The organism is Brevundimonas sp., assembly GCF_046299535.1.
In the GTDB taxonomy this organism is placed as follows: domain Bacteria; phylum Pseudomonadota; class Alphaproteobacteria; order Caulobacterales; family Caulobacteraceae; genus Brevundimonas.
On record NZ_JBKBIB010000010.1, the window covers coordinates 1 to 115,078 of the forward strand.

The window sequence follows — 115,078 nt, forward strand, 5'->3', positions numbered from 1 at the left end:
CACGAGAGCTTCCTCGGCGCGGATTACCCGACCTTTCTGGAGGGCGTGCGGGCCTTCATCGACGGCTGCGAGGTCAAGCCCACGGGCGGGATCATCGCGGTGGCCGGGCCGGTCACCGACGGCGCCATCGACCTGACCAACTCGCCCTGGCAGGTGTCGGAAGCCGAGCTGGCGACCCTGGGCCTGAACCCCATCCGCCTGATCAATGATTTCGAGGCCCTGGCCTGGGGCGCGCCCATCGTGCCTGCTGACTGTCTGGAAAGCCTGGGCGGACCGGAGCAGGGCGATGCCCACTCGGCCATCGCGGTGCTGGGGCCCGGCACGGGCTTCGGCGTCGCCGGGCTGGCGCGGGATATCCACGGCAATGAAATGGCCCTGCCCTCCGAGGGCGGCCATGCCTGTTTCGCGCCGGGCGACCCCGTCGAGGACGAGATCCTGCGCATCCTGCGCCGCCGCTATGACCGGGTGTCCATTGAGCGGCTGATCTGCGGGCCGGGCCTGCTGAACATGCACCGGGCGCTGGCCGAGATCGACGGGCGCGAGAGTCACATCGACGATCCCGCCGAGATCACCCGTTCGGCGCTGGAGAACCCGAACAGCGCGTGCGGCGCGACCCTGGCCCGGTTCTGCGCCATTCTGGGCGCGGCGGCGGGGGACATCGCCCTGACCATGGGCTCCCGCGGCGGGGTCTATATCGCCGGGGGCATCGCCCCGCGCATCCTGCCCTTCCTGAAGGCCAGTCCTTTCCGCCAGCGCTTCGAGCGCAAGGGCCGCTTCAAGGACTACATGGCCGACATCCCCACCTGGGTGATCACCCACAAGCATGCGGCCCTGCTGGGCGCCGCACGGGTCGCCTTCGCCGAGGAATGACAGCCCTTTTCCCGCCCGCGCTTTGCGGTATGTGTCGGGCATGGCCGTTTCCGACAGTCCGACCGAGATCTTCAAGCGCGCGATCGCGCACGCCGCGCGGGCGCTGGCGGAACAGCCGGATCTTGAGGTCCTGTTCGGGACCGACGGGCCAAAGGTGGTCGGACAGACCCTGACCCTGCCCACGCCGCCGCGCGACCCCGGCGGTCCCGAGGCCCAGACCCTGCGCGGCCAGGCCGATCGCATGGCCCTGCGGCTGGCCAATCACGATGAAGGGCTGAACGCGCGCCTTCGCCCCGCCGACGCCTCGGCCGCCGATGTGTTCGACGCCGTGGAGCAGACCCGCATCGAGGCGGTGGGCTCCACGTCCCTGAAAGGCGTGCGCGAGAACATGAACGCGGCGCTGGTGTCGCGCCTGCACCGCATGGGAGCGGCGGCGGCCACCGAGGCCCAGCGGGTGCCCGTGGCCGAGGCCGTGGGCCTGCTGGTGCGCGAGCGCCTGACCGGCGAGCCCGCACCGGACGGCCTGAAGGCCATGGTGGATCTGGTGCGCGCCGATCTGGAAGACCGGGCGGGCGATCAACTGGATGCGCTGACGGCGCTGGCCGGGGATCAGGCTGCGTTCGGGGCGGCCCTGAAGGACGTGCTGCGGGCGCTGGATATGGACCCCGGCGACGGACGCGGCGAGGACGCCTCGGACGACCCCGGCGAGGAGGAGCCCGACCCGCAGGAGCCGGACGCCGCCGACGATCAGGACGAGGACGAGGCCGGCGGCGAGGGCGGCCAGTCCATGGAGGGCTCGGCCGACGACGCGGGGGCCGAGGAGGAGCGGGAGACCCGGCCCGAGGGCGGACGCCCGGACGGCGAGGCCGAACCCGGGGACGGCGATCCGGAACTGTCCGAGGGCGACCAGCCCCAGCGCCGGGCCAACGCCGACGACGGACGGCCCACCGACGGCTACCGCGCCTTCACCACCGCCTTCGACGAGACCATCGGGGCCGAGGAGTTGTGCGATCCGGGCGAGCTGGCGCGGCTACGGTCGCTGCTGGACCAGCAACTGGTGCAGGTGTCCAGCGTCGTGGCGCGACTGGCCAACCGGCTGCAGCGCCGCCTGCTGGCGCAACAGAACCGGTCCTGGATGTTCGACCTGGAGGAGGGGGTGCTGGACACCGCCCGCCTGACCCGGGTGATCACCGACCCCACCGCGCCGCTGAGCTTCAAGGAGGAGAGCGAGAGCCCCTTCCGCGACACGGTTGTGACCCTGCTGCTGGACAACTCCGGCTCCATGCGCGGGCGGCCGATCATGGTGGCGGCGGTGTGCGCCGACATTCTGGCGCGCACCCTTGAGCGGTGCGGCGTCAAGGTGGAGGTGCTGGGCTTCACCACCCGCGCCTGGAAGGGCGGCCAGTCGCGCGAAGCGTGGATCAGCGCGGGCAAGCCGGCCGAGCCGGGCCGGCTGAACGACCTGCGCCACATCATCTACAAGGCTGCCGACGCGCCCTGGCGCCGGTCCAAGAAGAACCTGGGCCTGATGATGCGCGAGGGCCTGCTGAAGGAGAACATCGACGGCGAGGCCCTGTTGTGGGCGCACGACCGGTTGCTGGCGCGCGGCGAGGCCCGGCGCATCCTGATGGTCATCTCGGACGGCAGCCCGGTGGACGACTCCACCCAGTCAGCCAATGCATCCCTTTATCTGGACAAGCACCTGCGGCAGGTGATCGGCTGGATCGAGGAGCGCTCGCCGGTGGAGCTTCTGGCCATCGGCATCGGCCACGACGTGACCCGCTGGTACCGCAAGGCCCTGACCATCACAGACGTGGAGCAGCTGGGCGGGGCCATGACCGAGAAGCTGGCCGAGCTGTTCGAGGCCGAGGCCCGACCGGTCCCGCAGCGGCGCCGCCGCGCGGCCTGATTTCGGACTCTGGCGCCGGGAAAAAGACTGTCCGAATTGTCCGAATTGTCCGAAATCGGGGCGAGCGCTCCATAGTCAGCTGTTGTTTTGTCTGTCTTTTCTCCTCGATGAGGGGCGTTCGGCAATTCGGACTGTCTGAATTCCGCCAGGCCTGCGGATGTCCCGCCGCCAAACCCGACCGGTGAGTATGCGGGCGCCCCGAACGCGGCGGCGGAAAAAGCCTCCAAATTCGTCAGGGCCCTTGCAGGGGCGGCGGTTCGCGCCGGGAAAACGGCGGACGAACGCGCGAGTCGCGCCCCTGCCCAAAGAAAAACCGGCCGGGAGGTCGCCCTCCCGGCCGGTTCTCAATCACGCAAAGGCGGTGCGGATCAGTAGCGGACCCGCAGGGTCACGCCCCAGGTGCGCGGCGCGCCCAGGAAGGCGTTGTAGGTCAGGGTGTCGGCCGCCGGATTGTAGAAGGTGCCAGCGTAGGGACCCGAGGCGGTGGGCGTGGCCTGGAAGGCGTTGCCCTGCAGCGGGCCGTTGAAGACCACCTGGGCGTACTCCTCGTCCGTCAGGTTCTGGCCCCAGATCTCCAGGGTCCAGCGGTCATCCTCGGAGCCGATGCCGATGCGGCCGTTCACCAGGGTCATGGCGTCGTTCATCTTGAGCGGCAGCAGGTCCGAGCCGGTGTTGTATTCCGACGTGTACTTGGCCGACAGGCTGAACAGGCCGCGCAGGCCGCCGCCCAGCGAGCGGTCGTAGTTGACGCCCGCCGTCAGAGACCATTCCGGAGCGAAGGACATCTGGGCGCCCGGCAGCAGGCTGAGCGCCGGGAAGCGCGAGGGGTCCGACAGGTCGGCGGCGGTGAAGTCGCCGTACTCGGTCTGGGCGTAGGTGACGCCGCCGGTCAGGGTCAGGCCCTCGACCGGGGTGAGCCACAGCAGGTCGGCGTCGACGCCGGTGGAGGTCAGCTCGGGGATCGACTCCACGATGAAGTTGATGCCCGCGAAGGTGTTCAGCTGGAAGTCCGAGAAGGTCTGGTGGAACCAGGTCGCATTGAACAGCAGCTGACGGTTCAGCAGGGTGCTCTTGAAGCCCAGTTCCCAGCTGTCCACGGTTTCGGCCGGGAACGAGGTGTCGTCGATGGGCAGAACGTCGCCGGGGCGGGCCGGGTTCGGGCCGCTGGAACGCTCAAGGTTGAAGCCGCCGGCCTTGTAGCCGCGTGCGTACGAGCCGTAGACCATCAGTTCCGGGTTGAAGCGGTACTGCACCGCGAACCGGCCGGAGATGTCGTCGTCTTCCAGCACCTGGGTGTAGGCCCGGCCGTCGAAGTCCGGGTTCAACTGGTTGATGCAGAGGGCGCCGCCCAGAAGCGCCGGCGGCGCGAAGGGATTGTTGCGCACGGCCGTACAGCCGGCGTCGCCGCCGCCGATGTTGTTCTGCAACGTGTGCATCACCTTCTCTTCGCGGGTGTAGCGAAGGCCCAGGGTGAACTCCAGGGCGTCGGTGGCGCGCCAGCTATTGTTGGTGAAGAAGGCGATGGAGTCCGAAGACTGGCTGTAGCGGTCGAGATAGCCGGAGCCGGCCGGGACGGTCGGTCCGAAGTTCGGAACGAAGCCGGGGAACGGCGCAAGGGCGCCGGTGCAGACCGCGAAGGTGATGGGATCGGCGGTGATGCACGGCAGGGCGTTGGGGTCCGGCGCGCCCAGCTGCGACGTGATCAGGGTCGAGAAGAACGGCGTGAAGGCCGGGCCGAAGATGAAGCTGTCCTGACGGCGCAGGGTCTCCTCGGCGTAGAACATGCCCACCAGCCAGTCGAAGTTCTGGCTGGAGCCGGCCAGACGCAGTTCCTGGCTCCACTGATCCATGGAGAAGCCGAAGTTGCCGTCGGGCGAACGATAGAAGAGGTCGGCGCCCGAGAAGTCGATGTCAGACCCGTTGACGGAGTCCCATCCACGGAACGCGGTGATCGACGTCAGGGTCGACCCGCCCAGCAGGGCGGTGTCGACGTTCACCTCGGCCGACAGGCCCCAGTCCTCGACCTGCTGGTCGGTGGGACGGTTGGCGTTGACCGAGCGGGTGAACGGGTTCGGGGCGAAGCCGGGTTGCGGTCCCACCACGCCGTTGCCGCCGGGGGCCAGGGCGTTGATGATCGCGCCGGTCGGGCCGGTGCGCACCTGGGTGGCGACGCAGCAGTACTCATCGCGCTTGGTGTAGTCGGCGATCAGGCGGATGGACGCCTCGTCGCTGGGCAGGATCAGCAGTTGGCCGCGAACGGTCCAGAAATCCTGGTTCTGGTCGTCGGTGGCGGTGCGCGGGCCGCTGGTGGTGTTGACGTCATAGAAGCCGTCACGCTCGCGCGAGGCCACATACAGGCGACCGGCGATGTTCTCGGACAGGGGCCCGGTGACCGACATCGATGCGCCCAGGGCGCCGAAATTGCCCGCCGTCAGTTCGCCGTTGAAGCCGGGCTGGAACGAGGGGGCCTCGGTCACGATGTTGATGACGCCGGCGGAGGTGTTCTTGCCGAACAGGGTCCCCTGGGGTCCCTTCAGCACCTCGATGCGGGACATTTCGCCCAGGTCGCCGAAGCCGACGCCGTTGCGGGGGCGATAGACGCCGTCGATGACAATGCCGACCGAGCTTTCCAGACCGGGGTTGTCGCCCACGGTGCCGACGCCGCGGATACGGGCGGTGGTGATGGTCTCGGACGTGGTCGAGGTCACGGTCAGACCCGGCGTCAGGATCGTCATGTCCTTGATGTCGCGGACGCCGGCGTTTTCCAGCACCTGCTGCGACAGAGACGTGACCACGATCGGCACATCCTGCAGGCTCTGTTCCCGCTTCTGGGCGGTGACGATGATCTCGTCGACGGACGTCACCTCCTGGGCGGCGGCGCCGGTAGCGGCGACGGCCGTCAGAACGATGGCTGAAGCGGACGTGGTGAGAAGTTTAGTGAAGCGCATGGAGCAACCCCCGGCTCTTGAGGCCCGGCGTCCGGTGTGGACGCCGCGGCGTTTCCTGGTCCCTGCGACCCCGCATCTTCGTGGAAAACGGGGTTCGTCAGTCAACGACTAGTCCAAGCTCTGAATCGCGACAATAAGTCCGGTCGCAATTCCGCCCTGAAACCTGCCGGTGTGACGCGAAAGTGACAGAAAATCGTTACGCAACGTCAATATTGACAAGGGTTTCCGGACTTTTGGCGCCTTTTCGCCGCTGCGTGCTCTCGCTGAGGGACGGCCGCCCGGGGCGCATACACCCCGGAATGGCGATTCCTGGCGAGCGAACGCCCTACCGCGATGCGGATCGCGCATGAAGAAGCGGAGGTGGGCGCTTGCGCCCCATCTACTGGGGGGGCACCTAGAGCCCATGCCTGTTCAAGACGCCTATCGCCCTCGACCCGCATTCTTTGACCTGGGAGACGCCTTCGGCGACGCCGTGGAACCGGCCGACTTCCCTCAGCACATAACGCGGTTCCGTAACGAGCGCGCGGCGATGACAGTGGGACTGGACGGCCTGACGGAGGCCGAATGGACGGGCGCCTTCGGCCGGTTCGCTCCCCTGCCCGGCCAGCCCGGGCCGGTGGCCATGCGGTATCACGGGCACCAGTTCCGCACCTACAATCCGGATCTGGGCGACGGCCGGGGCTTTCTGGCCGCCCAGATGCTGGAGGCCGGGACCGGCCGCCTGCTGGATCTGGCGACCAAGGGCTCCGGCCAGACGCCCTGGTCGCGCGGGGCCGACGGGCGGCTGACGCTGAAAGGCGGGGTGCGCGAGGTGCTGGCGCCGCTGATGCTGGAGGCGCTGGGCGTCCCCACCAGCCGCCCGTTCAGCCTGATCGAGACGGGCGAGCAACTGACCCGCCACGACGAGCCCTCGCCGACGCGCTCGGCGGTGCTGGTGCGGCTGGGCCACAGCCATGTGCGCTTCGGCACGTTCCAGCGGGCGGCGTATCTGGAGCGGCGCGACCAGATCGAGATTTTGATCGAGCACGTGCGGACCCACTATCACCCGCAGGTCGCCGAGGGCGACGCGGCGGGCCTGATGGCCGCCGTGGTGGAGGCGTCCGCGAAGCTGACCGCCCGCTGGATCGCCGCGGGCTTCGTGCACGGGGTGCTGAACACCGACAATCTGAACGTGACGGGCGAGAGCTTCGACTACGGCCCGTGGCGGTTCCTGCCGCACTACGAGCCCGGCTTCACGGCCGCCTATTTCGACCAGACGGGCCTGTACGCCTTTGCACGCCAGCCCGAGGCGGTGTTCTGGAACCTGACCCAACTGGGCGGGGCCTTGAGGCTTGTGGCGGACGCGGAGCCCCTGACGGATGCGCTGAACGGCTTCGGCCCGGCCTATATCCGGCACCTGCGCGCGGCCTTCCTGATGCGGCTGGGCGTGAAGAGCCTGGGCGAGGCGGCGGATCAGCGGCTGGTGGATACGACTCTGGCCCTGCTGCGCGAAGGCGGCGAGGCGCTGCGGTGGGAGCCCCTGTTCTTCGACTGGTTCGCCGGTTTCGCCTCGTCCGAGCGCGCCCTGCGCGGGCCGCGTCGGGCGCTGTATCAGGGCGAGGCCTTCGACGCCTTCCGCTTCGCCCTGTTCGAGCACGAGCCCGACCGGCCCGAGCGGCTGGAACATCCGGCGTTCCGGGCTGACGAGCCCGAGGAACTGCTGATCGACGAGGTGGAGACGATCTGGGCCGCCATCGACGCGCGGGACGACTGGGGGCCGTTCGAGGACAAGCTGGCCCGCATCGAGGCGTGGCGTCAGGCGCTGGATTTCTGACGGGTCAGTCCCCCACCAGCATCCCCCACCGCACCGCGTGGGCCTTCTTGCCCAAGGCCACCGCCAGCGGCGGTCGGGCGAACAGGCCTGAGAAGGCGGGGTCGCGCACGTTCAGTCCGCCGGCGTAGGCGCCGAAGGCGGGCAGGATCAGGCGCTGGCCGTCGGTGACGAAGCAACGCCGCCGCACCGACCCGGCCGTCCCCTTCACCCGCGCGCAGGGGTGCAGGTGGCCCGCCGCCTCGCCGGGCGTGGGGCCGGGGCTGGGTTCGTGGCGCAGGACCAGTTTCGACAGGCCGATCTCCACCGCCGTCTCGCCCGCCAGATCGCCCGAGCCCTCGGGGTCGTGGTTGCCGGTGATCCACAAAAGGGTCGTGCGCCGGGCCAGCGCCGCGATGCGCGCCCGGTCGTCCGGGGCGATGCGGGTGGTGGCCGAGCCGTCATGCAGGGTGTCGCCCAGCAGCACGGTGACGCGCGGGTCCAGCGCCTCGACCTCGGCCTGCAGCCGGTCCAGGGTCTCGCGGGTGTCGTAGGGGGGCAGCATCTGGCCGCGGGCGGCGTAGGCCGAGCCCTTCTCGAGGTGGAGGTCCGCTGCGACCAGCGCCCGCTCGCCCTCCAGCCACAGGGCGCCGGAGGGGCGCAGGACCACCTCGGCGTCATTGACCGCCATGACCGCCGAACCGCACGCCCGCTGCTGAACCCGCCACGCCGTCACGCCATGGCCTCCTCGATCAGCGCGGCCTGCTCCAGCATCATCTCGGCGGCGGAGGAGCCCGGCGCGCGCTCGCGGCCGATCTCCATCATGGCGGGCACGGCGAAGGGCGAGACCCGCTCCAGCCGCTGGACCCGGATGCGCCCCCGGATGCGGGACAGGAGCTCGCCCAGCCGCGCCACGTCCAGCAGGCCCCGCGCCGCGTCCGCCCGCGCGCACCGCAGCAGCAGATGGTCCGGATCATGGCGGCGCAGGGTGTCGTAGATCAGGTCCGCCGAGAAGGTCACCTGACGGCTGTTCTTCTCGTGGCCCGGCATGCGCCGCTCGATCAGCCCGGCGATCAGGGCGCAGTCCTTGAAGGTACGCTTCATCATGAAGCTCTCGTCCAGCCAGGTTTCCAGATCGTCCCCCAGCATGTCCTGTTCGAACAGGGCGTCGAAATCGAGGCCGTCCATGGGCTTCACCGACCAGATGGCCAGCATGTAGTCATTGGCCACATAGCCGATGGGGCCAACCCCCGCCCGGTCCAGCCGCCGGGTGAGCAGCATGGCCAGGGTCGAGTGGGCGATGCGCCCCTCGAACGGATAGACCACCATGAAACAGCGGTTGCCCCGGGCGAAGGTCTCGATCAGCAGGTCGTCGACGCCCGGCAGGCTGGAATGGTCGCGCTGGGCCTCAAGCCACTCCTGCACATCGGCGGGCAGGACGGACCACGCGGACGGGTCGCTCATCATCCGCCGCACCCGGCTGGCGAGGAAGGTGGACAGGGGGAATTTGGACATGCCCCAACTGGGCACCTTGGGCTCCTTGTCCGCCGCGCGGGTGACGATGGCGCTCGTCCCCTCGATGCCCATGAAGCGCCAGATCTCGCCGCCGAAGACGAAGGTGTCGCCCGGCGTCATCTGTTCGAAGAACCATTCCTCGGCCTCGCCGATCTTCTTGCCCGAGCCGTGGCGGCCGGGCAGGCGCAGCGACAGCGTCTGGGCGGTGATGATGGCGCCCACATTCATGCGGTGACGGCGCGCGGTCTCCTCGTTGCGCACCCGCCATAATCCATCCTGCCCGCGCACGATGCGGCGGAAGCGGTCATAGGATTTGAGGGCGTAGCCGCCGGTGGAGACGAAATCCACCACCCGCTCCCAGTCCTCCCACGACAGGTCCGCATAGGGCGCGGCGCGGCGCACCTCGTCGTACAGGACCTGAAGGTCGAAGGGCTCGGAACAGGCGCAGCCCATGACGTGCTGGGCCAGCACATCCAGCGCCCCGACCCGCACCGGCTCGCCGTCCAGCGCATTCTCGGCCACCGCCTCCACCGCCGCCTGGCACTCCAGCATCTCGAACCGGCTGGCGGGCACGAGGATGGCGCGCGACGCCTCGTCCAGCCGGTGGTTGGCCCGGCCGATGCGCTGGACCAGCCGGGACGAGCCCTTGGGCGCCGCCAGCTGGATCACCAGATCCACCGCGCCCCAGTCGATGCCCAGATCGAGGGTGGAGGTGCAGACCACGGCCCGCAGCTCGCCCCGGGCCATCTTGGCCTCCACCTTGCGGCGTTGTTCGGCCGACAGGCTGCCGTGATGAAGCGCGATGGCCAGGCCGTCCTCGTTCAGCCGCCACAACTCCTGAAAGGCGAACTCGGCCTGCCAGCGGGTGTTGACGAAGATCAGGGTGGTGGTCGCCGTCTTGATGGTCTCATAGACCTCGTCCATGGCGTGCTGGGCGGTGTGGCCGGCCCAAGGCACCCGGTTTTCAGACAGCAGCACCTCCATGACCGGCGGCGCGCCGGGGCGGCCCAGCACCAGGTCGTCCCCCCGGTCCGACAGCCAGCCGCGCACCGCTGCGGGATCATCCACCGTCGCCGACAGGCCCACGAAGCGCGCGTGGGGCGCGAACTGTCTCAATCGGGCCAGCCCCAGCGACAGCAGGTCGCCGCGCTTGGAGCTGTGGATGGCGTGGATCTCGTCCACCACCACGCAGCGCAGGTCCTCGAAATAGCCCCGCGCGCCCTCCCAAGCGCAGAACAGGGCCAGTTGCTCGGGGGTGGTCAGCAGGATGTCGGGCGGGGTGACCCGCTGGCGTTGCTTCCGCGCCTGACCTGTGTCGCCGGTGCGGGACTCAACCACGATGGGCAGGTCCATCTCGCGCACCGGGGTCATCAGATTGCGCTCCACATCCACCGCCAGCGCCTTCAGCGGCGAGATGTAGAGGGTGTGGACGCCCTTCGGCCCGTTGCGGGGGCCCCGCTCGGTCAGGTCGATCAGGCTGGGCAGGAAGCCGGCCAGGGTCTTGCCGCCGCCGGTGGGCGCCACCAGCAGCACGTCGGCGTCCTCGCGGCCCTTGGCCACCATGGCCAGTTGGTGATCGCGCACGCTCCAGCCCCGCCCGGCGAACCAGTCGGCGAAGCGGGTGGGCAGCAGCCCTACGTCCGGATCAGTCGTCAGCGGTCGGGGGGGCGAAATGGCGACGCTTCCTCAAGGAGTTACCCTCACCTCTTAGCGACGTTCCCGTTCCGTTTCACCTGCCTTATGCATCAGCCGTGCGCCCGCATCGCCGCGGCCAGCTCGTCGGCCATCACCGCCTTGAGCCGGTCGGGGGCCAGGATGCGGACCCGCTCGCCCCATGTGAACAGGTGCCAGGCCAGTTCGCGCATGCCGCTGGCGGTGAAGCGCACGATCACCGATCCCTCCGGCTGGTCCTCCAGCGTCTGGGTGGGGTGCCAGCGCCAGGCCCGGGCCTCGGCCGCGCCCTCGGCAGTGATATGCAGGGCCACGTCCTCCACATCATCCTGATAGATGCCGAACGAGCGGTTGGCGAAGGCGGCAAGGTCGAAGCCTTCCGGCGGGCGGGCGGTCTGGTCCAGCGCCTCCACCGCGCTCATGCGGTCGAGGCGGAAAGTCTGGATCTTCTGCGTGCCCAGATCGGCGGCCACCAGATAGTTGGCCCGGCCGAACATCAGGCCGCAGGGCGCCACGGTGCGGCGGCGCGCCTCGGCGCCCGGCCGGCTGTAGATGAAGCCCAGCGCCCGCTCCGCCAGCACCGCGCCCCGGATGGCCGCCAGCATGGATTCGTCCGCCGTGGGGCGGGGCCCGGCCTGCACCGCGATGGTCTCGGCCCGCACCAGCGCCTCCAGATCGGGCGCCAGCCGGTTCAGGGTTGTGGAGCGCACCGCCGACTTGATCTTGCGCTCAAGGCTTTCCAGCGCCGCGGCCCGCACAGGCTCGTCGGCGCGGCGCAGGGCCAGGGCGGCGCGGTTCAGCTCCACCAGTTCCGTGGTCGTCGGCGCCTGCTCGAAGGCCGACAGGCCGCCGCGGATGCGCCAGCGCTTGGTGGGCGGGTCTGACACCTCCTCGGCCCCGGGGAACAGCATCAGCACCGCGTCGCGCATGCGCTCGGCGGTGCGGCGGCCCACGTCCAGATCGCGGGCCATGTCGTCCAGGGTCAGGCCCTCGGCGCTGCCGGCCATGCGGCGGGCCAGGTCGATAACCATAGCGGCCTTGTCGTGTCGCATTTCACCTACGTCCGATTTTGACGCAACACTGTCATAGGGTGGTTTCATCGGCAAGACGCCGCAGAGATCGAGGACCCTTCCATGGCCAGCCACATCGCCGCCCGCTACGCCCCCGCCGCCTTCACGCCCGGCCGCGCCGTCAACGACGCCCGCTACCTGATCGTGCCCTGCGAGGCCGACGGTTGCGGCGACCTGGCGGTGATCTGGGACCGGCTGGAAGAACAGGTTGTGGATGTGATCGACGCGGCCGCCGGACGCTATACGGACGAGGACGCCCTGTGGGACGAGTTCAAGGCTGAAACCTTCCGCCCGGCCCAGCCTTCACGCCAGTGGCGCGCGGCCGCCTGAAGCGGTGGGCGAACGGATCGCCGGGACGGTCTTGAACCGGAATGGCAGGCCCTATATAGGCGCGTCTCTCTTGACCACGCGCCCGGCTCCGGGCGTCTCCGGCGGCTGGGTAGCTCAGGTGGTTAGAGCGATGGATTCATAACCCATAGGTCGGCGGTTCGATCCCGCCCCCAGCCACCATCCGGTCCCCTGCCACGGGCGACCTAGCCGGACGGACGAGCCTGAATCATCATGTTGCCGATGAAGGTCATGACGGCCACGTCGTCCTGATTGAGCACCGTCACCCGCGTCTTTATCAGTCCCATGGCAGGGCGGCTCCGGGAACGACGCGCCTCGATCACCTTGGTCTCGCAGCGCAGTTTGTCGCCGGGATAGACCGGCTTCAGCCAGCGCAGCTCATCGATTCCCGGCGACCCCAGAAGGGCCTGCCGGCGCGTCCGGCTGTGCTCTACGGTCATGGCCATGGTCATGGCGCAGGTGTGCCAACCGCTGGCGGCCAGGCGTTTGAAGGGCGTCTTCGCGGCCGGATCGTCGGACAGGTGGAACGGCTGCGGGTCGTACTGCCGGGCGAAGGCGATCACCTCGTCACGGTCGACCACACAGGCGCCGAAGCGGGCCGTGTCGCCGACCGCGACATCCTCGAAATATTCCATCGTCCGCTGCTCCGCTGCCCGCCTGTGCGCCGCCGGGCCTTTCAGTCCCCCGGCGACAGCGCCGGATAGTCCGTGTAGCCGGCGGCCCCGCCCCCATAGAGGGTCGCGGTATCCATTTCCGCAAGGGGCGCGGCGGTCTTGAGACGCTCGACCAGATCCGGGTTGGAGATGAACGGCCGCCCGAAGGCGAACAGGTCCGCATGCCCCGCGGCCAGCCGGGTTTCCGCGAGGTCGCGGTCATAGCCGTTGTTGGCGATGTAGATGTTCGAGAACCGGCGACGCAGCCCTTCGAAATCGAACGGCGCCACGTCCCTCGGGCCCCCGGTCGCCCCTTCCACCACGTGGATGTAGACGATCCCCAGGGCGTCCAGCTTGTCGACGATGTAGTCGAACTGGGCCTGCGGGTCGCTGCACGAGATGCCGTTGGCCGGAGACACCGGCGACAGACGGATGCCTGTGCGCTCGGGGCCGATCTCGTCGGCCACGGCTTCGGCGACCTCAAGCATCAGGCGAGCGCGGTTCTCCACGGAGCCGCCGTAGGCGTCCGTTCGTTTGTTGGCGCCGTCCTTGGCGAACTGGTCCAGCAGATAGCCGTTGGCGCCGTGGATCTCCACGCCGTCGAATCCGGCCGAGATCGCGTTCGCCGCCGCCTTGCGGAAATCGGCGATGACGCCCGGGATCTCGTCCAGGGCGAGGGCGCGGGGCTCGGACACATCGACGAAGCGATTGTTCACGAAGGTCTTGGTCGGCGCGCGTATGGCCGACGGCGCCACCGGGGCCGCGCCGCCGGGCTGCAGGTCCACATGAGAGATCCGGCCCACGTGCCAGAGCTGAAGAAAGATGCGGCCGCCCTTGTCATGGACGGCGTCGGTCACCTTGCGCCAGCCGGCGATCTGCGCGTCGGTATAGACGCCCGGAGTGTCCTGATAACCCTGCGCCTGGGGAGAAACCTGCGTGGCCTCGGCGATCAGCAGGCCGGCGGACGCCCGCTGGGCATAGTATTCGGCCGCCAGTTCGCCTGGCACGAGGCCCGGACCGGCGCGATTGCGGGTCAGGGGCGCCATGACGATGCGGTTGGCCAGGGTGAGGGCGCCGAGCGTGCAGGATTCGAACAGGGTCTTGTTGGACATCGGGGGCTTTCAGACATTCCGGCGACAACGGCCGACGCCGTCATATGGAAACGCCCCGGGGGCGCAGCAAGGTCGCCGGCTGCGGCCTTCCTATTCCGATGCCGGTTCATCCTGCAGCGGGGCGTGGTGGCGGCGCGGGAAGCGTTCGATCAGATGGGCGGCCAGCCACAGGGCCATGGCCCAGGCCGCGCCCAGGCTCCATCCGGCGAAGACGTCCGTGGCCCAGTGGGCGCCCAGATAGACCCGGCTGATGCCCACCAGCATGGCGATGGTCACCGCCATGGCCATGACCCACACCTTCAGACGCCGGCTGGGCAGGACCCGGGCCAGCATCACGCCTACGGTCAGATAGAACACCGTGGACAACAGGGCGTGGCCGGAGGGGAAGCTGGCGTTGAGGGTGTCCACCGCCTGGTATTCCGCCGGGGGGCGTTCGCGCTCGAAAATCCCCTTGAAGCCCTCGCTGAGCGCCACCCCGCCCGCAAGGCCGATCACCAGCATCAGGGCCGACAGGCGCTTCCTCTGGATCACCAGAAAGCCCACCACCGCGACGGCGAAGAGGCCAAGCACCGATATGCCGCCCAGGGAGGTGACATCCGCCATCGCTTCCTCAAGCCACCAGGGGCCCCAGGCGTGACCGGGATCGCCGTGGGGCCGCAGGGCCCCCAGCACCATGGCGTCAAAGGCGCGGCCGTCCGCCTCGGTCATGTCGTCGGCGATCTCGATGAAGGTCAGCACCCCGACCGCCCCCACCAAAAGCGCTGTGAGCAGGGCCAACTCGGTGCGGGCCAGGGCGAGAAGGCGACTGGCGAGGCGGGTCAGTCCGGTGCGATCAAGGATGGGAAAAGCGCGCATGGTGATCCCCGAACGGTCAAGCTGACGGCGCCGTTCCGTGGCTTTTTATGGCGCTATCGCTCGCGTCGCGGACGCTCGCTGCTTGAGCGCCCTTCTCACGGCTTCGTGAAATGTTTCGCCGATCACTTTTTTCGAACTGTCACATCCCGTTTCCGGGGAATTTCCACAGGCTCCGGAAACCGCTCCACCGATTCGACCGACAAAGCCCCGGTCAAGTGCTTTACGGGGCGTTAGGGATGTGCGCCCATACATCTAGGCGAGCGGGGTGCTTCGAACACCAGATTTAGTGTCTGGGGGCGGAGCAAGGTTCCATAACCGATTAGTTCAGGGTTTAGACGAATATGGCTGGTGGTGAAGCGTTGAAGGCGGATTTCGATCCCAAGGCGAAGACGGCCGATGTGATCAGCCTGGGTGCTGACCGGCCGGCGCTGAGCGTCGTTCAGGGCATCCAGCTCGACCGCTCGCGCGACACGCTGCTGACCGACTTCGGCAAGAAGACGCTGGAGGACCGCTACCTGCTGCCGGGCGAGTCCTATCAGGACATGTTCGCCCGCGTCGCCACGGCCTATGCTGACGACGCCGAACACGCCCAGCGCGTCTATGATTACATGTCGAAGCTGTGGTTCATGCCGGCCACCCCGGTGCTGTCCAACGGCGGCGCCGACCGCGGCCTGCCCATCAGCTGCTTCCTGAACGCGGTGGGCGACTCGCTCGACGGCATCCAGTCGGTCTGGAACGAGAACGTGGCGCTGGCGTCCAACGGCGGCGGCATCGGCACCTACTGGGGCGGCGTCCGCTCCATCGGCGAGAAGGTCAAGGGTCAGGGCCAGACCTCGGGCATCATCCCCTTCATCCGCGTGATGGACAGCCTGACCCTGGCCATTTCGCAAGGGTCGCTGCGCCGCGGCTCGGCGGCGGTCTATCTGGACGTGCACCACCCCGAGATCGAGGAGTTCCTCGAGATCCGCAAACCCTCGGGCGACTTCAACCGCAAGTCCCTGAACCTGCACCACGGCATCAACATCACCGACGCCTTCATGGAGGCGGTGCGCGACGGCAAGACCTTCGACCTGCTGTCGCCCAAGAACGGCGAAGTGATGAAGACGGTGGACGCTCGCAACCTGTGGCAGAAGATCCTCGAGATCCGCCTGCAGACCGGCGAGCCCTACCTGATCTTCTCCGACACGGTGAACAAGGCCATGCCGCGCCACCAGCAGGAGCTGGGCCTGAAGGTGAAGCAGTCCAACCTGTGCAGCGAGATCATGCTGCACACCGGCGCCGACCACCTGGGCATCGACCGCACCGCCGTGTGCTGCCTGTCCTCGGTCAACGCCGAGACCTTCCTGGAATGGCGCGAGGAGCCCCGGTTCATTGAGGACCTGATGCGGTTCCTGGACAATGTGCTGGAGGACTTCATCCGCCGCGCCCCGCCGGAAATGAAGGCGGCGGTGTACTCGGCCAAACGCGAGCGGTCGGTGGGTCTGGGCCTGATGGGCTTTCACTCGTTCCTGCAGGCCCAGGGCGTGGCCTTCGAATCCGCCATGGCCAAGTCGTGGAACATGCGGCTGTTCAAGCACCTGCGCCGCGAGGCCGACAAGGCCAGCCGCGTGCTGGCCGAGGAGAAGGGCCCCTGCGAGGACGCGGCCGAACGCGGCGTCATGGAGCGGTTCAGCCACAAGCTGGCCATCGCCCCCACCGCCTCCATCTCGATCATCTGCGGCGGCACCTCGGCCGGCATCGAGCCGATCCCGGCCAACATCTACACCCACAAGACCCTGTCGGGCTCCTTCGCCGTCAAGAACCCCTATCTGGAGCAGGTTCTGGAGGCCAAGGGCCTGAACACCGACGCGGTGTGGAACTCGATCCTGGAAGAGGAAGGCTCGGTCCAGCATCTGGACGGGCTGACCGAGGACGAGAAAGCCATCTTCAAGACCGCCTTCGAGCTGGACCAGCGCTGGGTGGTCGAACTGGCCGCCGACCGCACGCCGGAAATCTGCCAGGCCCAGTCGGTGAACCTGTTCATCCCCGGCGACGTGGACAAGTGGGACCTGCACATGCTGCACTGGCGCGCCTGGGAGCAGGGCATGAAGTCCCTGTACTATCTGCGCTCCAAGTCGGTTCAGCGCGCCGCTTTCGCCGGCTCCGCGGACAAGGCCGAGGTCGAGGTGGACCCCAATCAGCCCGACCTGTTCGCCGCCGCCCGCACCGACTACGACGAGTGCCTGGCCTGCCAGTAGGCGCGAGGTAGTCACCCTGTCCTGAACCCGGTCCATCCTCCCGCGACTGACGTTCGTCCAGATGAGGATCGGGGCCTGATCCCTCCCCCTGCGGATCAGGCCCCCTCCGCCACATTCGGAACATCAATGCCCCCGGGGCGTTGGTGTGCAAGGAACGTGACGAGCGAACTGGGATGACAGCAGCGGCGCTTGCCGTCAGTCTGATCCTGTCGTTAGCGGAAGGGAGGCCGTTGATGAGAGCTGGAGGGTACATCTGCTGCGGTCTTGGCGCGGTTCTTCTGGCTGCGTCAGCGCTGTCTCCGGCGATCGCCCAGACCTGGGCTGGTCCCGCCCAGACGGTGCCCGGAGCGTGGCGGGCGGACACCACGTCTTTCGAATTCAGCGACAGCGCTCATCTGGATGTCGCGCCGGGCGGCTTTGGCGGCGCCTTCCGCCTGGCGGATCACGATTTCACGCCCGGACGCGGGGAAGTGGTCACCGAAGCGTGGCGCGACACCCCCTCCGGCGCCGTTGAGCGGCTCCGCCTCACCCGTGGCGGCGACTGGCTGCGCGCGGACGGCGCAGCGATTCCCCTCACCCCCCGCGACGCCGCCGTTCTCGCCGGCGACGAATACAGCCTGAGCTACACCCGCGGCTGGCCCTCGCGCAGCTATGACCCTGACAGCGGCCTTCAGGTGGAGGTGATCCCTCACGCCGGGTTCGGCGTCGGCAGCGAAGGCGGAACGGCCGAGGCCGGCGCCACGATCCGCATCGGCTCGGGGCTGAATCGACTGGTTCCGGACGGAGACACGGCCTTCGATGAAGATCAGGGCCGCTGGTATGTCTTCGCCGCAGGCTCGCGACGGGCGGTGGGTTATAATTTCGCCCGCACGCGCGAAGGCGATTTCGTCAGCTCCGGCATGAGCCACGATTCCGGATCCTTCATCGGCGACGCCCAGGTCGGCGTGGCCTGGCGGCGCGGCGACCTCCAGACCTCGTTCGGCTACGTCTATCGCAAGCACAAGGTGCGCGAACTGGTCGGACGGGATTTCGAGCGTGAACGCAGCGAGGGCGTGCTGGCCTTCCAGGTCTCGATCCGACCGGACTGGTAGCTTCAACGCGCCCCGACCGCCTCCTGAACCGAGCCGAAACCATCCGACTTCAGCCGATCCGCCAGATCGCGCCGGATGCTCATGACCAGGCCGGGCCCCTCATAGATCAACGCCGAATAGAGCTGCACGGCTGAAGCGCCGGCGCGAATTCTCGCATAGGCGTCCGCGCCCGAGGCGATGCCGCCAACCCCGATCAGCGCCAGCCGCCCGCGGGACACGCCGTGGGCCCAGCCCAGCGTCGTCAGCGCCTTGTCCCGCAGCGGCGCGCCCGACAGCCCCCCGCTCTCGCCTGCCTGCGCCGAACGCAGGCTGTCGGGGCGGTCCAGCGTCGTGTTGGAGACGATCAGCCCGTCCATGCGGTGGGCCACGCAGGCCTCCACGATCATGACGATCTCTGCTTCCGTCAGGTCCGGGGCGATCTTCAGGAAAAGCGGTTCAGGACCCCGCGCCTCGGCCAGCCGCCCCAGCAGGTCGTCCAGCGCCGCCCGCCCCTGCAGGTTTCTGAGACCCGGCGTGTTGGGCGATGACACATTGACGGTGAAATAATCCGCCAGACCGCGCAGCCGGAGCAGCCCGGTCACATAGTCCGCCGCCTTGTCGTCCGTGTCCTTGTTGGCTCCCAGATTGGCGCCGATCACCGCGCCTTCGGGACGGCGCGCCAGGTTGCGGGCGAAGACCTCAAGACCCGCATTGTTGAACCCCATGCGGTTGATGATCGCGCGATCTTCCGACAGGCGAAACAGGCGCGGCTTCGGATTGCCGGGTTGCGGACGCGGGGTCACCGAGCCGCACTCCACAAAGCCGAAGCCCCCGCGCGCCAAGCCGTGCAACGCCTCGCCGTTCTTGTCGAAGCCCGCCGCCAGACCGACGGGGTTGGGCAGGCTCAGGGGCCCCACACGCGTCGCCAGCACGGCGTCGCGCGCATCATGGCGCCCGCCCAGCCCGGCCTTCAGCGCCGCCAGCGCCAGTTGGTGTGCGGTTTCCGGATCCATGCGCCGCAGGGCCGCCGCGCCGAAATCATCAAGGCTCATTGCGCGATCTCCAGACGCCCGTCTTCGCTGACCTTCGCCGCCCGCGCGGCCAGCACCCATTCCGCGCGCAGCGCGCCATAGATATGCGCGAACAGGTCGCCGCCCCGGGACGGCTCCCACCGGATCAGGGCCTGCAGCGGCGGGTGGTCCGCGTCCAGCGTCAGGATCATCAGGCCGTCCCGGCCCGCATAGTGTTTGCGCGCCGTCTCGTGCAGTTGCGCCCCGGTGGACAGGTGAATGAAGCCGTCGGCGCGATCCGCGTCCGAGCCGCTCCAGGCGCCGTCCCGCGGCACGGCCGCCCACTCGTCGGCGTCCAGGATCTTGTACACCGGCGTCACGCCCTGTCGGTCCCGTCCGGCTGGATGATTCCGTCGTAGGTGCAGCGCCCTGCGGCATCCACCAGAAACAGGGCCGCCGTGGCCGGAGCGAAGCCTGTCCGCACCCGGTCCAGAAGCTGGTCCGAGGCCCCGCCGTCGCTGAGCAGGTCGAACGCCAGCTGATGAACCCCCGGATTGTGCGCGATCAGGATGAGGCTTTCGCACCGCTCCTCTGCGCGCTCCACATGTCGCCGCAGGATCGCGGCGTCGGCGTTGTAGAGCGCAGCCTCAAGTTCCAGCCACGGGGGCGCGGGGTCGATCCCCAGCCCTTCAGCCACGCCCGTCCAGGTTTCGCGGGTGCGCCGCGCAGCCGATACGATGGCCAGGTCGGGACACACGCCCCGGTCTTTCAGGGCCCGGCCCACAAGGGTCGCCTCGCTGCGCCCCACGGGGCTAAGCGCGCGTTCGCGGTCGCCGCCTGACGGGGCGGCGCCCACAGCCTGGGCGTGACGCATGAGAATAAGCTGACGCATGGGGTCGATTTAGGCGGGTTCGCCGCCGCCGTCCAACCGCCCGGCGCCCCGGGAGGCCGGACGCGGCCCCAGCAGGCCCCTGGACAGGGCCGCCTCCACCGGAACGGCCGCGCCCCCGCTGACCTTGCGGGGGGCGTAGCTGCGCCGCGCCGCCTCCACCAGGATCAGGCCGCAGGCGGCGGGAAACAGCATGCGCCCGATCTGCTCGAATCCTTCGGCGGCCCCCAGCAACAGTTTCCATGGCGGCACATAGAGCGTCTGGGACCAGGCCAGGGGCTCCAGTTGCACATCCCGCAGCAGACCCTCCACCTGGCCCCGGCTGAACGGCCGGCCATGGCCGAACGGCGTGGACTCCGATCGGGCCCACAGCCCGCCTCGCGACGCGACCGCCAGAATGACCCGGCCGGCCGGAGCCATCACCCGCACCGCCTCGGCCAGCACGGCCGGCGCGTGGTCGGCCTCCTCCAGCGCGTGGATCATCAACACCCGGTCAAAGGACCCCGAGGCGAAGGGCAGGCGCTGGTCGTCCACGAGCAAGGTGCGGTTGCGCCCGACCGAGGGCCAGCGCTCGCCCCCCTGCCCGCCCGGCATGGCCGCCGCCACCCGCCGCGCCCCCACGAAGGCCCCCAGCCAGGGCGTGCAGTAACCGATGCCCAGGACGTCGCAACTGGCCGCTTCCCCCCATGCGTCATCCAGCCGCCGCGCCACCAGCCGCCGCGCCAGGGCGCCGGCCGGTTCGCCGTAGAAGGCTTTCAGATCATCGACACTGCGGCGCATGGGGCCACTATAGGCTCCCGCAGGGATGGCCTGCTAGAGTGCCGTCATGCCCCTGGACATCCGACAGTTTCCCTGCCTGAGCGACAACTACGGCTATCTGGCGCGGGACCGCGTGTCCGGTCAGGTCGCTGCCGTCGACGCCCCCGACGCCGCGGCTGTGCTGGCGGAACTGGCCGCCTCGGGCTGGAAGCGGCTGGACGTTATCCTGAACACCCACTGGCACCCTGATCACACCCAGGGCGCGGAGGCGGTGCAGGCGCAAACCGGCTGCAGGATCGTCGGGCCGGAGGAATCGACCCGGGTGGTCGCGCTTGATCAGGTGCTGGGCGACGGCGATCACATCGATCTGGGCGAGACGCGCTTCGACGTGATCCACACGCCCGGCCATACCCTGGGCCACATCGTCTTCATCGACCGGCGGGGCGGCGAGGCCTTTGTGGGCGATACCCTGTTCGCCCTTGGGTGCGGTCGCCTGTTCGAGGGAACCCCGGAGCAGATGTTCGACAGCCTGACCCGGCTGGCCGCCCTGCCCGATGACACCCGGGTCTGGTGCGCCCATGAATACACCGAGGCCAACGCCCGTTTTGTCCTGAGCCTGGACGAACCGGACGGGGACAGACGCGCCGCGCTCGAGGCGCACGTCCGCGACATCCTCGCCCTGCGCGAGGCGGGGCGACCCACGGCGCCCACCCTGATGGGCCGCGAAAAGCAGTTGAATCCGTTCCTGCGCGCGCCTGACGCCGCCGCCTTCGCCGCGCTCAGGGCCGCCAAGGACCAGTTTCGAGGCTAGCGGCCCGCCAGTGTCCGCACCACCCGCGCCGACGAGGGCCGGCCGGCCGGCCCCTCGCGGGGCGACACGGTGATGATGAGGGCGCCCCCAGAGAACTCCGCATTGTTCCGCGCGCCTTCGGTGATGACGATCCGGCGCACCTGCCGGGCCTGGTCCCTGAGATTGGAGGCGCGCGACATGCGGGTCAGCGCCTCCACGGCCACGGCGGCGGCCTCGGCCACCAGGGTTTCGGAGCCCGGCGAGATCTCCTCGGCCTCAAAGATCACCAGATGGCCCACGGCACGGCTGGCCACCTCGCTCTGTCGCACCATGAAGTTCACCAGCTGGATCGGCGACAGGGGCGGTCGGCGCAGGCTTGCGCCCGGCCCGGCTTGCGACGCCGGCTCGCCCATGGGCGCGCGCGGCGTGTACAGCGTCAGCCCCCCTGAAGAGGTCGACCGCAGCACCACGTCGCCCTGATCGTTGCGGTAAAGGATGTCGCCGCGGGGCGCAGGGGTGGCGCGCAGCACCCAGACTTCAGCGGCGTCGTCGAAACGCAGCAGCGGGCGCGACCCGGAATGATCCAGAATGAAAGCCTCGCCGCCCTCGGTCACATAGCGGCCGGGCGCAGCCAGGGCGTGGACGGGGCGTTCCCGCAGACCCTGGCTCTGTTCGAACTGGGCGTTGCCGCGCGGCTGCATCCGGGCGTCGGCGGGGCCCGGAAAACCCAGCACGCCGACGCTGGCCACGACACACGCCAGGGCGAGCATCGTCGGCGGCAGCGCAGCGCTGATCCGGGGTTCCGCGAACATTCTCAATCAGATGACTCGCCGCAAAGGCGGATTTTAGGCGGGGCCGGGTCAGCCCACCAGATACTGACCGCCGTTCAGGGAAAGGGTGCACCCTGTGACATATCCGGCACGCTCGCCCACGAGCCACGACACCATGTCGGCAATTTCCTCGCCTTTTCCGAGTCTTCCCACGGGAATCTGAGCCACGATGCCTTCCAGCACCCTGGGGTCCATGGCGCCCACCATCTCGGTGTCGATATAGCCCGGCGCGATGCAGTTGACGGTCACGCCCTTGCGGGCGTTCTCCAGAGCCAGAGCCTTGGTGAAACCGATCATGCCCGCCTTGGCGGCGGAATAGTTGGTCTGGCCGACCTGACCCTTCTGACCGTTGATCGAGGAGATGTTGACGATCCGGCCGAAGCCCCGGTCCCGCATGCCGCCGATCACCTGTCGGGTCATGTTGAACACGCTGTCCATATTGACCCGGATCACATCGGACCACTGGTCCGGGCTCATCTTGTGGAAGAACCCGTCACGGGTGATCCCCGCGTTGTTGATCAGCACGTCCACGGGCCCCAGCTCGGCCTCCACCTCCTGCACTGCGCGCGCGCAGTCGTCGTAGGAGCCGACGTTGCCCTTGACCACCATGACGCCCAGTTCGGCCGCCGTCGCCTCGGCCGCGGCTGTGTTGCCGGAATAGCCCGCCGCGACCCTGAACCCGTCCTCGTTCAGGCGCTGAACAATCGCCTTGCCGATTCCCCGGGTGCCTCCGGTGACCATCGCCACTCGCGTCATATGCGTTTCCTCTGTCCCTCGGCCGCCCTGTCTCCGGGCCGCTCGTGATTGTTCTAGCCCGCCCGGCAGGGCCGGTGAAGACGGTCAGTCCGCTCGCCGCAGTCGAACCAGGCGGCCGTTCTGCTCGTCGGTGACCACATAGACCGCACCGTCGTCGCCCACCGCCACGTCACGGATGCGTTCGCCCAGTCCGGTCAGCAGGCGCTCCTCGCCCGCCACCCGGTCGCCGTCCAGCACCAGCCGGGCCAGATGCTGGCCGGCCAGGGCCGTCACCAGCAGGTTTCCGTTCCAGTCCGGGAACATCTCGCCGCGATAGAACGCGGCTCCGCCCGTCGCGATGGAGGGATCCCAATAGTAGATCGGCTGGACGGTGCCCGGCGCCGTGGTGGCGCCCTCGCCGATCGCTCCGCCGCGATATTCGATCCCGTAGGCGGCGATCGGCCAGCCGTAGTTTTCACCGGCGCGGGCGATGTTGATTTCGTCGCCCCCCCGCGCGCCGTGCTCGACGGCCCACAGTTCGCCGGTCTCCGGATGCAGGGCCGCGCCCTGGACGTTGCGATGCCCCCACGACCAGATCTCCGGCAGGGCGCCGTCCTGGTTCACGAACGGGTTGTCCGCCGGAACCGATCCGTCGGCGTTGACCCGCACGATCTTGCCGAAGTGGGAGCCCAGATCCTGGGCCTGGTCCCGCGTTTCAACAGACGAGCGCTCGCCCAGCGTCAGATAAACCCGCCCCTCGCGATCGAACACGATGCGCGAGCCGTAGTGCATGAAGTTGTCGTAGGTGGGCATGGCGCGGAAGATGGTCTGGACGTTCTCCAGACGGGTTCCGTCGTCGCTCAGGCGACCCCGCGCCAAGGCGGTGCCATTGCCCCCCTGCCGGGGCTCGGAAAAGCTCAGATACACCAGACGGTCGCCGGCGAAATCCGGGCTCAACTGCACGTCCATCAGCCCGGCCTGGCGGTCGGACACGACCTGGGGAACCCCGGCGATCGCCTCGCCGATCTCACCCTCGGCGCTGACCAGCCGCAGACGACCCGGCTTTTCTGTGATCAGGAAGCCGCCGCCTGGAAGCGGAACCAGACCCCAGGGATTCTCCAGCCCCTCGGCCACGGTTTCGCTGGTCATCCGCACCGTGGTCTGGACGCCCGGCGCGCGTGTCTGCCCTTCAAAGGCTGGTTGCTGGTTGGCGGCGTTGGGCGGATTGCTCTCGACCGGCGTCCCGCCGTTGGCCTGCGAGGAAGCCGTTTCCCCATTCCCGCCGCACGCGGCGGCCAGGGCGAAGACGGATACGGCGACGGTCAGGGCGGACAGGCGCATGATGAAACTCCCCATGTGATGGTCTTGAGGCAACGCGGTCAAAGCGCTGCCGTTCCGGCGACAGAACCGCGCATGCCCGGTCGATGCAAGAGCGGACATCCCAGTGGCAGGGTTCACTTCGCGCCGCCGTTTCCCGGAACGGCGGCCGCGCGCTGGAGCGAACCCCGTTCAGGTCAGTGGACGAGCCTGATCGGGGATCGCGCTCGGTTCGGCCATCACATGCACGATGGAAACCACCGTGCCGCCCTTGCCGGTTTCGACCTTGACCGTCGCGTTCAGCTGGCGGGCCAGGGACTCTATGATGCTGGTGCCCAGGCCGGGCGTGACCTTGCCCGTTCCTTTCGGCATCCCCACCCCGTCATCCTGAACCGCCAGGGTCCAGCCTTGCGCGTCGGCGCCATAAGACACCTGGATCCGGCCGCCCCGCCCGCCGGGATAGGCGTGCTTGAGGGCGTTGATGACCAGCTCGGTCACGATCAGTCCCAGACTGACGGATATGTCTCCGCTTGTTGCGCTGTCGTCGCCGACCACCTCCAGCGTCAGGCGCTCGGGATCAGGAATCATGGACGCCGAGATGCTGCGGCACAGCTGGGTCAGATAGGACCGGAGCTCCACATCGCCCAGGCGCGAGGCGGCCAGTTGCTGCTGAAGGGTCGCGATGGACATCACCCGGCTGTGCGCGTCTTTCAGATGAAACCGGGTTTCCTCGGACTGCACCTTGCGCGCGCTCTGCATCAGGACGCTGGCGATGATCTGAGGCTGTTGGCGACGCGGTGCTGGACCTCCTGCAACAGGATGGCCTTTTCCCGCAGAAGATTGTCCTTGAGCCTGTCGGCGGCGCGGAGGTCGGTCACGTCCGTCACCGCCACCAGCAGACGGATGTTCTCCTCATCGGTCACCAGACGCCGGGCGCTGATGACGACACACCGCATGCCGTGCGTCGGGACATCCAGGTTCATCTCGTAGGCGTCCACCGCCACATCGGTGCGTGCGGCGGCGGCCAGGAGGACCTGGAGCTGGGGCGAGCGCCATTCGCCGGCGCCCAGGCTCGGCATGAGCGCGCCGGCGACCGTGTCCGGATCTACGCCGAAGGCGTCGCAGAACGAGGCGCTGGCGGCGACCACCGTCAGGTCGGCGCCCAGCAGGATGACCGGCGTCGGCGATGATCGAATGACGGCCAACCCAAGGCTGAGCGAACTTTCGGTATTGGAAGGCGTGCGGGCAGCCATGGCTGTCCCTTTCCCCGCGTTCGGAGGCTCGCGAAGCGAAAGCCTTCCCCGGGCGGGTTCGACGCGAGGGCGTCGGCTACATTGTCTCGTATTCCGTGAAGGATATCACGGATCGGGGCTGCAAACGGATTAATCTGGCTAATGCCGCCCCGGAGATCGCTCCGCAGGCCCCGGTCACAGCCCCTTCACGATTCCCTCCACCATCTTCTTGGCGTCGGCGAACAGCATCATGGTGTTGTCGCGGAAGAACAGCTCGTTCTCGACACCCGCATAACCCGCCGCCATGCCGCGCTTGACGAACAGCACCGTGCCCGCCTTCTCCACGTCCAGGATGGGCATGCCGAAGATGGGCGACTGGGGATCGGTCTTGGCCGCCGGGTTGGTGACGTCGTTGGCGCCGATGACGAAGGCCACGTCGGCGCTGGAGAACTCCGAGTTGATGTCCTCCAGCTCGAACACCTCGTCATAGGGCACGTTCGCTTCCGCCAGCAGCACGTTCATGTGCCCCGGCATGCGGCCGGCGACGGGGTGGATGGCGTATTTCACCTCCACGCCCTCTTCCTTCAGCTTGTCGGCCATTTCACGCAGGGCGTGCTGGGCCTGGGCCACGGCCATGCCGTAGCCCGGCACGATGATGACCTTGGAGGCGTTCTTCATGATGAAGGCCGCGTCGTCGGCCGAGCCCTGCTTGACCGGCCGGGTCTCCACGTGGCCGGCGCCCGCCGCCGCCGCATCCCCGCCGAAGCCGCCCAGAATGACGCTGATGAAGCTGCGGTTCATGCCCTTGCACATGATGTAGCTGAGGATCGCGCCGGACGAGCCCACCAGGGCGCCGGTGATGATCAGGGCGATGTTCTCCAGGGTGAAGCCCAGCGCCGCCGCCGCCCAGCCGGAGTAGCTGTTCAGCATGGACACCACCACCGGCATGTCCGCCCCGCCGATGGGGATGATCAGGGTGGCGCCCAGGATCAGGGCGATTACGAATACGCCCCAGAACGCCCACACCGCCGTGCCGCCCGTGGCGATCAGGATGCCGATCAGCACCACCAGTCCCGCCGCCAGACCGATGTTGATCAGGTGCCGCGCGGGCAGCAGGATCGGCGTGCCCGACATGTTGCCGTTCAGCTTGGCGAAGGCGATCACCGAGCCGGTGAAGGTGATGGCGCCGATGGCCAGACCCAGACCCAGCTCGATGATCGACAGGGTCTTGATGCCCCCCGCCCCGTCGTCGATGCCGAAGGCCACGGGCGCATAGACCGCCCCCACCGCCACCAGACACGCCGCCATGCCCACCAGACTGTGGAAGGCAGCCACCAGCTGCGGCATGGAGGTCATGGGCACCCGTTTGGCGATCACCGCGCCCAGCCCGCCGCCGACCACGACCCCGCCCGCGATCAGCGCCAGGGTCAGCCCGTCCAGCGCCCGCGTCCCCCACAGGGTCAGCAGGGTCACGCCGATGGCCAGGGCCATGCCCACCATGCCGAAGGTGTTGCCCCGGCGGCTGGTCTCCGGGCTCGACAGCCCGCGCAAGCTCAGGATGAACAGGACGCCGGCCGCCAGATAGGCCAGGGCTGCGATGGATGCGTTCATGACGGCGTCCCCCTCTGGGTCTTGTCAGAATATCTCGACCCGCGCCGGTTCGGCGGGATCGTTGGTGCCGGCGGCGGAAGGCGTTCCGTCCTTGACCAGGGCGAAGCCCACCGGCCCCTCGCCGCCCGTCTTGGTCAGGGCGCACCAGGCGCGGTACGTGGGCAGACGCCCGGCGGCGCGGCCCTGACCCTCGAGGTCAAAGCGGTTGACCGTCCCGGCCCCGGCCATCTGGTGGGGCGGAAACCCGCAGTTCAGCGTCCAGCTGGCGCCCCCCGGCGCCGCCACGGCGAAGTGCGCGCCTTGATAGCCCTCGCCGGTCTGGCGCGTGGCCTGGGCCTGGGCGACGCCGGCGACAGCCAGCACCGCGATGATCAACGCAACTCTCATCTATCCTCCGAATTCGTCATGCCGCCGGTCCGCTTCAGCCGCCACAGGGCGGCGGCGATGAACAGCGGCGCAATCACCACCAGGACCCAGTCGAACCAGGTCATGGCCCGGTCCTGGATCAGCACCCGCACGATGATGGACGAGAACACCAGCACCATGCCGGCGTCGTGAAACCGCATCTTGGCGATGGGGTTCTTCTCGCCCAGCCAGCCATAGACCCACAGGCCCATGCCCAGGCCCGTGGCGACCCACGAGCCCGTCGCGGCCATCTGGGCCGCGTCGCCGGTCAAGCCTTCTTTTCCTTCTTGCGGTACATGGCCAGCATGCGCCGGGTGACCATGAAGCCGCCGAAGATGTTGACGCTGGCCAGGGTCACGGCCGCCACGCCGGCGCCCTTGGCGATCCAGCCGTTGACGCCGGACGCCTCCGAAACGGCGGCCGCCGCGATCAGCCCGCCGACGATGATGACCGAGGAAATGGCGTTGGTGACCGCCATCAGCGGCGTGTGCAGCGCCGGCGTCACGCTCCAGACCACATAGTAGCCGACGAAGATCGCCAGCACGAAGATGGCCAGGCGGAATACGGTGGGGTCGACAGCTTCCATCTATCGGGTCCTCTTATGATTATGCGGCGCGGCCGGGTCGTCCCTGGGCTCCAACCCGAGGCGGCGGGCGAGATCGCAGCGCACCAGAAAGCCAGGCCGCCAGCCACCAGAATGGGGAACTCGTCGCCGATCAGATCCTGGCGCCAGAAGGCCAGCGCCGCGCCGACGAGGCCAAGCGCGATGCCGATCAGGTGCAGGGGGTGATCCAGCGCCTTCACCCCTTCACCCCCTCGTGCACCACGGCCCCGCCATGGGTCACGACGGCGGCCTTGAGGATCTCGTCCTCCAGGTCCAGGGCCAAGGCCTCGTCCTTCACCAGCAACCCGACAAAGGCCAGCAGGTTCTTGGCGTACAGGGCCGAGGCGTCCGCCGCGATGCGGCCCGGCAGGTTGGACCAGCCGACGATGCTGGCGCCGTTGGCGGTCTTCACCACCTCGCCCGGCTTCGAGCCCTCCACATTGCCGCCCGCCTCCACCGCCAGGTCGACCAGCACCGAGCCGGGCTTCATGGAGGCCACATGGGCGGCCGAGATCAGCCGGGGCGCCGGGCGGCCGGGGATCAGGGCGGTGGTGATCACCACGTCCTGTTTGGTGATGTGGGTGGCGGTCAGTTCAGCCTGTTTGGCCTGATACTCGGCCGACATCTGCTTGGCGTAGCCGCCCGCCGTCTCGGCGGCCTTGAACTCCTCGTCCTCCACCGCGACGAATTTGGCGCCCAGGCTCTCCACCTGCTCCTTGGCGGCGGGGCGCACGTCGGTGGCGCTGACCACCGCGCCCAGACGCCGCGCCGTGGCGATGGCCTGCAGCCCCGCCACGCCCGCGCCCATGACGAACACCTTTGCGGGAGCGACGGTGCCCGCCGCCGTCATCATCATGGGAAAGGCGCGGCCGTATGTGTGAGCCGCCTCGATCACCGCCCGGTATCCGGCCAGATTGGCCTGGGACGACAGGGCGTCCATCACCTGGGCCCGGCTGATGCGGGGCACGAATTCCATGGCGAAGGCGGTGACGTTGGCCTTGGCCATGGCCTGGACCGTGTCTTTCTCGCGGTAGGCGTCCAGCAGGGCGACCACGATGGCGCCGGGCTTCAGGGCGCTGATCTCCTGCGCCGTGGGGCCGCGAACTTTCAGCAGGATGTCGGCCTTGGACAACACGGCGCCGGAGTCCCGGGCAATCCGGGCGCCCGCGGCCTCATAGTCGGCGTCGGGAATGGACGAGCCCAGCCCGGCGCCGGCCTCGACCAGCACCGAGGCGCCGAGCGCGGTCAGCTTCTTCACCGTATCGGGTGTTGCGGCGGTGCGCGGTTCGCCTTCACGGCGCTCGCGCGTCACGGCTATGGCGACGGCCAAGCGAATCCCCCTGCCTTTTGTTTCAGAGCAGTGGAACGTTAGGACGTTTCAGAAAGGCCCGTAAAGGCCGGGCCCGCCAGAATAACTCTTAGTGATCAGCAGGCTTGCTGCGCAGGAACCACCAGCCGGCGACGGCCAGAACCACCGACGCGATCAGCGCGGGGAAGAAGCCGCCGTTGGGCATGAACCACATGGTGAAGAACAGCACCGCCACGGCGATGACCAGCGAGCCCCACTTGGAGAGGCCCATGAACAGGTCCCAGGTGGCGACCTGTTCCGTGATCTCCTGCGTGCCCTTCAGATAGGCTTCGGCGTCGTGATCGGCGTCTTTGGTGTCGGCGGCCATGCGATGATCTTTCGAAGGCAAACGAGAATCTGACCGCCCTTATACCGAGGGCGGCGCGCGGCTCAAGCGCGGTGTGTCGTCACGCCACCGCCTCGAACTCGTCGATCAGCCGCTCCAGCCGCTGGCAGCCTGTGGCCCAGAAGGCCGGGTCGCGCGGGTTCAGGCCGAAGGGCTTCAGCGCCTCCACATAGGTCCGCGTCCCCCCACCGGCCAGAAGCTCGCGGTACAGGGGCGCGAAGCCTTCCGGGTCCTCGCGCCGCTTCTCCATCAGGGCGGCGACCAGCAGGTCCCCGAACGCATAGGCGTATACATAGAAGGGCGAGTGCACGAAGTGGCTCACATAGGCCCACCAGTGCTCGTATCCATCGTTGAGCTTGACCGCGGGACCCAGGCTCGCGCCCATCTCCTCCATCCAGATCTCGCCGATGCGGGCGACCGACACCTCGCCCCGGGCCCGCTCGTCATGGAAGCGCGTCTCGAACCGGTGGAAGGCGATCTGGCGCACCACGGTGTTCAACCCGTCCTCGATGCGCCCGGCCAGCAGGCCGCGCTTTTCCTTCTCCGGGGCGGTCGCCAGCAGCCGATCAAAGGTCAGGCCCTCGGCGAAGATGGACGCCGTCTCGGCCAGGGTCAGGGGCGTGTCCGCCAGCAGCGTGCCCTGGTCCGCCGCCAGGGTCTGATGCACCCCGTGGCCAAGTTCGTGGGCCAGGGTCAGCACGTCGCGCCGCTCGCCCATCCAGTTCATGAACACATAGGGGTGCCGGTCCGCCGTCACCGGATGGGCATAGGCGCCGGACTGCTTGCCCGCCCGCGCCCGCCCGTCGATCCACGGATTGTCGAAGAAGGCCCGCGCCCGGTCGCCGAACTCGGCCCCCAGATCATTGAAGCTGTCCAGCACCATGGCCCGCCCCTGGCCCCAGTCGAACCCGCGCGGCGCGGTGGTCTCTATGGGCGCGTTGCGGTCCCACTGGTTCAGCTGCTTCAGGCCCATGGCCCTGGCCTTGAGCGCATAATAGCGGTGGGTCAGGCGCGGATAGGCCTCGGCTACCGCCGCCGCCATGGCGTCCACCGCCTCGCCGTCCACCTCGTTCATCAGGTGCTTGGACTGGGCCGGATAGGTGAATTTGCGCCAGCGGTCCTCCAGCGCCTTCTCCTGGGCCACGGTGTTCAGCACCAGCGCCATGGTCGTGGCCCGCGACGCCAGGGCCGCGTCCAGGCCCTCGGCCGCCGCCTTGCGCCGGTCCGCCTTGGGATCCGACAGACGGTTCAGCGCCTCGGCCAGGGTCAGCTCATCCTTGCCCGCCGTCACCCGCAGCGCCGCCAGGGTCTCGTCGAACAGGCGCGGCCACTGCATGGCGGCGGGCATGCGCTCGGCGATGAAGCGCTCCAGCTCGGGCGACAGCTCATGGGGCTTGCTGGCCCGCACCCGGCGCAGCCACGGCCGCCAGCGCGCGGCCCCTTCGTGGGCGGTCAGCGCGGCCTCAAGCTCGGCCTCCTCCAGCCGGTTGATCTCCAGCGTCAGCCACAGGGTTTCGGCGGCGATGGTGGTCACCTTCTGGCGGATGTCCGCCTCGAACCCCTGCGCGGCGCCGTCCTCGCGATTGGTTGATGCGGCGAGGAAGGCATAGGCCCCCAGCGCGCCCAAGTGGTTGGACGCCTGCTCATACAGGGTGATCGCCCGGTCCAGTCGCTCGCCCAGCGTCGCGGCGTCGGTCCGCGCCGCCTCCAGCTGGCCTTCCATCGCATTCAGCTCGGCGGTCGCCTTGCGGCCCGCCTCCAGATCCGCCGCCACCCGGTCGTCCGTGGGCGAGGCGTAGAGGTCGGACAGATCCCAGAGGGGAGCTTCGGTCGGGGCCGCATCGGGCTTGAAGGGGGCGTTCATGGCTCAAGGTGTGGGGTCGCGGACGGCGGGGCGCAACCCGGTTCGCGTCAATCCCCTTCCGCTTCGCGCCGATTTCAGGCCAGATGCTCCGGAAAGACGGGGAAGACGCCATGACCATCTTCGGCGCCAACGAGATCGCGCAGCGCGAACCGGACGCCCGGCGTCTGGGCTGGATCCGGCTGGCCATCGGCGTTGTCCAGGGACTGGCGCTCTATCTGCTCTATCTCTCGCTTGCTCGCCAGCTGTGGGCCACCAACGAACTTCGCATGTTGTGGCCGGCCACCGTCCCCGGCCTGTTTGCGCCGCTGGTGCTGGTCTTCGCCTGGCTGCCGGTCGTCCTGCTGGGCGCCGTCGGCCGGATGCGGCTTCGGACCCTGCTAATCTGGAGTGCTACGGCGGCGGCGGTGCTGGCCCTCATGGGCTGGTGGAGCGTGATCTGGGGCGTGCGGCCTAACGGGCTGAACGAGCCCCTGGCCTCGCCCGTGGTCTTCATCGCCTCGGCGGTCATGCTGTTCATCGCCCACCATCTGATCCTGCCCGCCGACCGGGCGCGGCGGTGGATCGCGCCCTATCCCGCCTATTTCGACACGGCGTGGAAGGCAGGCGTGCAGCTGGCCCTGTCCGTCGCCTTCACCGGCGCCTTCTGGCTGTTGCTGTTCCTGGGCGCCGGGCTGTTCAACGTGATCGGCATCGACTTCCTGAGCGATCTTATTCGTCAGGATTGGTTCTCCATTCCGGTCACCACCCTGACCTTCTCGGCCGCCGTGCACCTGACCGACGTCAAGGATGGTCTGATCCGCGGCGTGCGCACCGTGGTGCTGATGCTGCTGTCTTGGCTGATGCCGGTGATGACCCTGATCACCGCCGCCTTCATCCTGGTCCTGCCCTTCGCGGGCGTGGGCCGGCTGTGGGACGAAGGTTACGGCACGGGCCTGATGCTGTTGGCGGCCGCGGCCTTGATCATCCTCATCAACGCCGCCTATCAGGACGGCGAGCCCGATGGGGCGCCGCCCGCTATGCTGCAATGGGCCGCGCGGATCGCGGGCGTGCTGCTGGCGCCGCTCATGGGGCTGGCCCTGTGGGGCATGGCGCTGCGCATCGGCCAGCACGGACTGACGCCGGAGCGGATCATCGCCCTGACCTGCGTGCTTCTTGGCGTGGTCTATGCGGCGGGCTACGCCTTCGCCGCCGTGAAGCCCGGACCTTGGATGCGCCCGCTTGAGCGCACCAACGTCATCGCCGCCGTCGCCACCGTCCTCGCAATCCTTGCCCTGTTCACGCCCATCGCCGACCCCGCCCGCCTGTCCGTCGCCGACCAGATGCGGCGTCTGGAGAGCGGCCGGGTCTCCGCCGAGCGTTTCGACTACGCCTTCCTGCGCTTCGATGCGGGCCGTTCGGGCCTGCGCGCGCTGGAGCGGCTCTCGCAGTCCGATGACCCCGAAGTCGCCCGGCGGGCCAGCGAGGCGCGCCACGTCGCGGACCGCTACACCCTCGATCAGATCGCGCCCGGGCTCACGATCGAGGTTCTGCCCGGCTCGCCAGCCCTGCCCGAGAACTTCCTCGATGACCCCGCACCTGGCGACCAGCGCGCAAGCTGCAGAAGTGAAGGCGGCTGTCTCGCCGCCGCCCGTGATCTGAATGGCGATGGCCAGATGGAATGGCTTGTAGCCAACGCCTATCGCCTGGCCGTGTATCAGCGGATCAGCGAGGGCTGGCGCGAGATCGGCGGCTATGAGGTCAACGCCTGCAGGCCCCGAAGGCTGGACGCCCGCGACCTGCTGCGCGGCGGCCTGACCCTCGTCCCGTCGCCTCTGCCCGATCTTGCAGTGGACGGCGCCCGCATCCCCCTCACCCCCCGCGTGGACTGCGCTCCTTAAACCCGATCTTCACCCCCTTCGGCCTAAAACCGTCCCGAAACGAGCCAGTCCCGATCAACGAGGACGGCCGTACGGTTGATGATGAAGGGTGGCTCCCATGGCCAAGACGGTGCTGGTCGTCGACGACGACCCGACCCAGCGCAGGCTGGTGCAGGCGGTCCTTGACCGCGAAGGCTACAACGTCGTCCACGCCGAAAACGGCGGCGAGGCCATCGACCGCATGACGAAGGGCGGCGGCGCCGATGTGGTCCTGCTGGACATGGTCATGCCGGGCCTGTCGGGCATGGAGACCCTGGCCGAGATGCGCACCGCGGGCGTGCGCGCCCCGGTCATCATCCTGACCGCGTCCGGCGGCATCGACACGGTGGTCAAGGCCATGCAGGCCGGGGCCCAGGACTTCTTCGTCAAGCCCGCCAGCCCCGAACGCATCCTCATCTCCATCCGCAACGCCCTGCAGATGGGCGATCTGGTGGCCGAGGTGGGCCGCGTCCGGCGTCAGGTCGCGGGCCGCACCTCCTTCGACGATCTGGTGGGCGACAGCGCCCCCATGCGCATGGTCAAGGCGCTGGGCGCCCGCGCTGCGAAATCCAACATCCCGGTCCTGATCACCGGCGAGAGCGGCGTCGGCAAGGAGGTCATCGCCCGCGCCCTGCATGGCGCCAGCGACCGCGCCGGCAAGCCCTTCGTGGCGGTGAACTGCGGCGCCCTGCCCGCCAATCTGATCGAATCCATCCTGTTCGGCCACGAGAAGGGCGCCTTCACCGGAGCGGTCGACAAGACCCCGGGCAAGTTCCGCGAGGCGGACGGCGGCACCCTGTTCCTGGACGAGATCGGCGAGCTGCCGCTGGACATGCAGGTCAAGCTGCTGCGCGCCCTGCAGGAAAGCGAGATCGACCCGGTCGGCGCCAGGCGCCCGGTCAAGGTGGACGTGCGCATCGTCTCGGCCACCAACCGCGACCCCGAGGCCCAGGTGAAGGCCGGCGCCTTCCGCGAGGACCTGTTCTATCGCCTCAACGTCTTCCCCATCGAGGCCCCCGCCCTGCGCGCCCGGCGCGAGGACATTCCGGCCCTGATCGATCACTTCGTCGCCCGCTTCAACGCCGAGGAAGGCAAGCGGGTGGCCGGCGCCGCGCCCGATACGCTGGCCCTGCTGACCGCCTTCGAGTGGCCCGGCAATGTGCGCCAGCTGGAGAACGCGGTCTATCGCGCCATCGTCCTGGCGGACGGGCCGTGGCTGCAGCCCCACGACTTCCCCGCCATCTCCGGCGTGGCCGCGCCCCTGCCCGAGACGGAGGCCGCGTCCGGCGCCCCGGCCGCCGAACACGCCCTGTCCGATCTGGACCTGCCCGAGGCCCCGGTGCGCATCATCGACGACAAGGGCCACCTGCGCACGCTGGAGGACATCGAGCGCGACCTGATCCAGCACGCCATCGAGGTCTATGCGGGCCACATGTCCGAGATCGCCCGGCGCCTCGGGATCGGCCGCTCCACCCTCTATCGCAAGGTCCGCGAACAGGGGCTGGAAGGCGTTCTCAAGGAAACCGGCTGAAACCTGATCGCGACACCACGCAAGAATTAGCCGGTTGCAATCATGCCGCGACGGAATCGCCGCAATTGCCGCGTTAGACGGTCATTGAACCGGGGGGTCGGCAAGGTTCGCGGCCCAGACGAACCCCCGGCCCTCCCCAGACCGGATACGCACCTATGCTTCTCTCGACCACGGCCCTGACAGGGCTGGCCGCGCTGCTCGTTCAATCCGCCGGAGTGTCCCAGGACGCCGGCCAGGACCCGGTTCTTGAGGATGACGGCGTCACGTCCGTCTCCGAACTCATCATCGTCGCCCCGCGCCGCCGCGGGGACGTCCAGACCGACATCGCGCCCGAGCTGGAGCTGAACGCCGCCGACATCCAGGCCTACGGCGCCTCGGACATCGCCCAGCTGCTGGAGTTTCTGGAACCCTTCACCACCAGTTCGCGCGGCGGCTCGCCGGTGTTCCTGGTCAACGGACGGCGTATCTCGGGCTTCCGCGAAATCCGCGGCCTGCCGTCCGAGGCCATCGAGCGCATCCAGGTTCTGCCCGAGGAAGTGGCCCTGCAGTTCGGCTACCGCGCCGACCAGCGGGTGGTGAACTTCATCCTGAAAGACCCGTTCCGCTCGACCACGACGGAACTGGAATTCCGCGCCCCCACCGCCGGCGGGCGTTCGGGCTATGAGGTCGACGCCGACATCCTGCGCATCGACGGCGACAACCGCTGGTCCATCGACATCGAGCACGAGCGCGACACCGCCCTGTTCGAGACCGAGCGCAACATTAACCGCACCCCCGGCACGACCCCCTACGACCTGATCGGCAACATCTCCGGCGCGCCCTGGGGCGCCGAGATCGACCCGGCCTTCTCGGGCCTGGTCGGCGAGACCGCCCTCGTCGCGCCTGTGCCCCTGGGCGGAACCAGCCTCGCGGACTTCGCCGGAGCCTACGGCCCCCTCCGGACAGGCAACCTCAGCGACTGGCGCACCCTGCAGCCCGAGACTGAGCAGAACTCCATCTCCGCCACCCTCAAGCGCGGCCTGCCCGGCGACATCCAGGCCACCGTCAGCGCCAGCCTCGAGGATCAGACCAGCGAGCGCTTCAACGGCCTGCCGGGCCTGGCCCTGGCCGTGCCGACGGGCGTGGGCGGCTCGCCCTTTACCGAGACCGTGACCCTCTATCGTTTCCTGGACACGCCGGAGGCCCTCAGCACCCGGACCGACACCCTGCAGGCCGAACTCGGTCTTCTGCTGGATGGCTTCATAGGCGACGACTGGCGCTGGAGCTTCAACGGCGAATACACCCGCAATGAGCGCGACACCGTCACGGGCCGGGGGTTTGACATCACGACCTATCAGGACCGGCTGGACGCGGGCGATCCCACCGTCACGCCGTTCGGCGCCCTGACTCCCGCCCAGTTCACCCGCCGGCCCGACGACCTGGCCAACTCGGTGACCAGCCGGTACAGCGGCGAGGCCGTGTTCACTGGCCCCCTGATGGAGCTCCCCGCCGGCGACCTGCGCTCCACCTTCACCTTCGGCGCCGACCGCCAGACCCTGGAGTCCTGGTCCCTGCGCTCCGGCGTCGAGACCGAACGCGAGCTGTCCCGCGACCGGCTGAACGCCCAGACCAGCTTCGACATTCCCCTCTTCGAGCGTGACGAAGACAGCCCCTCCCTGCTGGGTGCGGTCTCTCTCAATCTCAATGCGGGATATGAGGACGTGTCGGACTTCGGCGGCCTGAACACCCTGGGGGCGAACCTGAACTGGAGCCCGGTCGACCGCCTCTCCTTCCTCACCGGCTACACCCGTCAGGACCAGGCCCCCAGCATCGCCCAGCTCAACGATCCCGTCATCGCGACACCCAACACAGCGGTGTTCGACTTCGCCACCGGCGACACCGTGCTGGTCACCCGCACCACTGGCGGCAACGCCGATCTGAACGCCGCGACCCGCTCGGTCTGGCGCGCCGGGGTGAATTGGCAGCCGCTGGAAGGCGAACAGCTTCGCATCACCTCCACCTGGACCCGCACCTCCATCGAGAACGAGGTCAACGGCTTCCCGGCCGTGACCGCCGCGCTGGAAGCCGCCCTCCCGGACCGGTTCACCCGCGATGACGACGGGACCTTGCTGGCCGTGGACGCCCGACCCGTCAACTTCGCCCAGGTGGATCGCCAGGACCTGCGCACCGGCTTCACCTTCTCGCGCGCCTTCGGCCAGCCGACCCCCGCCGCCCCCGCTGCAGGCGCTCGCGGCCAGGGCGGACGGCCTCAGGGCGAACGAGGACAAGGCGAACGGGGCGCGGGTGAACGAGTACAAGGCGAACGGGGCCAGGGACGTCCCGTACCTCCCCAGGACGGCGCTGCTCCGGCTGAGGGCCCCGGCGGCGGAGCCGTCGTCATCCGTGAGGGCGGCGAAGGCCCGCCCCCCGGCGGCGGCATGCGTATGGGCGGCGGCGGTCAGGGCGGCCCCGGCGGCGGCATGCGCATGGGCGGCGGCGGCAGGGGCGGCCCCGGCGGCGGCGGCATGCAGCCCGGTCAGGGCCGCTACAACATCTCGGTGTTCCACACCTGGCGCATCCAGGACGAAATCCTGATCGCCCCGGGCCTGCCGATTCTGGACCTGCTGAACGGCGACGCCACCGACGCCGGCGGCGGCAGCCCGCGCCACCAGATCCAGGCCCAGGGCGGCGTGTTCAGGAACGGCATGGGCATGTTCGTGAACGCCACCTGGCGCGAAGGCACGCGTGTGGACGGGGGGACCGGACCGGATCTGTTCTTCGACGACCGCACCACGGTGGGGATCAACGCCTTCGTGGATCTTGGCGCCCGCGAGGGTCTGGTGGCCCGCCTGCCATGGCTGGAGAACTCGCGCGTCAACCTGCGCGTCCAGAACCTGTTCAACTCTCGCCCCAGCGTGATCTCCAGCGACGGCGCCACGCCGGTCAACTACCAGCCGGACTTCCTCGACCCCGAAGGCCGCACGGTCAGCATCACCTTCAGGAAGATCCTGTTCTGATCGTCTCCCTCCCCGTTCGGGGAGGGTGCTGAGCCGCAGGCGAAGCGGGTGGGGGCGGCTCAGGCGAGGCATCGCGGATGCGTCGCCAGGCCCTCCCCACCCGGCCGTCGCTGACGCGCCGACCGCCCTCCCCGCCCGCGGGGAGGGAGAGACTACTTTTTCCCCTTCGCCTTCTTCGCGATCTCTTTCAGCTTTCGGGCCTGCATCGCTGATAGCGACTGGCCGGGCGCGCCCTTTTCGGGGTCGGCGAAGGCGCGGCCGTAGGTCTTCACCCGGTCCGACACCGAGCCCAGGAACTCGTCCTCCCAGTCCGACAGTTGCACCCCCGCCTTGTCGGCGGCCCGGCGCGCGCGCTTCAGGGCGTTCAGCGCCGAGCGCTGGGCGGCCTTCCTCGCCGCCTCATAGGGGGAGTCCTTTGGCGCATCCTTCGGGCTGCTTGAGCCGCTTTTCAGCGCGCTACCGCCCTTCGGGCTGCTTGAGCCGCTTTTCAGCGCGCTACCGCCCTTCGGGCTGCTTGAGCGCAGGCCGCCGTCCTTGCGTCCGAAACCGGACCGCTTCAGCTCAGATCTCGCCGAGGGCGGCCAGATAGAGGTCCAGGATCGCCTCTTCTTCCTGGCGCTTGGCCTTGTCCAGCTTGCGGATGCGGATGACCTTGCGCAGGGTCTTCACGTCATAGCCCTCGCCCTTGGCCTCGGCGAAGACCTCCTTCATGTCGCCCATGATCGCCTGCTTGTCCTCCTCCAGACGCTCCAGGCGCTCGATGATGGTGCGCAGCCGGCCCTGGGCCGTGGCGTTCAGGACGTCAGGATTGGCGAAGGCGGCGTCGTCGGCCATGGAAAGTCCTTTGTGGCGCTATCGCTCGGCGCGCAGCGCCTCGCTGCTTGAGCGCGGTATGAATGGTTCGAGTTTGGTTAGCGCCGTCGCCGTCAAGGCTCAACGCCACACGCGAAAAAGGCCACGGACAACCGTCCATGGCCTGTGGATCATTCCGCCGCCCTGCGCGCCCACGCGGCGCCCCAAAGCAGAGAGCGCCCGCGTCCCGAGCGACAGGACGCTAAGAAGTCTTAGCCCTGCTTCGCCTTGAAGCGCGGGTCGGTCTTGTTGATCACATAGACCACGCCCTTGCGGCGCACGATCTTGCAGTCACGGTGGCGCGACTTCAGCGACTTCAGCGAACTACGGACCTTCATGGTCTCTATCCTTCGGAGCGCGCCGCAAGGCGGTCTCGGGCGCGATACAAAATGAAACGCCGCAAGCGGACCTGCGGCGGGGAGACGGGCCTATAGGTCAGCCGCGCCTGTCCTGTCAACGGGAAACCGCGTCAAAACCGACCGCGCTCGCCCCTGTTTGATCCCCCGGCCTTCGCCCGCGCCCATAATGCCCCTGATCAGCGAGCCAGGGAGGCGATTTCGGACAATTCAGACAATTCAGACACTGTTTTTTCCAGCGCCAGAGTCCGAAATCCGCCATCCGGCAGGAGCCTCTGCCATCGCGCGGCGGCAAGGACCAAAACACAGCGGCCTCGCCCTCAAGCAGCGAGGCCCGCGGGCCGGGCGATAGGGCGCAAAAGAAACGCCCTCAAGCAGCCAGCGCCCGCGGCGCGAGCGTTAGGGCGAAAAGATGGAGGCCTGGCCTCCGAGTCGAACGGAGGGTCTGCGGATTTGCGATCCGCCGCGTCGCCTCTCCGCCACCAGGCCGCATCAAGGAGGCCCGAGCATGCCATGGCGCGGTTAACAGGGGGCGAGGAGACAGGGTTAGCGCACCAAATGATCCATGGCCTCGCCATGGCGGAAAGGCGGCGAAACCGTGCTCCCCCTTCGCGCGCTTGTGATTGCGAGGCTCCGGCGCGGCGCGGTAGGATGATGGAATGAAAATTCGCCTTGTACTCATTGGCCTTACGGCCGCCTGCGCCCCCCTGATTCCCGAGCCTCCGCGCGGCGGGCCGGCCCAGGCGGCGCAGCCGGCGGCGGCGACGGCAACGGCAACGGCAACGGCGTCCGTGCAGCCCAGGCCCTATGAGGATCAGTCGTTCGAAGGCTGGAAGCAGGGCTTTCTGGACCGCCACGGCGGCGCCAACCGCGCCGCCTTCGAGCGGGAACTGGCGGGCCTGGCCCCTGACCCCAGCGTCATTCGCCTGGACGGCAACCAGCCCGAATTCAGCCGGCCCGTCGGCGCCTATGTCCAGAACGCCGTCAGCGCCCAGCGCATCAGCCAGGGCCGGGACCGCCTGTCGTCCGCGCCTGCGGCCGCGGAGACCCGCTACGGCGTGCCGCGCGAGATTCTCGTGGCCATCTGGGCCCAGGAAAGCGCCTTCGGCCAGGTTCAGGGCGACCATGACGTGATCCGCTCCCTGGCCACCCTGGCCCATGACGGCCGTCGCCGCGACTGGGCCGAGGGCCAGTTGAAGGAAGCCCTGACCATCATCGTCGAGGGCCGCGCCCCCCGCTCGCGCCTCAAGGGCTCGTGGGCCGGCGCCATGGGCCAGAGCCAGTTCATGCCCGACAACTACCGCCGCCTCGCTGTGGACGGCGACGGCGACGGGGTGGTGGATATCTGGAACTCGCCCGCCGACGCCCTGATGTCAGCCGCCAATCTGCTCGACAACGCAGGCTGGAAGCGCGGTCAAGGCTGGCACTACGAAGTGACCCTGCCGCAGGGCTTCGACTACGCCCTGGCGGAGGGCGAGCGCCAGCCGTGGTCGTACTGGGCCCAGCGCGGGGTGGTGCTTTCCCGCGGCGGGTCGCCCAGTTCCGCGGAACAGGCCGAGGGCGCGACCATCCTGTTGCCCCAGGGGGCGAACGGCCCGGCCTTCCTGGCCCTGCCCAACCACTATGTCATCCGTCGCTACAACAACTCGGTGGCCTACGCCTTGGCCATCGGCATGACCGCCGACGGCATCGCCGGCCGCCCCGGCCTGGTCGCCGCCTGGCCGGACGAGGCGCCCCTGTCGCGCGACCAGCGTCTGGGCGCCCAGCGCGCCCTGGCCGCGGCCGGCTTTGATCCGGGCGGCATTGACGGCGTGGTCGGCGCAGGCACCCGCCGGGCCTTGCGCGGATGGCAGCAGGCCAACGGCCTGACTCCTGACGGGCACCTCACCGCCGCCCTCGCCGACCGCCTGATCGCCGAACAGCGATAACCCGCTTGCCGGACCGCTCGAACACCGGCAGGACGAGCGGCGATGAGCGACCGGTCGATCCGAAATCTCGCCAACCTTCAGGCGTTTGGCTCCACCTCGCGGGTGCTGAACCTGCTGGCCGTCTGGCGCCGCCACGGCCGCACGGATGAATGGCGCGACAAGCCCCTGTTCCAGACCCCGGCCCTGAACCGGGGTCTGATCATCAAGCACCGCCTGCGCCGCGACGAGGTGGACCTGTTTCACGGTTATCGCCAGTCGGCCACCAAGGTCATCCTGCCCCTCGACCTGGATGACCTGCGCCTGGGCGGACGCTTCATCTTCATCGGCCAGCGCAATTTCGACCGGGCGCTGCGTGAGTATTTCGGCGTGTCCGTGGACGAGCGCGACCTGGAGACCCTGCGCCTCATCGATCAGCTGCCGTCGCTGGACCCGTTCCTGCTGCGCGAGCAGATCAAGCGCGCCGGGCTGGACGTGGCGCGGTGCTACTTCGAACTGACCGAAGGCGACATGAAGCGCATGTTCAGCTTCGTGGAGGACCAGATCGCCCCGCTGGTGGCCATGAGCATGACCTCTGAAGCCTCTCCCGGCCAGGCTCGCGCCACCGCCAACCTGGTGTCGAAAATACTGTCCAGCACCGACGGCGCGGGGATGCAGCCTCTGGGGGACACGCTGCAGCTGGCGCCCGAGCAGTACGCCGAGGGCGTGTTCTGCTGGAAAGGCTTCCTCTATTACAAGTGGTCCGCCGCGACCGTGCTGAAAGAGGCCCGCGCCGTGGCGGACGCTATCGCGACCATCCAGCCCGCCGGTCCCCTGGATGCCGAATCCCGGCTGTACGTCGAGCGAGGCCGCCACGTCCTGAGGCCCAGGATTCTCAAGACCTGCGATACGGTGATCCAGACCCTGAAGGTGTATGACCGCGCCTACGCCAGCCTGACCCGGGACGCCCGGCCGACCGCCTTTCGGGAGTTCCTGCTGGACGCCCCGCACATGTTCATCCGTCTGGGCGAGCAGGTCGGAGCCGTGCGGCACATCGTCAGCTTCTGGAATTTCCGCTTCGCCCCGGGCGCCCCGCGCGTGTCGGTGGAAGAGCTGATCGACATCTTCATGGACTTCGAAACCAGCCTCGCCAGCCGCGACGGCCCCGCCTGATCCCACCCTGGGAACACAGAGACACGGCCCGGACATGACCACGCCCTCAAGCAGGGAGCCGCCGCGCGGCGAGCGGTAGGGCCCCTTAAATAAAGAAGCCCCCGCCGGCGGCTCAGGGAACCGGCGAGGGCTTCACCGTCACGCATCGGCATTGGGGGCGACGATGCGTGAGGTTTCCGCGAACCCGTGGGGCGGGGCGCGAAACTCGAACAGGTCAGGCCCAGTGCATCTGGACCCGGTGGGCGGCGGCCCAGTGGATGGCGCGGATAGCGTCGCAGATGGCCTCGCCCGCCGCGCGGCAGCCCAGCTCCCCGCCCAGATCCGCCGTGACCGCGCCTGCGGCCAGCACCGCCGCCACCGCCGCCTCGATGGCGTCGGCCTCGTCCTCCAGCTTCAGGGAGTGGCGCAGCATCAGGGCGGCCGACAGAACCATGCCCACCGGATTGGCCAGATCCTGTCCGGCGATGTCCGGCGCCGAGCCGTGGATGGGCTCGAACAGCCCCGGCCCTTCGGTGCCCAGCGAGGCCGAGGGCAGCAGGCCGATGGACCCGCCCAGCACCGAAATCTCGTCCGACAGGATGTCGCCGAACATGTTCTCGGTCAGGATCACGTCATACTCCCGCGGCTTGCGGATCAGGTGCATGGCCATGGAGTCCACCAGGGCGTGCTCCAGGGTGATCTCGGGATATTCCTCCGCGTGGATTCGGGTGACCACCTCGCGCCAAAGACGGCTGGTCTCCATGACATTGGCCTTGTCCACCGAAGTGACCTTGCCCCGCCGTTGCCGGGCGGTCTGGAAGGCGGCGCGGGCCACCCGCTCGATCTCCTCCACGGAATAGACGCACAGGTCCGAGGCGGTGGTGTCCGTGCGGGTCTTCTCGCCGAAATAGATGCCGCCGGTCAGCTCGCGGAACACGATCAGGTCCACGCCCTCCACGATCTCCTTCTTCAGCGGCGAGCGATGGGCCATCACCGGCGAGACCTGCAGCGGCCGCAGGTTGGCGTACAGGCCCATGGCCTTGCGGATGGCCAGCAGGCCTTCCTCCGGCCGCCGCTTGCCGCCGTCCCACTTGGGCCCGCCCACAGCGCCCAGCAGCACCGCGTCGGCGGCCTTGCAGGCGTCCCGCGTCGCGTCCGGCAGGGGCTCGCCGGTGGCGTCGATCGCCGCGCCGCCGATCAGGTGCTCCTGATAGTTGAAGCGGTGACCGTAGAAGTCGCCGACACAGTCCAGCACGGCGCAGGCGACCGCCGCCACCTCGGGGCCGACCCCGTCTCCGGGCAGCACGACGATGGTATGGTCCTGAAAGGGGGGCATCACGCGGTTTCCTGTTGTCGGCGTTCAAAGGCTTCGATGTCGGGCAGTCGGGCGGTCAGCCAGCCCATGGCGTCCACCCCGTCCAGAAGGCACTGGCGGGCGAAGGACTCCACCCGGAAGGGCGTCGGCGCGGCGTTGCCCCGCCGGATGGTCTCGGCCTCCAGGTCGATGGTAACCGGCTGGTCCGGATGGGCGGCCAGATCGTCCCACACCGCCTGGCTGACCACGACGGGCAGCAACCCGTTCTTCAGGGCGTTGGAGGTGAAGATGTCGGCGATCGAGGTCGAGACCACCGCCCGGAAGCCATAGTCCAGCAGCGCCCAGGGGGCATGCTCCCGCGACGAGCCGCAGGCGAAATTGTCGCCCGCGATCAGGATGCGGTGCTCCGTGGGATCAATGCGGTTCAGTACCGCCTCCGGCTTGACCGCCCCGTCCGCTTCATAGCGCCAGTCGTGAAAGGCGTGCGCCCCCAGCCCTTCGCGGGTGGTGGTGGTCAGAAACCGCCCGGGGATGATCTGGTCCGTGTCGATATTGGACTGGCTGAACACCACCGTGCCGGAGGTCAGGGTCTTCAAGGGCTCAGGCATCATGCTTCCCCTACCGGCTCGCGCGCGGCGCTCGCCTGCTTGAGGGACGCAGCCTCCTCCATGAACACGCGCGGGTCGGTCAAAACCCCCATCACCGCGCTGGCCGCAGCCGTGGCCGGGCTGGCCAGCATGGTGCGCGCGCCCGGTCCCTGACGGCCCTCGAAATTGCGGTTGGAGGTGGACACCGCCAGCTGGCCCGGCCCCACCATGTCGCCGTTCATGGCCAGACACATGGAGCAGCCCGGGATGCGCCATTCGGCCCCCGCCTCGGTGAACACGGTGTGCAGCCCTTCGGCCTCGGCGTCGCGCCGCACGGCCTCGGAGCCGGGCACCACCAGCACCCGCACGCCCGGCTTGACCCGCCGGCCCTTCAGGATATCGGCGGCGGCGCGCAGGTCGGGCAGGCGTCCGTTGGTGCAGCTGCCGATGAAGACCACGTCCACAGGGTATTCCGTGGTCGCCCGGCCCGCCTCGAAGCCCATATAGGCCAGGGCCTTGCGGTCATTGTCGGATCGGGGCTCCGGCGGGGCCGCCCCGATGGCGACGCCCGCGTCCGGCGTGGTGCCCCAGGTGGCCATGGGCCGGATGGCGTTCCCGTCCAGGCGGACCTCCTTGTCGAACACCGCGCCGGGGTCCGACGCCAGGCTCAGCCAGTCCGTCGCCGCCTGCTCGAACGCCTCGCCCTGCGGGGCATGACGGCGGCCGCGCAGCCAGTCGACGGTCGCCTGATCCGGAGCGATCATGCCCGCCCGGGCGCCCGCCTCGATGGACATGTTGCACAGGGTCATGCGCCCTTCCATGTCCAGGGCGCGGACTGCCTCGCCCGCATATTCGATGACGTAGCCGGTGCCCCCGCCGAACCCCAGGGCGGCGATCACCGCCAGGGCCACATCCTTGCCGGACACGCCCGGCGTCAGGGTTCCGTCCACCGTCACACGCAGGGTCTTGGCCTTGCGCTGCAGCAGGCACTGGGTGGCCAGCACATGGCCCACCTCGGAGGTGCCGATGCCGAAGGCCAGCGCCCCGAAGGCGCCGTGGGTGGCGGTGTGGCTGTCGCCGCAGACCACGGTCATGCCCGGCTGGGTCAGGCCCAGTTCGGGCCCCATCACATGCACCACGCCGCGCTGGTCCGAATCCCAACCGGCCAGCGACACCCCGTGCCGCGCGCAGTTGCGCTCCAGCGTCTCGACCTGCGCCTTGCTGGCGGGGGTGTAGTAGGGCCGCTCGCCGTCCGGACCCGCCGGCAGGGTCGGGGTGGAGTGGTCCAGGGTGGCGAAGGTGCGGTCCGGGCGACGCACCGTCAGCCCTCGCCGTTCGATCTCGGCGAAGGCCTGCGGGCTGGTCACCTCGTGCACCAGATGCAGGTCCACATACAGCATGGCGGGCGTCTCCGCCGTCTCGGCCGACACCACGTGACGGTCCCAGACCTTCTCATAGAGCGTGCGGGGCTCAGACATCACACACCCCGCTCATCCCCGCGAAAGCGGGGACCCAGTGCTTTGGGTGATGATCCGTCACGGCGCACCCACGACCTGTTTGGCCAGAAGCGCCGGCGCCACGCTGGACAGAACTGGGTCCCCGCTTTCGCGGGGATGAGCGGAAAGGAGGACTATGCATAGGCCGCCTCCCGCGCCGCCGCGCCCTCATAGATGGGCTCCAGCCAGCCGTGGCGGTCCGGCGTGTCGCCGGTGAACAGGCCGCGGAAGGCGGCGTTCAACGCCTTCGTCACCGGCCCGGGTCCGTTCGCGCGGGTGGCGATGCCGTCCACCGAACGCACCGGTGTGATTTCCGCCGCCGTGCCGGTCATGAAGATCTCGTCGGCCAGATACAGCATCTCGCGCGGCAGACCCTGTTCGACCACCTCGAGGCCCTGGTCCCGGGCCAGTTGCATGACCGTGTCGCGGGTGATGCCCATCAGGATCGAGGACGCCGCCGTGGGCGTCAGGAGGCGTCCCTCCCGCACGATGAACAGGTTCTCGCCGGCGCCTTCGGACAGGCGGCCGTCCACGCCCAGCCCGATGCCCTCGCCGAAGCCGCCCACCCGAGCCTCGCGCCCGATCAGATAGGACGACAGATAGTTGCCCCCTGCCTTGGCTCCGGTCGGGATGGTGTTGGGCGCCGCCCGCTGCCAGGACGAGACGCAGGCGTCCACGCCCTTCTCCAGCGCCTCGTCGCCGAGGTATGCCCCCCACGGAAAGGCGGCGATGGTCACGTCCACCTGCGGCCTGGCCGGGGTCACGCCCATGCCGCACTCGCCCAGAAAGGCGATGGGCCGCAGATAGGCGCCCTTCAGCCCGTTGGCCCGCACGATGGCCTTGCAGGCGTCCAGCACCTCGTCCTCGGTGAACGGCAGGGCGAAGTGATAGATGCGCGCGCTGTCGAACAGACGGCGCACATGGTCCGTCAGGCGGAACCCGCGCGGCCCGTCCGGGGTGTCATAGACGCGGACGCCCTCGAACACCGAGGTGCCGTAGTGCAGGGCGTGGCTCATGACGTGGACCTTCGCGTCGGCCCAGGGCGTCATCTCGCCGTTCATCCAGATGTAGTCAGCCAGCGGCGGCATAGGCGGGTCTTTCCTGTCGTGCGGCGGCGGCGGCGATGATGGCCGTCAGCTCCGTGTCATTGATCTCGCCGATCTCGTCGGCGCGGCGCTTGAAGCCTGCGAACACCTCGGCCAGCACGCCCCCGGTCAGGTCGTGGCCCAGCACCGCAGCGCGCTTGGCCACCGCGTGGCGGCCCGAATGTTTGCCCAGCACGAAGAAGCTGCCCTCGAAGCCCACGTCCTCGGGACGCATGATCTCGTAGGTGCGCGCGTCGGCCATCATGCCGTGCTGATGGATGCCGGCCTCGTGGGCGAAGGCGTTGACGCCCACGATGGCCTTGTTGCGCACCACCGGGCTCTCGGTGATCTCGCACAGCAGTCGGCTGGTCCGCACCAGATGGCGGCAGTCGACGCCGGTGGTCACGTCATAGCGGTCGGCGCGGGTGCGCAGGGCCATGATGACTTCCTCCAGCGAGGCGTTGCCCGCCCGTTCGCCGATGCCGTTGATGGCGCCTTCCACCTGACGCGCCCCGGCCTCCACCGCCGCCAGGGAGTTGGCCACCGCCAGCCCCAGGTCGTCGTGACAGTGGGCCGAGAACACGGCGTGGGGATGCTTCGGGCGAATGCGCGCGATCAGCTCCGCATAGCGGGCCCGCACCTCGTCCGGCGTGGCGTAGCCCACGGTGTCGGGCACGTTCAGGGTCTGGGCCCCGGCGTCGGCGGCGGCCTCCATCACCTCGGCCAGAAACGCCGGCTCGGTGCGGAAGGCGTCTTCGGCGGAGAACTCCACGTCGTCGAACAAGGTCCGGGCGTAGGCCACCGAGCGCACGGCGGCGGCCAGCACCTCGTCGGTGGTCATGCGCAGCTTGGCAGAGCGGTGGATGGGGCTGGTCCCCAGGAAGATGTGGCACCGGCGGTGAGTCTTCGGCGCGGGCGACAGGGCCCGATGCGCCGCGTCGATGTCCTTCTCGTTCGAACGGGACAGCGAGCAGAACACCGGCCCCTCGATCTCTCCGGCCACCCGCCGCATGGCTTCCTCGTCGCCCGGCGAGGCGGCGGCGAAGCCGGACTCGATTACGTCCACGCCCAGGTCGCGCAGGGCCCCGGCCATGCGCAGCTTGGCGTCCGTCGACATGGAGAAGCCCGGCGCCTGTTCGCCGTCGCGCATGGTGGTGTCGAAGACGATGACGCGGTTGGGGTCCGACGCCGCCAGCTCTGCGGTGCGGGATACGGGTCTTGATACGTCGCCCATCACGCGGCCTCCGACTGCATGACGACGGGGTCGATGCGGCTGACGCCGATCAGGCGGTCGATCTGACGGCGCAGGATCTGGGTGCAGCGGCTCTCGTCGCGCCCGCGCACGGTGATGGCCGCGCGGCGCATGACGCCCTCGTCGGTCAGCATCAGGCCGTCGATATGAAAGCCCCGGCGCTCCACCAGTCCGATGAGGCGCTGCAGCGAGCCGTCGGCCCGGTCGATCTGGATGTGTATGGTGTCGCTCATCAGGCGCCCTCCATCATGTCTGCGTTTGACTTGCCCGGCGGCACCAGCGGCCAGACGTTTTCCCTGGGATCGATCACGACATGCGCGAGGCAGGGGCCGGGAGCGTCCAGCAGGCGCTGGATCCCGGCGGAGACCTCCTCGCGCCGGCTAATTCGGAAGGCCTCGACGCCGAACGCCTGGGCCACCGCCACGAAGTCCGGATTGTCCGACAGGTCGACCTCGGAATAGTTCTCGTTGAAGAACAGGGACTGCCACTGGCGCACCAGGCCCAGCGAGGCGTTGTCCAGCAGGACGATCTTCAGATTGATCCCGTAGCGGCGCAGGGTCGCCAGCTCCTGGATGTTCATCATGAAGCCGCCGTCCCCGGCGATGGTCACCACCTGGGCGTCCGGGCGCGCCAGCTTGGCGCCCAGACCGGCGGGCAGGCCGAAGCCCATGGCCCCCAGCCCCCCGGACGTCAGATGCGCCTCGGGCCGCGAGAAGCGGCAATGCTGGGCCGCCCACATCTGGTGCTGGCCCACGTCGCAGGCGGCGACGAAGTCGTCCCCGGCGCGCTCGGACAGTTCCTTCAGCAGGGCGGGCGCATAGACCCCCTCGCCCGGGGCGTCATAGCGGGCGGCGTGGCGCTGGGCCCGGGCCATGCAGCGCATGATCCACGGATCGATGGCCAGCGGCCCCGGATCGGTGGCCGCCAGGCTCGCCTTCAGGTCACCCACCACTCCCACGGTCGCCGCGCGCAGCTTGGAGATTTCGGCCGGGTCGATGTCGTAGTGGACGATGCGGGCGTGGGGGGCGAACTCGGCCAGCTTGCCGGTGGCCCGGTCGTCGAAGCGGGCGCCCAGAACCACCAGCAGGTCGGCTTCCTGCACCGCCTCGTTGGCGGCGCGCGTGCCGTGCATGCCGATCATGCCCATGAAGCCCGGCGCCCCGGTGGGGATGGAGCCCAGGGCGTTCAGGGTGGCTACCGCCGGGATGCCGGTGCGCGCGAAGAAGGCGCGCAGCTCATCCACCGCGCCGGCGATCTTGACGCCGCCGCCCACGTACAGGACGGGGCGCTCGGCGGCGCGGATGGCGGCTTCGGCCTCGCGGATGGCGGCGTGGTCCGTCGCCTCCACCGGGTCGTTGAAGATCGGCGCGGCGAAAGGCTGGGCCACCTCGGCGAACTGGATGTCCTTGGGCAGGTCGATCAGAACCGGACCGGGCCGGCCCTCCTTCGCCACCCGGAACGCCTCGGCCACCACCGAGGGGATGTCGGCGGCGTCGCGCACGATCCAGCTGTGCTTCACGATGGGCAGGGTGCAGCCCAGAATGTCGATCTCCTGGAACGAGTCCGTCCCCATCAGCCCGGTGGCCACATTGCCGGTGATGCAGACCATGGGCACCGAATCCATCATGGCGTTGGCGATGCCGGTGATCAGATTGGTTGCGCCGGGGCCCGACGTGGCCATGCACACCCCCACCTTGCCCGACGAGCGGGCATAGGCGTCAGCGGCGAAGGCCGCTCCCTGCTCGTGGCGCACCAGAATGTGGCGCAGGGACGATCCGGTCAGGGCGTCATAGACCGGCATGATCGCCCCGCCCGGATAGCCGAACAGCACATCCACGCCCATCGCCTCCAGGCTGGAGACGAGCAGGCGCGCGCCCGTTTGCCCAGTGCTCTGGGGGGCGGCGGCGGCGTCGGGCTGTTTCAGGGCGGCGGCGGTCATGGCGATGCTTTCGGCGATCCTTCCGGCTCAGGCCGCTTCGGACTTGGCGGCGTGCAGCCAGGCCATGCGTTCGCGCAGGCGGGCGCCGGTCTGTTCGATGGGATGCGCGTAGTCGGCCTTCAGCCAGGCCGCGTACTGACCCTTCCCGGCCTCGTTCTCGGCGATCCACTGGCGGGCGAACTGGCCCGACTGGATGTCCTCCAGGATCTCCTTCATGCGCGCGCGGGTCTCGTCGTTGATCACCCGCGGGCCCGAGGCGACCGCGCCGTATTTGGCGGTCTCGGAGATGAACTCGTGCATCCTGGTGACGCCGCCCTCGTAGAACAGGTCCACGATCAGCTTCAGCTCGTGCAGGCATTCGAAATAGGCGATCTCGGGCTGGTAGCCGGCCTCGACCAGGGTGTTGAACCCCGACATGACCAGTTCCTTGGCGCCGCCGCACAGCACGGCCTGCTCGCCGAACAGGTCGGTCTCGGTCTCCTCGCGGAAGCTGGTCTCCAGCAGGCCGCCGGTGGCCCCGCCGATGCCCTTGGCGTAGCCCATGGCCCGGTCCCGCGCCTTGCCCGTGGCGTCGCGCTCGATGGCGAACAGGCTGGGCACGCCGCGGCCGCGCGCATATTCGCGCCGGACCAGATCACCGGGGCCCTTGGGCGCCACCAGGATCACGTCCATGTCCTCGCGCGGGGTGACCCGGTCGTAGATGATCGAGAAGCCGTGGGCGAACAGGATGGCCGCGCCGGGCTTGGCGTTCGGCGCGATGATGTCGCGATAGACCTCGCCCTGGATCATGTCCGGGGTCAGGATGGCGATGATGTCGGCGCCCTTGACCGCCTCGGCCGGCTCGGCGGTCGGCACCCCGTCCGTGGTCGCGTTCTTCCAGCCCTTGCCGCCCTCACGGACGCCGACGATCACGTCGTGGCCGGAGTCCTTCAGGTTCTGCGCATGGGCGCGGCCCTGGCTGCCATAGCCGATGATGGCGATGCGCTGGCCGGCGATGGCGCCGGGGCGAATGTCGTCGTTGGTGTAGATGGTGATAGGCATCAGGCGTCCTCGTGAGCGGTCTGGGTGCTGGCGGCGCGAGGCCGGCCCTGGAAGGAATCGGCGGTGCGCGCCGGCGGCGGATTGGGAATGGTGACCGCGCCCTGCGAGGCGGAGGCCGCCAGGACGGCGTATTTGGCGAACACGCCCACCGGGGCCTCACGCTCGGGCGTCGAGGGCGGGCGGGCGCTCAGGTCGGCATCCACGTCGATGCGGCGGTTGCCGACGTCGATGGTGACGCGGTCGCCGTCCCGGACCCGCGCGATGGGTCCGCCCACGGCGGCTTCCGGCGACACGTGCCCGGCCACGAAGCCGTAGGAGGCGCCCGAGAAGCGACCGTCGGTGATCAGGGCCACGTTCTCGATCTTGCGGCCCTTCAGGGCGGCGGTGACCTGCAGCATCTCGCGCATGCCGGGCCCGCCGCGCGGTCCCTCGTGGCGGATGATGATGACGTCGCCCTCGCCCGCCGCGCCGGACTGGACCGCCTCGAAGGCGTCCTCCTCGCGGTCGAAGACCCTGGCCGGTCCCTCGAAGCGGTCGACCTTGTGGCCGGTCAGCTTGATGACCGCGCCCTCGGGGGCCAGATCGCCATAGATGACCGCATAGCTGCCGCGCGCCATGATCGGGCGGTCGAAGTCGGTGATGACCTTCTGGCCCGGCGCTTCCTCGGCCTCGGCGGCCTCCTCGAACAGCGAGCGGCCCGAGACGGTCGGCGCATCGGCGATCTTGCCCGCCCACGCCAGCCGCTGGGCCACCAGACGCGTGCCGCCGGCCACGAACAGGTGGTGGGCCAGGAACTGCCCGCCGGGCTTCAGGTCGCAGATGACCGGGGTGGTCTCGCAGGCGAAGTGGCAGTCCTCGATGCCGAACGGCACGCCCGCCTCCGCCGCGATGGCGGTCAGGTGCAGCACGGCGTTTGTGGATCCGCCCGAGGCCGAGACCGCCACCGCCGCGTTCATCAGCGACCGGGGCGTGATGAATTCGCGCGCGCTGATTCCCTTGACCGTCAGCTCCACCGCCAGGCGGCCGCAGCGCTCGCCCTGTTCGCCCTTGTCGGGATGGACGGCCGGGACGTCGTTGGCGCCCATGGGCGACAGGCCCATGACGCTCAGGGCCATGGCCATGGTGTTGGCGGTGAACTGGCCGCCGCAGGCGCCGGCGCCGGGGCAGGCCGCGACCTCGACCGCCTTCAGCCCGGCGTCGTCCAGCGCCCCCGCGCCGTGGGCGCCGATGGCCTCGAAGATCTCCTGGACCGAGATTTCCTTCTCGCCGATCCGGCCCGGCATGATGGTGCCGCCGTAGTAGACCAGACCCGGGATATCCATGCGCGCCAGGGCCATGGCGGCGGCCGGGATGGTCTTGTCGCAGCCGACGATGCAGACGACCCCGTCCAGTTGATGCCCCTGCACCGCCAGTTCGATGGAGTCGGCCACAACCTCACGGCTGATCAGCGACGCCTTCATGCCCGGCGTGCCCATGCTGATGCCGTCGGTGACGACGATGGTGTTGAAATCCACCGGCCAGCCGCCCGCCTCACGGATGCCGCGGCGCACGTCGTCGGCCAACCGGTCCAGATGCATGTTGCACGGCGTCACCGACGACCAGGTGTTGACCACCGCGATCATCGGGCGCTCGAAATCGGCGTCGTCCATGCCCGCAGCCCGCAGATAGCTGCGCGCCGCCGCCCGGTTCGGGCCGCGCGTCACCGCCGCGCTACGGCGGTTGGCTTGAGGCGTCTTGCTGGAAAAATCTTGCGTCATCGGGTCCGGTTGATCCGGACCGCCCACACACAAAAAACCCCGCTTCCGGTGGAAGCGGGGCTGTGCGAGCGGTCCTGAGGTTTGAGTTCAGGTCGCGTGCAGCCCCGCGCTTCCAAGAAGCACGAGCACCAGTACGGTAATCAGGATAAGGGTTTGCAGGCTATCAAAGGGCGCATGCGGACGCACGGCGGCGATGGCCGTCTTGGTCTGTCCAGCGATGGGCGCGCGGTTGTTCACGTCGTCAGCCTTGGTCTGCGATGACGGCAAGAGACATCAAATCTCTGTGCAGCGCAACAGCGAGCAGGAACAATTTTCTAATTACCGGCCCACACCCATCATCTGTGGCATTTTTTCACCGCTGCATCCGTGCGTGGATCAAGCGGGAATGAGCGCCACACGCGTCAGGCGGTCATCGGCCGTCATGAACAGGCTCGCACCGCCCGGGCCGAAGGCGCAGTTGGCCGTCGCCCGTCCCGTGTCGATGAGGCCCAGCTGCTCGCCCTCTGCAGTAAGCACCAGCACGCCGCCGGGGCCCGTCGTGAAGATGCGTCCCAGGGCGTCCACCTTCAGTCCGTCCGGCAGGCCCGGCGCATCCGGTCCCATCAGCGGCGCGGCGTCGAACAGCACGCGAGACGCACCCGCGCCGCCGTCCTCGTCAAGATCATAGGCCATCACCACCGGCCCCTCCGGGTCAGACACGGCCACATAGAGCGTGCGATGGTCGGGTGACAAAGCCACGCCGTTGGGAAACGTCAGCCCGTCCTCGATCAGGGTCACCGCGCCGTCCGGCGCCAGGCGATAGACGCCGTTGTGCGGCAGTTCCTTGACAGGGGACTCGTTCATCCCCTCCAGTCCATAGGGCGGATCGGTGAAATACACCGCGCCGGACCGGTGGATCACCAGATCGTTGGGACTGTTGAAGCGCCGCCCCTCGAACCGGTCCACCACGATGGTCTTCCGACGCGTGGCCAGATCGACCCGGGACAGGGACCGGTTGCCGTGATCGCACATCAGCAGCGCGCCCGAAGGCTCGATGACCAGACCGTTGGCGCCCGGTTCGCGAAGGTGGGAGCCGTCCTCGCCGTCGAAGCCGGAGGGACGCATGAACTCTGACAACCCGCCCGTCTCCGACCACCGCCAGATCACGTTCTGCGGCACATCGGTGAACAGCAGATAGCCGCCCGCCTCCACCCACACCGGTCCCTCGGCCCAGTCGAATCCCTCGGCCAGCACCTCGACCCGGGCGCCCGGCGGAATGATCGAATTCATCTCCGGCGACAGACGGCGCACGCCGCCCACGGCCTGGCGTTCTATCGTCGTCATCCTGCCCGCTCCGCATCCCATGAGGCCCAGCGCAGAGGCTCCTGCCCCGCCCGCCAGAACGCCGCGCCGACCGATCACAGCGCCACCGGCCGACGCTCGCGCGCGGCCTGATACATAGCGTCGATGATCCGCATGTCCCTCAGGCCCTCCTCGCCCGGCACGATCGGCTCGGCGCCGGTCAGCACGCATTGGGACAGGTGATCCAGCTGGCCCGAGAACTGGTTGACCGGCAGGGCGGGCGGCTCATGCTCGCGGGTTCGCCCCTCCAGATGGACCCGGGTCCGGTGCCCGCCGTAGCCCGTGGCCGGCTCCATATCCAGCCAGCCCGCCGCGCCCACAGCCCGCGACCGTCCGTGGTGGGAACTGTAGGACGACACGCCGTCGGCCACCGCGCCGGACGGAAAGCGCAGCTGGAAGAGCAGGGTGTCCTCCACGGCGCGGAAGCGGGGGTCCGAGCGATCGGTCTGTTCGACCGCAGCGACCTCCACCGGCTCCTCCCCTGTCAGATAGCGCGCCGACTGCAGGCTGTAGATGCCGATATCCATCATCGAGCCGCCGCCAGACAGGGCCGGATCCAGCCGCCACTGGGCGGGATCGCCGATGTTGAAGCCGTGCTGCGACGTCACGAGGCGAAGGGGTCCCAGTTCGCCCGCGCCCGTCATGCGCATGGCCTCGCGGTTATGGCTTTCGAACCACGAGCGATAGCCGATCATCAGCTTCACATTGGCCGCGCGGCAGGCGGCGATCATCTCCGCGGCCTCGCCGGCGTTCATGGCCATGGGCTTCTCGCACAACACATGCTTGCCCGCCGCCGCCGCCCGCAGGGTGTACTCGTGGTGCAGGGCCACCGGCAGGATCACATAGACGATGTCCACATCCGGGTTGTCGCGGATGCGATCGAAGTTCGCATAGTCATAGATGTTACGCTCGGGCACCCCGTATTCAGCCGCAATGCGCCGCGCCTTGGCGGGATCGCCGCTGACCAGCGCCGTCAGACGCGAATGCCGGCATTCGGCGAAGCGGGGCATGATCACATTGGCGTATCCGCCCAGACCCACGATGGCGTAGCCCAGTTTGCGAGGTTCCTGACCGATCGCGTGGCCGCCCGCCAGCAGGCCGCTGGTCAGGGCGCCCGCCCCGACAAGAACGGATCGGCGATTGGTTGGCAGGCTCATGGTCGTCTCCTCAGCTTGGCAGGTCAGGCCGCATTGGCCCGGGCGTCGTCGTCGGGCGTCGTGACGGCGGTCATGGCTTCCACCAGGGCGCCGATCTGCAGGGGCTTGGCCACGCACCGGTCCATGCCCGCGCCCAGATACTCCGCCACCTGATGGGTCATGACATTGGCGGTCAGGGCGATGATGGGCGTGCGCGCCCGACCCGTCGCCGCCTCGGCCGCCCGGATGGCGCGCGCGGCGCCAGGACCATCCATGCGGGGCATCTGCACGTCCATCAGGATCAGGTCCCAGGACTCGCCACCCCAGGCCTCCACCGCTTCCAGACCGTCGTCCACCACAGTGAGATCCACACCCAGCTGGTGCAGCAGGGTCTTGAGCACCAGCTGGTTGACGGTGTTGTCTTCCGCCGCCAGCACCTTCAGGCCGCGCTCCGTGGTCAGGAGCGCCGGACAGTGCGCCTCCATAGGCGCCGTCATGGACGCGCTCCGGGGCAAGGTCAGGCGCACGGTGAAGACCGTCCCCCGGCCCTCCTCGCTGGACACCCGGATCCCGCCGCCCATCAGCTCGGCCAGCTGACGGGTGATGGCCAGGCCCAGACCCGTGCCGCCATAGCGCCGGGTGGTCGAGGCGTCCGCCTGGACGAATTTGTCGAACAGGCCCTTCAGGCAATCTCCCGGAATGCCGATGCCGGTGTCTGTCACCGTCAGGATCAGCGCCTCGCCGTCACACGAGGCAGCAACCCGCACCTCGCCCTGTTCGGTGAATTTCAAGGCGTTGGAGATGAGATTGTACAAAATCTGGCGCACCCGCGTCGGATCGCCCCGCCACGCGCCCAACGCCTCGGGCGCCACGGTCAGATCGAAGGACAGCCCCTTCTTGTTGGCCAGCGCCGTGAAGGTCGACCGGGCGCCCAGCAGCAGCGCCTCCAGATCGAAGTCGGTCTCCTCCAGCTCCAGCTTCCCCGCCTCGATCTTGGACAGGTCGAGGATGTCGTTGAGGATGGCCAACAGGCACTCGCCCGATTGCCGGATGACGCCCAGGCGTTCTGACTGTACCGGGGACAGATCGTCCTGCGCCATGGCCTGGGTCATGCCCAGCACCCCGTTCAGAGGCGTCCTGATCTCGTGGCTCATGGTGGCGAGGAAGGCGGATTTGGCCTCATTGGCGGCCTCGGCGTCCCTCTTGGAGTCGCGCAGGTCGGCGGCCAGGCCCTGAAGCTCGCGCGCGCGCCGCGCCACCACCGTCACGTCCTCCGCCGTGATGATCCAGCCGCCGGACGCTATGGGCAGGGCCTCGTCCCGCGTGACCCGCCCGCCGAAGCCCTGACGCTCGATGACAAACGGTTCCCCGCTGCGGAGCCGGCCCAGCGCGGTCTCCACGTCCTCGGCGCGCCATTCGCCCAGCTCAGCCAGAGCCCGCAGGCACGGCTCAATGGAGGCGCCTGGCCGTCTCAGGGCCTCCGGCGCCGCTGACCCGGCCCAGAAACGTTCGTTGGACGCCACGATGTTAAGTTCTGAATCCACCACCAGCAGTCCGCTGGCTACCGCATCCAGCAGCGGCTGGCCCAGCCGGCGCACCAGCTTCCGGTCCGCGGGCCGCGAGGGTGGGGGCGGCGCCCCCCGCGGCGCAGACGGGGGGATCAGCAGGGGCGCCTCGGCCCGCGCCCGGTCCGTGGTCAGCTTGCGCGCCGCCCCGATCAAAACCGCGCCCGGATTCACCACGGCCCAAACCGGCAGCCGCGCCACGACGCCGCTCAAACGGCCCTTGGCCTCGAAGCGCTCGCGGAACTGGCTCTGTGCGATCTGATCCTGCATCTCCACCATCGCGCGGCCGGTCAGAAACACCCCCTGATTGGCCCCCAGCGCCAGCGCCGCCGCCCCGGCGAAATCCCCCAGCACGGCCAGATACCGGTCCAGCGCCTCGCGGCAGTGGGGGTCAGCGCCCGTGCGCGCGTAGAGCGCCACCTCCAGCGGATCCAGCGGCTCGCCCGCCCGCGCGCCCGGCGCTCGGGCCAGGGCCTCATGCACATTGGCCAGTCCGGGCCACGAGATCAGGCGCTCATAGGACACCCGCCCGAACACCGCGCTCAGGCGGGACAGCAACTCGGTTTCTTCCGCATTGTCCGGAGCGAAGGCCAGGTGCCCGGCCTCGGTGTCGATCACCCGGCACCCGTCCGGCCCGATCTCCACCGCCGAAACACCCAGACCGAAATCGGCGCTGACCACCGCATAGCGTCCTTCGGCCAGCCCGCCCACCGGCGCGTCCGCCGCTCCGATGGCCAGGGTGTCGCCCGCCTCCAGCCACTGCAGCGACAGGGCCGCCGCCGCCGCGTCATTGATAAGCGACAGGGTCTCGAAGCCGAACGTCTCGCACAGCTCGTGGCGCGTGAAGGACCAGCCCGACTGGGTCACGGTGATCCGCTCGTCGTTCACCGGCGCTGCGACAGCCAGACCGAGGCGCGGCGGCAGCGGACGGCCCAGCTCCAGGGCATAGGCGCCCATCAGTGTGCACAAGCTGTCGCCGGGCCTCACGGGAACCTCCCGATATTGCGACAGGCGCGGGCGATCCCCCGTCGCCTCCATCAGGGCGAACCGGCAGGCTTCGGGACCGACGAAGGCCAGCAGGGCGTGATTGTCCAAGGCGCTCTCCCCAGAGCCTTTTCAGCAATGAGAGCGCTAACAAAGTTAAGGAAGGCCTTTCACCAAACGGCGAAATTCTCGTTTTAAGCGTCCCGCTTCAGGATCCGGCCAAGACCCTTCCAGTCCAGCTTGACCCCTGACAGGGCCCCGGCGCGGAAGGCTCGCCCGGCCAGCCAGGTGATCACCACCACCGTCGCCAGCATGCCCGCGATGGTGCCGAGAATCTCGATCATCGGCGGCCCGGACGGCGCCCGGGCACTCATCAGGAACGGCGTGAAGAACGGGATCCAGGACATCACCTTGACCACCGTGGCGTCCGGGTTGCGCATGGCGATCTGCATCACCAGAAGCGGGGCGATCAGGATCATCATGATCGGCCCGATCAGGGTCTGGGCCTCGCGCGGCGTTTCGCAGAACGCCCCGATGGCGGCGAAGATGACCGCATACATGAGGTAGCCGCCCGCCAGATAGGCGAACAGATACAGCAACAGTCCGTCCTTCAGCAGCACCGCCGCCACGTCCCCGCCGATCTCGGGAATCAGGGCCGCGAACCCGGCCGCGCCCAGCGCGCCCCAGGCCAGCAGCACCGTGCCGGTCAGGGCCGCAACTCCCAGCACCTTGCCCGCCAGAATCTCCGTGGACGAGGCGGAGGACAGCAGGACCTCCAGCACCTTGTTGGCCTTCTCCTCCATGACGCTGTTCATCAGCATGGAGGCGCCGGTCACCACCAGCGACCAGAGCAGGAATCCGAGGGCGAAGCCGATGATGCCGGGCAGGCGGTCGCGCATGGCGACCTGGCCGCCGCTGGCGCTGGCGGGCGAGAACATCTGTACGTCCGGGCGGAAACGATCCACCTCGCGGATCAGACCAGGATCGACGCCCGCGGTCGCCAGCGCCTCGCGCCGGTTCACCTCGGCAAGGGCGCTGCGCACGGCGTTCTCAACCGTCCGGTCCGTGGCCCGCGCCGCCCAGACCACCGCCGACGGCGCGCCCCCGGCCTGTCGGTTCAGGATCACCACCGCGTCCAGCCGCTCGCCGTCGGCCAGCAGGCGGTCGCCATTGAACCAGGGCTGCACCAGGTCCCGAGCGTTGGCCGCGTCAGCAATGCCCTGCAGATGCTCCGGTGTTTGCACAAGGACGATGGATTCGCGCGGCGGGCTATATCCGGGCGCGGCGCGGGGCGCGACCCGGCGCAGTTCGGCAAGACCGGCCGCCTCGCCCTGTTCCTCCGCAACCCGCTGCACGGCCTCTGCGCCCTCCAGCCCCGCCTCGCTGATGGCGAGGTTGCGCAGGGCCTCGGCCGTCCGGCGCGTGCGCGCCTCGTCCAGGGCCCGGCGCACGCCTTCCCTCAGCGCGCCGGCCTCATCGGACGGCGCCTCCACCATGGCCACCATGTGCACCGGCTCGGCCCGCTGCATCAGGATCGGGATCGCCCCGCCCAGCACGGCGAAGAACGGCAGCGCCAGCAGCGACAGCCAGAATCCGACGGTGCGCGCATAGGCCAGATACTCACGGCGGGCGATCAGCAGGGCGCGGTTCATCGAACGGCCTCCCCGTCGCGGGCCTCGACCTGATCCGGGTCCGCCCCCGTCAGGCTGATGAAGGCGTCGTGCAGGCTGGGTTCTCGCATGTGGAAGGTCCTGACGTCCAGCCCCTGAACGAAGGCGGCCTTCAGGGCGTCATGGCCCGAGGCGCCGGGCTTCAACGCCGCGCGGATGCGCTCGCCGCCCATGTCCACCGAGGCCACGCCCGGCAGGACCGCCACGGCGTCCGGCGCGATGTCGCCTTCCAGCTCCAGAACCCGGGGCGTCGTGGCCCGGGCTTCGTCCACCGTGCCCTCGAACGCCTTACGCCCCCCGGCGATCAGCACCACCTTGTCGCACAGCCGCTCGGCGTGCTGCATCACATGGGTGGAGAACAGCACCGTGGCGCCGCCCGCCGCGATATCGCGGATCACCGTCTCCAGCCCCTGCTGATTGACCGGATCCAGTCCCGAGAACGGCTCGTCCAGAATCACGAACTCCGGCTCGTGGGCGAGGGCGGCGATCAACTGGACCTTCTGGGCCATGCCCTTGGACAGGTCCTTCATCTTCTTGTTCGCGGCGGCGCCCAGCCCCTGGGCCTCCAGCATGACGCGGGCGCGCCTGCGGCCCTCGCCCAGCGGCACGCCCTTCAGACCGGCGAAGAAGGCGATGGCGTCCACCGGCGTCATCTTGCGGTACAGGCCGCGCTCTTCCGGCAGAAAGCCCAGCCGGTCGCGCACCTTGCGGCCGTCGTCGGCGCCCAGAATGGTGATCCGGCCCGACGTGACCGGCGCCAGACCCAGGATCATGCGGATGGTTGACGTCTTGCCCGCCCCGTTCGGCCCCAGAAATCCGCAGATGGACCCCTTGGGCACCTCGAAGCTCAGATCCTGTACGGCCTGAAAGGCTCCGTACCGTTTGCTGATGGTCTCAAGTGCGAGCGCCGGACCCATGCCGTCTCCCCTGTTCGCGAACGCCATGAGTAGCCCGCTTCCCGGACGGTCGCCAACCGTGGCCGTTGACCAATTGCGCGCGAGGCCGGATGGTCGCCCGGGCTTTCAGGGAGGCAATACGTGCTGAGACGGATTCTCGGGACGCTGGCGGGAATCGTGCTGGCCGTCGTCATCACCAGCCTGTGGGAAATGACAGCCCACTACTTGATGCCGCCGCCGCCCATGCGGCTTGACGTGGCGCCGGGCGCGCCAACCCTGGCCATGGTCATCGTCGGCTATGGCGTCGCCACCTTCCTCGGCGCCCTGACGGCTGCGCGACTGGCCCTCGCTGACTGGGCCGCCCTGATCGTGGGCGGGCTCATGGCGCTGTCGGTTATCGCCCTGGTGGTGATGATGCCCCACCCGATCTGGTTTTCGGCCCTGTCACTGGCGGTGATGGCGGTGGCCACCTTCGCGGCGCGACACCTTAGCCTGGGGATGGGCGCATACAGCCCGTCAGCGACCTTTGGCCAATCAACCTGACGAGGCGACACGGCGGATCAGACGAATCCTGCGTGTAAACCACGCGGGTGAGCACGGCGCTGTCTCCATATACCAGGCGCAACTGCGCCGCCTGAAAGCGAACGACGAAGTCAGCGGATGGCTGAATGAGACGTTGGACCATGAACGCCGCCACCGGACAGCCTTCTTGGAAGCCATGCCGCAACGAGGCGTCAAGCCATGCCGCGCCTTGGTGATATGGAAAAGCGGGGGAAGTCTTCTGGGGTGGCTATCTTCGGCCTTCGGAAGCGTCGGTGTGCTGGTCTGTACGCAAGCCGTCGAAGAAACGGTTCATCGTCATCTGCTGGAACAGATCAGCTTCCTCGACCGCGCGGATCCCGAACTGGCTGACGTCGTCCGGGATATCCTGAAGGAGGAAGTGGACCACCTGGTCTATGCGCGGGATCGCCTTCCACAACGCTCGCTAATCCTGCGTATGGCTCGAACGCTGGTAAGCGTGGCGACGGAAGCCCTTATCGCCATATCGACCAGAGGCGACTCCTTCAGACTGCGCCACGACCTGAAGACCGCCGCCTAGCCCCGCGCGTGATCGCCCGGGATGCGCACCGCGAACTCACGACCCAGATAATTGACGGGATTCAGACGCGCCCCGCCCCGGCGTATCTCGAAATGCAGGTGCGGTCCGGTGGAGTAGCCGGTGGAGCCCACCTTGCCCACCACCTGGCCCGCCGCCACCTCGGCGCCGGTCTGAACGTCCACGGCGCTCATGTGCGCATAGAAGCTGCGCAGGCCGTTGGGGTGGCGCACCTCCACGTAGCGGCCGTAGCCCGCGCGATCATAGCCCACGGCCGTGACCACGCCCTCGGACGTGGCCAGCACCGGGGTGCCCGTGGGCGCGGCGATGTCGATCCCGGCGTGATGGCGCGCGCCCGGCTCGCCGGCCAGGCGGCGGGTCCCGAAGCGCGAATTGATCGGATGGCTCTTGATGGGCAGGTCGAAGCTGATGATGCGGACGGGCGGACCCATGTCCTTCGCCTCGGCGATCAGGGGCGGGGCCATGGGGCGTTCCGCCACGGGCTTGTCCACCGCCACGGCCACATGCATGGCCTGGGGCGCGGCGGCCATGGCCATCACAGCGACGGCCGCCAGCCCGAGGGTCTGGCCGGAATGGGTGAGGAAAGACCTCGCAGTCGGCAATAGTCGTCGCAAGCGGCGGCTCCGTCGGCGGCGTGACAAGCTCGTCAAAGCTCGATGGGAAGATCGCCGCGCAGGCCTCCCGGAGACCCGAAATCCCCGATCAGGAGGTCGGCGACCTGATCGAGGGGGCGTTCTGGCCGAGTGATGGGGCCATTTATGGGCGCCGGGTGCGACAGACCGCCGCACCCGTGCAACCTTATGGGATCGTGGATTAAAAAAGGCGGCGGAGCGCGAACCCTCCGCCGCCTGCTGGTCAGAACCGCCTCAGAACGGCAGCCGCAGGGTCACCGCGCCCACATGGCTGTCCGCCGCCTCGGCGAAGCGGCCCTGATAGCCGATGTCCAGATTCACCCGCGCGCCGAGACGGGCGTTGATCCCCAGATTGACCATCACCTGTTCCGACAGGGGGTTATCGATCAGCGTCGACAGCGGCTGGGCCGTGTTGTTCGCCAGGGCCACCGTCACCGGATCGGCGTCGTCGCTGAGCAGATCGCGATAGCCGCCCTCGGCATAGAAACCGAAGGCCGGGCCGCCGCCTTCCACACGCAGGGCCACCTCTGCGGTGACGCCTTCAACTGTCCGGTCGGCGATGGCGTGGCGGGCGGCGGGGCCTTGCTCCAGATAGCCGTCCACGTCTGCGCTGACCCACGCCAGGGCCGCGCGGGGCGACAGGGCCAGCCCGCCCATGTCCATCCACGTTCCGGCCTGGACCCGGGCGCCGGTGGTCACCGCCCGCGTCTTGCCCGCATGCACCACGGGGGTCAGGGCGGTCAGGCGCGCGATGTCGTCGAAGCGGGTGCTGGAGACGCCGGCCACCCCGTTGATGAACCAGGCGTCCGAGCGCCAACCGGCCCACAGATCGCCGCTCACCGTCTCGATGTCGGCGGCCAGACGGCCGGCGGTCAGATCGCCCTGATCGATGCCCAGGCCCAGACCCATTCGCCAGTTGGCCGAGGCCATGTGCTCCAGCTGGAAGCGCGCGCCCCAGGTTTCCGTCTCTGCGGCGGCGATCACCCCCCGGGCGTCGAATTCGGTGCTGTCATAGACGACGCCGCCCGACACCACATTGCCCATGGACCAGACGTCCCGCGAAGACAGCCGCGCCGATCCGTCCTCCAGCGCCCGCTCGCGCTGGCGGAAGGCGGTTTCGCCTAATACGGTCGTCTGCGCCCCTGCATCGCCGTAATACATGTAGTCCAGCGCCAGATTGGCCAGCGCCCGGTGGCCGCTCGAGGTGGGGTGCACCCCATCGAAATAGAAGTATTCCTCCGGGTTGGCGCACAGCGTCATGGCCGTCTCGTCGAAACAGGGGTCGGTGGCGTTGCTGATTCCGAACAGCCCCGGATTGGCGGCGAAGAATTCGGTGGCCGTGAACAGGTCCACCTGAATGATGTTGGCGTTGGGGTTGGCCGCCGCCACCGTCCTCAGGCCCTGCGCCAGCGCGGCGTTGAAGGTGTTGGAGCCGATATCGCCCAGGGTGGACGCGGGAGGTGTCGAGAAAGCGGGGGTCAGCGACAGGCGCGGCAGATTGGTGACCAGCACGGTCCCCGCCCCGGCGCCGGCTACGGCGTTGACCAGGCCCGCCACATCCTGGGCCGCCCCGGTCGCCGCTCCCGTCATGAACGACAGCGGGTCCAGGGATGGATCGGCCGAAATAGCTCCGGCCGCCTGGAAGATGTTGTTGGCGCCGCCCAGAATACTGACCAGATCGCCCGAGGCGAACGTTCCGCCGCCCGCCAGATACGCCTGAAGCTGCACCTGCATGCCCGGGGGGCTCATGGCCGCGTCGGTGCGCGCGCCGCCGAAAGCGTAGTTGACGCTGCCCGCCGTCGTGCCGAAGCCCGTGGCGTCAAAGCCCAGAAGCTCCGTGAACACGCGCCCGTTCGAGAACCGGCCCTGCCAGTAGATCGGCGCGGGCGGCTGGGTTCCGCCGGTGAAGGCGAACAGATTGCCGTTGTCGCTCAGGCTGTCGCCGAACACGACAAGACGATCGTAGGACTGGGCTTGTGTCTGGGACGGCGCAAGAACGGCGACGCCCAGGACAACGGCGAGCGCAGCCGCCGAAACGGTTTGTCGAGACATGATCTTCCTCTCCCTTCGACCGTCCGTATGCGGTCGTTTCAGGCAGTCTGCGCCGATCATCGCCGGGCGCAAGATGCCGCTAGGGAAGGTTCAGTGCAGAATCCGGAACCGCAGGGCGCCCGGTACGGCCTTCAGATCGGCGAGGAGCGCGCGATCATAGTCCTGGTCCACATCCGCAATGACATAGCCGGTGCGTTCGTCGGTCTTCAGGTGCTGGGCCAGGATGTTCAGCCCCGCATCCGCCAGCACCCGGTTGATGGCCGCCAGAACGCCGGCCTGATTCCTGTGGATGTGCAGCAGCCGGTGTCCGCCGGTCACTTCGGCCAGCTGGACGTTGGGCAGATTGACGCTGAAGGTGGTGTCGCCGCGGTTCAGATAGCCCAGCACCCGCTCGGCGGCGAAGTCGGCGATGGCCTCCTGCGCTTCCTCGGTGGAGCCGCCGATGTGGGGCGTCAGGATGACGTTCTTCAGACCCCGCAGCGGACTGTCGAACGGGTCGTCATTGGTGCGGGGTTCTTCCGGGAACACGTCCACCGCTGCCCCGGCCACCCGCCCCGAGCCCAGCGCCTGGGCCAGGGCCCCGATGTCCACCACATGACCCCGCGACAGATTCAGCAGCAAGGCGCCCGTCTTCATGCGCGCGAACTGCTGCGGCCCCATCATATTGGTGTTCGCGACGCGTCCGTCCACGTGAAGGCTGACCACGTCCGCCTCCGCCAGCAGGGCGTCCAGCGACCGCAGCCGCCGTGCATTGCCCAGCGCCAGCCGCTCGACCACGTCATAGAACACCACGCGCATGCCCAGGGCCTCGGCCAGCACCGACAGTTGCGATCCGATGGCGCCGTAACCCACGATGCCCAGGGTCTTGCCACGCAACTCACGCGACCCGGTCGCCGACTTGTTCCATTCGCCCCGGTGCATGGCGGCGGACTTGTCGGCCACGTCACGCATGAGGGTGACGGTGAGGCCTATGGCGAGCTCCACCACCGAGCGGGTGTTGGAATAGGGCGCGTTGAACGCCGCCACGCCCCGATCGGCGGCCGCCTCCAGATCGATCTGGTTGGTGCCGATGCAGAAGGCCGCCACCGCCATCAGCTTGTCGGCCGCTTCCAGCACCCGCGCCGAGACATTGGTCTTGGAGCGCACGCCCAGCACGTGCACGCCCCGGATCCGGTCGATCAGCGCGTCCTCGTCCAGGGCGCCCTTCAGGGTCTCGACCGAATAGCCTTCCTCCCGGAACCGCTGCACGGCCAGGGGGTGGATGTTCTCAAGCAGCAGGATTTTCATGCGGCTGCGCGGAAACGACCAGCGCCCGCTCAGGCCCTCGGCGTGCAGCACCTCGTCCAGCGAGCGCGCCTCGGCGTCCGCCGCGGCCACCACCGGCTCACGCCGCACGATTTCTGTGAAGGCGTAGAAGCGGTCCACGACCCCGGCCTTCTTCATCACGGCGTCGTTCCAGCCGTCGCCGATCAGGATCACCGGGCCGGCAAGATTGAGCGCCTTCAGCGCCTCGGCCTTGCCTCCCTCGCGGGACAGGGGGTTGGCCTCGTCCACGCCGGAGACCCGGCCCTCGTCGTCATACAGCAGGTCGTTGGCCAGCACCCGCTCGGGGGCCACCCCCAGTTCGGCGGCCACCGGTGCGATGATCTCGCGAAACCCGCCCGAGACGATGATGATGCGATCGGCGTTCTCGGCGAAGAACCGCCCGTTCCGGCGCACCGACGGCGTCAGTTCGCCCAGAATGCGGTCGGCCAGGGCCTCCACATGGCTGCGGGTCAGCTGCAGCAGCTCCAGCCGTCGCCTCAGGGCTTCGCCGAAGTCTATGTCCCCGGCCATGGCCTGGTCTGTCAGGCGCGCCACCCGGGTGCGGATGGCGTCCGCCTCGGCGGATTCGCTCAGCACCATGTCGGCCAGCGCATCCAGCGTCTCCACCTTGACCAGGGTGGAGTCGAAATCCAGCACGACGAAAGGGACGGCTGCGGAAGCGGAAGTCGACGAAGCGTTCATTCCGTTTCTTTAGCCGCCCCTTCGCGGGTGCAGCAATGCGCGGAGCGCCCTATCCGGGGCGATTCCGGGGCATTTTTTCTCTGACGCGCGATCAGCGGTCCTGCGCGCGGTGATGTTCAATAGCCGCCGCGCCAACGGCTGCGGCGATGGTGGCCAGAGCAAGGATCGCCCCGCCCTCACGGGCGTGATCCTTGGCGAAGCGGCCGGTGCGCACCGCACCGTCCCGGGCCATGCGTCCGGTCTTGCGGGCGCCGGCCTCGATCTCATCAGCGGGGAAGGCGTCGGCGGCGCGGTCGAACCAGCGGCGGGCGTCCTTGGCGGCCCGGCCGCCCCAGTCCTCTGCGTCGTCGCGCACCCGGTCGGTCCAGCGGCCCAGCCGGTCGCCCATACTGGGCTGGCGGCGCCAGTTGCGGGGGTCGACCCGCGACCGCAGGCGCTCATAGCGGGTCGGGCCGCTGCGCTGGGTCAGAAGCACGGCCGCGACGCCGGCCAGGGCGATCAGGGCCAGACCGCCTCCGGTGACGCCGGGGTGCATACGGGCCTGGGCCAGAAGGCTGGACTGTCGAACCATGGGATAATGAACCTCTTCATAGAGACCGTCCTCCGTCGGGTCATACAGCCCGTCGTCATAGGTCTGATAATCGGCGCGCCGATCACGCATCATCGAAGGACCGAAGCGCGCAAGCAGCGGTTCCGCCACACCGGGGAACATGGAGTAGAACGCAGCCAGAGCCGATGCGCTCCCGCCCACCGTGATTTCCCGCGTCGAATGGGTTGCGCAGTGCAGGATGGCGTCGGCGACCACGTGAGCCGCATAGACCGGCTGGGGATTGCGCACCGCCTCGCCGGTCAGGTTACGGGCGTGCTGCGGGTAGGGCGTATCCACCGCCGCGGGCTTGACCAGCGACACATGAATCGGCGCCCGCTCGCGCAACATCTCGATGCGCAGGGAGTTGGTGAAGCCCTTCACCGCGTGCTTGGAGGCGGCGTAAAGTCCCTGCACCGGGAACGGCGCATCAGACAGGGATGATCCCACATTGATGACCGTTCCGCCGCCCGGCCGGGCCCTCAGATGCTCCACCGCGATGATCGACCCGTTCACCACGCCCCAGTAGTTGGTGTCGAACAGGCGCCTGTGATCCTCCAAAGTCGTCTCGCGGATAGGCCCGTAGATGGAGACCCCGGCGTTGTTCACCCAGGTGTCGTAGCCCCCGAACAGCCGGATGCAGTTCTCCGCCGCCTCGGCCAGGGCCTCGTGGTCCGCCACATCCGCCACGGCATAGGCGCAGCGCCCGCCCGCGGCCTGGATTTCCTCGCACAGCGCCTTCAGATCGTTCTCGCTTCGCGCGATCAGGAAGACACAGGCCCCTGCCTTCGCCGCCCGGCGCGCCGTGGCCAGACCGATGCCGGAGGTGGCGCCGGTGATGACGATGGTCTGTCTGGAAAGGGGTTTCAGCCTGGGCTTGCGGGACATGGATAGCCTTGTGAACGCGTCGGGATCGGAACGGCCCGCCAGACCGGCGGGTTCCTCCCTCTTACCATGAGGGCGTGAACACACTATCTGACGCCGTCCGCCGACAACCAGAGGATTTGACGCCGTGAGCGCCCCCGCGCCCCTTTCCACCCATCTCGATGACCTGGCCGCCGCCTTCCAGATCGAGGGCTGGCCCGTGCGCGGCCGCCTGGTCCGCATGGGCCCGGCCGTGGACGCCATCCTCTCGGCCCATGACTATCCCGAGCCCGTGGCCGCCTTGCTGGGAGAGGCCTGCGCCCTGGCCGCCCTGGTGGGCTCCAGCCTGAAGTTCCAGGGCCGCCTGATCGTGCAGGCGCAGGGGAACGGCCCGGTCCGTTATGTGGTCGCCGACTACGACACCGCCGGGACCCTGCGCGGCTACTGCCGCTTCGACCCCGACGAGGTGGCCGAGGCGTCGAAGGGCTTCGCCCGGCCCGGCGCCAAGTCCCTGCTGGGTGAGGGCGTGTTCATTATGACCCTCGACCAGGGCGAGCACACGACCCGCCACCAGGGCGTCACCCCCATCGAGGGCGAGACCCTGGCCCTGTGCGCCGAGACCTATTTCGCCCAGTCGGAACAGGTGCCCACGCGGGTCAATCTGGCCGTGGGCCGGGTCACCACCGCTGCGGGCCAGAGCTGGCGTGCGGGCGGGGCCATGATCCAGCTGATCGCCGGCGACGAGACCCGCGGCTCCACCGAAGAGGTCTGGGATCGCACCCGCGCCCTGTTCGCCACCCTGGGCGACGACGAGCTGGTCGACCCGATCATCAGCGCCGAAACCCTGCTGTTCCGCCTGTTCCACGAGGACGGCGTGCGGCTGGAAGATCCCCTGCCGCTGGCCGCCGTGTGCCGCTGCACGCCCGAGCGCGTGACCGGCATGCTGCGCTCGTTTCCGGAGGACCAGCGCGCCGAGATGGTCGAGGATGACGGCAAGATCCGCGTCACCTGCGAGTACTGCTCCACCACCTACGAGATCGAACCCGGGAGCGTCTGACCTCGCCCCCTCCCGCCCGGAGGGGGCGACCGCCGCAGACGCCGCGACCAGGCTACTGCGCGGCGGGCAGCGAGAAGGTGTAGGCGTGGCGTTCCAGCGGCTCGAGTTCGCCGGTCTGGTAGGTGTCCACGCGCACCTCGCCGCCCTCCGAGATGGTGAAGACCCGGTACATGCGCGTGTGGCGCGTCTCGTCCGGAATCTTGGTCCGTTCCAGCGCGGGCATGTGCAGGTAGTGCACATGGTCGATCTGCCGGGAGTGAACCACCCGGTCCATGTCCATGTGCAGATCCCCGGAGATCACCGCCGACAGGTTCGGCTGGGCGATCACCTCGGCGAAGCGCGGATTCGTCACCCCCTTGTCGGCGATCTCCGGATAGACGCCGATCTGGGCGCCGTGGACCACCAGAAACACCGGCGTCGGCGCGGCGGCGCGCACCTGTTCCACAATCCAGTCGACCCCCTCGTCGTTGAAGTCACGCCCGTAGTCCGGCGAGGCATAGACCATCACCACCGGTCCGCGATCCTGCACATAGCGCGGGCTCGTGACCTCCGGGTTCCAGCGGCCGGCGTAGTCCAGATACCGCTCCACGGTGGAGTCGTGCTCTTCGTTGCCCATGATCGGATAGAACGGCCGGGTCAGGCCTTGCAGGATCGGCGTGACGTTGTCGTACTGGATCAGGGCGCCCCTGTGAGCGATGTCACCGACGCCGACCACGAAGTCGATCTGCTCGCGTTCGGCCAGGGCGTTGACGTCGCGTACGGCGGCTTCCACGCCCGGAAAGGCGGGTTCGGGCTTGGGCTCGGCGTCGCCGAGAACGGCGAACCGCAGCAGGGGCGCGCCCTCACCAGAGCCGTCAGCATAGGCGCAGCCGGCCATCAGGGCCGAGGCGGCCAGCGCCGCCACGAAGGCCTGTCTGATCGTCGATATCATCATGGAAGTTCTCTCATCTGCTTGCCGGGCGCCGGGGTCACGACCCGATCACGCCGCCGTCGTTCTTCGTGACCACCACCGTGGCCGAGCGCGGCACGGCGCCGTTGTAGTCGGGGAAGCCCGAGCCATAGTCGCCGGCCGCAAACTGCTCGCCCGTGGCGTGGGCGCCCGGGTGCTGGAAGTTCACGAACATGGTCTTGCCGTCGGGCGTGGTGACCACGCCGGTGCACTCCTGCCCCCAGGGGCCGGTCATGAACCGCTTGATCACGCCGGTGGCCGGGTCGGCCGCCAGCAGCATGTTCATGCCGAACGGCTTGAGCGGACCCTCATAGTCCGGCCCGATGTCGCCCATATCGGTCTGGATCCAGAGCCGCGACTGGCCGTCGAACCACAACCCGTCCGGGCAGGCGAAGATGTTGTCGTCGTTCAGCGCGCCGCCCGGGGCCGCCGACGAGGTCGTGGCGTCTCCGGCGATCACGAAAAGGTCCCAGTCGAAGCGGCTCCGTGCATGGTCGCCGGCTTCGTAATTCCAGCGCACGATCTGGCCGAAATTGTTCCGGGCGCGCGGGTTGACCGCATCGACCTGGGCCTGGGTGCGGCGGGTGTTGTTGGTCAGGGTGAAATAGACCGCGCCGGTTCTCGGATCCACGGCGCCCCACTCCGGCCGGTCCATCTTGGTGGCGCCCGCATGGTCGGCGGCCAGACGCGCGTTGACCAGGATGTCGGCCAGGTCGGCGAATCCGTTGTCCGGCGTCAACCCGTTCTGCCCAGGCGCCAGCGCCAGCCATTCGCCGCTGCCGTCGTCGTTGAAGCGGGCCACATACAGCGTGCCGCTGTCCAGGATCGAGCCGTCGGTCCGGCCCGGAACCCAGACGCCGTCGGAGACGAATTTGTAGATGTACTCGAACCGCGAGTCGTCGCCGGAGTAGCAGACCACCGGCCGGCCCGCGACCGCCGGAGCGAACACCACCCCTTCATGAGCGAACCGGCCCAGATGGGTGCGCTTGATCGGCGCGGCGTCCGGGTCGAAGGGATCGATCTCCACCATCCAGCCGAAGGTGTTGGGCTCGTTGCGGTAGTCCTCGGCGGCCGAGGCGCCCTTGCTGGAGGCGTCAAAGCGCACATGCTCGTCCGCGCCGGAGCGGGACAGGTGCCAGCCGTAGCGGCCGCCCCGGGGGTCGGCGGGAACACCGTACCGGGCGTGCTCGCGCGGCTGCTCAGCGTCGGTGTTGGAGAAATAGCTCGCCCAGTTTTCTTCGGCCGCGAGATAGGTGTTCCACGGCGTCGCGCCGTGGGAACAGTTGTTCAGGGTGCCGCGCGCCCGCGTGCCTTCCGGGCTGAAGCGGGTGCGCACATGGGCCGTGCCGCGCACCGGGCCGCCGATCTCCACGGGTGTGCTTGTGGTGATGCGGCGGTTTCGCCGGTCCGGGACCACGGCCCACAGGCCGTCAGCCTGCCTCGTGGTCCGGTAGATGGAGACCCCGTGGGCCGCCATCTCCATACGCACTTTGTCGTCATCGCGGAGGCCGTCGGCGCCGACGGCCACCTCGTGGCTGTTGAAGGGCCTGCCCTTGTAGGCCGGCTTTTCCGCATGCAGGAAGCGCGGCTCGATATATTCGTGGTTCACCGCGATCAGACCGTCCGTCGACGAACCGTTGATCGGGAAGAAGTGCATCCCGTCGTGATGCTGGCCGATCTGGTGTTCCTGCTCGGCGCCGGTGTTGTCGCCCGGGCGACAGGCGGGGAAGTCCCCGGAAATCGGCGTGCCCACCGGGGCCAGCACCTGAATGCTGTACCCTTCGGGCACGACAACAGCGTCCTCGAAGCTGACCGGAACGGGCGAGAAGCCGATCAGGCTGGCCGCGCCCTGCGCCCGCGCGGGCGTGCCCGCCAGCGATGCGCCGATGAAGCCCGTGGTGAGGGCGCCCAGCCCACCCATCAGGAAGCCGCGACGGGCGACGCGCGCCTCCATCACTTCATAAAAATTCCGGTTGGCCGAGGCGTTGCACTGGGGCTCGTCGCCGTGCTCATGGCCCATGGCCTGGGTGTGGTCGGGGTAGTCGCGCTCGAAGTCTTTGATCACTGGCTCGCGGTTCTGGGCTGAAGGAACGGATTATCTGGTTTTCGGGCAGGGTAGCCAGCCAGTGTCACAGGGGTATGACCCGCCGGACCAGAGGCGGCAGGGCCGCCTGCCGCGCGCGCCGCTTGCCCTTTCAGCGCCGCCCCTGTAGGGGTCGCGTCCAAATTTCGCGCCCGCGCGCGGCTATCCCAGCGACATTTCCCAAGAGATCCCATGAAGATCAACGGCAACACCATCAAGCCCGGCATGGTCCTGCAAGTGAACGGCGGCCTGTGGGTCGTGACCAAGGCCAGCCATGTCAAGCCGGGCAAGGGCGGCGCCTTCGCCAACGTCGAGGCCAAGAACCTCGAGACCGGCAACAAGCTGAACGAACGCTTCCGCTCCGAGGACAAGGTCGAGCGCGTCACCCTGGAACAGCGGGACTACTCCTACCTGTTCGACAACGGCGACTCGCTGGTCTTCATGGACGACGAGAACTACGAGCAGATCGAACTGCAGAAGGACTGGGTCGGCGAGGACCGCATCGCCTATCTGCAGGAAGGCATGAAGGTGGTCATCGAGTCCCACGAGGAGCGTCCCATCGGCCTGTCGCTGCCCGATCAGGTGGTTCTCGAGGTCGCCGAGACCGAACCCACCGTGAAGGGCCAGACCGCCTCCTCGTCGTACAAGCCCGCCCTCGCCAGCAACGGCGTGCGCATCATGATCCCGCCCTACATGTCCGCCGGCGAGAAGATCGTGGTGGACACCACCACCGGCGAATACGTCCGCCGGGCCGACTGATGGCCCTCGCCTCCGCCCTCGTCTCCGTCATCATCGACGCGGTCCGCAAGACCGCGCGGCCCATGCTGCGCGACTTCGGCGAGGTGGCCGAACTGCAGGTGTCCCGCAAGGGGCCCTCGGACTTCGTCACCGCCGCCGACACCAAGGCCGAACAGACCCTGCGCGAACTGCTGAACAAGGCGCGGCCCGGCTACGGCTTCCTGGGCGAGGAAGGCGGCCTGATCGAGGGCACCGACAAGACCCACACCTGGATCGTCGATCCCATCGACGGCACCACCAACTTCACCCACGCCATCCCCCACTTCGCCATCAGCGTCGGTCTGGAGCGCAAGGCGCCGGACGGCTCGGCCGAGATCGTCGCGGGCGTCACCTACAATCCGGTGATGAACGACCTGTTCTGGGCTGAAAAGGGCAAGGGCGCCTATCTCAACGACAAGCGCATCCGGGTGTCGGGCCGCAAGGACCTGAGCGCCTGCCTGTTCTCCACGGGCCTGCCGTTCCTTGGCAAGACCGGCCACGGCCAGTCCATCAAGGACATCCACGCCGTGGGCCAGCGCACCGCCGGCATCCGCCGCCTGGGCGCCGCCACCCTCGACCTGGCCTGGGTCGCCACGGGCCGCTACGACGGCTTCTGGGAACGGGGCCTTCAGCCCTGGGACGTGGCTGTGGGCATGCTGCTGGTCACCGAGGCCGGCGGCACGGTCACCGCCGTGGATGACGACACGGATCCCCGCTCCGGCAAGCAGATCGTCGCCGCCAACGGCGAGATCCACGGCCAGCTGCGCAAGATCCTGCAGGACGCATAACGCCTCTCCTCCCCCATCCCTCGAGGGGGGAGGAGATTTCGAGTCCTGAGACAAGCCCGTCACGAACGAGGTCTAGCCTCGGGGCATGATCCGCTTCATCCTGATCGCCGCCCTCATGCTCGCCGGAGGCCCGGCCCTGTCGCAGTCCGCCTTCCCCGAACCCCTCGTCATCGCCCATCGCGGCGCGTCCGGCGAGCGGCCCGAGCACACCCGCGCGGCCTATGAGCTCGCCATCGAACAGGGCGCCGACTTCATCGAGCCCGATCTGGTCATGACCCGCGACGGCCATCTGGTCGCTCGCCACGAGAACGAGATCGGCGGGACCACCGACGTGGCCGATCGCCCCGAGTTCGCCGACCGCCGCGCCACCAGGACCATCGACGGCATGGAGATCACGGGGTGGTTCACGGAGGACTTCACCCTCGCCGAACTAAGGACCCTGCGCGCCCGCGAGCGCTTGCCTGAGCTGCGGCCCGCCAACACCGTCTTCGACAGCGCCGAGCCGATCCTGACCTTCGCCGAAGTCATCGCCATCGCCCGCGAGGCCGCCGCCCGCACCGGCCGCCCCATCGGCGTGATCCCCGAGCTGAAGCACCCGTCGTATTTCGCCGCCATCGGCCTGCCCATGGAGGACGCCTTCGTCGCGGTGCTGGAGGCCGAAGGCTGGGCCGGGCCGGACGCCCCGCTGGTGGTCCAGTGCTTCGAGGTGGAGCCCCTGCGCCGCCTGAACGCCCGCATCGAGGCGCCGCTGGTGCAACTCATCGCCGCCGGTTCAGGCCCCTGGGACCGTCCCGACCTGACGCCCGCCGCGATGCTCAGCCCCGAGGGCCTGGCCGAAATCGCCGCCTACGCGGACATTCTGGGGCTGGAGAGTGGGCTGGTGATCGCCCACGACAGCGGCACGCCCACCGGTGTGGCGGCAAACGCCCACGCCGCCGGCCTGCAGGTCCACGTCTGGACCCTGCGCGCCGAGAACTATTTTCTGCCGCCCATGCATCGGCGGGGCGACGACCCAACCGCCCATGGCGACCTGCACGGCTGGGCCCGCGCGCTCTATGAGGCGGGCGTGGACGGCGTCTTCAGCGACTTTCCCGGCGTGGCCGTTCAGGCGCGCGCGCCTTAAAGCGTCAGGCCCTTCGCTTTGGCCAGATCGACAAGGCTGGTCATGGGGCGCGGGCCCCAGTGGGCGATGACTTCCGCCGCCGCCAGCGATCCCAGCTTGCCGCAGTCCTCCAGCGACAGGCCGCGCGCCAGACCCAGCAGGAAGCCTGCCGCGTACTGGTCGCCGGCTCCGGTGGTGTCCACCACCCTGTCCACGGGGAAGGCGTCGACCGCCACCCGCTGATCGCCCTTCAAAACCACCGAGCCCTTGGCCCCGCGCGTCACGGCGGCGACCTCGACCATGCTGGCCAGCTGGTCGCAGGCCGCGTCGAAGTCTTCGGTCTCGTACAGCGCGCCCAGCTCGGCCTCGTTGGCCAGCACGATGTCCGTGGATTGCTCGATGAATTCCAGCAGTTCGGTCCGCCAGCGGGCCACCACGAAGGTGTCCGAAAGCGTGATGGCCACCTTGCGCCCGGCCCGGTGGGCGACGTCGGCGGCGCGCTCGAAGGCGGCGCGGGCGGGCGCCGGGTCGAACAGATAGCCTTCCAGATAGACGATGGCGCTCTCGCCGATCATCTCCGGGTCGATGTCGTCGGCGGTCAGTTGATTGGCCGCGCCCAGGAAGGTGCACATGGTGCGCTGGCCGTCGTCGGTGACGTTGATCAGGCAGCGGCCCGTGGACGGTCCCTCGCCCAGACGCGGGGTGTCGAAGGCCACACCCGCGGCGCGGATGTCGTGGGCGAACACATCGCCCAAGGTATCCTCGGACACCTTGCCGATATAGGCCGCGCGCCCGCCGTAGGACCCGACGCCCGCCACGGTGTTGCCCGCCGAGCCGCCCGACGCCTCGACGCCTGCGGCCATGTCGTCATACAGGGCCGCGCTCTGGGTCTCGTCCACCAGCTGCATGGAGCCGGGCTGGAGCCCGCGCGCGGACAGGAATTCGGGGCTGCACGGGGCGAGCACGTCCACAATGGCGTTGCCCACGGCGCAGACGTCGTATCGGATCGGGGGATTGGTCATGCCCGCTCCTTAGCGGGGCGGGCCGACCGTTTCCAGCGGCGTGACGCCTATTCCGCCGGTTTCGCCGCGCCGGACTCCACCAGCCATTCCATGATCTTCTGCTTGGGCATGGCGCCCACCTTCATGGAGGCCATGTGGCCGTCCTTGAACAGCATCAGGGTCGGAATGCCCTTCACGCCCAGCTTCGAGGGCGTCATGGGGCTGTCCTCGATATTGATCTTGGCCACGGTCAGCTGGTCGGCGTAGTCGTCGGCGATCTGCTCCAGCGCGGGGCCGATCTGCTTGCAGGGGCCGCACCATTCCGCCCAGAAATCGACCAGCACGGGCTTGGACGCTTTCAGGACGTCGGCTTCGAAGCTGTCGTCGGTGACCTTGAGGGTGGGCATGAACAATCTCCTGAGCGGCCGGTCAGTTTAAGGCGATTCCGGCGCGGGTCACGATGTGGGGACGCCGGAGCCCCGGGTCAACCACGCGCCTCGGCCAGCGCCGCCCGCATCAGGCTTTCCGGAACCGGCGTCAGGCGCGGCCCGTCGGTCCAGACCAGCGCCGCCTCCACGGTCCGGCCGGGATACAGCCGCCGGAGCACCGCCCAGTAGACCGCCAGCTGGCGCACATAGGCGGGGTCGGCGTCCTCGATGCGGTCCGGCGCCGGGCGGTTGGTCTTGAAGTCGATCACCAGCACCCGGTCGGGCGTCACAACCAGCCTGTCCAGCCGCGCCGACACCACCACGCCCGGGGCCAGCTCAGGCGCCGATCCCGACAGCGCCACCTCCGCTCGCGAGGCCGGGCCGAACACCTCGGCGAAGCGCGCGTCGTCCAGCACCCCCAGCGCCGCCGCAGCCATCTCGGCCTTCTGCCCCGCGTCCAGATCCGGCTCGCGGGCCAGCAGGGCTACAGCCGCCGCATCCCGCCGCCCGGGCGCCACGTCGGGCAGCCGCTCCAGCAGCCGGTGGATCAGCTCGCCGCGCCGCCAGCGGCCCAGCCCGCCGCCGACCCGCGACAGGGGCGACGGCGCCGGCGTGCGCGCCGCGTCCTCCATCCGGCCCGGGGCCATGCGCCGCTCGGAGGCCTCGGCCCGCGGCGTCGTGGTCAGCCAGGCGGGCGGCGCGGCGGCGGCGGCAGCCGGGGCGGCGGTCCGCGCCATGGCCACCGGATCGGCCCCGTACCGCCGGGCCTCGCCCGTGGCCGTCTCCACCTCGCGCACGCCCTCCAGCCGCTCGAAAGCGGCCAGGATCGGCGCCCACCAGGCCTTGAGGTTCTCCAGCTTGCGGTTGGAAGCGTAGCGCCCCGTCACGATCAGCCGGTCCCGCGCCCGGGTCAGGCCCACATAGAGCAGCCGCAGCGACTCCTCCTCGCCGCGCCGCTTGCGCGCGTCCCGGGCCATTTGCGACGCAGCACAGTCCTCGCCGGACGAGCCGCACCACAGGAAGGCGCCCGTGTCCGTCTCCAGCAGAGCGTCGCCCCGGGGCTCCTCGAAGATCACGTCGGGCAGGATCACCACCGGCGCCTCAAGCCCCTTGGACGAGTGCGCCGTCATCACCCGCACCTCGCCGCGCGGCTCGTCCATCTCGCGCTTGATGGTCTGGTCCAGCGACGCCAGCAGATGGCAGAACCGCTCCAGATCCGCCGGGCCCCGCCCCTCCGCCGCGCGGGCCTGATCGAGGAAGGCGTCCATGGCGTCGGCCGCCTCGGATCCCAGCCGGGTCAGGAACCGCTGGCGCACGCTCAGGCCCCGCCCATCCAGCCGGTTCAGCAGGCGGCCGTACAGGTCGAACGGCGTCAGGACGCGCGCCGTCTCGCGGAAATCGGCGATCAGATCCCGCGCCGCCGCCAGCGCCGGATCAAGTTCCGCCCGCGCGTTCAGCACGCTCCACAGCGAGCCCTCACGGCCGTGGGCCAGGTCGAACAGCGCCTCTTCCGACAGGTCGCACAGGGGCGAGCGCAGCACCCCCGCCAGGGTCAGATCGTCGGCGGGGTGCAGGGCGACCCGTCCCAGCGCCAGCATATCCTGAAACACCGGATGGGCCGACAGGGTCAGCCGGTCGGCTCCCGCCACCGGCACGCCCCGCTGCTTCAGCGCCCGCAGCACCTCCTCGAACATGGGCCCGCGCTTGCGCACCAGAATGAGCACATCGCCCCAGTCCATGGGGCGCAGCCCGGCCTTCTTGTCGTGCACCGCGTGCCCGGCCTCCACCGAGGCCCTGATCTCGTCGGCGATACGCTCGGCCACCCGGCGGCGCGCGCCCCGGGCGGTGGCGGCGTCCAGCGGCTCGTCCCACGCCCGGCGCTCCTCGTCGGTTTCGTCCTGCAGCGGCGGCCACAGGTCGATGGTTCCCGCCAGCCCGTCGGCGCGGGCGGCCTGATGCCGGATCAGGGCGGCGGCCCCCTCCCCCGCCTCGCCCCGCCCGGGGCTGAGGGCGCGGGCCAGATCCGGCTCGGCGAACACCGCGTCCACGGCGGCCAGCACCTCGGCGGTGGAGCGCCACGACTGCAGCAGCTCCACCCCCTGAAACACCCCGCCCACCCCGGTGATGGCCCGGTCATAGTCCTGGGCCTCGGCCGCCAGCCGCTCGGGCGCGGCGCCCTGGAACGAGAAGATCGACTGCTTTTCATCGCCCACCACGAAGACGGTGCGCGCGGCCCCGTCGTTTGATCCGGCCCCGGTGAAGAACTCGGCGGTCAGGGCCCGCACGATGGTCCACTGCTCGGGCGAGGTGTCCTGGGCCTCGTCCACCAGAACGTGGTCGACGCCGCCGTCCAGCTTGTAGAGCACCCAGGCCGCCCCCGGCCCGTCGGTCAGCAGGTGGCGCGCCCGCTGGATCAGGTCGGCGAAGTCCAGCGCCCCGGTGGTCGCCTTGGCCGCCTCATAGGCCCGGCCATAGGCGTAGGCCAGAACCAGCGCCGACACCGTATCCAGCGCCACCCGCGCCGCCCGCGCCCGCTCGAAATGCTCCGCCAACCGCGCCTGCTCGCGCGCCAGCCAATCCAGGGTCGCGGGGTCCACCGCCTTGGTGCCCAGCCGCTTGCGGGGCTCGCCCGCGCCGGTGAAGAAAATCTCCCGCGCCCCGTCCACCGGCGCCTCGCCGTTCAGCACCGCCTCGGCCACGGCCTGAAGCTTCAGCCCCATGGGCTGGTCGCCCTTCTCCCCGCCCCGAGAACAGGCCGCCGCCGCGTCCAGCCACGCCGCCGCGTCGAAGCCCGGCGCCGTCACCGCCGCGCGCTCGGCCGCCTCGGGCTCGATCCATGCGTCCAGCCCCACCGACGCCGCCACCCGCGTCTGCAGGGTCGCCGCCCCGCCGTCCTGGGCCACATAGTCGGTCAGCTCGGCCCGCTTCGCCTCGAAGCGGTCGAACATGGCCTCGAAGTCGGGCTGGGACAGCTTGCCCGCCATGTGCAGATAGGCGGTCGCCAGCCCCGGAATGTCATCGGCCAGCGCCACCCGGTCGCGGGCCCGGCGGCGGATGTCCGCGGCCTCGGCCTCATCAATGACGCGGAACAGGGGCGAGACCTCCGCCTCCACCGGAAAACGCCGCAGCAGCTGTTCGCAGAAGGCGTGGATGGTCTGGATCTTCAGCCCGCCCGGGGTCTCCAGCGCCCGGGCGAACAGGGCGCGGGCGCGGGACAGGTCATGGGCGTCAAAGCTCTCGGCCTCGCGCTCCTCCAGCTCGGCCAGCTGGTCGCGCAGCCGCGCGTCGCCCGCCACGGCCCAGTCGCCCAGCCGTTCGTACAGCCGCCGCTGCATCTCCGCCGCCGCCGCCTTGGTGAAGGTCAGGCACAGGATCGCGCCCGGCGCCGACCCGGCCAGCAGCAGCCGCGCCACCCGGTTGACCAGGGTCGTGGTCTTGCCCGACCCGGCGTTGGCCATGACGAAGGCGTTGACCGCCGGATCGGCGGCGATGGCCTGGGGCGAGCGCGCCCGGGGAAAGGGAATGACCGTGCTCATTCGTCCCCCTCCGCCGCCGTGGACCATTCGGCCACCCGGGCCAGATGGTCATAGTCCGACACCCGCGCCTGGGCGAACTGGGGCGCGATGCGCGAGCGATAGGGCTGGCTGGGGCTGGCGTACTGACGGATGCGCTGGCGAAGACCCTCCACCGCCTCATCAGCGAGCGCCGCCGCGCCCGCCTCCCCGTTGCGGTCCATGATCTCGCCCGCCGGATCGCGCCCGGTCAGGCGCACATACAGCAGGTCGTCGGGCTCGGCCTTCAGCATGGCGCCGAACCCGCCCTCGCGGGCGATGGCGGCGGTCAGGGACAGCTGCGAACTGAACCCGCTCTCCACCTGCTTCTTCGTCGGCGGGGCACCGGTCTTGTAGTCCATCACCGACAGGCGGCCCTCGGCCACTTCCATGCGGTCGGCGCGAGCCGTCAGCAGGAAGCCCTCGATGGGCGACCACTCGCCGTAGGCCTCCAGCGCCACATGGGGCCCCTTGGCCCGGCGGTCGCGCTCGAACCCGGTCACCCAGTCCGCCATGCGCGCGCCCAGCGCCTTCTCCCGGGCCCGCGCCGCCGGGGTCATGCCCGCCGCCTCCAGCTCGGCCAGATAGCGGTTCAGGAACCGGTCCTGCGCCCCGGTCTCACCCAGCGTCTCCCACTCGCGGGCGAACACTTCCAGGGCGTTGTGGATGGCCGTGCCGCGCAGGCGGGCGTCCACCCGTTCATCGGGCCGCTCCATCTGGTGCAGGTTCAGCACGAAGCGGGCGTAGGTGGCGTACGGATCGCGCACCCATTCCTCCACCCGCGTCACCGACATCTTGTCCGGCCGCGCCGCCACTGGCGGCGTCGGGGCCGGGCGCGCGGCTGGCTTCAGGCTCGGGGGCGGATCGGCGTCGGGCGCGTCCAGCCGCCGGGCCAGCCCGTGCAGGTCCGCCCGCTGCGGCAGGCGCGGCGCATCCGGGAACGCCCCGCGCACCAGCGTCTCCAGCCGCCACAGCCAGCGGGACTTCACCGACGGCTGATTGTCCCGCCGCTCGGTGTGCAGCAGATAGACTTCGGGCGCGCAGGCGATCTGGGCGAAGTCGTGGGCCGACAGGCCGATGCGGCGCTCGGGCGGCGGCAGGCCCAGGGTCTTGCGCATGGGCCGCGACAGGAACGGATCGGTGCCCCCGCCGCGCGGCCACACCCCCTCCTCCAGCCCGGCCAGAATGACCCGGTCGGCCCGCACCAGCCGCGCCTCGATGGCCCCCAGAATTCTCAGCCGCGGGTGGGCGTCGCCCCCCGTGCGCACCACCTCGGCGCCCATCAGCCGCCCCAGCAGTTCGGCGAAGGCCGAGGCGTTCAGCGTCCCCGCCTCCGCGCCCTCGGTCATCAGGGCGGCCATCAGCCGCGCCGCGCTCGCCCCGTCCGGCCCGCGCCAGACCTCGACGCCCTCGCCCAGCGCCTCCGCCGCCTCGCACAGGACCCGCGCCCACTCACCGGGCGCCGCCGCGTCCATGCCGGTCAGGGCCGACAGCACGCTCTCGTCGATCCGATCCACGAGACCGTGGGCCATATCGATGCGCGCCTGATCCTCGTCCTTGCGGCGCTTGCCGGCCCGATACCGATTGGTCTCCAGCCGCCGCCGCACCGCGTCCCAGTCGGCGGGCCCCGCCCCGCGCAGCCCCTCGCGCTCCAGCGCCTCGATCTCGTCCGGCCCGGCCAGACTGGTCCACGGATGCTTCAGTATGCCCAGCAGCGGCGCCGCCCCGAAGGCCTTGCCCAACTGCGCAAGCTGGGCCAGCCGCACGCCTGCCGGCGTCTCCGACAGGGGCGAACCCGCCGAGGAGTCGGCCATCAGGCCCCACCGCCCCAGCCGCGCCTGCACCCTTCGTGCGAACAGCGGATCGGGCGTCACCAGCGCCACCGTTTGACCGTCCGTCTCCACCCCTTCCCGCATCAGCACCGCGGCCAGCGCGGCGGCGGCCTCCTCGGTGCGGGCGGTGACGGCGGTCAGACCCTCCAGCCCCTCGGCGATGGGATCACCCCCGCCCTCGCGCATCTCGTCGATGGCTTTTGTCCAGTCGGCGGTGGAGGCCGGCGGCTTCAGCGCCTCGGCGATCAGCCGACGCCGCGCCCGGCCCAGGCGCGCGCTCTCGCCCGTGTCCCGCGCGGGCCAGGCCCGCACCTCGGCCCGGTCGATGCCGTGCCGCCCGATCAGGCGCTTCAGCGCCCCCTGCGGATGCTGCTCGCCGTCGTCGCCCGTGATCTGGTCCCACGCCGTCTGCGACAGGTCCCGGTCCAGTCCGGGCAGCACCACGCAGCCCGACGGCGCGCGGGCCACGGCCCCCAGCACCGCCGCCGCCGCGGGCACCGTGCCCGTCGATCCCGCCGCGATCACCGGGAAGGTCGGCGGCCGTTCATCCCACGCCTCGGCCAGCCGCTTCAGCAGGGTCACCCGCCGCGCCGCCGGATCGCTGAGACCCAGTTCGTCCAGCCGCCGCGGCCATTCCTCCACCGCCACGGCGAGGAAAGCGGCGGTGGAGCGCCAGTGCTCGGCCAGATCGGCCTCCACCAGATCGGCCACCCGGCCCGGGTCGGCCACCTCCTCGATCTGGCAGGAGTCCAGAAACGCCGCCAGCGCCTCGGCCATCTCCAGCGCGCGCAGCGGCTCCACCGTCCCGCCGTGGTGGGCGGCTGCCAGCCGCGCCAGCTCGAACCGGCGCTTCAGCGGCGAGATGGCGGGCTTCAGGTCCAGCTCCAGCTCGCCCGGCGCGAACGGCGGCTCGTCCTCCTCCAGATCGCCCAGCGGCCGCACCTGCGGCAGCAGCACGGGCCGGTCCCCCGACAGCAGGGTCAGGGCCTCGGTGAAGGCCCGGGCCGCGCGCCGGTTGGGCAGCAGGATCACCGCGTCGCTCAGGGTCTCGGGCGCGTCCTCGCCCAGCCAGTCCAGCACCCCCGCCGCCAGATCCTCCAGAAACGGCCGGTGCGCCTCGATGGACCACCAGCGCGCCCCGGCGCCCGCAAACGGATCGAACCGGCTCATGCGGTCTTCAGCCGGGCCTCGGCCTCGTCCCGCGCGCCCGGATCGCCCACATGCATCCAGTCCCCATCCAGCACGCAGCCGAAAAGACGGCCTTCACCGGCCGACTGTCGCCACAGCCCGCTGAGCGAAAACGGCCCCTCCGGCCCCCGGTCGGCGTAGTCCGGCCGGGTAATGTGCACGCCCATATAGGCGAACGGCGCGCTGGGCCTATCGCCCCGGAACGTCAGCCGCCCGTCGTCGCCCAGAAAAAAATCCCCGTCCCCCTCGAAGCCGATGGAGCCCTCGCGCCGCGCCAGCAGCAGGGCCGCGTCCATCCGCGCAGGATCCCACAGCCGGATCAGGTCGCCCAGGGCGTCCCCCCGATCGATCCAGACGCTGTCGATATTGGCCACGAACACCGGGCCATCGCCCAGCAGGCCGCGCGCCTTCTTCAGCCCGCCGCCGGTCTCCAGCAGCTCGGCCCGTTCGTCGGAAATGAGGATCTCCGGCCCGCCCGTGCGCGCGGTCAGATGGGCCTCCAGCCGCTCGGCGAACCAGTGCACATTGACCACCGCCCGCTCCACCCCCGCCGCGCCCAGCCGGTCCAGCACATGGTCGATCAGGGCCTTGCCCCCCACCTCCACCAGCGCCTTGGGCCGATCGTCGGTCAGCGGCCGCATGCGGGTGCCCAGCCCCGCCGCCAGCACCATCGCGGTCTTCGGCCCGGTCCCAGGTCCGCTCATTGGCGCGCCTCCACGGGCACATGCCGGTCGAACCAGCCGCGCACCGCCTCCATGCCGGGCTTCTGCAGATTGGCCTCCAGGTGCCGCCACATGCGCGGCATGAAGGCCCGGTAGCGGGGCTTGCCGTCCCGCGCGATCAGCCGGGCGAAAATCCCCAGGATGCGCGCCTCGTTCAGCGCGGCCAGCGCGGCGTAGTCCTGAAGGAACGGCTCCCGGTCCACGCCCGGCATGCACTCGAAATAATGGTTCAGCGCCACCGCCTCCAGCTCCGGCGCCACGTCCCGGCGCGCGTCCTGCAACAGCGAGTGCAGGTCCCACGACGGATGGGCCAGCACCGCGTCCTGGAAGTCGATCATCCCCACCCGCCGGTCGCCCGACCGCCCCCGCAGCCAGATCAGGTTCTCGGCGTGATAGTCCCGGTGCGCCACCGACCAGGCCTTCGCCTCGCCCATGGCCGCGATGGGCGCCCACGCCGCGTCCCATTCCGCCAGCGCCGCATCGCCGAAATCCAGCGCCGGGTTCAGCTTCGGCATCCACTGGGTGAACAGGTCCGCCCCGCCCTGCAGCGCCACAGCGTCATAGGTCAGCAGCGGCCAGTCCCCGCCCGGCCCGCTCAGCACATCGGGCATGACCGCGTTCAGATGCAGCTTGGCCAGCGCCTCCACCGCCGCCAGATACAGCGGCGCGGCCGGCTCCCCGTCCTCGATCACCCGCGCGAACAGGTCGTCGCCAAAGTCCTCGATCACCGCAAAGCCCGACCCCGCGTCCACCGCGATGATCTCCGGCGTCGACAGGCCCGCGCCGCGGAACAGATTGGACACCGCCGCAAAGGCCTCAATACGCCCGGCCGAGAGACGCGCGACGGCGTTCCAGCCCGCCGCCCGCCTCTGCTCCGGCGTCCAGGCGGGATCGCATGGCGGGCTTTCCGCCGCCGCGGCCTGGTCCATCAGCATCAGGCTGGCGCCCGCCGGCGTGGTCAGGCGCTCATAGCGGCGGGTGGAGGCGTCGCCGGGCAAGGGGTCGCGGCGGGCGTCGGCCAGGCCCGCGCCCTTGAGAAATTCGATCCGTTCCGCCTCACGATCCGACATGCTGGATCCTGTCCTTCCACGCGCCTGCGCCGGAAACGGTCGCAACCCGACCGTCCCCATCCTCGGCGATCTCTATGACGAGTCGGTCCGGCCCGAGGAATTCCGCCGGGTCATCCCCCAGCCGCTCGGGCCATTCGATGACCACGCAGCCCACATCCAGCGCATCATCCAGCCCGATCTCCAGCGCCTCTTCGGGCCGGGTCAGGCGGTACAGGTCGAAGTGCGCCACGGGCGGGTCGCTCTCGTAGAACTGCACCAGGGTGAAGGTGGGGCTGGGCACGTCCTCGTCCGGGGTGGTCAGGGCCCGGATCAGGCCCCGGGCCAGGGTCGACTTGCCCATGCCCAGCGGCCCGTACAGCAGCACCGCCTCGCCGGGCTTCAGCAGCGGCGCGATGGCCGCACCCAGCGCCGTCGTGGCCTCCGCATCGGCCAGCATGATCCGGCGGGCCTCAGGCAAAATCCGCGTCCGGCTGGCTGGCCAGGGTCCGTTCGGTGAACGCCTTCAGGGCGTAGGTCGCCCGCGCCGCGTCCGTGTCCAGCCGCCGCGCATCGATGGGCTTGCCCACGATCAGGCGATAGGCCTTCCCCCGCTTGTTCAGCATTTCGTGGAAAAGGGTGATGTCCCGCATCTCGGTGGAATAGCGGTCGAACAGGTGGAACATCTTCGAATACGGCCCCGACACATGGACCGGGATGATCGGCGCCTCATATTTGCGCGCCAGCGACACCGCCGTGGGCGCCCACTCCTGATCGGTCAGCGAGCCGTTCCTGCTGACCCGCGCCAGACGCCCGGCCGGGAACATGACCACGCACCGGTCCTCCTCGAAGGCGCGGCGGGCCGCCTCCAGGGTGGCGCGGGTCTTCTCGCGGGTGCGCTTGGCCTCCACCCACTCCACCGGAATCACCACCTCGCCCAGACGCGGCGACACCCTGAGCGCATCCGCATTGGCGAAATAGATGGCGTCGTCCCGCACCCGCCGCAGCGCCTCGTGTACGGCCAGCCCGTCGGCGATGCCGGTGGGATGGTTGGCCACCACGATGCAGCGCCCCTTTTCGGGCAGCCGCTCCAGCAACAGGGCCGACACCTCAAGATCCAGCAGGTCCGCCACATAGCCCAGCGCCTCGACGCCCGAGCGCACCGCCACCGCATCGGCCATGCTGCGCGCGGGGGCGTAGCTGAGCAGGCTGTACAGAACCGGCTTGACCAGCGGCCAGACGAACGAGCGCGTCAGCCGCGGCGCACGCTCGGCGATCAGCTGGTCAACGATGTGAGGGGCGGCGGGGCCGGCCACAGCCGGGGCCGCCGGGGCGTCGGCGAGTACCATCGCGTGGAAGTCTCGCCTTTGCCGTGCGCCGGAGCAAGCGGGGGAATAGCCTCTTTGTTTCAGCTCATCCCCGCGAACGCGGGGACCCAGTCCTGTCCAGCTTGACGTCGGCGTTTCAGGACCGGCGAGCGCTGGATGAACTTGAGCCGCTGCAACACCCAAAGCACTGGGTCCCCGCATTCGCGGGGATGAGCGGAGGGTGAACAGGGCGACTCCAGTTTCCGCCGGGCGCACCCCCGTGCTAACCGTGGCCGCAAAGCTGGTCATGGGAAATCGTCATGCGTTCAAACGCCCTCGTCTGCGCCGCCGCCCTCGCGGCCCTCGTCCTGCCCGCCGCCGCCTCGGCGCAGCAGCAGCCCTTTACCTACGAGCACATGCTGAACGCCAACCGCCTGTCCGATCCCCGCGTCTCGCCGGACGGCTCACAGGTGGTCTACGCCCTGCGCTCCACCCCGCTGGCCGGGGGCTCCACCAGCCTCTACATCCTGGATCTGGACGGCGAGGCCGAACCGCGCCGCCTGCCCATTTCCGACGAGGGCGCCAACACCGCCCGCTGGAGCGCCGACGGCCAGCTGTTCTTCCTGTCCAGCCGCTCCGGCTCGTCCCAGGTCTGGCGCACCGACGCCGACGGAAGCCTCGCGGTCCAGGTCACCGATCTGCCGGTGGACATCCAGACCTTCCGCCTCAGCCCCGCCGGCGACCGCATCGCCGTGGCCGCCGCCGTCTTCCCCGACTGCCCGGACCTGGCCTGCACCGCCGCCCGCCTGAACGAGGAGCCCGACAACTCCGGGACCCTCTACACCCAGCTGTTCGTGCGCCACTGGGACCAGTGGAGCGACGGCACCCGCAACCACGTCTTCGTCATGGACCTGAGCGGTCCGGGCGTGGCCGCCGGCGAGCCGATCTGGGCCACCCGCGACTTCGACGGCGACACCCCCTCGCGCCCCTTCGGCGACGAGAGCGCCTTCACCTTCACCCCCGACGGCAACGGCGTGGTCTTCGCCGCCCGCGAGGCCGGGACCAGCGAGCCGTGGTCCACCGATTTCGACATCTATCTGCAGCCCATCGAGGCCGAGGGTCTGGGCGAGCGGGTCAATCTGACCGACAGCAACCCCGCCTGGGACGACGGCCCGGTGTTCTCCCCCGACGGCCGCACCATGGCCTACCGCGCCATGAGCCGCCCGGGCTTCGAGGCCGACCAGTGGAAGATCATGCTGCGCGACGTGGCCACCGGTCAGGTGCGCCAGATCGCCGCCAACTGGGACCGCTCCCCGGACAGCCTGCAATGGTCCGCCAACGGCCGCAGCCTGTACGCCACCGCCTATGATCAGGGTCAGGTCCGGCTGTTCGAGATCGACGTCACCTCCGGCTCGGTGGTCCCGATCACCGGCGAGGGCCATGTGGCCGCCGTCCAGCAGACGCCGTCAGGCTTCATCCTGGCCCTGGACAGCCTGACCCACCCCAACGCCCTGTACGCCAAGACCTACCGGGGCCGTGAAATGCCCCGGCTGGTGCTGGACCCCAACCCACAACTGTCCGATCTGGCCTTTGGCGAGGCCGAGCAGTTCACCTTCGAGGGCTGGAACGGCAATACGGTCCACGGCTATCTGATCAAGCCGGCGAACTATGTGGAGGGCGGGACCTATCCCGTGGCCTTCCTGATCCACGGCGGGCCGCAGGGCTCCTTCGGCAACTACTGGTCTTACCGCTGGAACCCCCAGACCTATGCGGGCGCGGGCTATGCGGTGGTGATGATCGATTTCCACGGCTCGGTGGGCTACGGCCAGGCCTTCACCGACGCCATCTCGGGCCACTGGGGCGATCGCCCGCTGGAGGACCTTCAGAAGGGCTGGGCCCACGCGCTGGAGACTTACGATTTCCTCGACGGCGACCGCGCCTGTGCGCTCGGCGCCTCCTACGGCGGCTACATGATCAACTGGATCGCGGGCAACTGGCAGGGCGCCTTCCAGTGCATGGTCAACCACGACGGCGTCTTCGACACACGGTTCATGGGCTATTCCACCGAGGAGCTGTGGTTCACCGAATGGGAGAACCGGGGCACGCCCTGGGAGGCCGGCACGACCTACGAGACCTTCAACCCGGTCAACCACGTGCAGAACTGGCGCACGCCCATGATGGTGATCCAGGGCGGCCGCGACTACCGGGTCCCCACCGACCAGTCCATCGCCGCCTTCACCGCCCTGCAGCGCCGCGGGATCGAGAGCCAGTTCCTCTACTTCCCCGACGAGAACCACTGGGTGCTCCAGCCCCGCAACAGCCTGCGCTGGCACACCGAGGTGTTCGGCTGGCTGAACCGCCACATCGGCGCGGGCGCGGAGTAGTCGTCCCTCTCCCTCCCCGTCCCGGGGAGGGGGCTGAGCAGTAGGCGAAGCGGGTGGGGGCGGCTCGGCAAGACCGCCCTCCCATGGCGGCCCTGACGTCGACGCCGCCCGTTAATCCCGCATTTCCCGCGGCCAATCCCTTGCCGCACAAGGCCTCGCCGCCCGCAACACCCCTGTTTCGTCCCCCTGCCCGCCGGCGCGCGTAAACTGCCCCTCGGCGACCCCGCGCTGTGACGAACAGGAGAAGGCCAAAGTCAGCCTCTGCACCTCGGCCAAATTCCATCCCGACTGATTTCATTGACGAATTCCGCCCGCATTGCACTCCAGTTGCACTGTTTTTTTCACCCCGGAGTGCAACCCTCCCCACCGACACCCAGCGAAGGCTGGGGTGAGCGGTGGGGGGACTCGCAAAAACCGGCGCAGCTGTTTCTGCTGAACAATTCGGCCAAGGTTGTACCCCGATTGCACTGTTTTCTCGCCCCGGAGTCTCACCCGGCGGCTCAGCAGGGCCGGCACAGGCACCTCCCCCCGCGTCCCGCCGCTCCGCTGGCCACGGGCGCCCGGCGGGTTTAAGACGGCGGCCAAACAACCAGATCAGGGAACACTCAGGACATGCGCGACATTCGCCACTTCATCGACGGGGCTTCCTTCGAGGGCGCCTCGGGCCGCTTCGGGGACGTCTTCAACCCCAACACCGGCGAGGTGCAGGCGCGGGTCCAGCTGGCCACGGAGGGCGAAGTCGACAAGGCCGTTCAGGCCGCCCAGAACGCCTTCGAGGCCTGGTCCTCCACCAATCCCCAGCGCCGCGCCCGGGTGATGTTCGAGTTCAAGCGCCTGGTCGAGGCCAACATGGACGACCTGGCCGAGATGCTGTCCGCCGAGCACGGCAAGGTCATCGCCGACTCAAAGGGCGACATCCAGCGGGGCCTCGAGGTGATCGAGTTCGCCTGCGGCATCCCCCACGCCCTGAAGGGTGAGTACACCCAGGGCGCCGGCCCCGGCATCGACGTCTATTCCATGCGCCAGCCGCTGGGCGTGGTGGCGGGCATCACGCCGTTCAACTTCCCGGCCATGATCCCCATGTGGATGTTCGGCGTGGCCATCGCGGTGGGCAACACCTTCATCCTCAAGCCGTCGGAGCGCGACCCGTCCGTGCCGGTCCGTCTGGGCGAACTGATGATGGAGGCGGGCGCACCCGCCGGGGTGCTGAACGTGGTCCACGGCGACAAGACGGCGGTGGACGCCATCCTGACCCATCCGCTGGTCCACGCGGTCAGCTTCGTCGGCTCGTCCGACATCGCCCACTATGTCTACCAGACCGGCGCCGCCAACCATAAGCGCGTCCAGGCCATGGGCGGGGCCAAGAACCACGGCGTCATCCTGCCCGACGCCGACATGGACCAGGTGGTCAAGGACCTGACCGGCGCCGCCTTCGGTTCCGCTGGCGAACGCTGCATGGCCCTGCCCGTGGTGGTGCCCGTGGGCCAGAAGACCGCCGAGGACCTGCGCGAGCGTCTGGTCGCTGAAATCCCCAAGCTGAGGATCGGCGTCTCCACCGACGCCGAGGCCCACTACGGTCCCGTGGTCAACGCCGCCCACAAGGCCCGCGTCGAGGGCTGGATCGACCAGGGCGTCAAGGACGGCGCCGAGCTGGTCATCGACGGCCGCGGCTTCTCCTTGCAGGGCCACGAGAAGGGCTATTTCATCGGCCCGTCCCTGTTTGACCATGTCAAGCCGGGCATGGAGTCCTACAAGGAGGAGATCTTCGGCCCGGTCCTGCAGATCGTGCGCGCCGGGAATTTCGAGGAGGCCCTGTCGCTGGCCTCGAAGCACCAGTACGGCAACGGCGTGGCCATCTTCACCCAGAACGGCCGTGCGGCCCGCGACTTCGCCGCCCGCGTCAATGTGGGCATGGTGGGCATCAATGTGCCGATCCCGGTGCCGGTGGCCTATCACACCTTCGGCGGCTGGAAGCGCTCGGCCTTCGGCGACACCAACCAGCACGGCATGGAAGGCGTCCGCTTCTGGACCAAGACCAAGACCGTCACCGCCCGCTGGCCCGACTCGGAACTGGAGCACGCGGACTCCAGCTTCGTCATTCCGACGATGAAGTAGGACGGATCAGGCCGCGTCCGTTCCGGATGCGGCCTCGTCCTTCCCCGGCAACGCCGTCAGCGCCCGGACGAAGTCGTCCCGCCAGATGGCCACGTCCGAGGCCCGAACCGCCGCCATCAGGGCGGTCCAGCGTTCGATACGCTCGTCCCGCGACATGGTCAGGGCCCGGTGAATGGCCTGGGCCACCTCTTCCCGGGCGAAGGGATTGACGATCAGGGCGTCGCGCAGTTCCTCCGCCGCGCCGGCGAAGCGGGAAAGGATCAGCACGCCGGGATCGTCCGGATTTTGCGCCGCCACGTATTCCTTGGCCACCAGGTTCATGCCGTCGCGCAGGGGGGTCACCAGCCCCACCCTGGCGGCCCGGTAGATGCCCGCCAGCTGGTCCCGGCGATAGGTGCGGTTCAGATAGCGAACGGGCGCCCAGTCCATGTCCGCATAGGCGCCGTTCACATGGCCCGCCAGGGCGTCCAGCCGCGCGCGCAGGTCCTGATAGGTGTCCACCTCGTCGCGCGAGATGGGCGTCACCTGCAGCAGGAAAACCTCGCCGCGCATGGACGGATTGTCCTCGAGGAACTGCTGGAACCCCAGCAGTCTCTGCTCCAGGCCCTTGGAGTAGTCGAGACGGTCCACCCCCACGATCATCGACCGGAAAGCGGAAGACGCCGCCATGCGGTCATAGGTGCGCTGGCCCAGCGCCGAATCCCGCGCGGAGATGAAGCCGTCCACGTCGATGCCGATAGGAAAAACCCCGCCCTGCACCGTCTTGCCGAAGGCCTCCATGCCGTCGTTGCCGACCAGCCGTCCGCCCGCCTCTGACGCCACATAGTCCCGGAACAGATCCAGCCACTCGCGGGTGTGGAAGCCCAGCAGGTCATAATCGAACAGCGACTCCACCAGCCGCCGGTGGAACGGCAGGGTCACCAGCAGCTGGCGCACCGGCCAGGGCGTGTGCAGGAAGAATCCGATCCGGTTCCTGATCCCCAGACGTCGCAGATCCCGGGCCAGCGGGATCATGTGATAGTCGTGGATCCAGACGATGTCGTCGTCCTGGATCAGGGGCGCCAGAACCTCGGCGAAGCGGGCGTTGGTGCGCTCATAGCCCTCGCCGTAGGACCGCTCATAGGCGGTCAGATCCACCCGGTGATGGAACAGCGGCCACAGGGTCTTGTTGGCGTAGCCGTTGTAATATTCCTCGACGTCCTGGGCCTCCAGGTCCACCAGCGCGACGGTGACCCCGGCCCGGTCCTCCATCTTCAGTTCGCCGGTGAAGGTCTCGATGGTCTCGCCCGACCAGCCGAACCAGATGCCGTCATACCGCCGCAGCGCCGCCGACAGGGCCGCGGCCAGCCCCCCCGTGGAGCTTTCCCCGGCGTCTTTCGGGGCGGAGACACGATTGGATACGACGATCAGGCGACTCATCTCACATCCGTCCAGGAACGGCTCAGCAGCACGGCGCAGTTGATGATGCCCACAAGGGAATAGGTCTGCGGGTAGTTCCCCCACAGCTCGTCATCGCCCAGCGAGATGTCTTCGGACAGCAGGCCGGCGTTGGTGCGGCGGCTCAGCATCTGCTCGAACATCTCGCGCGCCTCGTCCACGCGCCCGTTGATGTGCAGGGCCTCGATGAACCAGAAGGTGCAGAAGTTGAACGCTGTCTCCGGCTCGCCGAAGTCGTCCGGCTCCACATAGCGGAACAGGTAAGGCCCCTTCTTCAGGTCCCGTTCGATGGCGTCGAAGGTGGCCACCTGACGGGGATCCATGGGATCGAGGAAGCCCAGTTCCACCATCTGCAGCAGCGAGGCGTCCAGCTCGGTCCCGCCAAAGCTGGCGGCGAACCGGCCCTCTTCCGCCACGAAGGCCTCCCTCTCGATCCGCTCGCGGATGATCCCGGCCCGCTCGCGCCAGACCTCGGCACGTTCGTGCAGCTTCAGCTGGTCCGCCGCCTTGGCCAGGCGATCGCAAGCGGCCCAGCACATCATGGAGGAATAGGTGTGGACCCGCGCGATGGTGCGGAATTCCCACAGGCCCGCATCGGTCTGGTCGTGCACGGCGAAGGCCCGCTCGCCCACCGTCTCCAGGGCATGGAAATCCTCCACTGATCCGGGGCGCAGCAGACGCTGGTCGTAGAAGGATTGAACCAGCGGCAGGACGATCTGGCCATACACGTCGTGCTGGAGATGCTCGTGCGCCTGATTGCCCACCCGGACCGGCTTCATGCCGTGATAGCCCTCGACCGTGTCCACGATCCGCTCGGTGATCGCGCCTTCCAGCCCGACGCCGTAGACCGGTTGCACATGCCCCCCGGCGGCGTTGTCCACCAGGTTGCGCAGATAGGCGAGGTAGTTCTCCAGAATGTCGATGGCGCCCAGCCGGGTCAGCACCCGCACGGTGTAATAGGCGTCCCGGATCCAGCAGAACCGGTAGTCCCAGTTACGCCCGCTTTCCGGAAACTCCGGGACCGAGGTGGTCAGGGCGGCCACGATGGCGCCCGTCTCTTCATGGGCGCACAGCTTCAGGGTGATGGCCGCGCGGATCACCGCCTCCTGCCAGTCCAGCGGCAGGTACAGGGTTCGCACCCACTGCCTCCAGTAGTCTTCGGTCCGCTCGCGTGCGGCGGCGACGCCGGCGCCCACCTCCTGATCATATCCCTCGTCCGGCCCGAAGAAGAACGACAGGGTCCGCTCCACCCTGAAGGTGCGTTCGTCCAGCACATGGGACACCGGGCAATCCGTCGTCAGGCGGAACGTCAGGTCGGTGCAGTGATAGCGGACGTGGTTCGAGCCCGAGGTGGTGGGCGCGCGCCGGGCGCCCCAGTCACGGGCGGGTCTCAGGCGGATGGTGATGCGGGGCACGCCGTGCAGCGGCCGGATGATGCGGGCCAGGGCGATAGGGCGATAGGTGCGGCTGTGCTTGGCGTGGCGGGGCGCGAAATCGATGATCTCCAGCGCAGCACCATCCTCGGCCGTCAGCACCGTGCGCAGCACCGGGGTGTTGCGCACATAGGCCTGCTCTACATGCTTCTGGCCTTCCAGTTCGATGGACCAGAACCCGTGCTGCGGGTCGTCCCCGTCCATCAGGGCCGAGAACACCGGGTCGCCGTCCACGCGCGGCGCGCAAGACCACACATGGCGGCCCTGCCGGTCGATCAGGCTGGAGATGGCGCAGTTGCCGATGGGCGCCAGGTCCAGATTGGGTCGTTTGCCGTTCATGGGCGCTCCGCCAGGGTTTCAAGCCAGTCCATCACCGCCTCGGGGCCGGTCAGACCGTACCCCGCCGCCGTCTCGCGCGGCGGTCCCACCAGCACCCCGAACCCGCCAAGTCCGGCGGCGGCGGCGAAGGCGAACTCGTCGGTCAGGTCGTCGCCGGTCATGACCGGGACGGCGCCCTTGAAGGGCGCCTCGTCCATGAAGGCGCTCAGGGCGCGGCCCTTGTCCGCGCCCGGCGTCTTCAACTCCTGCACCATGTCGCCCGGCTGCAGGGTCAGGCCGTGGCTCTCGGCCAGGCCCCGCGCCAGTTCACGCGCTGCGGCCGCCTGATCCGGCGCCTGACGGTAATGCAGGGTCACGCCCAGCCCCTTGTCCTCGATCAGGACGCCCGGCCGGTCGCGCGCGAAATCGATCAACGCCTCGTGCACCCGGCCCATGGCGGGGTGGGGGGCCAACCGCCGCACCTGACCGTCAGCGCCGCGCCGCTCCAGTCCGTGGATCCCGGCCACGCAGGGGACCACGCCTTCGCAGATGCGGTCGATCTCGGCGATGGTGCGTCCGCTGACCACGGCCACCCGGCCTCCCAGCCGCTCCAGCAAGCCGCGAAGCACGCGGCTGCGTCGGTCATCCGGTCCGACTCCTTCCGGCGTGCCGGTGATCGGCGCCAACACCCCGTCCATGTCCAGAAACAGGGCCGGGCGCTGCGGCAAGGCAGGCGGCGGCGAGAGTTGCGTCACGGCAAGGGCGGCGTCTGTCGGCATGATCCTCATGAACTGTCTGGCTTGTCCCCGCATCCTAACGCGTGACCGACTGCGAAGTTGACCCCTTTGCGTCCATTTTTCTTCGCAACTGCGAAAATGCCGCTTATCGCATCGCTGTTAAGGACTGCGGCGAGCAGGCGGGTTAAACTGGCCCCGACGATTCACGGTCCAGGGCGTAACTCACATGGTCGATCCCATGGCTTCCCTGAAGGGCAAGCGGGTTCTGGTGACCGGGGGCGGCGGGTTCATCGGCAGCCGCGTGTGCGAGCGGCTGGTCGAGGCCCGGGCCGAGACGCGCGCGCTGGTGCTCTACACCTCGTCCGGAACGGCCGAATGGCTGGACACGTCCCCCGCGGGCGGAGAGATCGATATTCGGCGGGGCGATCTGGCCGACCGGGACTCGGTCATGGACGCCGTCAAGGATTGCGAGATCGTTCTGCATCTGGGCGCCCTGATCGCCATTCCGTATTCCTACGCCGCCCCCGAAAGCTATGTGAGGATCAACGCCCTGGGGACCCTGAACGTGCTGCAGGCGGTGCGCGAGTGCGGCGTCGCCCGCATGGTCCACACCTCCACCAGCGAGGTCTACGGCACCGCCCGCTTCGCCCCCATGACCGAGGACCATCCGCTTCAGGCCCAGTCCCCCTATGCGGCCTCCAAGATTGCGGCGGACAAGCTGGTGGAGTCCTTCCATCTGTCATTCGGCGTCCCGGCCGTGACGCTGCGCCCCTTCAACACCTTCGGCCCCCGCCAGAGCGCCCGCGCGGTGATCCCGGCGGTAGCGGTGCAGGCGCTGAGCGGAAACACCGTGAATCTCGGGGCCACAAACCCCACCCGCGACTTCGTCTTCGTGGACGACACCGCCGACGCCTTCCTGCGCGCTGCCGCCGCGCCCGGAATCGAGGGCAGGACCCTGCACTTCGGCGGCGGGCGCGAGGTCTCCATCGGCGATCTGGCCCTGATGATCGGTCGCGCGGCGGGCCGCGATATCGAGATCGTCACCGACTCCCGTCGCCTGCGCCCGGAGGGCAGCGAGGTGGACCGCCTGATCGCCGACGCCTCCAAGGCCCGCGAAGCTCTGGACTGGGCGCCGCGTGTGTCGCTTGAGGATGGGCTGGAGCGCACCGTCGCCTTTATCCGCGACAACCTGCATCTGTACCGGCCGCAGGACTACGCCACATGATGGTCGCCGCGCCCCGAAACGAGCCATGGGAAGAACGCGCCCTCACTGTCCCCGGTGCGGGGGTGAACCAGCACGCCCCCCGGGACTTAACCTCCTGACCCGACGAAGGAGCGCGCATCATGTCGCCTCGTGAACTGGCCCCCTATCTGCTGTCGGACCAGGCCACCTTGCGCGAGGCCATTGAGCGGCTGGACGCCATACGGGGCCAACTGGTGGTGATCGTTGACGAGGCCGGGCGACTGCGCGGCTCCCTGACCGACGGAGACGTACGTCGGGCATTGCTGCGCATGACGCCCATGGAGGCCTGCGTCGACAAGGCCATGAACCCTGATCCCGTGGCTGTGCGGCCCGGCCACAACCCCGCCGAAATCCAGGCGGAACTGAACGCGCTGGGGGCCAGCCAGGCGCCCGTGGTCGACCGCGAGGGCCAGGTAGTGGGCCTGTATCCGGAGCACTACGGCGAGACAGGACCGCGCGACAATCTGGTGGTCATCATGGCCGGCGGCCGCGGCGCGCGCCTGGCCCCCCTGACCCGCCACACGCCCAAGCCCATGTTGACCATCTCGGGCCGCCCCTTGCTGGAAACAATCATCCAGCGCCTGCGAGATCAGGGGTTCGGACGGTTCCGTCTGGCTGTGAACTATCTGGCGGAAGTGATCGAGGGCCATTTCGGCGACGGATCGGCCTTCGATGTGGAGATTTCCTATCTGCGCGAGAGCGAGCCGCGCGGCACCGCCGGCGCCCTGGCCCTGCTTGAGGAGCCCATCGACGGGCCCTTTCTGGTCATGAACGGCGATGTTCTGACCCGGCTGGATTTCGGCCAGCTTCTCGCCTTCCACGGCGATCATGACGCCGCCGCCACGGTCTGCGTGCGCGAGCACCGGTTCGAGACCCCCTACGGCGTGGTGGAGACCGAAGGCCACCGCCTGGTCTCCATCCGGGAAAAGCCCACCTTCCGCTGGTTCGCCAACGCCGGCATTTATGTGCTGGGCCCGGAAGCACTGAAGCAGGTGCCGACGAGCGGCCACTACGACATGCCCACCCTGCTGGCCGCCCTGACGGAGCGGGGCGACACGGTCGGCGCTTTCCCCATTCACGAATACTGGATCGACATCGGTCGCCCCCCCGATTTCGACCTGGCGCGCAGCGATTATGAAGCGGTCTTCGCCGCGCCCGGCCAATGAGCCGAAGCCGGGTCCTGGGCCTGATTCCGGCGCGAGGCGGTTCAAAACGCCTGCCCGGCAAGAACCTGATGAAACTGCACGGCCGCAGCCTGCTTCAGCGCGCCATCGACGCGGGGCATGAGGCGCGCGGCATCAATCGCCTGATCGTCTCCACCGATGACCCCGCAATCGCCGAAGCCGCCCGCGCCGGCGGCGCCGAGGTCCCCTTCCTGCGCCCCGCCGAACTGGCGACGGACGAGGCGTCCTCCCTCGACGTCGTGCGTCACGCCATGGAGTGGGCGGATCAGGACGAGCCGGGCGCGTTTTCGCACCTTGTGCTGCTCCAGCCCACCTCTCCGCTGCGCACCGCTCAAGACATCGATCAGACACTGGCCCTGTGCCTGGAGCGAGGTTGCTCCACCGCCATCAGCGTGGCGCCCGCGCCGAAAGCGGACCTTCTCATGATCGGCGAGAACGGCATGCTCGCCCCGGCCTCCGCGTTCGGAAAACCCGTGATCCTCAATGGGGCGGTTTATGTTGTGGATTGGCGGCACATCACTGTCGGCGGCGGATTTATCGCCCCGGATACGGCCTATTACCTCATGGATGAGCATCGGTCGGTGGACGTCGATTTATCCGAGGATCTCGAACGTGCGGCGTCGGGGCTGAAATCCTGATTTCCAGGCTTTTCGCCAGACCGAAGACTTGGGGTGTTGATCTGGAAGCTTGTCACTTTGCCCGGGATCAATAACAGTCGTGTTCCACCGATCCGGCGCCAGAGGAAGGACGGCAATGACCATGGAAGCCAGTGAGGACTTCAAGGGATCCGATCGCAACCATCCTCCTGGCCAGAACAAGCGCGCCAGGGATCTCGGTGATGTGGTGCGACGTCATGGAGCAGGCCTCTACGCCGAGGTGAGGCCAATCGGGGAAATACGCTCCCTGACACTCGATACGCCCGAAGATTCCCGCTGAAAATTTGTGCCCGCGCTAAAGGAACCTTTTCCGGATCTTTGATCACAGCGGGCTTTGCTATGCCTGGCGTGGCCGTTGCGGCACAGCCTCGGCCCCAATCGGGCTCCAGACGAGCATGTCAGTGGCCAATCACGGGCCCGTGTGACAGTAGTGATCCATTCGAGACCTTCCTGCGAGGCGCGGTTTGCCCGATAGCATCCACCGTTCTGCATCCTCCACGACAGATCGTTATCCTGAAGCAGGGCTCCGGCCCGCGTCGGGGCCGTGCGCCGATGGCTCGGACGAACGGATGCTGAAGCTTGCGGCGGAAGCCGCTCAGCTGCGCGTGAAGGTGATGACCCTGTCGGCCGAGAACGAGCGCCTCAAGGACACCATCTCCTTTCAACTAGGCAATCTGCTGCTACGGGCGAAGACATGGCGCGGCCTGGTGGACCTTCCCTCCGGACTGGCGCGTCTGCGCCGGCAGTCACTGGAACGCCGGGGACGGAAATCCGCACGGGACCCTCACCTGAACCCTGAAACGGCGGCGCGAATCCAGGACCTGAGTCTGCGCGCCTTCGACATGCGGACAGACGATATCGTTGAAGCCGCCCTGACGGAGTGTCGCGATCCGAAGTTGGCCATGCGCGTGGTCGCCGACCTCTCCATGTCGCTGCAACTGGTCGATTTCGACAAGAGCCTGGCCCTTGCGCGCCGGACCGTTGAACATGATCCGAGTCCACACCGCGTTCTGTGGCTGGCCGGAGTGCTTTACAACGCGGGCATGATTCAGGAGCCCCTGGCGCTGTATCAAAGGCTCGACAAGAGCCATGCCGCTCTCCCCGCAAACGCCAGATTGCGGCGCGACCTGATAGAGGGCCTGGCCCGTATCCAGCAGTCCGGGCTGTCCGTTCCGCCGAGGCGATCGGTCAAGCCGGTGAAAGACCGGTCCCTGCTCTATGTGGCCGCCAGTTCCTTCCCTCATCACGTCACCGGCTACGCCGCGCGGACCCACTCGCTGATCAAGGCGATCAGCCGGCAGGGATGGCGCGTCGAGGCGGTGACCCGGCCCGGTTATCCCGCCGACCGCAACGACGCCCAGCATGTGACGGGACGTCTCGGGCCACAGGACGTGGACGGCGTCATCTATTCCCGCCTGGCCGGGCCGCCGTCCAACGCCACGCCCTTCGACCGTTATTGCGACGAGTCCAGCCAGGCCCTTCTGGAGCATATCCACAAGGTCCGGCCTTCCGTGGTCCAGGCGGCCTCGAACCACGTAAACGCCGCCCCCGCCCTGATGGCGGCGCGCAAGGCCGGCCTGCCTTTCGTCTATGAGGTGCGCGGCCTCTGGGAGCTGACCAGTGCGGCGCGCACGCCTCACTGGGAGGGCTCGGAACGTTTCGAATTCCAGCGCCGCCAGGAAACGCGCGTGGCCCAGGAAGCCGACTCCGTCGTGGCGATCTCCAACGGGCTCAGGAACGAACTGATCTCGCGCGGGGTGGATGCCCGCAAGATCATCGTCGTTCCCAACAGCGTGGACCCCCAGGTGTTCAGCCCTCGGCCCCGGGACAACGCCTTGGCCAGCGAGATGGGCCTGGACGACCGGCGCGTGCTCGGCTTCCTGGGCTCGATGACCGGCTATGAAGGGCTGGTGGATCTGATCACCGCGCTATCGCACCTTCGCAGTGACGGGCTCGACGTCTGCGCGCTCCTGGTGGGCGACGGCCCCGCTTTCCGGGAAATCCGCGAGGCGGCGCGGGTTCTGGGCGTGTCCGACCATCTGATCATGCCCGGCCGCGTGCCCCACACCGAAGCGCCGCGCTGGTATTCCCTGATGGACGTGGCGGTCTATCCCCGGCGTCCCGCGCAGGTCACGGAACTGGTGCCGCCCCTCAAACCGCTCGAGGCCATGGCCATGGAACTGCCCGTGGTGGCTTCCAACGTGTCGGCCATTTCCGAAACCCTGATCCACCGCGAGAACGGTTTTCTTTTCAACAAGGGCGACGTGGGCGAACTGACCGACCTTCTGGGCGAAGTCATGGGCGCTCCGGACCGCTCCATGGCTGTGGCGCGCAACGCCCGGCGCGATGTGGAAAAACGATTCACATGGACGCGTGCGGCCGCGAGTCTTGACGACCATTACAGCCAGTGGGCGCTGAAGGCGGCCTGACGAGGCTCGCCCGATTGACCCATGACCCACGCGTCGATATCGGCATTGGGCGCATTATATATGCCGCGCGCTGAGGGAACTCAGCGTCCGCCAGCCCGGGAGCCGGCCTTTTGAAGACCATTCGCCGCCGCGCCGCCAGTCCCGCCCTGCGCTGGAAAGCTGCGGGGCCGAAGCAGCAGTATCGCGTCATCGTACGAAACCAGGACACCGGCGAAGCCCGCATAATCTATGAAGGCTTTCGCCCTGAATGCCGCCTGCCGCCCGACCTTCGTCTGGTATCCGATCAACTGGCGTATCGCGTGATGGCCCGGCTGTCGGACGACCCCCAGTCCAGGTTCGAACAGCTTCACGAATACGCGCCCATTCTCCGGCTGGGTGATGATTACAGGACACCCGCTGACGACCTGCTGATCGGGGACGTGGTGGCCGGTGCGGAACAGTATCGGCTGGTGGTGAGGGCGCCCGACCTGGATCGTCCCCTGGTGGACATGGTGCGGCCGACGGCCCGCTTCCTTCTTCCCCCCGGCCAGCTCAGGGACGGGCAGTTCGAGTACGACATTCTCGCCAGGGTCCGCGGCGGCTGGAGAAACCGGAAAGGGCTGCCGGTCACGGCCTCCATGATCGCGGCGGCCGATGAACGCGCGGATCGCCTGGTTCCAATGCCCCGCGAAAGGGTCAAACGGGCGAAAGGGTCGCCTGCGCGTCATGCGCCGGGATCGCCCGACAGGCTGTCTGCTGAGGCCCATGAGACAGGACCGGTCCTGTTGGTCGCCGTAGATGTGACAGCCCGCGCGGACCTGTCGCCCGTGGCGAGCCCCCACGACGTCGTCTCGCGCCAGTGGTGGGCGGGCGACGGGACCGGCGCGGTGGAAAGGGTCGCTCTTGCGCTGGAGTCGAACGCCCTGAAGGGTCTGTTTTTCATCGACGTCCTGGCCGGCGAGGCGCTGGGCGACGACAGGGTCGCGGCACTGGGCGAGACCTTGGGATTGCGGGGTCACGGGGTGGCCCTGATGGTGAATCCCGAGCCATGGCGAGGGTTCTCCCAGACCCTGGCCGACATGGATGACGCCGCCATCACAGAGTTCGCCTTCTCCCGCTATGAATCCATCCTGGGTCGGCGGCCGTCGATCCTCGCCTTTGCTCCGGGCGCGCTGAATGACGACACCTTGGCCCGGGCGAGACGGCTCGGGGTCCGGGCGATTCTGGGCGACCGTGGAGAAGACTCCGGTCTGACCGCCTGGATGCGCTGGCGCACCCGACCGTTCGCCGCCTATGACGATCTCGCGATCATCCCGTCCACCATGGCCCTGTCGACCCCTGTCCACGCCCAGGATCGCGTGGTGCGTCACACCCTCAACGCAACGGACGCCATGGCCGCCGACTCGGCTGACGCCCTGGTCGCCGCCGTGGCGGAGGCGACCGGGAACGGCCCCGTCATCGCCCGTATCGACTCCCTCAGCTTGCTGCGCCGCTCCATGATGCGCTCCAGCGCCCTTGCGGAGGACTGGAACAGGACCGTCGCCGAACACCTGCCCGCCTGGGGCGAGGCTGGATGGGTCCGCAGTCCGCACGGATTCCCGGTCCTGGCGGACCGCGACGAGATCAGGGTCGAAATGGTGACCGCCCTGATCGCCGGCCTTGGCAAGGCCGGATTGCCGAACCCGGACCCCCGATCCCTGTTTACGCCGGAAAACCTGCGGGGGTGGGCCCGAACCGGCGGAGCGTTCGAACCCCTCATCGAGCAACGGCGTGGCCCCCGGAAGCTGCGTCGGTCGGCCGTTCGACGGTATGACGCCGCCTTTCTGCAGGCCCTGAAAGCGACCCCCGCATGAGCCCGTCGCTCTCTCCAGAAAGAAAAATCGCCAGAACCTGGAAAGCCTTGGGCGCGCCGGTCGAGACGGAGGCCGTCCTGGCCTTCGGGCCCCGGGGGATCGAACTCGCACGCGCGGCTCATGAAATCCTGCAGCCCCGCGCCCTGACCCTGCTGCATGACGGGCCTCCTCCGGCGCGCGCCCGGTTTGACACCTGCCCGGACACCCTTGCTCAGATTGCCGCCGCTCGTCCCGGCGCCTTTGACCTTGTGCTTGCAGGGGGAGGTCTGGAAACCGCCAGCCTGGGCCGGATACGCGATGATCTGGGGCGCATTGTCGAAATCCTGAGGCCCGGAGGAACCCTGGCGGCCGTCATTGATACGCTCGGCGCGCCAGACCCCGACGGCGCCTGTGACGCCCTGCTTTTTCCCCACCTGGCCCGGCAAGGTGAACTGGGCGATGAGCCTCGCACCCTGTTGCCGGCCGCCGCCTGGATATTGCTGTTCCAGACCATCGGCCTGGAGATCCGGTCGGTGCAGGGGCTGGGAGAGCAGGAGATGTCGCCGGACATGGTCGAACGCCACGCCGCGCGTCTGCAAATTTACGATTCCGGTGAACTCGGCACGGGGCGTCTTCATCTCGTCGCTGGAAAACCTGGAGACAGCGCATGAGTTTGCGGGATCGCGTACGAAAGGCTGTTCGAACCGGGCGGCAGGCTGTGTTGCCGGAACCAGAGTTCCGGACGGCTTCGGATCAGGAGGCCTGGGAAGACGCCGTCGCCCTGTGGAATGACCTGTTCGCCCCGTTCTCTCCGATCCTTCAAGGCGCCGATGTCATTGAGCTCGGCTGTGGCGACGGCCGCTTGCTCGGCGCCGCTATGGCGACGGGGGGAGCGCGGTCTGCCGTGGGATTCGAGCGCCAGGCCTGGTGGAACGGCGGTGGCGGCGGCGTCGCGTGGCGGCCCGGGGACATCACCGGTCTTGACCTGCGCGTTGGGATCGATGGCGTCAGTGCGCTGGATGAGGGCGCGGCGGACCTGATCCTGGCCCGCGAACTGGACGGCTTTATCCCCCTTGATAGTCTCGAATTCTGGCTTGCGGAGCTATACGGCCTGCTGCGCCCGGGAGGCGAGATGCTGGCGCGCGTGCGCTGTGGCGACGGGCGCGGCGACCCGCAGGCGCCCGGCTACGGCTTTCTGACCCCCACCGCATGGACCGTTCTTGTGCTCGGCGCCGGATTCGAAATCGCGGACACCCGCCGCGTATGGCGCGCTCCCGCACAGCAGGGAGCCGCGGCTGAACGCCTGCCGCACGCCTCTGACGACGAGCGGTTGACCGCCGAACTGCACCTGCACCTGATCCGCCCTTGGGAATCCTGGGAACTGGACGCCTTGCACGGGTTCGGCGATCAGGGGCGGGGCAGAAAACGGAAAAACTGAGGTCACCGGAGGACCCGGCCGACCTCAGTCGCTCAAACGGTCTACAGCCACCAGCACGCCCGCCATCTGGAAAATGGTCTGGGTCAGGTCACGTATGAAAGGCAGCAGGGTGGAGTCCGGCCTGGACATCACCAGGATGCGGTCGCCCGGCATGGCCCGGCCGCCTTCGCGCAGTTGCCCGTCCTGACGGAACACCAGCACGTTGCGGCGCTCGGCGCGCGGCGTGAAGCCCCCTGCGGCGCGGACATAGCCGGACACCGGCTGACCGGTCTGGGCCAGGATCGACTGGGGCGCATTCACCTCGCCGGCGATGGTTACGACCTGCGAACGACGGGGAATGACGATCACGTCGCCGGTCTCGAGGCGAACCTGATTCAGGTCCTGACCGGCCAAGGCGAGAATTCCGAGCGGCTCAACCTGGCGGGCCCGCTGGATATACTCCGTCACGAAGGCGAGCGAGGCGGCCCTCGACTGGGCCTCCGCGGGCGACCGCGCCGGTGACAGCAGAACGGTGCGCTCCAGACGCTCCAGACCTTCGTTGAGGGTCTGGCGCTGCGCCTCGCGCACGCTTTGTCGGCGCAGGTGGATGGCCTCCATGTCAGCGTCGCCGTCGATCGCCAGCTGCGACAGGATCTGGGCGACCGTGGCTCCCCGCGTCTCGGTGAACACCGAAGGCCCGCCGTGAGCCCCCTCGACCCGTACCAGTACATTGGCGGCGCGGGTGTCGGATTCAAACTGGACGCGGTCGCCGTCCATGAGCGTAAAGGCGGAAAACTGGTTCAGGGGAATGTAGGCGCTGATGGGCTGGCCGTCGCGTACGCCGAACACCGCCGCATGGGTCGCGCCGGGCTGGGGGCGGGCGAACTGCATCAGTTCGCCGCCTTGCCCGGTCTGGCCCGACAGCTCGAAGGTGAAGGGCGCGCGCACGTCGCCGCTGACCGAAACGATCGAGCCCTGATCCTCCACAACGATGGCGTCGCCGGTGCGGAAGCTGACGCGCGGCAGGGCGCCTTCGCGCAGGAAGTCATAAAGGTCGGCGCGGGCGATCACCTCGCCGTTTCGCAACACCCGTATCCGGCGGTAACTGCCGCGCACAGGATCGATGCCGCCGGCGCGTTGGAGATAGACGATCAGGGCGTCATCCGATGCGCCGGCGAACGCGCCCGGGCGTTCCACCGGGCCGGTGACAAGCACCCGCGTGGAGGCCGTGGTCGTGGGCGTCGCGTAGACTTGGACGCCCTCATTGTAGATTCGGCGGCTTGCCTGTTCGACAACGGCCGGCGCCTGGGACGCGGCCACGCCAGCCAGTCGGATCGGACCGACCCCGGGCACCACCACATTGCCCTGGGCGTCGATGGTCAGGGCGTGGGCGCCCTCAACCATGCCCCAAAGGGTGACCTGCACGGTGTCTCCCGGCTGCAGGATGTAACCCGGATCCACCACGTCCGTGGACGCTTGGGGGACGTCGCCGCCGAACATGTCGGCGCCGAGCGGCGGCGGACGCACCCCGCGCCGATCCTGGATGACCAGAGCCTCGGGCCCCAGCGGCGCAACCTGATCGGGGGCCGTCTGGGTCGGCGCCGCGGCTCCGCTCTGGGCGTGAGCCAGACCGGCCGGGGCCGACATGGCGAGGACGAAGGCCGCGACCTTCAGCAAGCGAGAACCGGTCATTCCATGTGATCCCGAATGATCGAATAGATGAGAGCGCCGACGCCCCACAACAGGGCCGAGCCGATCAGCACGGCGAAGATATTGCCCAGACGCCGCCACCAGTTGGACTGCTCCGGCTCGCGGGGCGGAACATAGGCGACCACATATTTGCGATCGTTGATGGACTGGCGCCGTACGCTTTCAGCGGCCTGGAGCGCCGTGGTGTACGACTGCTGGGCGAACTCATAGTCCATCAGCACGGCCTGTGCCTCGATCTGGCGTCCCGACGCCTGTTCCCCCGGCGTGGACATGGCGCGCTGGACCGCCAGAGCGCGTTCCGCCTCCAGGGCGGAGATCTCCCGGCGCAACCCCGTCAACTGGGGGGCATCGGGCTGATAGGTCTGGCTCATGGTGGCCAGCTCCGTCCGCTTCTGCGCCAACTGGGCGTCGAGGCTGCCGACCAGAGCCATGGCCTGCTGGGCCGGGGTGGCCACATCCACGCCGGAGAAGCGCTGGCCCTGATACTCCGCCAGACGGTCCCGGGCGGCCTCGTATTCCTGACGCTTGCGTTCGATTTCACGTTCCGCCGCACCGATCAGATCGGTCATGGCCCGATCCGACATGCGGTTGACCAGTTCCTCGCTGAGGGTCAGTACGCCCTGGCTGAGCCGCAGGGAGTCCTCGGGGGTGAAGGCGCTGACCTCAACGTGGGCCGACTGTGACGACGGATCGTGGCGCACCCGCACCCGGTCGCGCCAGAAGCGGGTGGCGCGTTCACGTCTGGCGCCGGCCGGCAGGATCGACAGCGGGTCGAGCGAGAAGCGTGAATAGGCTTCATTGAAGCCGTAACGCTCGCGCAGATCCTCCACCATAGCGTCGGAACGGATGTATTCCTCCACGATCCTCAGATCGAGCGTGTTGGAGTTCGGAGCCGATATGCCCAGGGCGCCCAGCGCATCCAGCGGCGCCGCATCCGCCCCCCGCACCGCGAATGACGTGGTGGTCTGATAATGGGCCGGGGCCAGCAGGATCAGATACAGGGCGTAAAGGATCGTGGGCCCGAGGATCAGGACGATGGCCGAACGGGCCAGGATCATCCGCCGGCGCCGCGTCTTGTCCAGCCCGTTTGCGGCCGGAACGTCTAGGGTTGTCATGCGGCGCGCCCTCTGGCCACGATTTCCATATAGTAGTCCTCCGCCGCGTCCAGGCTTTCGAACGGCACGGCCTGCCCCCGATCCATGACCACCGCACGGGAGCAGAATTCGCGGATGGTCGACATACTGTGCGAAGTCATGATGATGTCGGATCGCGCCCGCCGCTCCGCGAACGCCTCCTGCGCCTTGTTGCGGAAGGCTGCGTCGCCCACACTCAATCCTTCATCGATCACATAGACCTGAAAGTCCACCGCAAGACTCAGGGCGAACGACAGGCGTGACCTCATGCCGGAGGAATAGTTTTCGATGGGTTCATGAAAATAGGGTCCCAGCTCGGCGAAGTCGCGCACGAAGTCAGTGACCTGGTCCACGTCCTTGCGATAGATCCGGCAGACGAATTTCAAATTCTCCGCGCCGGTCATTGATGCGTGGAATGCGCCGGTCAGACCCAGAGGCGAGGAGACGGTCACCGATCGCCTGATCTCGCCGCGATCAGGCCTTTCCACGCCCGAGATCAGGCGCAGCAAGGTCGATTTTCCCGCGCCGTTCAGCCCCAGAACGGCTGTGGAGGATCCGCGATAGAAGGCCAGGTTCGTCGGCCGGATCACCGGTTGCCTGCCGAAGCGGGTCCGGTACGACTTCTCGACATCAATGAGCTGGATCATGGCGCGGGCTCAGGGCTGAAGGTCATAGCCGCTGATGCGGTACAGCCAGTCGATGAACAGGCCGAGGAACAGGAATATCACGCCCAGGGAAAGCGGGTACCAGGGATTGTAGAGATCGCTCTGGAAGTCGCTGATGGAAGCGTCCCGGATCCACTCGATGACGTGGGCGAGGGGATTGTACTGCACGTACTGCATCAGCTCCGGGGGCAGACTGCCCATTGTGTACCAGAGGCCGGACGTAAACAGCAAAATCCGCCCGATAGGGCCCGTCAGCTCGTTCCAGGGATCGAAGGCCCTTCCGATCTGCGAGCTGAGAAAACACGCGCCATAGCAGAGCAGCAACAGAGCTCCGCCTGCCTGCAACATGGGCAGGGGACGATCGATCCACGACGTCAGCGGCAGGCCGAAGAAGGCGTACATGATCAGGGCGAACAGGATCAGAACGATGAAATAGGTCAGGGCCTCCAGCAGAAGGCGGGAGGTGATCACCTCGAAGGCATTGACCTGCGGATACTGCATCAGGACCCGGTTGCCGCGGATGGCGTTGCCGCCACGGTTGATCGCGCCGCGGAACAGATACAGCGGCAGGATGGCCGACAGGAAGAAGACGACGAGGCTTTCCCCCGCGCCCGCCGGTCGCGCGATGGCGGAGAACACCGCCATCATGACGATGAGCAGCAACATGGGCGAGATCAGCGCCCAGACGTATCCCGCCGAACGACGGCCATACCGTGTGCGGGACTGGCGAACAAACAGCGCGTGGATAGTCCGCAAACTGGACAGCGCGGCGTCCTGAGCCTGTTTCAAATCATCCCTGAAACGATCCGTCAGCACCATTCAGCGTCGCCCGGCCTTGTTACACCCAGAATGCAGGCGCGAGGCGCCCTGGCGACAGCCTGCATCGAGGATCGTCAATGGATTGTCAGCGAGCATTGGCGAACTTGGCCGCCACGTGCTCGTAGGCGTCAATGACCCGTACATTGCGCGTCATGTTCTTGTCGCCGGCGCTGTATCCGAAGCTCACGACGGTGCCGCGAAGATCGTCTCCGCCCAGGGGAGCGAAGGAGACGACCAGATCCACATTGACCGAAAGCCTCGTGCCATTTTCGTGGGTAAGCTCAACGAAGCGAGACATGACGCGCTCCCTGCGGGCTGACGTGACAAGCCGACATACAAGGTAAACCCGGCCAATGCGAGGCGAAATCGAAGCGATCAGGACGCTGGAACACGGCCTGTCCTTGACGGGCGAGGAAGGACTAAAATACAGCTTTTCATACGGCTTGGCGACCTTGCCGGGCGCCCACGATCCATGGCTCGCAGCGAGGCCTTGACCGGGCGGTCCGCCGCCAGCGCCGCCTCATCGCACCTGGAGACGATCTTGACTGAAACAACCGACACGGCGCCGGATCTCCAGGTCAAGCCGACGCCGCCGTCCGCCGCGGCGCCCAGGGGCAGGACCAAGAAGAGCCAGGGCACGGCCTGGCAAAAGATCGCCGACAGGATCGACCAGTTTGTCACCAGGCGTCCGGACGACCAGCTCGCCACCTTCCTTGCGGACCTGCGCGAGCTGGACATTGGTCGCAAGGACCCCAATCACTTCTACCGCACCCGTGAGCTCGTACAGCCGCTCGGCAAGGCGATCCTGGGCGCGATTGATCGATCCTACGACGATAATTTCCATTATCCGGACGTGGTGGCCGGACGCTACTCCACCTCCGCCATCAGCCCCATCCGCTATCTTCTGGGATGCGTCCGGCCGGACACGACCGCGATCGTCGAGCTGGGCAGCGGCTGGTCGGTCAATCTGTTCCAGCTCTATGTAGGGCTGGGGCGAACCCGGTCCCGGACGATCGCCTATCACGGCGCGGAATACACCGATGAAGGCCAGCAGGCGGCCAGGCGCCTGGCGGACCATGACGGCGTCATCAACTACCACGCGCACAGCTTCGACTATCGCAAGCCGGACATTTCCTTCCTGAAGGACGCCACGGGGCATGTGCTGGTCTTCACGCGCCACTCCATCGAACAGGTCGATCTGATCGATCCCAAACTCTATGACATGCTGCACAAGCTCGATGCGAAGGTGACCCTCGTTCACATCGAGCCGACCGGCTGGCAGCGGGACCCCATCCTGATCACGCGCCGAAAGAAAAAGGACGACAGCTTCTTCGAGGATCTCGGCAAGCTGAACGCCCAGGACATATCCAGCGCGCGGCGCCAGCTCGAGAACGCGGCGTGGTGGTCCTGGCGGCTGGATTACAACATCAACCTGACCAGCATCATCAGTCAGGCCTATCGCAACAAGAAGATCAGGGTCATCCGGCGCGAGCACGATTTCGCCGCCATCGGCAACATCTTCAATCCGTCATCCCTCTACCACATCGAGTTCATCAAGCCCGAAGCCTGATCGAGACGGGTGGACCGGGCGATCGTGTCCGCCCGGTCCAGGACGCCCTGGCGATGGTCAGGCGCCCCGCGCAAGGGCCGTTCGATTGAACGCGACGATTTCGTCCGGCGAGAGGAAGACGTCGTTGGAGCCGGAGTTGTACTCGAACCCCTGCTCCACCGGCGTGCCTTTCTCGCCCAGCCGGTTGACGGCGTAGTCGAGGTCGCCCCGGTGGAACCGGATGGTCGGCGACAGGACATAATGATCATCGAACTCGAGGGTGAGGTGGCTGTCGTCCGCCGGGCACATGATCTCGTGCAGCTTCTCGCCCGGACGAATGCCGATGACGTGTTGCTCCAGGTCCGGCGCCATGGCCGTGGCCAGGTCAACCACCCGGACCGAAGGGATCTTGGGCACGAAGATTTCCCCCCCATGCATGCGCTGGAAGTTCTTCAGCACGAAATCCACGCCCTGCTGAAGCGAAATCCAGAACCGGGTCATGCGCGGGTCGGTGATGGGCAGGGAGGGGGCGCCCTCCTTCATCAGCTTTTCGAAGAACGGCACGACGGACCCCCGGGAGCCCACGACATTGCCGTAGCGAACCACGCCGAAACTGGTGCGGTGGCTGCCCGCCATGTTGTTCGCCGCCACGAACAACTTGTCCGAAGCCAGTTTCGTCGCGCCGTACAGATTGATCGGATTGGCGGCCTTGTCGGTGGACAGGGCCATGACCTGTTCGACATCGTTGGCCAGGGCCGCGTGGATGACGTTCTCGGCCCCGTGGATGTTGGTCCGGATGCACTCCGTCGGATTGTATTCGGCCGCCGGCACCTGCTTCATGGCCGCCGCATGGATGACGAAATCCACGTCCCGCATGGCCTGGATCAGACGATCCCGGTCCCGCACATCGCCCAGGAAATAGCGCATGCACGGAGCGTTGAACGTCTGCCCCATCTCGTACTGCTTCAGCTCGTCCCGGGAATAGACGATCAGGCGCCGGGGCTTGTACCGCTCCAGAATGGTGCGGACATACATCTTGCCGAACGAGCCTGAGCCGCCGGTGATCAGGATGGACTTGTTGTCGAACATGGACGTCTTTCGATTATTTCGGTTTCACCCTGATCAAGCGATCATTCGGCGATGGGAATGGCGTTGCGGCGAGCCGGAGCCGTTCGGGAGCGTGTGCGCGCCGATGTGGAGGCGGTCCTGGCGGCGGCGGGCCGTCGGCGCTTCGACGTCCGGGACGGCGTCGCCGGCGGATCGATGATGCGTCGGGCCAGGCGCTCCACATTGGGATCGCCCCTGCGCAAATAGGCGGTGATGTCTTCCTCGAACCAGCGGGGCGGTGTCGTGACCTTATTGGTCAGGGGTCGTGCATGATAGCGGTAGGGGATCGTGACCTCGTCCCCGCTCATGTAGTGAATCCAGGCGGCCGCCCTCCGGGGCAGGTCGGGGGCCACGGTGGCCTGCGCCTCGAACCGCACCAGTTGCCGATAGTGATCGCGGCTCTTCGGCGCCACGTGACCGATGGGGTAATCGGTCGCCGCGAAATATGCGCACAGGACGGCGGGAATGTTCATCAGGCCAAGCTCCACCGCCGTGGTGCCGTTATAGAGCAGGCCCAGATCAATCAGCGGCTCCAGGTCGGATATGTCGAACCAGTCCTGGCCGGTGATGATGACGTTGTGCGGCAGGTCGACCTCGATCAGGTCGGTCATGTACTCGGTCAGGAAGGTGGCGATCTCGTTCCTCAGTTCGTGAGGATGAGGCTTGATCAGCAGCAGGGTGTTGGACTCGCGCACAGACTCGATGGTGTGGTTCAGCCAGTCCTTGAGGTTCCTGTGGGCCGGGCCTCCATCGGTTGGCGCAGCCATATCGCACACGACCTTGCCGAAGGCGCAGGCCACCTTGCCGCCCCGAGCTTTCCATTCGCGCACACGCTCAATGCAGGCGATCGCTTCGGGCGGAGGCTCGAGCGTGGTCCGGGTGGAACGACGCACGCGCGTGGTGTCGCGCACCCGCTCCAGCATTTCAGCCCCGGCGACCTTGCGGCTGTCGTACCAGGCATGGAATTCGGCGGGGATGGGAAAGCTGGCCGTTCTCAGCTCGGGGTTCGCGGTGACGTTTCGCATCCCGCATTTGGTGGAGAACGAGCGGGAGAAATTGGCGAAATAGTTCTCGTAGCCGTTGGAGGCATGCAAGCAGAAGAACATCTCCGGGTCGCCCTTTTGCTCGCAGTAGAAGCGCACCACCGCATCCGGCAGCCGGGCCTGAAGCGGAACCATGGTTCCCGCGCGCAACTTCATCCGGCCGAAAGTCTTGTCCGCATTGTGCAGGACCGTGCCGTACAGACGGCTCCACTCGACAAGACGGCCCAGAAATTTCTGCAGGCTGGGACAGGTGAAATCGACATTGTAGCGACGTCGATTGATCGCACCTTCTTCCCATAGAGGCTGGGACAGATCCATGCCGCCCCAGGTGAACTCGCCCCTCTCTATATGGGGGGAGAACCCCTTGATGGCCCGGAAAGACCTTGATTGTACAGGATCCAGACGCAGGTCCTGCAGCATGCAGCCGATGAACTGGTCAATCCTCTCGTCCCCCGTTGGCTCCGGCGGCAAGACCCCTTCCACGAGCGGGATGACGGCCCAGCCCTGCTTCTTGAGCTCCAGCAGGACGGCCATGGGATATTTGGTCAATTGCCCGGCATTGCGGGGCGCCAGCATAACCACGCCCTGGGGATCGCGGGGCTGCGGAACGGTCCGGAACCACTTGGCGGAATCCGTCAGAAACTCCAGTTCCGAAATCCGGCGCATCAGCCCCCAGTGCCGGAAGGGACAGAACGCCCTGGGCGTGCCCAGCACGGTCCCGGCGATGTTTCGGACCAGTTGCAAGGCGCGATTGAACTCTCCCTCGCGCTGAAGAATCTTGGCGTAGTGAATGGCCGCATAGGATCGCCGCACGGGCTCCGGCGCCGTTTCGAAATAGGCGTGGGCCAGATCATGGCGGCGGGCCCGCGCCGCCCAGGAAAACAGGTCGCGAACCTCATGAGGCTTCTCAGGCGCTCCCGCGGCTTCCACGATCCGTGTCGTGGCTTCGAGGTGCTGCTCCGGATCGCCCTCCATCAAGACGGCGGAGATTGTCCAGGACACGGTTCGGGCCTCCCGGGCAGACCCGTAGGCAAGCAGACTGGCCTCCAGCAGGGCCTGGTCCTGCTCCATCTCCAGTTCCCGGGCCAACTGAAGGGCCTGGATAAGGAGGCGAACCGTCCTGATACCGCCGTCGTCTCCGATCAGCTCCGGGTCGGGGCCGTCGTCACCCGCAAGCAGCGGGGTCCACTGCTCACGAACCGTCACATAGGCCTTGCGCGCCGTGGCGTAGGCCTCGTGGTACGACGGCATGCGCCGCAGGCCCTGCCGCAGCATGTCGCGTATGGCGATCAGCTTCTCCCGGACGCTGGGGGCCGTCTGAAACCGTCGGCGGCAGGCGGCGAGATAGCGGCTCTGCCGGCGCCCTTGCAGCAGGGCTTCCTGCTCGATCGGGGCGTCGACGCCCGCCTCGTCCTCTCCCTCGCCCTCTTTTTCCCCCTTGGCGGAATCCGCGCCGTCAGACGGCTCCGCCACATCCGCCTCACTGCCGCCGACAGCCCAGGCCATCTTGTCCCGGGCGATCGCATCGACCACGCGCCAGATGTTCGCCAGATGCGTCAGCATGGCGCGTCGCTCGCGCTCCTGAGCGGAGGTGTTTGTCTGGCGGCCCATCACCACGGTGGTCGCGCTCTGGACCAGCGCCGCGGCTTCGTCGATGCGATCAGCGCGGGCCAGAGCGACGGCGCGCACATAGATCATCAGGATGTTGTCCGGATACTCCGCGATCAGGGGCTCCGACGCCTCGAGCAACGCCGCCTGCCCGTCCTCATGAGCCATCAGCGTCGTCAACCGCATGGTGGCCGCGAGGGGGGCAGCCAACTGCATTTCATCCAGGCCGGCCAGCGCCCTCAGCAGATTCTGGACCGGGCGATCCATCCCTCTCGCCTTTGCCGCACGCGTCGCGCGTCCCCGTAGAATTTTCGCGCGGTATTGCGTGGCTTCGGCAGGCCGACCCATTTTTCCATAGGTCCGGAACAAGGCCTCCATCACCTGGACGTTGGCCTTGCCATGCCGCTCAAGGGGTGTGAGCAACAGCAGCGAATAGCGACCCAGGCCCCGCCGGGTCAGGAAAGGCGCCGCCTTGAGCGCGAGCTTGCGATGCAGCATCCATGGATAGGCCAGGGCGAAACGGCCGCGATTCGACGTGCGCGAACTCATCCCAGAAGATCCCAGCTCATGGGCGTCCCGGCCTTGACCGCTTTCGAGACGCGGCGTCCCAGAAGCACGTCGTAATGCTTTGGCTCCAGCCCGTGGCCCGGCCGCACGCGGCGCAGGTTCTGCGGCGTCAGTTCGTCGCCCGCGTTCAGATCCTGGGCGATGTACAGCGACCGGCGCCGACGCCGCGCATTGCGCTCCACCTCGGTGGGGCCATAGCGGATGACGCCCAGCGCCTGCCGCGCCCGCGTCGCTTCAACCACCAGCGCGGCCATTTCCGCCGGCTCGGCCGAGAACGCGGAATCCACCCCGCCGTCCTCGCGGTCGAGAGTCATGTGCTTCTCGATCACCGTGGCCCCGAGGGCGCAGGCGGCGACGGGCACGCCGATGCCCATGGTGTGGTCCGACAGGCCCACCTCACAGCCGAACAGCTGGGCCATGTGGGGGATGGTCAGCAGGTTCGAATGCTCCGGCGGCGCCGGATAGTTGCTGGTGCACTTCAGCACCACCACGTGGGGGCATCCTCCCTCGCGCGCGGTCTCCACCGCCTCTGCGATCTCGGCGATGGTGGCCATGCCGGTGGAGATGATCATCGGCTTCTTCGTCGCCGCCACCCGCCGGATCAACGGCAGGTCGATGCACTCGAACGAGGCGATCTTGTAGCAGGGCGCGCCCAGGCTCTCGAGCAGGTCCACCGCCGTCTCGTCGAACGGCGACGAGAAGCACAGGATGCCCTTCTCCTTCGCCCGCGCCATGATCGGCGCATGCCAGTCCCACGGCGTGTGCGCCTCGCGGTACAGATCGTAGAGATTGCGCCCCTTCCACAGGGATTTCGGGTCATTGATGACGAACTCGCCCTCGGCGATGTCCAGCGTCATGGTGTCGGCGGTGTAGGTCTGCAGCTTGACCGCATCGGCGCCGGCCTGCGCGGCTGCGTCCACAATGGCCAGGGCGTGTTCCAGCGAACCGTTGTGGTTGCCCGACATCTCGGCGATCACGAAGGGCGAACCGTCGTCCGCGGCGTTCGGGTTCAGCAGCTGTTTCAGACGGCTCATCAGGCGTTCCCGTTCGGACGCGACTCGGTGTTGCGCCTCGTCTCGTAAAAATCACGCAAGGCGCGGTCCAGCGGCCACCGGGGCTCCCACCCCAGGCCCAGACGCGCGGCCTCGATACGCATGCACGGCGCGGGCGCAGGCCCGTCCCGGGGATCCTCGATCCTCAGATTGCCGTCATTACCGAACGCGACATTCACCGCCTCGGCCATCTCCATCAGGGTGAAGACCCGACCGGCCCCGACGTTGAACACCCCTGCCGGGGCGTCAGGCCCCAGGGCGGCGACGAACGCCCGAACTACATCCCTCACATATATTTGATCAACCCCGATGCGTCCATTTCCGCGAACCGTCAGGGTCTCACCGCGCCAGGCCGCATCGGCGAATTTCATCAGCACCGCCGAGACCCGCTCGCCATACCCGAACGACGCCGCCAGCCGCAGAGAAGTGGTTCGCACCCCGGTCTTGCCGCCCCACAGGGTCAGCAACTGCTCGGACGTCAGCTTGGAGAGGCCGTAAGGGTTGAGCGGAACGGGCAGATCGCTCTCCGCATAGGGAACCGCGTTTGCGCCGGAATAGACCGCAATGCTCGAGGCCTGCACGAGGCTGGAGACCCCCGCATCCCGAGAAGCGAAAAACAGGGTCTCCAGCAGGTCCAGGTTCGTTTCGGCGAAAGGCCGGAAAGTCAGGGGATCGTCATCACGCTGGCTGCGCCGCCCGGCCAGATGCACCACCGCCTCGACGCCCTTCAGCGCCCCGGCCAGATCCTCAGCGCTGTAATCCGTCGCATGGGTCCGCACGCCCTCGCCCGCCAGGGCCGTCAGCCCCTCGGCGTCACGTCCCAGCGCCACGACCGCGTGGCCCGCCTCGACCAGCGCCGGGACAAGATACCGGCCGATGAAGCCGGATGCGCCGGTGACGGCGATCCTCATGCGTTCCGCCTCATGTCAGTCTGTCCGCCTGCGCACGTAGTATCCCACCACTTCCATGCGGCCGTTGATGGGCAGGACCGTCTCGCCGTCCTCGTAGCGGTACTCGTGATAGAGCGCGTCCTCG

General features: G+C 68.5%; 96 protein-coding genes, 2 tRNA genes and 1 pseudogene (1 of these 99 cut by a window edge). 29 read left to right on the plus strand and 70 right to left on the minus strand.

The window, feature by feature from the left end:
* Both glk and cobT read left to right on the plus strand, forming a co-directional pair.
* Window positions 1-870 (plus strand): glucokinase (glk, locus tag ACK4FB_RS09580; protein ID WP_409751140.1); only part of this gene is annotated, 870 nt, incomplete at its 5' end.
* 40 nt (window positions 871-910) lie between these two features.
* Window positions 911-2,779 (plus strand): cobaltochelatase subunit CobT, encoded by a 1,869-nt coding sequence (gene cobT / locus ACK4FB_RS09585; RefSeq protein ID WP_409751143.1) that lies wholly within the window; start codon window positions 911-913, stop codon window positions 2,777-2,779.
* 368 nt (window positions 2,780-3,147) lie between these two features.
* Here the strand turns inward: cobT and ACK4FB_RS09590 are convergent, their stop codons facing one another.
* Window positions 3,148-5,727: a TonB-dependent receptor gene (locus ACK4FB_RS09590; RefSeq protein ID WP_409751146.1), complete on the minus strand. Its 2,580-nt coding sequence runs from the start codon at window positions 5,725-5,727 to the stop codon at window positions 3,148-3,150.
* A gap of 403 nt (window positions 5,728-6,130) precedes the next feature.
* Between ACK4FB_RS09590 and ACK4FB_RS09595 the strand changes: the two genes are divergently transcribed.
* Entirely contained in the window at window positions 6,131-7,540 is a 1,410-nt protein-coding gene (locus ACK4FB_RS09595) for a protein adenylyltransferase SelO family protein (RefSeq protein WP_409751149.1), read from the plus strand.
* A gap of 4 nt (window positions 7,541-7,544) precedes the next feature.
* Here ACK4FB_RS09595 and pdeM read toward each other — a convergent pair whose 3' ends face one another.
* From pdeM to ACK4FB_RS09610, 3 genes are all read right to left on the minus strand, one after another.
* Entirely contained in the window at window positions 7,545-8,207 is a 663-nt protein-coding gene (gene pdeM, locus ACK4FB_RS09600; protein WP_409751525.1) for a ligase-associated DNA damage response endonuclease PdeM, read from the minus strand.
* A gap of 41 nt (window positions 8,208-8,248) precedes the next feature.
* Window positions 8,249-10,663 (minus strand): ligase-associated DNA damage response DEXH box helicase, encoded by a 2,415-nt coding sequence (locus ACK4FB_RS09605; RefSeq protein WP_409751528.1) that lies wholly within the window; start codon window positions 10,661-10,663, stop codon window positions 8,249-8,251.
* Between the two features lie 113 nt (window positions 10,664-10,776).
* Window positions 10,777-11,754 (minus strand): helix-turn-helix transcriptional regulator, encoded by a 978-nt coding sequence (locus ACK4FB_RS09610; protein WP_409751152.1) that lies wholly within the window; start codon window positions 11,752-11,754, stop codon window positions 10,777-10,779.
* An 81-nt stretch (window positions 11,755-11,835) separates the two neighbouring features.
* On the opposite strand from ACK4FB_RS09610, the gene ACK4FB_RS09615 reads away from it, so the two are divergent.
* Together ACK4FB_RS09615 and ACK4FB_RS09620 are read left to right on the plus strand one after the other, a co-directional pair.
* Window positions 11,836-12,102: a hypothetical protein gene (locus tag ACK4FB_RS09615; protein ID WP_409751155.1), complete on the plus strand. Its 267-nt coding sequence runs from the start codon at window positions 11,836-11,838 to the stop codon at window positions 12,100-12,102.
* A gap of 103 nt (window positions 12,103-12,205) precedes the next feature.
* Window positions 12,206-12,282 (plus strand) — tRNA-Met (locus tag ACK4FB_RS09620).
* Window positions 12,283-12,305: 23 nt separating this feature from the next.
* Here ACK4FB_RS09620 and ACK4FB_RS09625 read toward each other — a convergent pair.
* From ACK4FB_RS09625 to ACK4FB_RS09635, 3 genes are all read right to left on the minus strand, one after another.
* A complete protein-coding gene (locus ACK4FB_RS09625) occupies window positions 12,306-12,800 on the minus strand; it encodes a MaoC family dehydratase (RefSeq protein WP_409751531.1) in 495 nt (164 codons plus the stop codon).
* Window positions 12,797-13,885, minus strand: coding sequence for an alkene reductase (locus tag ACK4FB_RS09630; protein ID WP_409751158.1), 1,089 nt, complete (start codon window positions 13,883-13,885; stop codon window positions 12,797-12,799). The genes ACK4FB_RS09625 and ACK4FB_RS09630 overlap by 4 nt, the downstream gene beginning before the upstream one ends.
* Window positions 13,886-13,975: 90 nt before the next feature.
* Complete coding sequence (locus ACK4FB_RS09635; RefSeq protein ID WP_409751161.1) at window positions 13,976-14,740, minus strand: phosphatase PAP2 family protein; 765 nt, start codon at window positions 14,738-14,740, stop codon at window positions 13,976-13,978.
* A 341-nt stretch (window positions 14,741-15,081) separates the two neighbouring features.
* Here ACK4FB_RS09635 and ACK4FB_RS09640 point away from each other — a divergent pair, with 341 nt between their 5' ends.
* Both ACK4FB_RS09640 and ACK4FB_RS09645 read left to right on the plus strand, forming a co-directional pair.
* Window positions 15,082-16,977 carry a ribonucleoside-diphosphate reductase subunit alpha gene (locus ACK4FB_RS09640; RefSeq protein ID WP_409751164.1) on the plus strand — a complete coding sequence of 632 codons (1,896 nt, stop codon included), beginning with the start codon at window positions 15,082-15,084 and terminating at the stop codon, window positions 16,975-16,977.
* A gap of 233 nt (window positions 16,978-17,210) precedes the next feature.
* Entirely contained in the window at window positions 17,211-18,068 is an 858-nt protein-coding gene (locus tag ACK4FB_RS09645; protein WP_409751167.1) for a lipid A-modifier LpxR family protein, read from the plus strand.
* Between the two features lie 2 nt (window positions 18,069-18,070).
* On the opposite strand, the gene ACK4FB_RS09650 is transcribed toward ACK4FB_RS09645, so the two are convergent.
* The 4 genes from ACK4FB_RS09650 to ACK4FB_RS09665 are packed head-to-tail and all read right to left on the minus strand — an operon-like array spanning window position 18,071 to window position 20,726.
* Window positions 18,071-19,099 carry a quinone-dependent dihydroorotate dehydrogenase gene (locus ACK4FB_RS09650; RefSeq protein WP_409751170.1) on the minus strand — a complete coding sequence of 343 codons (1,029 nt, stop codon included), beginning with the start codon at window positions 19,097-19,099 and terminating at the stop codon, window positions 18,071-18,073.
* Window positions 19,096-19,428 carry a DUF952 domain-containing protein gene (locus tag ACK4FB_RS09655; protein WP_409751173.1) on the minus strand — a complete coding sequence of 111 codons (333 nt, stop codon included), beginning with the start codon at window positions 19,426-19,428 and terminating at the stop codon, window positions 19,096-19,098. The genes ACK4FB_RS09650 and ACK4FB_RS09655 overlap by 4 nt, the downstream gene beginning before the upstream one ends.
* Window positions 19,429-19,433: 5 nt before the next feature.
* Entirely contained in the window at window positions 19,434-19,949 is a 516-nt protein-coding gene (locus ACK4FB_RS09660) for a SixA phosphatase family protein (protein ID WP_409751176.1), read from the minus strand.
* A gap of 9 nt (window positions 19,950-19,958) precedes the next feature.
* The gene (locus ACK4FB_RS09665) at window positions 19,959-20,726 is read right to left on the minus strand and encodes a class I SAM-dependent methyltransferase (protein WP_409751179.1); all 768 of its coding nucleotides are present in this window, start codon (window positions 20,724-20,726) and stop codon (window positions 19,959-19,961) included.
* Window positions 20,727-20,772: 46 nt separating this feature from the next.
* Here ACK4FB_RS09665 and gloB point away from each other — a divergent pair, with 46 nt between their 5' ends.
* On the plus strand, window positions 20,773-21,516 hold the full coding sequence (gloB, locus tag ACK4FB_RS09670) for a hydroxyacylglutathione hydrolase (protein WP_409751182.1): 744 nt from the start codon (window positions 20,773-20,775) through the stop codon (window positions 21,514-21,516).
* On the opposite strand, the gene ACK4FB_RS09675 is transcribed toward gloB, so the two are convergent.
* The 12 genes from ACK4FB_RS09675 to ACK4FB_RS09730 all read right to left on the minus strand — a co-directional run bounded on the left by ACK4FB_RS09675 (window position 21,513) and on the right by ACK4FB_RS09730 (window position 31,787).
* Complete coding sequence (locus tag ACK4FB_RS09675) at window positions 21,513-22,307, minus strand: DUF4908 domain-containing protein (protein ID WP_409751185.1); 795 nt, start codon at window positions 22,305-22,307, stop codon at window positions 21,513-21,515. The two genes, gloB and ACK4FB_RS09675, sit on opposite strands and share 4 nt — an antisense overlap.
* A 48-nt stretch (window positions 22,308-22,355) precedes the next feature.
* The gene (gene phbB, locus ACK4FB_RS09680) at window positions 22,356-23,081 is read right to left on the minus strand and encodes an acetoacetyl-CoA reductase (protein ID WP_409751188.1); all 726 of its coding nucleotides are present in this window, start codon (window positions 23,079-23,081) and stop codon (window positions 22,356-22,358) included.
* Between the two features lie 84 nt (window positions 23,082-23,165).
* Window positions 23,166-24,401, minus strand: a complete 1,236-nt coding sequence (locus tag ACK4FB_RS09685; RefSeq protein WP_409751190.1) for a PQQ-dependent sugar dehydrogenase — start codon at window positions 24,399-24,401, stop codon at window positions 23,166-23,168.
* A 168-nt stretch (window positions 24,402-24,569) separates the two neighbouring features.
* Window positions 24,570-25,136 (minus strand): sensor histidine kinase, encoded by a 567-nt coding sequence (locus tag ACK4FB_RS09690; protein WP_409751193.1) that lies wholly within the window; start codon window positions 25,134-25,136, stop codon window positions 24,570-24,572.
* Window positions 25,136-25,630 (minus strand): PAS domain-containing protein, encoded by a 495-nt coding sequence (locus ACK4FB_RS09695; protein WP_409751195.1) that lies wholly within the window; start codon window positions 25,628-25,630, stop codon window positions 25,136-25,138. The genes ACK4FB_RS09690 and ACK4FB_RS09695 overlap by 1 nt, the downstream gene beginning before the upstream one ends.
* 174 nt (window positions 25,631-25,804) lie before the next feature.
* Window positions 25,805-27,220, minus strand: a complete 1,416-nt coding sequence (locus tag ACK4FB_RS09700) for an NAD(P)(+) transhydrogenase (Re/Si-specific) subunit beta (protein WP_409751198.1) — start codon at window positions 27,218-27,220, stop codon at window positions 25,805-25,807.
* Between the two features lie 24 nt (window positions 27,221-27,244).
* Complete coding sequence (locus ACK4FB_RS09705; RefSeq protein WP_409751200.1) at window positions 27,245-27,607, minus strand: hypothetical protein; 363 nt, start codon at window positions 27,605-27,607, stop codon at window positions 27,245-27,247.
* The gene (locus ACK4FB_RS09710) at window positions 27,604-27,897 is read right to left on the minus strand and encodes a hypothetical protein (RefSeq protein ID WP_409751203.1); all 294 of its coding nucleotides are present in this window, start codon (window positions 27,895-27,897) and stop codon (window positions 27,604-27,606) included. Before ACK4FB_RS09710 ends, ACK4FB_RS09705 begins: the two co-directional genes overlap by 4 nt.
* Window positions 27,894-28,211: an NAD(P) transhydrogenase subunit alpha gene (locus ACK4FB_RS09715; protein ID WP_292103913.1), complete on the minus strand. Its 318-nt coding sequence runs from the start codon at window positions 28,209-28,211 to the stop codon at window positions 27,894-27,896. The genes ACK4FB_RS09710 and ACK4FB_RS09715 overlap by 4 nt, the downstream gene beginning before the upstream one ends.
* A 214-nt stretch (window positions 28,212-28,425) precedes the next feature.
* Window positions 28,426-29,559 (minus strand): Re/Si-specific NAD(P)(+) transhydrogenase subunit alpha, encoded by a 1,134-nt coding sequence (locus tag ACK4FB_RS09720; protein WP_409751206.1) that lies wholly within the window; start codon window positions 29,557-29,559, stop codon window positions 28,426-28,428.
* Between the two features lie 88 nt (window positions 29,560-29,647).
* Window positions 29,648-29,905 (minus strand): aa3-type cytochrome c oxidase subunit IV, encoded by a 258-nt coding sequence (locus ACK4FB_RS09725; RefSeq protein WP_409751209.1) that lies wholly within the window; start codon window positions 29,903-29,905, stop codon window positions 29,648-29,650.
* Window positions 29,906-29,984: 79 nt separating this feature from the next.
* Complete coding sequence (locus ACK4FB_RS09730; RefSeq protein WP_409751212.1) at window positions 29,985-31,787, minus strand: M3 family oligoendopeptidase; 1,803 nt, start codon at window positions 31,785-31,787, stop codon at window positions 29,985-29,987.
* 110 nt (window positions 31,788-31,897) lie between these two features.
* On the opposite strand from ACK4FB_RS09730, the gene ACK4FB_RS09735 reads away from it, so the two are divergent.
* The 3 genes from ACK4FB_RS09735 (at window position 31,898) to ACK4FB_RS09745 (ending at window position 38,209) form a co-directional block, all read left to right on the plus strand.
* The gene (locus ACK4FB_RS09735) at window positions 31,898-33,664 is read left to right on the plus strand and encodes a DUF4153 domain-containing protein (protein WP_409751215.1); all 1,767 of its coding nucleotides are present in this window, start codon (window positions 31,898-31,900) and stop codon (window positions 33,662-33,664) included.
* A 97-nt stretch (window positions 33,665-33,761) separates the two neighbouring features.
* Window positions 33,762-35,213, plus strand: coding sequence for a sigma-54-dependent transcriptional regulator (locus ACK4FB_RS09740; protein ID WP_409751217.1), 1,452 nt, complete (start codon window positions 33,762-33,764; stop codon window positions 35,211-35,213).
* A gap of 155 nt (window positions 35,214-35,368) precedes the next feature.
* A complete protein-coding gene (locus tag ACK4FB_RS09745) occupies window positions 35,369-38,209 on the plus strand; it encodes a TonB-dependent receptor (protein ID WP_409751220.1) in 2,841 nt (946 codons plus the stop codon).
* Window positions 38,210-38,361: 152 nt separating this feature from the next.
* Here ACK4FB_RS09745 and ACK4FB_RS09750 read toward each other — a convergent pair whose 3' ends face one another.
* From ACK4FB_RS09750 to ACK4FB_RS09765, 4 genes are all read right to left on the minus strand, one after another.
* Complete coding sequence (locus ACK4FB_RS09750) at window positions 38,362-38,577, minus strand: hypothetical protein (RefSeq protein ID WP_409751534.1); 216 nt, start codon at window positions 38,575-38,577, stop codon at window positions 38,362-38,364.
* 193 nt (window positions 38,578-38,770) lie between these two features.
* Window positions 38,771-39,043, minus strand: a complete 273-nt coding sequence (locus ACK4FB_RS09755) for a DUF2312 domain-containing protein (protein ID WP_409751223.1) — start codon at window positions 39,041-39,043, stop codon at window positions 38,771-38,773.
* A gap of 230 nt (window positions 39,044-39,273) precedes the next feature.
* Window positions 39,274-39,399 carry a type B 50S ribosomal protein L36 gene (ykgO, locus tag ACK4FB_RS09760; protein WP_292103933.1) on the minus strand — a complete coding sequence of 42 codons (126 nt, stop codon included), beginning with the start codon at window positions 39,397-39,399 and terminating at the stop codon, window positions 39,274-39,276.
* Window positions 39,400-39,830: 431 nt separating this feature from the next.
* Window positions 39,831-39,906, minus strand: a tRNA-Cys gene (locus ACK4FB_RS09765).
* Between the two features lie 170 nt (window positions 39,907-40,076).
* Between ACK4FB_RS09765 and ACK4FB_RS09770 the strand changes: the two genes are divergently transcribed.
* Together ACK4FB_RS09770 and ACK4FB_RS09775 are read left to right on the plus strand one after the other, a co-directional pair.
* Complete coding sequence (locus tag ACK4FB_RS09770; RefSeq protein WP_409751226.1) at window positions 40,077-41,345, plus strand: lytic murein transglycosylase; 1,269 nt, start codon at window positions 40,077-40,079, stop codon at window positions 41,343-41,345.
* Between the two features lie 42 nt (window positions 41,346-41,387).
* Entirely contained in the window at window positions 41,388-42,494 is a 1,107-nt protein-coding gene (locus tag ACK4FB_RS09775; protein WP_409751229.1) for a hypothetical protein, read from the plus strand.
* A 214-nt stretch (window positions 42,495-42,708) separates the two neighbouring features.
* Here ACK4FB_RS09775 and leuB read toward each other — a convergent pair whose 3' ends face one another.
* From leuB to ACK4FB_RS09850, 15 genes are all read right to left on the minus strand, one after another.
* Entirely contained in the window at window positions 42,709-43,809 is a 1,101-nt protein-coding gene (gene leuB / locus ACK4FB_RS09780) for a 3-isopropylmalate dehydrogenase (RefSeq protein ID WP_409751232.1), read from the minus strand.
* On the minus strand, window positions 43,809-44,396 hold the full coding sequence (gene leuD / locus ACK4FB_RS09785) for a 3-isopropylmalate dehydratase small subunit (RefSeq protein WP_409751235.1): 588 nt from the start codon (window positions 44,394-44,396) through the stop codon (window positions 43,809-43,811). Before leuD ends, leuB begins: the two co-directional genes overlap by 1 nt.
* On the minus strand, window positions 44,396-45,853 hold the full coding sequence (gene leuC, locus ACK4FB_RS09790) for a 3-isopropylmalate dehydratase large subunit (RefSeq protein WP_409751238.1): 1,458 nt from the start codon (window positions 45,851-45,853) through the stop codon (window positions 44,396-44,398). The genes leuD and leuC overlap by 1 nt, the downstream gene beginning before the upstream one ends.
* A gap of 152 nt (window positions 45,854-46,005) precedes the next feature.
* Window positions 46,006-46,959: a branched-chain amino acid transaminase gene (locus ACK4FB_RS09795; RefSeq protein WP_409751241.1), complete on the minus strand. Its 954-nt coding sequence runs from the start codon at window positions 46,957-46,959 to the stop codon at window positions 46,006-46,008.
* Window positions 46,943-48,190, minus strand: a complete 1,248-nt coding sequence (locus ACK4FB_RS09800) for a 2-isopropylmalate synthase (RefSeq protein WP_409751244.1) — start codon at window positions 48,188-48,190, stop codon at window positions 46,943-46,945. Before ACK4FB_RS09800 ends, ACK4FB_RS09795 begins: the two co-directional genes overlap by 17 nt.
* A complete protein-coding gene (locus ACK4FB_RS09805) occupies window positions 48,190-48,441 on the minus strand; it encodes an ACT domain-containing protein (RefSeq protein ID WP_409751247.1) in 252 nt (83 codons plus the stop codon). The genes ACK4FB_RS09800 and ACK4FB_RS09805 overlap by 1 nt, the downstream gene beginning before the upstream one ends.
* Window positions 48,441-50,147, minus strand: a complete 1,707-nt coding sequence (ilvG, locus tag ACK4FB_RS09810; RefSeq protein ID WP_409751250.1) for an acetolactate synthase 2 catalytic subunit — start codon at window positions 50,145-50,147, stop codon at window positions 48,441-48,443. Before ilvG ends, ACK4FB_RS09805 begins: the two co-directional genes overlap by 1 nt.
* Before the next feature lie 27 nt (window positions 50,148-50,174).
* Window positions 50,175-51,188 carry a ketol-acid reductoisomerase gene (ilvC, locus tag ACK4FB_RS09815; RefSeq protein WP_409751254.1) on the minus strand — a complete coding sequence of 338 codons (1,014 nt, stop codon included), beginning with the start codon at window positions 51,186-51,188 and terminating at the stop codon, window positions 50,175-50,177.
* Complete coding sequence (locus ACK4FB_RS09820) at window positions 51,188-52,945, minus strand: dihydroxy-acid dehydratase (RefSeq protein ID WP_409751257.1); 1,758 nt, start codon at window positions 52,943-52,945, stop codon at window positions 51,188-51,190. Before ACK4FB_RS09820 ends, ilvC begins: the two co-directional genes overlap by 1 nt.
* 87 nt (window positions 52,946-53,032) lie before the next feature.
* A complete protein-coding gene (locus ACK4FB_RS09825; protein ID WP_409751260.1) occupies window positions 53,033-53,182 on the minus strand; it encodes a hypothetical protein in 150 nt (49 codons plus the stop codon).
* Between the two features lie 138 nt (window positions 53,183-53,320).
* Window positions 53,321-54,268 carry an SMP-30/gluconolactonase/LRE family protein gene (locus ACK4FB_RS09830; protein WP_409751263.1) on the minus strand — a complete coding sequence of 316 codons (948 nt, stop codon included), beginning with the start codon at window positions 54,266-54,268 and terminating at the stop codon, window positions 53,321-53,323.
* A gap of 74 nt (window positions 54,269-54,342) precedes the next feature.
* Window positions 54,343-55,443 (minus strand): Gfo/Idh/MocA family protein, encoded by a 1,101-nt coding sequence (locus ACK4FB_RS09835; protein ID WP_409751266.1) that lies wholly within the window; start codon window positions 55,441-55,443, stop codon window positions 54,343-54,345.
* A gap of 23 nt (window positions 55,444-55,466) precedes the next feature.
* The gene (locus ACK4FB_RS09840) at window positions 55,467-58,082 is read right to left on the minus strand and encodes a glucokinase (protein WP_409751269.1); all 2,616 of its coding nucleotides are present in this window, start codon (window positions 58,080-58,082) and stop codon (window positions 55,467-55,469) included.
* Between the two features lie 83 nt (window positions 58,083-58,165).
* Complete coding sequence (locus tag ACK4FB_RS09845; RefSeq protein ID WP_409751272.1) at window positions 58,166-59,623, minus strand: ABC transporter permease; 1,458 nt, start codon at window positions 59,621-59,623, stop codon at window positions 58,166-58,168.
* On the minus strand, window positions 59,620-60,558 hold the full coding sequence (locus tag ACK4FB_RS09850; protein WP_409751537.1) for an ABC transporter ATP-binding protein: 939 nt from the start codon (window positions 60,556-60,558) through the stop codon (window positions 59,620-59,622). The genes ACK4FB_RS09845 and ACK4FB_RS09850 overlap by 4 nt, the downstream gene beginning before the upstream one ends.
* Window positions 60,559-60,678: 120 nt before the next feature.
* Here ACK4FB_RS09850 and ACK4FB_RS09855 point away from each other — a divergent pair, with 120 nt between their 5' ends.
* Both ACK4FB_RS09855 and ACK4FB_RS09860 read left to right on the plus strand, forming a co-directional pair.
* Window positions 60,679-61,080 carry a hypothetical protein gene (locus ACK4FB_RS09855; RefSeq protein ID WP_409751275.1) on the plus strand — a complete coding sequence of 134 codons (402 nt, stop codon included), beginning with the start codon at window positions 60,679-60,681 and terminating at the stop codon, window positions 61,078-61,080.
* Window positions 61,064-61,636: a demethoxyubiquinone hydroxylase family protein gene (locus ACK4FB_RS09860; protein ID WP_409751278.1), complete on the plus strand. Its 573-nt coding sequence runs from the start codon at window positions 61,064-61,066 to the stop codon at window positions 61,634-61,636. The genes ACK4FB_RS09855 and ACK4FB_RS09860 overlap by 17 nt, the downstream gene beginning before the upstream one ends.
* On the opposite strand, the gene ACK4FB_RS09865 is transcribed toward ACK4FB_RS09860, so the two are convergent.
* The 5 genes and pseudogenes from ACK4FB_RS09865 to ACK4FB_RS09885 form a co-directional block, all read right to left on the minus strand.
* Entirely contained in the window at window positions 61,633-62,268 is a 636-nt protein-coding gene (locus tag ACK4FB_RS09865; RefSeq protein ID WP_409751280.1) for a M23 family metallopeptidase, read from the minus strand. The two genes, ACK4FB_RS09860 and ACK4FB_RS09865, sit on opposite strands and share 4 nt — an antisense overlap.
* Before the next feature lie 252 nt (window positions 62,269-62,520).
* Window positions 62,521-64,338: an autotransporter domain-containing protein gene (locus ACK4FB_RS09870; protein ID WP_409751282.1), complete on the minus strand. Its 1,818-nt coding sequence runs from the start codon at window positions 64,336-64,338 to the stop codon at window positions 62,521-62,523.
* 90 nt (window positions 64,339-64,428) lie between these two features.
* Window positions 64,429-65,658 (minus strand): phosphoglycerate dehydrogenase, encoded by a 1,230-nt coding sequence (gene serA, locus ACK4FB_RS09875; protein ID WP_409751540.1) that lies wholly within the window; start codon window positions 65,656-65,658, stop codon window positions 64,429-64,431.
* Between the two features lie 132 nt (window positions 65,659-65,790).
* Window positions 65,791-66,345: pseudogene (locus tag ACK4FB_RS09880) on the minus strand (HAD-IB family phosphatase); the annotation flags it as partial.
* A 91-nt stretch (window positions 66,346-66,436) separates the two neighbouring features.
* A complete protein-coding gene (locus tag ACK4FB_RS09885) occupies window positions 66,437-67,819 on the minus strand; it encodes an SDR family oxidoreductase (protein ID WP_409751285.1) in 1,383 nt (460 codons plus the stop codon).
* Between the two features lie 124 nt (window positions 67,820-67,943).
* Between ACK4FB_RS09885 and ACK4FB_RS09890 the strand changes: the two genes are divergently transcribed.
* Window positions 67,944-68,852 (plus strand): Hsp33 family molecular chaperone, encoded by a 909-nt coding sequence (locus tag ACK4FB_RS09890; RefSeq protein ID WP_409751288.1) that lies wholly within the window; start codon window positions 67,944-67,946, stop codon window positions 68,850-68,852.
* A 52-nt stretch (window positions 68,853-68,904) separates the two neighbouring features.
* Here the strand turns inward: ACK4FB_RS09890 and ACK4FB_RS09895 are convergent, their stop codons facing one another.
* Complete coding sequence (locus ACK4FB_RS09895; RefSeq protein ID WP_409751291.1) at window positions 68,905-69,783, minus strand: metallophosphoesterase family protein; 879 nt, start codon at window positions 69,781-69,783, stop codon at window positions 68,905-68,907.
* A gap of 37 nt (window positions 69,784-69,820) precedes the next feature.
* A complete protein-coding gene (locus tag ACK4FB_RS09900; RefSeq protein WP_409751294.1) occupies window positions 69,821-71,866 on the minus strand; it encodes a PhoX family protein in 2,046 nt (681 codons plus the stop codon).
* Between the two features lie 210 nt (window positions 71,867-72,076).
* Here ACK4FB_RS09900 and efp point away from each other — a divergent pair, with 210 nt between their 5' ends.
* The 3 genes from efp to ACK4FB_RS09915 all read left to right on the plus strand — a co-directional run bounded on the left by efp (window position 72,077) and on the right by ACK4FB_RS09915 (window position 74,572).
* Window positions 72,077-72,643, plus strand: coding sequence for an elongation factor P (gene efp / locus ACK4FB_RS09905; protein ID WP_409751297.1), 567 nt, complete (start codon window positions 72,077-72,079; stop codon window positions 72,641-72,643).
* Entirely contained in the window at window positions 72,643-73,449 is an 807-nt protein-coding gene (locus ACK4FB_RS09910; protein WP_409751300.1) for an inositol monophosphatase family protein, read from the plus strand. The genes efp and ACK4FB_RS09910 overlap by 1 nt, the downstream gene beginning before the upstream one ends.
* 85 nt (window positions 73,450-73,534) lie before the next feature.
* Window positions 73,535-74,572 (plus strand): glycerophosphodiester phosphodiesterase, encoded by a 1,038-nt coding sequence (locus tag ACK4FB_RS09915; protein WP_409751303.1) that lies wholly within the window; start codon window positions 73,535-73,537, stop codon window positions 74,570-74,572.
* On the opposite strand, the gene ACK4FB_RS09920 is transcribed toward ACK4FB_RS09915, so the two are convergent.
* The 8 genes from ACK4FB_RS09920 to ACK4FB_RS09955 all read right to left on the minus strand — a co-directional run bounded on the left by ACK4FB_RS09920 (window position 74,569) and on the right by ACK4FB_RS09955 (window position 85,668).
* On the minus strand, window positions 74,569-75,573 hold the full coding sequence (locus ACK4FB_RS09920; protein WP_409751306.1) for an adenosine kinase: 1,005 nt from the start codon (window positions 75,571-75,573) through the stop codon (window positions 74,569-74,571). The two genes, ACK4FB_RS09915 and ACK4FB_RS09920, sit on opposite strands and share 4 nt — an antisense overlap.
* Window positions 75,574-75,620: 47 nt before the next feature.
* Window positions 75,621-75,959: a thioredoxin gene (gene trxA / locus ACK4FB_RS09925; RefSeq protein WP_409751308.1), complete on the minus strand. Its 339-nt coding sequence runs from the start codon at window positions 75,957-75,959 to the stop codon at window positions 75,621-75,623.
* 77 nt (window positions 75,960-76,036) lie between these two features.
* Window positions 76,037-79,516 carry a double-strand break repair helicase AddA gene (addA, locus tag ACK4FB_RS09930; protein WP_409751311.1) on the minus strand — a complete coding sequence of 1,160 codons (3,480 nt, stop codon included), beginning with the start codon at window positions 79,514-79,516 and terminating at the stop codon, window positions 76,037-76,039.
* Window positions 79,513-82,533, minus strand: a complete 3,021-nt coding sequence (addB, locus tag ACK4FB_RS09935; RefSeq protein WP_409751314.1) for a double-strand break repair protein AddB — start codon at window positions 82,531-82,533, stop codon at window positions 79,513-79,515. Before addB ends, addA begins: the two co-directional genes overlap by 4 nt.
* The gene (gene murU, locus ACK4FB_RS09940; protein ID WP_409751543.1) at window positions 82,530-83,222 is read right to left on the minus strand and encodes an N-acetylmuramate alpha-1-phosphate uridylyltransferase MurU; all 693 of its coding nucleotides are present in this window, start codon (window positions 83,220-83,222) and stop codon (window positions 82,530-82,532) included. Before murU ends, addB begins: the two co-directional genes overlap by 4 nt.
* A gap of 29 nt (window positions 83,223-83,251) precedes the next feature.
* Entirely contained in the window at window positions 83,252-84,343 is a 1,092-nt protein-coding gene (amgK, locus tag ACK4FB_RS09945) for an N-acetylmuramate/N-acetylglucosamine kinase AmgK (protein ID WP_409751317.1), read from the minus strand.
* Window positions 84,330-84,779 carry a tRNA (adenosine(37)-N6)-threonylcarbamoyltransferase complex ATPase subunit type 1 TsaE gene (tsaE, locus tag ACK4FB_RS09950; protein ID WP_409751546.1) on the minus strand — a complete coding sequence of 150 codons (450 nt, stop codon included), beginning with the start codon at window positions 84,777-84,779 and terminating at the stop codon, window positions 84,330-84,332. Before tsaE ends, amgK begins: the two co-directional genes overlap by 14 nt.
* Window positions 84,780-84,792: 13 nt before the next feature.
* Complete coding sequence (locus ACK4FB_RS09955; protein WP_409751320.1) at window positions 84,793-85,668, minus strand: 1-acyl-sn-glycerol-3-phosphate acyltransferase; 876 nt, start codon at window positions 85,666-85,668, stop codon at window positions 84,793-84,795.
* 278 nt (window positions 85,669-85,946) lie between these two features.
* Here ACK4FB_RS09955 and ACK4FB_RS09960 point away from each other — a divergent pair, with 278 nt between their 5' ends.
* Both ACK4FB_RS09960 and ACK4FB_RS09965 read left to right on the plus strand, forming a co-directional pair.
* Complete coding sequence (locus ACK4FB_RS09960; protein WP_409751323.1) at window positions 85,947-88,010, plus strand: prolyl oligopeptidase family serine peptidase; 2,064 nt, start codon at window positions 85,947-85,949, stop codon at window positions 88,008-88,010.
* Between the two features lie 612 nt (window positions 88,011-88,622).
* Window positions 88,623-90,125: a CoA-acylating methylmalonate-semialdehyde dehydrogenase gene (locus ACK4FB_RS09965; protein ID WP_409751326.1), complete on the plus strand. Its 1,503-nt coding sequence runs from the start codon at window positions 88,623-88,625 to the stop codon at window positions 90,123-90,125.
* Window positions 90,126-90,131: 6 nt separating this feature from the next.
* Here the strand turns inward: ACK4FB_RS09965 and ACK4FB_RS09970 are convergent, their stop codons facing one another.
* From ACK4FB_RS09970 to otsB, 3 genes are read right to left on the minus strand one after another with little or no spacing between them, the layout of a single operon-like run.
* Window positions 90,132-91,544 (minus strand): trehalose-6-phosphate synthase, encoded by a 1,413-nt coding sequence (locus ACK4FB_RS09970; protein WP_409751329.1) that lies wholly within the window; start codon window positions 91,542-91,544, stop codon window positions 90,132-90,134.
* Entirely contained in the window at window positions 91,541-93,334 is a 1,794-nt protein-coding gene (locus ACK4FB_RS09975; RefSeq protein ID WP_409751331.1) for a glycoside hydrolase family 15 protein, read from the minus strand. The genes ACK4FB_RS09970 and ACK4FB_RS09975 overlap by 4 nt, the downstream gene beginning before the upstream one ends.
* Window positions 93,331-94,092: a trehalose-phosphatase gene (otsB, locus tag ACK4FB_RS09980; protein WP_409751334.1), complete on the minus strand. Its 762-nt coding sequence runs from the start codon at window positions 94,090-94,092 to the stop codon at window positions 93,331-93,333. The genes ACK4FB_RS09975 and otsB overlap by 4 nt, the downstream gene beginning before the upstream one ends.
* 184 nt (window positions 94,093-94,276) lie before the next feature.
* On the opposite strand from otsB, the gene ACK4FB_RS09985 reads away from it, so the two are divergent.
* From ACK4FB_RS09985 to ACK4FB_RS10015, 7 genes are all read left to right on the plus strand, one after another.
* Window positions 94,277-95,275, plus strand: coding sequence for an SDR family NAD(P)-dependent oxidoreductase (locus tag ACK4FB_RS09985; protein ID WP_409751337.1), 999 nt, complete (start codon window positions 94,277-94,279; stop codon window positions 95,273-95,275).
* A gap of 119 nt (window positions 95,276-95,394) precedes the next feature.
* A complete protein-coding gene (locus tag ACK4FB_RS09990; protein ID WP_409751340.1) occupies window positions 95,395-96,459 on the plus strand; it encodes a nucleotidyltransferase family protein in 1,065 nt (354 codons plus the stop codon).
* Complete coding sequence (locus ACK4FB_RS09995) at window positions 96,456-97,115, plus strand: cytidylyltransferase domain-containing protein (protein ID WP_409751343.1); 660 nt, start codon at window positions 96,456-96,458, stop codon at window positions 97,113-97,115. The genes ACK4FB_RS09990 and ACK4FB_RS09995 overlap by 4 nt, the downstream gene beginning before the upstream one ends.
* 587 nt (window positions 97,116-97,702) lie before the next feature.
* Window positions 97,703-99,562 carry a glycosyltransferase gene (locus ACK4FB_RS10000; RefSeq protein WP_409751346.1) on the plus strand — a complete coding sequence of 620 codons (1,860 nt, stop codon included), beginning with the start codon at window positions 97,703-97,705 and terminating at the stop codon, window positions 99,560-99,562.
* Window positions 99,563-99,672: 110 nt separating this feature from the next.
* A complete protein-coding gene (locus tag ACK4FB_RS10005) occupies window positions 99,673-101,394 on the plus strand; it encodes a hypothetical protein (RefSeq protein ID WP_409751349.1) in 1,722 nt (573 codons plus the stop codon).
* A gap of 47 nt (window positions 101,395-101,441) precedes the next feature.
* Window positions 101,442-102,044: a hypothetical protein gene (locus tag ACK4FB_RS10010; protein ID WP_409751352.1), complete on the plus strand. Its 603-nt coding sequence runs from the start codon at window positions 101,442-101,444 to the stop codon at window positions 102,042-102,044.
* Window positions 102,041-102,811 (plus strand): class I SAM-dependent methyltransferase, encoded by a 771-nt coding sequence (locus ACK4FB_RS10015; RefSeq protein WP_409751354.1) that lies wholly within the window; start codon window positions 102,041-102,043, stop codon window positions 102,809-102,811. The genes ACK4FB_RS10010 and ACK4FB_RS10015 overlap by 4 nt, the downstream gene beginning before the upstream one ends.
* A 24-nt stretch (window positions 102,812-102,835) precedes the next feature.
* Here the strand turns inward: ACK4FB_RS10015 and ACK4FB_RS10020 are convergent, their stop codons facing one another.
* The 5 genes from ACK4FB_RS10020 to ACK4FB_RS10040 all read right to left on the minus strand — a co-directional run bounded on the left by ACK4FB_RS10020 (window position 102,836) and on the right by ACK4FB_RS10040 (window position 107,415).
* Window positions 102,836-104,482: a polysaccharide biosynthesis/export family protein gene (locus ACK4FB_RS10020; RefSeq protein WP_409751357.1), complete on the minus strand. Its 1,647-nt coding sequence runs from the start codon at window positions 104,480-104,482 to the stop codon at window positions 102,836-102,838.
* Window positions 104,479-105,615, minus strand: a complete 1,137-nt coding sequence (locus tag ACK4FB_RS10025; protein WP_409751360.1) for a hypothetical protein — start codon at window positions 105,613-105,615, stop codon at window positions 104,479-104,481. The genes ACK4FB_RS10020 and ACK4FB_RS10025 overlap by 4 nt, the downstream gene beginning before the upstream one ends.
* Window positions 105,612-106,280 carry an ABC transporter ATP-binding protein gene (locus ACK4FB_RS10030; protein ID WP_409751363.1) on the minus strand — a complete coding sequence of 223 codons (669 nt, stop codon included), beginning with the start codon at window positions 106,278-106,280 and terminating at the stop codon, window positions 105,612-105,614. Before ACK4FB_RS10030 ends, ACK4FB_RS10025 begins: the two co-directional genes overlap by 4 nt.
* 9 nt (window positions 106,281-106,289) lie before the next feature.
* Window positions 106,290-107,117: an ABC transporter permease gene (locus ACK4FB_RS10035; protein ID WP_409751366.1), complete on the minus strand. Its 828-nt coding sequence runs from the start codon at window positions 107,115-107,117 to the stop codon at window positions 106,290-106,292.
* Between the two features lie 85 nt (window positions 107,118-107,202).
* Window positions 107,203-107,415, minus strand: a complete 213-nt coding sequence (locus ACK4FB_RS10040) for a hypothetical protein (RefSeq protein ID WP_409751369.1) — start codon at window positions 107,413-107,415, stop codon at window positions 107,203-107,205.
* Window positions 107,416-107,658: 243 nt separating this feature from the next.
* Here ACK4FB_RS10040 and ACK4FB_RS10045 point away from each other — a divergent pair, with 243 nt between their 5' ends.
* A complete protein-coding gene (locus tag ACK4FB_RS10045) occupies window positions 107,659-108,687 on the plus strand; it encodes a hypothetical protein (protein ID WP_409751372.1) in 1,029 nt (342 codons plus the stop codon).
* A 57-nt stretch (window positions 108,688-108,744) separates the two neighbouring features.
* On the opposite strand, the gene pseB is transcribed toward ACK4FB_RS10045, so the two are convergent.
* The 5 genes in view from pseB to ACK4FB_RS10070 are tightly spaced (at most 41 nt apart) and all read right to left on the minus strand, a layout consistent with a single transcriptional unit that may run on beyond the window.
* Entirely contained in the window at window positions 108,745-109,755 is a 1,011-nt protein-coding gene (gene pseB / locus ACK4FB_RS10050; RefSeq protein ID WP_409751375.1) for a UDP-N-acetylglucosamine 4,6-dehydratase (inverting), read from the minus strand.
* Between the two features lie 41 nt (window positions 109,756-109,796).
* Complete coding sequence (locus ACK4FB_RS10055) at window positions 109,797-112,973, minus strand: hypothetical protein (protein WP_409751378.1); 3,177 nt, start codon at window positions 112,971-112,973, stop codon at window positions 109,797-109,799.
* A complete protein-coding gene (gene pseI, locus ACK4FB_RS10060) occupies window positions 112,970-114,025 on the minus strand; it encodes a pseudaminic acid synthase (protein WP_409751381.1) in 1,056 nt (351 codons plus the stop codon). Before pseI ends, ACK4FB_RS10055 begins: the two co-directional genes overlap by 4 nt.
* Complete coding sequence (locus ACK4FB_RS10065; protein WP_409751384.1) at window positions 114,025-114,954, minus strand: NAD-dependent epimerase/dehydratase family protein; 930 nt, start codon at window positions 114,952-114,954, stop codon at window positions 114,025-114,027. Before ACK4FB_RS10065 ends, pseI begins: the two co-directional genes overlap by 1 nt.
* Window positions 114,955-114,969: 15 nt before the next feature.
* Window positions 114,970-115,078, minus strand: partial view of an ATP-grasp domain-containing protein gene (locus ACK4FB_RS10070; protein ID WP_409751387.1) — the final stretch only. Its footprint extends 1,028 nt past the window's final position; 109 of the gene's 1,137 nt are visible here — the last part of the coding sequence; the start codon falls outside the window, past its right edge; it ends in the stop codon at window positions 114,970-114,972.

Coding starts and splice junctions, on each gene's coding strand:
- cobT (WP_409751143.1), top strand. CDS start 911: ATGGCCGTTTCCGACAGTCCGACCGAGATCTTCAAGCGCGCGATCGCG.
- ACK4FB_RS09590 (WP_409751146.1), bottom strand. CDS start 5,727: ATGCGCTTCACTAAACTTCTCACCACGTCCGCTTCAGCCATCGTTCTG.
- ACK4FB_RS09595 (WP_409751149.1), top strand. CDS start 6,131: ATGCCTGTTCAAGACGCCTATCGCCCTCGACCCGCATTCTTTGACCTG.
- pdeM (WP_409751525.1), bottom strand. CDS start 8,207: ATGGCGGTCAATGACGCCGAGGTGGTCCTGCGCCCCTCCGGCGCCCTG.
- ACK4FB_RS09610 (WP_409751152.1), bottom strand. CDS start 11,754: ATGCGACACGACAAGGCCGCTATGGTTATCGACCTGGCCCGCCGCATG.
- ACK4FB_RS09615 (WP_409751155.1), top strand. CDS start 11,836: ATGGCCAGCCACATCGCCGCCCGCTACGCCCCCGCCGCCTTCACGCCC.
- ACK4FB_RS09630 (WP_409751158.1), bottom strand. CDS start 13,885: ATGTCCAACAAGACCCTGTTCGAATCCTGCACGCTCGGCGCCCTCACC.
- ACK4FB_RS09635 (WP_409751161.1), bottom strand. CDS start 14,740: ATGCGCGCTTTTCCCATCCTTGATCGCACCGGACTGACCCGCCTCGCC.
- ACK4FB_RS09640 (WP_409751164.1), top strand. CDS start 15,082: ATGGCTGGTGGTGAAGCGTTGAAGGCGGATTTCGATCCCAAGGCGAAG.
- ACK4FB_RS09645 (WP_409751167.1), top strand. CDS start 17,211: ATGAGAGCTGGAGGGTACATCTGCTGCGGTCTTGGCGCGGTTCTTCTG.
- ACK4FB_RS09650 (WP_409751170.1), bottom strand. CDS start 19,099: ATGAGCCTTGATGATTTCGGCGCGGCGGCCCTGCGGCGCATGGATCCG.
- ACK4FB_RS09660 (WP_409751176.1), bottom strand. CDS start 19,949: ATGCGTCAGCTTATTCTCATGCGTCACGCCCAGGCTGTGGGCGCCGCC.
- ACK4FB_RS09665 (WP_409751179.1), bottom strand. CDS start 20,726: ATGCGCCGCAGTGTCGATGATCTGAAAGCCTTCTACGGCGAACCGGCC.
- gloB (WP_409751182.1), top strand. CDS start 20,773: ATGCCCCTGGACATCCGACAGTTTCCCTGCCTGAGCGACAACTACGGC.
- ACK4FB_RS09675 (WP_409751185.1), bottom strand. CDS start 22,307: ATGTTCGCGGAACCCCGGATCAGCGCTGCGCTGCCGCCGACGATGCTC.
- phbB (WP_409751188.1), bottom strand. CDS start 23,081: ATGACGCGAGTGGCGATGGTCACCGGAGGCACCCGGGGAATCGGCAAG.
- ACK4FB_RS09685 (WP_409751190.1), bottom strand. CDS start 24,401: ATGCGCCTGTCCGCCCTGACCGTCGCCGTATCCGTCTTCGCCCTGGCC.
- ACK4FB_RS09690 (WP_409751193.1), bottom strand. CDS start 25,136: ATGCAGAGCGCGCGCAAGGTGCAGTCCGAGGAAACCCGGTTTCATCTG.
- ACK4FB_RS09695 (WP_409751195.1), bottom strand. CDS start 25,630: ATGGCTGCCCGCACGCCTTCCAATACCGAAAGTTCGCTCAGCCTTGGG.
- ACK4FB_RS09700 (WP_409751198.1), bottom strand. CDS start 27,220: ATGAACGCATCCATCGCAGCCCTGGCCTATCTGGCGGCCGGCGTCCTG.
- ACK4FB_RS09705 (WP_409751200.1), bottom strand. CDS start 27,607: ATGAGAGTTGCGTTGATCATCGCGGTGCTGGCTGTCGCCGGCGTCGCC.
- ACK4FB_RS09715 (WP_292103913.1), bottom strand. CDS start 28,211: ATGGAAGCTGTCGACCCCACCGTATTCCGCCTGGCCATCTTCGTGCTG.
- ACK4FB_RS09725 (WP_409751209.1), bottom strand. CDS start 29,905: ATGGCCGCCGACACCAAAGACGCCGATCACGACGCCGAAGCCTATCTG.
- ACK4FB_RS09730 (WP_409751212.1), bottom strand. CDS start 31,787: ATGAACGCCCCCTTCAAGCCCGATGCGGCCCCGACCGAAGCTCCCCTC.
- ACK4FB_RS09735 (WP_409751215.1), top strand. CDS start 31,898: ATGACCATCTTCGGCGCCAACGAGATCGCGCAGCGCGAACCGGACGCC.
- ACK4FB_RS09740 (WP_409751217.1), top strand. CDS start 33,762: ATGGCCAAGACGGTGCTGGTCGTCGACGACGACCCGACCCAGCGCAGG.
- ACK4FB_RS09745 (WP_409751220.1), top strand. CDS start 35,369: ATGCTTCTCTCGACCACGGCCCTGACAGGGCTGGCCGCGCTGCTCGTT.
- ACK4FB_RS09755 (WP_409751223.1), bottom strand. CDS start 39,043: ATGGCCGACGACGCCGCCTTCGCCAATCCTGACGTCCTGAACGCCACG.
- ykgO (WP_292103933.1), bottom strand. CDS start 39,399: ATGAAGGTCCGTAGTTCGCTGAAGTCGCTGAAGTCGCGCCACCGTGAC.
- ACK4FB_RS09770 (WP_409751226.1), top strand. CDS start 40,077: ATGAAAATTCGCCTTGTACTCATTGGCCTTACGGCCGCCTGCGCCCCC.
- ACK4FB_RS09775 (WP_409751229.1), top strand. CDS start 41,388: ATGAGCGACCGGTCGATCCGAAATCTCGCCAACCTTCAGGCGTTTGGC.
- leuB (WP_409751232.1), bottom strand. CDS start 43,809: ATGCCCCCCTTTCAGGACCATACCATCGTCGTGCTGCCCGGAGACGGG.
- leuD (WP_409751235.1), bottom strand. CDS start 44,396: ATGCCTGAGCCCTTGAAGACCCTGACCTCCGGCACGGTGGTGTTCAGC.
- leuC (WP_409751238.1), bottom strand. CDS start 45,853: ATGTCTGAGCCCCGCACGCTCTATGAGAAGGTCTGGGACCGTCACGTG.
- ACK4FB_RS09795 (WP_409751241.1), bottom strand. CDS start 46,959: ATGCCGCCGCTGGCTGACTACATCTGGATGAACGGCGAGATGACGCCC.
- ACK4FB_RS09800 (WP_409751244.1), bottom strand. CDS start 48,190: ATGGGCGACGTATCAAGACCCGTATCCCGCACCGCAGAGCTGGCGGCG.
- ACK4FB_RS09805 (WP_409751247.1), bottom strand. CDS start 48,441: ATGAGCGACACCATACACATCCAGATCGACCGGGCCGACGGCTCGCTG.
- ilvG (WP_409751250.1), bottom strand. CDS start 50,147: ATGACCGCCGCCGCCCTGAAACAGCCCGACGCCGCCGCCGCCCCCCAG.
- ilvC (WP_409751254.1), bottom strand. CDS start 51,188: ATGCCTATCACCATCTACACCAACGACGACATTCGCCCCGGCGCCATC.
- ACK4FB_RS09820 (WP_409751257.1), bottom strand. CDS start 52,945: ATGACGCAAGATTTTTCCAGCAAGACGCCTCAAGCCAACCGCCGTAGC.
- ACK4FB_RS09830 (WP_409751263.1), bottom strand. CDS start 54,268: ATGACGACGATAGAACGCCAGGCCGTGGGCGGCGTGCGCCGTCTGTCG.
- ACK4FB_RS09835 (WP_409751266.1), bottom strand. CDS start 55,443: ATGAGCCTGCCAACCAATCGCCGATCCGTTCTTGTCGGGGCGGGCGCC.
- ACK4FB_RS09845 (WP_409751272.1), bottom strand. CDS start 59,623: ATGAACCGCGCCCTGCTGATCGCCCGCCGTGAGTATCTGGCCTATGCG.
- ACK4FB_RS09850 (WP_409751537.1), bottom strand. CDS start 60,558: ATGGGTCCGGCGCTCGCACTTGAGACCATCAGCAAACGGTACGGAGCC.
- ACK4FB_RS09870 (WP_409751282.1), bottom strand. CDS start 64,338: ATGTCTCGACAAACCGTTTCGGCGGCTGCGCTCGCCGTTGTCCTGGGC.
- ACK4FB_RS09885 (WP_409751285.1), bottom strand. CDS start 67,819: ATGTCCCGCAAGCCCAGGCTGAAACCCCTTTCCAGACAGACCATCGTC.
- ACK4FB_RS09895 (WP_409751291.1), bottom strand. CDS start 69,783: ATGATATCGACGATCAGACAGGCCTTCGTGGCGGCGCTGGCCGCCTCG.
- efp (WP_409751297.1), top strand. CDS start 72,077: ATGAAGATCAACGGCAACACCATCAAGCCCGGCATGGTCCTGCAAGTG.
- ACK4FB_RS09910 (WP_409751300.1), top strand. CDS start 72,643: ATGGCCCTCGCCTCCGCCCTCGTCTCCGTCATCATCGACGCGGTCCGC.
- ACK4FB_RS09915 (WP_409751303.1), top strand. CDS start 73,535: ATGATCCGCTTCATCCTGATCGCCGCCCTCATGCTCGCCGGAGGCCCG.
- ACK4FB_RS09920 (WP_409751306.1), bottom strand. CDS start 75,573: ATGACCAATCCCCCGATCCGATACGACGTCTGCGCCGTGGGCAACGCC.
- trxA (WP_409751308.1), bottom strand. CDS start 75,959: ATGCCCACCCTCAAGGTCACCGACGACAGCTTCGAAGCCGACGTCCTG.
- addA (WP_409751311.1), bottom strand. CDS start 79,516: ATGAGCACGGTCATTCCCTTTCCCCGGGCGCGCTCGCCCCAGGCCATC.
- addB (WP_409751314.1), bottom strand. CDS start 82,533: ATGAGCCGGTTCGATCCGTTTGCGGGCGCCGGGGCGCGCTGGTGGTCC.
- murU (WP_409751543.1), bottom strand. CDS start 83,222: ATGGTGCTGGCGGCGGGGCTGGGCACCCGCATGCGGCCGCTGACCGAC.
- amgK (WP_409751317.1), bottom strand. CDS start 84,343: ATGTCGGATCGTGAGGCGGAACGGATCGAATTTCTCAAGGGCGCGGGC.
- tsaE (WP_409751546.1), bottom strand. CDS start 84,779: ATGCTGGCCGATGCGGAGGCCACGACGGCGCTGGGTGCGGCCATCGCG.
- ACK4FB_RS09955 (WP_409751320.1), bottom strand. CDS start 85,668: ATGGTACTCGCCGACGCCCCGGCGGCCCCGGCTGTGGCCGGCCCCGCC.
- ACK4FB_RS09960 (WP_409751323.1), top strand. CDS start 85,947: ATGCGTTCAAACGCCCTCGTCTGCGCCGCCGCCCTCGCGGCCCTCGTC.
- ACK4FB_RS09965 (WP_409751326.1), top strand. CDS start 88,623: ATGCGCGACATTCGCCACTTCATCGACGGGGCTTCCTTCGAGGGCGCC.
- ACK4FB_RS09970 (WP_409751329.1), bottom strand. CDS start 91,544: ATGAGTCGCCTGATCGTCGTATCCAATCGTGTCTCCGCCCCGAAAGAC.
- ACK4FB_RS09975 (WP_409751331.1), bottom strand. CDS start 93,334: ATGAACGGCAAACGACCCAATCTGGACCTGGCGCCCATCGGCAACTGC.
- otsB (WP_409751334.1), bottom strand. CDS start 94,092: ATGCCGACAGACGCCGCCCTTGCCGTGACGCAACTCTCGCCGCCGCCT.
- ACK4FB_RS09985 (WP_409751337.1), top strand. CDS start 94,277: ATGGTCGATCCCATGGCTTCCCTGAAGGGCAAGCGGGTTCTGGTGACC.
- ACK4FB_RS09990 (WP_409751340.1), top strand. CDS start 95,395: ATGTCGCCTCGTGAACTGGCCCCCTATCTGCTGTCGGACCAGGCCACC.
- ACK4FB_RS09995 (WP_409751343.1), top strand. CDS start 96,456: ATGAGCCGAAGCCGGGTCCTGGGCCTGATTCCGGCGCGAGGCGGTTCA.
- ACK4FB_RS10000 (WP_409751346.1), top strand. CDS start 97,703: ATGCTGAAGCTTGCGGCGGAAGCCGCTCAGCTGCGCGTGAAGGTGATG.
- ACK4FB_RS10015 (WP_409751354.1), top strand. CDS start 102,041: ATGAGTTTGCGGGATCGCGTACGAAAGGCTGTTCGAACCGGGCGGCAG.
- ACK4FB_RS10020 (WP_409751357.1), bottom strand. CDS start 104,482: ATGACCGGTTCTCGCTTGCTGAAGGTCGCGGCCTTCGTCCTCGCCATG.
- ACK4FB_RS10025 (WP_409751360.1), bottom strand. CDS start 105,615: ATGACAACCCTAGACGTTCCGGCCGCAAACGGGCTGGACAAGACGCGG.
- ACK4FB_RS10030 (WP_409751363.1), bottom strand. CDS start 106,280: ATGATCCAGCTCATTGATGTCGAGAAGTCGTACCGGACCCGCTTCGGC.
- ACK4FB_RS10035 (WP_409751366.1), bottom strand. CDS start 107,117: ATGGTGCTGACGGATCGTTTCAGGGATGATTTGAAACAGGCTCAGGAC.
- ACK4FB_RS10040 (WP_409751369.1), bottom strand. CDS start 107,415: ATGTCTCGCTTCGTTGAGCTTACCCACGAAAATGGCACGAGGCTTTCG.
- pseB (WP_409751375.1), bottom strand. CDS start 109,755: ATGTTCGACAACAAGTCCATCCTGATCACCGGCGGCTCAGGCTCGTTC.
- ACK4FB_RS10055 (WP_409751378.1), bottom strand. CDS start 112,973: ATGAGTTCGCGCACGTCGAATCGCGGCCGTTTCGCCCTGGCCTATCCA.
- pseI (WP_409751381.1), bottom strand. CDS start 114,025: ATGAGCCGTCTGAAACAGCTGCTGAACCCGAACGCCGCGGACGACGGT.
- ACK4FB_RS10065 (WP_409751384.1), bottom strand. CDS start 114,954: ATGAGGATCGCCGTCACCGGCGCATCCGGCTTCATCGGCCGGTATCTT.